Annotated in this window: 88 protein-coding genes, 1 other RNA gene and 1 pseudogene (2 of these 90 cut by a window edge); 46 read left to right on the top strand and 44 right to left on the bottom strand. The window is 61.1% G+C overall.

Going from position 1 to position 115343, the window contains the following annotated elements; all coding sequences use genetic code 11:
• The 6 genes from AC27VU_RS06520 to AC27VU_RS06495 form a co-directional block, all read right to left on the bottom strand.
• Window positions 1–4832, bottom strand: the start of a protein-coding gene (locus tag AC27VU_RS06520; RefSeq protein WP_488723703.1) for a non-ribosomal peptide synthase/polyketide synthase. It extends 7492 nt beyond the left edge of the window; 4832 of the gene's 12324 nt are visible here — the first part of the coding sequence; it begins with the start codon at window positions 4830–4832; its stop codon lies beyond the left edge, outside the window.
• A gap of 13 nt (window positions 4833–4845) precedes the next feature.
• The gene (locus tag AC27VU_RS06515) at window positions 4846–12675 is read right to left on the bottom strand and encodes an amino acid adenylation domain-containing protein (protein WP_488723702.1); all 7830 of its coding nucleotides are present in this window, start codon (window positions 12673–12675) and stop codon (window positions 4846–4848) included.
• Complete coding sequence (locus AC27VU_RS06510; protein WP_488723701.1) at window positions 12672–16073, bottom strand: amino acid adenylation domain-containing protein; 3402 nt, start codon at window positions 16071–16073, stop codon at window positions 12672–12674. Before AC27VU_RS06510 ends, AC27VU_RS06515 begins: the two co-directional genes overlap by 4 nt.
• Window positions 16074–16259: 186 nt before the next feature.
• Window positions 16260–17243: a TauD/TfdA family dioxygenase gene (locus tag AC27VU_RS06505; protein WP_488723700.1), complete on the bottom strand. Its 984-nt coding sequence runs from the start codon at window positions 17241–17243 to the stop codon at window positions 16260–16262.
• 38 nt (window positions 17244–17281) lie between these two features.
• Window positions 17282–18022, bottom strand: a complete 741-nt coding sequence (locus AC27VU_RS06500) for a thioesterase II family protein (protein ID WP_003223420.1) — start codon at window positions 18020–18022, stop codon at window positions 17282–17284.
• Window positions 18023–18093: 71 nt separating this feature from the next.
• Complete coding sequence (locus tag AC27VU_RS06495) at window positions 18094–19266, bottom strand: MFS transporter (protein WP_488723699.1); 1173 nt, start codon at window positions 19264–19266, stop codon at window positions 18094–18096.
• A 243-nt stretch (window positions 19267–19509) separates the two neighbouring features.
• On the opposite strand from AC27VU_RS06495, the gene AC27VU_RS06490 reads away from it, so the two are divergent.
• The 4 genes from AC27VU_RS06490 (at window position 19510) to AC27VU_RS06475 (ending at window position 24039) form a co-directional block, all read left to right on the top strand.
• On the top strand, window positions 19510–20310 hold the full coding sequence (locus tag AC27VU_RS06490; RefSeq protein ID WP_488723698.1) for an SDR family oxidoreductase: 801 nt from the start codon (window positions 19510–19512) through the stop codon (window positions 20308–20310).
• Complete coding sequence (locus AC27VU_RS06485) at window positions 20303–22129, top strand: glycoside hydrolase family 15 protein (RefSeq protein WP_488723697.1); 1827 nt, start codon at window positions 20303–20305, stop codon at window positions 22127–22129. The genes AC27VU_RS06490 and AC27VU_RS06485 overlap by 8 nt, the downstream gene beginning before the upstream one ends.
• A 392-nt stretch (window positions 22130–22521) precedes the next feature.
• Window positions 22522–22914 (top strand): hypothetical protein, encoded by a 393-nt coding sequence (locus tag AC27VU_RS06480; protein ID WP_488723696.1) that lies wholly within the window; start codon window positions 22522–22524, stop codon window positions 22912–22914.
• Between the two features lie 81 nt (window positions 22915–22995).
• Window positions 22996–24039 carry a hypothetical protein gene (locus AC27VU_RS06475; protein WP_488723695.1) on the top strand — a complete coding sequence of 348 codons (1044 nt, stop codon included), beginning with the start codon at window positions 22996–22998 and terminating at the stop codon, window positions 24037–24039.
• 51 nt (window positions 24040–24090) lie between these two features.
• On the opposite strand, the gene AC27VU_RS06470 is transcribed toward AC27VU_RS06475, so the two are convergent.
• Window positions 24091–25074 carry a GlxA family transcriptional regulator gene (locus tag AC27VU_RS06470; RefSeq protein ID WP_488723694.1) on the bottom strand — a complete coding sequence of 328 codons (984 nt, stop codon included), beginning with the start codon at window positions 25072–25074 and terminating at the stop codon, window positions 24091–24093.
• An 89-nt stretch (window positions 25075–25163) separates the two neighbouring features.
• On the opposite strand from AC27VU_RS06470, the gene inhA reads away from it, so the two are divergent.
• The 5 genes from inhA (at window position 25164) to AC27VU_RS06445 (ending at window position 29326) form a co-directional block, all read left to right on the top strand.
• On the top strand, window positions 25164–25850 hold the full coding sequence (inhA, locus tag AC27VU_RS06465) for an isonitrile hydratase (protein WP_488723693.1): 687 nt from the start codon (window positions 25164–25166) through the stop codon (window positions 25848–25850).
• 234 nt (window positions 25851–26084) lie between these two features.
• A complete protein-coding gene (locus tag AC27VU_RS06460) occupies window positions 26085–26876 on the top strand; it encodes a CPBP family intramembrane glutamic endopeptidase (RefSeq protein WP_488723692.1) in 792 nt (263 codons plus the stop codon).
• Between the two features lie 102 nt (window positions 26877–26978).
• Window positions 26979–28544 (top strand): methyl-accepting chemotaxis protein, encoded by a 1566-nt coding sequence (locus AC27VU_RS06455; protein WP_003223402.1) that lies wholly within the window; start codon window positions 26979–26981, stop codon window positions 28542–28544.
• Between the two features lie 209 nt (window positions 28545–28753).
• Window positions 28754–28900 (top strand): hypothetical protein, encoded by a 147-nt coding sequence (locus AC27VU_RS06450; RefSeq protein ID WP_165369536.1) that lies wholly within the window; start codon window positions 28754–28756, stop codon window positions 28898–28900.
• A gap of 6 nt (window positions 28901–28906) precedes the next feature.
• Window positions 28907–29326 (top strand): type II toxin-antitoxin system YafO family toxin, encoded by a 420-nt coding sequence (locus AC27VU_RS06445; protein ID WP_488723691.1) that lies wholly within the window; start codon window positions 28907–28909, stop codon window positions 29324–29326.
• 93 nt (window positions 29327–29419) lie between these two features.
• Here AC27VU_RS06445 and AC27VU_RS06440 read toward each other — a convergent pair whose 3' ends face one another.
• From AC27VU_RS06440 to AC27VU_RS06430, 3 genes and pseudogenes are all read right to left on the bottom strand, one after another.
• Entirely contained in the window at window positions 29420–29779 is a 360-nt protein-coding gene (locus tag AC27VU_RS06440) for a DUF6124 family protein (protein ID WP_488723690.1), read from the bottom strand.
• An 87-nt stretch (window positions 29780–29866) separates the two neighbouring features.
• A pseudogene (locus AC27VU_RS06435) lies at window positions 29867–30112 on the bottom strand (DUF6124 family protein); the annotation flags it as partial.
• 914 nt (window positions 30113–31026) lie between these two features.
• Window positions 31027–31704, bottom strand: coding sequence for an alpha/beta family hydrolase (locus AC27VU_RS06430; RefSeq protein WP_488723689.1), 678 nt, complete (start codon window positions 31702–31704; stop codon window positions 31027–31029).
• A 93-nt stretch (window positions 31705–31797) separates the two neighbouring features.
• On the opposite strand from AC27VU_RS06430, the gene ccoN (AC27VU_RS06425) reads away from it, so the two are divergent.
• From ccoN (AC27VU_RS06425) to ccoP (AC27VU_RS06390), 8 genes are all read left to right on the top strand, one after another.
• A complete protein-coding gene (gene ccoN / locus AC27VU_RS06425) occupies window positions 31798–33222 on the top strand; it encodes a cytochrome-c oxidase, cbb3-type subunit I (protein WP_103368400.1) in 1425 nt (474 codons plus the stop codon).
• A 10-nt stretch (window positions 33223–33232) separates the two neighbouring features.
• A complete protein-coding gene (ccoO, locus tag AC27VU_RS06420) occupies window positions 33233–33841 on the top strand; it encodes a cytochrome-c oxidase, cbb3-type subunit II (RefSeq protein WP_003223389.1) in 609 nt (202 codons plus the stop codon).
• A 5-nt stretch (window positions 33842–33846) separates the two neighbouring features.
• Window positions 33847–34044, top strand: coding sequence for a cbb3-type cytochrome oxidase subunit 3 (locus tag AC27VU_RS06415; protein ID WP_262142342.1), 198 nt, complete (start codon window positions 33847–33849; stop codon window positions 34042–34044).
• Window positions 34041–34994 (top strand): cytochrome-c oxidase, cbb3-type subunit III, encoded by a 954-nt coding sequence (ccoP, locus tag AC27VU_RS06410; RefSeq protein ID WP_488723688.1) that lies wholly within the window; start codon window positions 34041–34043, stop codon window positions 34992–34994. Before AC27VU_RS06415 ends, ccoP (AC27VU_RS06410) begins: the two co-directional genes overlap by 4 nt.
• A 481-nt stretch (window positions 34995–35475) precedes the next feature.
• Complete coding sequence (gene ccoN, locus AC27VU_RS06405) at window positions 35476–36918, top strand: cytochrome-c oxidase, cbb3-type subunit I (protein ID WP_003223381.1); 1443 nt, start codon at window positions 35476–35478, stop codon at window positions 36916–36918.
• The gene (gene ccoO, locus AC27VU_RS06400; RefSeq protein ID WP_003223378.1) at window positions 36918–37526 is read left to right on the top strand and encodes a cytochrome-c oxidase, cbb3-type subunit II; all 609 of its coding nucleotides are present in this window, start codon (window positions 36918–36920) and stop codon (window positions 37524–37526) included. The genes ccoN (AC27VU_RS06405) and ccoO (AC27VU_RS06400) overlap by 1 nt, the downstream gene beginning before the upstream one ends.
• A 6-nt stretch (window positions 37527–37532) precedes the next feature.
• Window positions 37533–37718: a CcoQ/FixQ family Cbb3-type cytochrome c oxidase assembly chaperone gene (locus AC27VU_RS06395; RefSeq protein ID WP_003175465.1), complete on the top strand. Its 186-nt coding sequence runs from the start codon at window positions 37533–37535 to the stop codon at window positions 37716–37718.
• A complete protein-coding gene (ccoP, locus tag AC27VU_RS06390; protein ID WP_003223372.1) occupies window positions 37715–38698 on the top strand; it encodes a cytochrome-c oxidase, cbb3-type subunit III in 984 nt (327 codons plus the stop codon). Before AC27VU_RS06395 ends, ccoP (AC27VU_RS06390) begins: the two co-directional genes overlap by 4 nt.
• A gap of 55 nt (window positions 38699–38753) precedes the next feature.
• Here the strand turns inward: ccoP (AC27VU_RS06390) and AC27VU_RS06385 are convergent, their stop codons facing one another.
• Window positions 38754–39758 carry a metallophosphoesterase family protein gene (locus AC27VU_RS06385; protein ID WP_488723687.1) on the bottom strand — a complete coding sequence of 335 codons (1005 nt, stop codon included), beginning with the start codon at window positions 39756–39758 and terminating at the stop codon, window positions 38754–38756.
• A gap of 252 nt (window positions 39759–40010) precedes the next feature.
• Here AC27VU_RS06385 and AC27VU_RS06380 point away from each other — a divergent pair, with 252 nt between their 5' ends.
• The 9 genes from AC27VU_RS06380 (at window position 40011) to hemN (ending at window position 48359) form a co-directional block, all read left to right on the top strand.
• Window positions 40011–40211, top strand: coding sequence for a hypothetical protein (locus tag AC27VU_RS06380; protein ID WP_103485061.1), 201 nt, complete (start codon window positions 40011–40013; stop codon window positions 40209–40211).
• A gap of 174 nt (window positions 40212–40385) precedes the next feature.
• On the top strand, window positions 40386–40640 hold the full coding sequence (locus AC27VU_RS06375) for a type II toxin-antitoxin system Phd/YefM family antitoxin (RefSeq protein ID WP_045122727.1): 255 nt from the start codon (window positions 40386–40388) through the stop codon (window positions 40638–40640).
• Entirely contained in the window at window positions 40640–41050 is a 411-nt protein-coding gene (locus tag AC27VU_RS06370) for a type II toxin-antitoxin system VapC family toxin (RefSeq protein ID WP_003223364.1), read from the top strand. Before AC27VU_RS06375 ends, AC27VU_RS06370 begins: the two co-directional genes overlap by 1 nt.
• 222 nt (window positions 41051–41272) lie before the next feature.
• A complete protein-coding gene (gene ccoG / locus AC27VU_RS06365; protein WP_003223360.1) occupies window positions 41273–42688 on the top strand; it encodes a cytochrome c oxidase accessory protein CcoG in 1416 nt (471 codons plus the stop codon).
• A gap of 11 nt (window positions 42689–42699) precedes the next feature.
• Entirely contained in the window at window positions 42700–43239 is a 540-nt protein-coding gene (locus AC27VU_RS06360) for a FixH family protein (RefSeq protein ID WP_488723686.1), read from the top strand.
• A gap of 163 nt (window positions 43240–43402) precedes the next feature.
• Window positions 43403–45853, top strand: a complete 2451-nt coding sequence (locus AC27VU_RS06355) for a heavy metal translocating P-type ATPase (RefSeq protein WP_488723685.1) — start codon at window positions 43403–43405, stop codon at window positions 45851–45853.
• A gap of 22 nt (window positions 45854–45875) precedes the next feature.
• Entirely contained in the window at window positions 45876–46088 is a 213-nt protein-coding gene (gene ccoS, locus AC27VU_RS06350; RefSeq protein WP_488723684.1) for a cbb3-type cytochrome oxidase assembly protein CcoS, read from the top strand.
• A complete protein-coding gene (locus AC27VU_RS06345; RefSeq protein WP_103485067.1) occupies window positions 46081–46764 on the top strand; it encodes a sulfite exporter TauE/SafE family protein in 684 nt (227 codons plus the stop codon). Before ccoS ends, AC27VU_RS06345 begins: the two co-directional genes overlap by 8 nt.
• Window positions 46765–46976: 212 nt before the next feature.
• Window positions 46977–48359 carry an oxygen-independent coproporphyrinogen III oxidase gene (hemN, locus tag AC27VU_RS06340; RefSeq protein WP_003223350.1) on the top strand — a complete coding sequence of 461 codons (1383 nt, stop codon included), beginning with the start codon at window positions 46977–46979 and terminating at the stop codon, window positions 48357–48359.
• On the opposite strand, the gene AC27VU_RS06335 is transcribed toward hemN, so the two are convergent.
• Entirely contained in the window at window positions 48356–48838 is a 483-nt protein-coding gene (locus tag AC27VU_RS06335) for a hypothetical protein (protein WP_488723683.1), read from the bottom strand. The genes hemN and AC27VU_RS06335 overlap by 4 nt on opposite strands.
• A 155-nt stretch (window positions 48839–48993) precedes the next feature.
• Here AC27VU_RS06335 and fnr point away from each other — a divergent pair, with 155 nt between their 5' ends.
• Both fnr and AC27VU_RS06325 read left to right on the top strand, forming a co-directional pair.
• Window positions 48994–49728 carry a fumarate/nitrate reduction transcriptional regulator Fnr gene (gene fnr, locus AC27VU_RS06330; RefSeq protein WP_003223347.1) on the top strand — a complete coding sequence of 245 codons (735 nt, stop codon included), beginning with the start codon at window positions 48994–48996 and terminating at the stop codon, window positions 49726–49728.
• Window positions 49729–49806: 78 nt separating this feature from the next.
• The gene (locus tag AC27VU_RS06325; RefSeq protein WP_003223345.1) at window positions 49807–50355 is read left to right on the top strand and encodes an adenine phosphoribosyltransferase; all 549 of its coding nucleotides are present in this window, start codon (window positions 49807–49809) and stop codon (window positions 50353–50355) included.
• A 109-nt stretch (window positions 50356–50464) separates the two neighbouring features.
• Here the strand turns inward: AC27VU_RS06325 and AC27VU_RS06320 are convergent, their stop codons facing one another.
• The 5 genes from AC27VU_RS06320 to dnaX all read right to left on the bottom strand — a co-directional run bounded on the left by AC27VU_RS06320 (window position 50465) and on the right by dnaX (window position 56283).
• Window positions 50465–51613, bottom strand: coding sequence for an acyl-CoA dehydrogenase family protein (locus AC27VU_RS06320; RefSeq protein WP_488723682.1), 1149 nt, complete (start codon window positions 51611–51613; stop codon window positions 50465–50467).
• 201 nt (window positions 51614–51814) lie between these two features.
• Window positions 51815–52417: a recombination mediator RecR gene (recR, locus tag AC27VU_RS06315; protein WP_003223341.1), complete on the bottom strand. Its 603-nt coding sequence runs from the start codon at window positions 52415–52417 to the stop codon at window positions 51815–51817.
• Window positions 52418–52483: 66 nt separating this feature from the next.
• A complete protein-coding gene (locus AC27VU_RS06310) occupies window positions 52484–53518 on the bottom strand; it encodes an NADP-dependent oxidoreductase (protein ID WP_488723681.1) in 1035 nt (344 codons plus the stop codon).
• Window positions 53519–53783: 265 nt separating this feature from the next.
• Window positions 53784–54122 carry a YbaB/EbfC family nucleoid-associated protein gene (locus tag AC27VU_RS06305; protein WP_003223337.1) on the bottom strand — a complete coding sequence of 113 codons (339 nt, stop codon included), beginning with the start codon at window positions 54120–54122 and terminating at the stop codon, window positions 53784–53786.
• A gap of 67 nt (window positions 54123–54189) precedes the next feature.
• A complete protein-coding gene (gene dnaX / locus AC27VU_RS06300; protein WP_488723680.1) occupies window positions 54190–56283 on the bottom strand; it encodes a DNA polymerase III subunit gamma/tau in 2094 nt (697 codons plus the stop codon).
• A 144-nt stretch (window positions 56284–56427) separates the two neighbouring features.
• On the opposite strand from dnaX, the gene AC27VU_RS06295 reads away from it, so the two are divergent.
• The gene (locus AC27VU_RS06295) at window positions 56428–57177 is read left to right on the top strand and encodes a substrate-binding periplasmic protein (RefSeq protein ID WP_488723679.1); all 750 of its coding nucleotides are present in this window, start codon (window positions 56428–56430) and stop codon (window positions 57175–57177) included.
• A gap of 121 nt (window positions 57178–57298) precedes the next feature.
• Here AC27VU_RS06295 and AC27VU_RS06290 read toward each other — a convergent pair whose 3' ends face one another.
• The 7 genes from AC27VU_RS06290 to AC27VU_RS06260 form a co-directional block, all read right to left on the bottom strand.
• A complete protein-coding gene (locus AC27VU_RS06290) occupies window positions 57299–59248 on the bottom strand; it encodes a hypothetical protein (protein WP_473019194.1) in 1950 nt (649 codons plus the stop codon).
• A gap of 228 nt (window positions 59249–59476) precedes the next feature.
• Window positions 59477–59573, bottom strand: an RNA gene (ffs, locus tag AC27VU_RS06285) — signal recognition particle sRNA small type.
• Window positions 59574–59684: 111 nt separating this feature from the next.
• A complete protein-coding gene (locus AC27VU_RS06280) occupies window positions 59685–60851 on the bottom strand; it encodes a zinc-binding metallopeptidase family protein (RefSeq protein ID WP_488723678.1) in 1167 nt (388 codons plus the stop codon).
• Window positions 60852–61103: 252 nt separating this feature from the next.
• The gene (gene ligA, locus AC27VU_RS06275; protein WP_488723677.1) at window positions 61104–63461 is read right to left on the bottom strand and encodes an NAD-dependent DNA ligase LigA; all 2358 of its coding nucleotides are present in this window, start codon (window positions 63459–63461) and stop codon (window positions 61104–61106) included.
• Window positions 63462–63608: 147 nt separating this feature from the next.
• The gene (gene zipA, locus AC27VU_RS06270; protein WP_025110345.1) at window positions 63609–64472 is read right to left on the bottom strand and encodes a cell division protein ZipA; all 864 of its coding nucleotides are present in this window, start codon (window positions 64470–64472) and stop codon (window positions 63609–63611) included.
• A gap of 259 nt (window positions 64473–64731) precedes the next feature.
• Entirely contained in the window at window positions 64732–68220 is a 3489-nt protein-coding gene (smc, locus tag AC27VU_RS06265) for a chromosome segregation protein SMC (protein ID WP_003223321.1), read from the bottom strand.
• Window positions 68221–68222: 2 nt separating this feature from the next.
• A complete protein-coding gene (locus AC27VU_RS06260; protein ID WP_045122360.1) occupies window positions 68223–68882 on the bottom strand; it encodes a GntR family transcriptional regulator in 660 nt (219 codons plus the stop codon).
• 267 nt (window positions 68883–69149) lie between these two features.
• On the opposite strand from AC27VU_RS06260, the gene xdhA reads away from it, so the two are divergent.
• From xdhA to guaD, 4 genes are all read left to right on the top strand, one after another.
• Window positions 69150–70604, top strand: a complete 1455-nt coding sequence (xdhA, locus tag AC27VU_RS06255) for a xanthine dehydrogenase small subunit (protein WP_488723676.1) — start codon at window positions 69150–69152, stop codon at window positions 70602–70604.
• Window positions 70597–72996 carry a xanthine dehydrogenase molybdopterin binding subunit gene (gene xdhB / locus AC27VU_RS06250; RefSeq protein ID WP_488723675.1) on the top strand — a complete coding sequence of 800 codons (2400 nt, stop codon included), beginning with the start codon at window positions 70597–70599 and terminating at the stop codon, window positions 72994–72996. Before xdhA ends, xdhB begins: the two co-directional genes overlap by 8 nt.
• 148 nt (window positions 72997–73144) lie before the next feature.
• Window positions 73145–74002, top strand: coding sequence for a xanthine dehydrogenase accessory protein XdhC (xdhC, locus tag AC27VU_RS06245; protein ID WP_003223314.1), 858 nt, complete (start codon window positions 73145–73147; stop codon window positions 74000–74002).
• A gap of 13 nt (window positions 74003–74015) precedes the next feature.
• On the top strand, window positions 74016–75320 hold the full coding sequence (gene guaD, locus AC27VU_RS06240; protein ID WP_003223312.1) for a guanine deaminase: 1305 nt from the start codon (window positions 74016–74018) through the stop codon (window positions 75318–75320).
• 146 nt (window positions 75321–75466) lie between these two features.
• Here guaD and AC27VU_RS06235 read toward each other — a convergent pair whose 3' ends face one another.
• Window positions 75467–76231, bottom strand: coding sequence for a GntR family transcriptional regulator (locus tag AC27VU_RS06235; RefSeq protein WP_007961054.1), 765 nt, complete (start codon window positions 76229–76231; stop codon window positions 75467–75469).
• 359 nt (window positions 76232–76590) lie between these two features.
• Between AC27VU_RS06235 and AC27VU_RS06230 the strand changes: the two genes are divergently transcribed.
• A complete protein-coding gene (locus AC27VU_RS06230) occupies window positions 76591–77787 on the top strand; it encodes a benzoate/H(+) symporter BenE family transporter (protein WP_262143111.1) in 1197 nt (398 codons plus the stop codon).
• A 36-nt stretch (window positions 77788–77823) separates the two neighbouring features.
• On the opposite strand, the gene AC27VU_RS06225 is transcribed toward AC27VU_RS06230, so the two are convergent.
• A complete protein-coding gene (locus tag AC27VU_RS06225) occupies window positions 77824–78168 on the bottom strand; it encodes a YggL family protein (RefSeq protein ID WP_003223308.1) in 345 nt (114 codons plus the stop codon).
• 235 nt (window positions 78169–78403) lie between these two features.
• Here AC27VU_RS06225 and dacB point away from each other — a divergent pair, with 235 nt between their 5' ends.
• The gene (dacB, locus tag AC27VU_RS06220; protein ID WP_488723674.1) at window positions 78404–79864 is read left to right on the top strand and encodes a D-alanyl-D-alanine carboxypeptidase/D-alanyl-D-alanine endopeptidase; all 1461 of its coding nucleotides are present in this window, start codon (window positions 78404–78406) and stop codon (window positions 79862–79864) included.
• A gap of 150 nt (window positions 79865–80014) precedes the next feature.
• On the opposite strand, the gene AC27VU_RS06215 is transcribed toward dacB, so the two are convergent.
• Together AC27VU_RS06215 and rlmKL are read right to left on the bottom strand one after the other, a co-directional pair.
• Window positions 80015–82402, bottom strand: a complete 2388-nt coding sequence (locus AC27VU_RS06215; RefSeq protein WP_488723673.1) for a sensor domain-containing diguanylate cyclase — start codon at window positions 82400–82402, stop codon at window positions 80015–80017.
• Window positions 82403–82549: 147 nt separating this feature from the next.
• Window positions 82550–84820, bottom strand: coding sequence for a bifunctional 23S rRNA (guanine(2069)-N(7))-methyltransferase RlmK/23S rRNA (guanine(2445)-N(2))-methyltransferase RlmL (gene rlmKL, locus AC27VU_RS06210; RefSeq protein ID WP_488723672.1), 2271 nt, complete (start codon window positions 84818–84820; stop codon window positions 82550–82552).
• A gap of 531 nt (window positions 84821–85351) precedes the next feature.
• On the opposite strand from rlmKL, the gene rmf reads away from it, so the two are divergent.
• The gene (rmf, locus tag AC27VU_RS06205) at window positions 85352–85567 is read left to right on the top strand and encodes a ribosome modulation factor (protein WP_003223300.1); all 216 of its coding nucleotides are present in this window, start codon (window positions 85352–85354) and stop codon (window positions 85565–85567) included.
• 265 nt (window positions 85568–85832) lie between these two features.
• Here rmf and AC27VU_RS06200 read toward each other — a convergent pair whose 3' ends face one another.
• From AC27VU_RS06200 to ppsA, 9 genes are all read right to left on the bottom strand, one after another.
• Entirely contained in the window at window positions 85833–86852 is a 1020-nt protein-coding gene (locus tag AC27VU_RS06200) for a quinone-dependent dihydroorotate dehydrogenase (RefSeq protein WP_003223297.1), read from the bottom strand.
• A 124-nt stretch (window positions 86853–86976) separates the two neighbouring features.
• Entirely contained in the window at window positions 86977–87954 is a 978-nt protein-coding gene (locus AC27VU_RS06195) for an OmpA family protein (RefSeq protein WP_003223296.1), read from the bottom strand.
• Between the two features lie 107 nt (window positions 87955–88061).
• Window positions 88062–88652 carry an RNA polymerase sigma factor SigX gene (gene sigX / locus AC27VU_RS06190; protein ID WP_011333251.1) on the bottom strand — a complete coding sequence of 197 codons (591 nt, stop codon included), beginning with the start codon at window positions 88650–88652 and terminating at the stop codon, window positions 88062–88064.
• Window positions 88653–88739: 87 nt separating this feature from the next.
• Window positions 88740–89564 (bottom strand): mechanosensitive ion channel family protein, encoded by an 825-nt coding sequence (locus AC27VU_RS06185; protein ID WP_003223294.1) that lies wholly within the window; start codon window positions 89562–89564, stop codon window positions 88740–88742.
• A 2-nt stretch (window positions 89565–89566) separates the two neighbouring features.
• Window positions 89567–89815 carry a hypothetical protein gene (locus AC27VU_RS06180; protein WP_003223293.1) on the bottom strand — a complete coding sequence of 83 codons (249 nt, stop codon included), beginning with the start codon at window positions 89813–89815 and terminating at the stop codon, window positions 89567–89569.
• Between the two features lie 63 nt (window positions 89816–89878).
• Complete coding sequence (locus AC27VU_RS06175; protein WP_003223291.1) at window positions 89879–90874, bottom strand: zinc transporter ZntB; 996 nt, start codon at window positions 90872–90874, stop codon at window positions 89879–89881.
• A gap of 25 nt (window positions 90875–90899) precedes the next feature.
• Window positions 90900–91391, bottom strand: coding sequence for a ribonuclease E activity regulator RraA (rraA, locus tag AC27VU_RS06170; protein WP_103521150.1), 492 nt, complete (start codon window positions 91389–91391; stop codon window positions 90900–90902).
• Between the two features lie 225 nt (window positions 91392–91616).
• Entirely contained in the window at window positions 91617–92606 is a 990-nt protein-coding gene (locus AC27VU_RS06165) for an alpha/beta fold hydrolase (protein ID WP_488723671.1), read from the bottom strand.
• 187 nt (window positions 92607–92793) lie between these two features.
• On the bottom strand, window positions 92794–95169 hold the full coding sequence (ppsA, locus tag AC27VU_RS06160; RefSeq protein ID WP_003223284.1) for a phosphoenolpyruvate synthase: 2376 nt from the start codon (window positions 95167–95169) through the stop codon (window positions 92794–92796).
• Window positions 95170–95342: 173 nt separating this feature from the next.
• Between ppsA and ppsR the strand changes: the two genes are divergently transcribed.
• The gene (ppsR, locus tag AC27VU_RS06155; protein ID WP_003223283.1) at window positions 95343–96161 is read left to right on the top strand and encodes a posphoenolpyruvate synthetase regulatory kinase/phosphorylase PpsR; all 819 of its coding nucleotides are present in this window, start codon (window positions 95343–95345) and stop codon (window positions 96159–96161) included.
• A 114-nt stretch (window positions 96162–96275) separates the two neighbouring features.
• Here the strand turns inward: ppsR and AC27VU_RS06150 are convergent, their stop codons facing one another.
• On the bottom strand, window positions 96276–97685 hold the full coding sequence (locus tag AC27VU_RS06150; RefSeq protein WP_488723670.1) for an aminotransferase-like domain-containing protein: 1410 nt from the start codon (window positions 97683–97685) through the stop codon (window positions 96276–96278).
• 91 nt (window positions 97686–97776) lie between these two features.
• Between AC27VU_RS06150 and AC27VU_RS06145 the strand changes: the two genes are divergently transcribed.
• The 4 genes from AC27VU_RS06145 to AC27VU_RS06130 all read left to right on the top strand — a co-directional run bounded on the left by AC27VU_RS06145 (window position 97777) and on the right by AC27VU_RS06130 (window position 102855).
• Complete coding sequence (locus AC27VU_RS06145) at window positions 97777–98697, top strand: DMT family transporter (protein WP_338801268.1); 921 nt, start codon at window positions 97777–97779, stop codon at window positions 98695–98697.
• A gap of 66 nt (window positions 98698–98763) precedes the next feature.
• A complete protein-coding gene (locus tag AC27VU_RS06140; protein WP_488723669.1) occupies window positions 98764–99492 on the top strand; it encodes an alanyl-tRNA editing protein in 729 nt (242 codons plus the stop codon).
• Window positions 99493–99772: 280 nt separating this feature from the next.
• A complete protein-coding gene (locus AC27VU_RS06135; protein WP_201138288.1) occupies window positions 99773–101518 on the top strand; it encodes an ABC transporter permease in 1746 nt (581 codons plus the stop codon).
• A gap of 14 nt (window positions 101519–101532) precedes the next feature.
• Window positions 101533–102855, top strand: a complete 1323-nt coding sequence (locus tag AC27VU_RS06130) for an ABC transporter ATP-binding protein (protein WP_488723668.1) — start codon at window positions 101533–101535, stop codon at window positions 102853–102855.
• Between the two features lie 23 nt (window positions 102856–102878).
• Here the strand turns inward: AC27VU_RS06130 and prpD are convergent, their stop codons facing one another.
• Window positions 102879–104363 carry a 2-methylcitrate dehydratase gene (prpD, locus tag AC27VU_RS06125; RefSeq protein WP_103484620.1) on the bottom strand — a complete coding sequence of 495 codons (1485 nt, stop codon included), beginning with the start codon at window positions 104361–104363 and terminating at the stop codon, window positions 102879–102881.
• On the opposite strand from prpD, the gene AC27VU_RS06120 reads away from it, so the two are divergent.
• Window positions 104362–104610 (top strand): hypothetical protein, encoded by a 249-nt coding sequence (locus AC27VU_RS06120; RefSeq protein WP_488723667.1) that lies wholly within the window; start codon window positions 104362–104364, stop codon window positions 104608–104610. The two genes, prpD and AC27VU_RS06120, sit on opposite strands and share 2 nt — an antisense overlap.
• 52 nt (window positions 104611–104662) lie before the next feature.
• Here AC27VU_RS06120 and prpF read toward each other — a convergent pair whose 3' ends face one another.
• The 5 genes from prpF to AC27VU_RS06095 all read right to left on the bottom strand — a co-directional run bounded on the left by prpF (window position 104663) and on the right by AC27VU_RS06095 (window position 111606).
• Window positions 104663–105865, bottom strand: a complete 1203-nt coding sequence (gene prpF, locus AC27VU_RS06115) for a 2-methylaconitate cis-trans isomerase PrpF (protein WP_488723666.1) — start codon at window positions 105863–105865, stop codon at window positions 104663–104665.
• 54 nt (window positions 105866–105919) lie between these two features.
• Window positions 105920–108514, bottom strand: a complete 2595-nt coding sequence (gene acnD, locus AC27VU_RS06110) for a Fe/S-dependent 2-methylisocitrate dehydratase AcnD (protein ID WP_488723665.1) — start codon at window positions 108512–108514, stop codon at window positions 105920–105922.
• A 206-nt stretch (window positions 108515–108720) separates the two neighbouring features.
• Window positions 108721–109848, bottom strand: coding sequence for a bifunctional 2-methylcitrate synthase/citrate synthase (gene prpC / locus AC27VU_RS06105; protein ID WP_003223270.1), 1128 nt, complete (start codon window positions 109846–109848; stop codon window positions 108721–108723).
• A gap of 148 nt (window positions 109849–109996) precedes the next feature.
• Entirely contained in the window at window positions 109997–110887 is an 891-nt protein-coding gene (gene prpB, locus AC27VU_RS06100; protein WP_041067638.1) for a methylisocitrate lyase, read from the bottom strand.
• A complete protein-coding gene (locus AC27VU_RS06095; protein ID WP_174377155.1) occupies window positions 110884–111606 on the bottom strand; it encodes a GntR family transcriptional regulator in 723 nt (240 codons plus the stop codon). The genes prpB and AC27VU_RS06095 overlap by 4 nt, the downstream gene beginning before the upstream one ends.
• A gap of 415 nt (window positions 111607–112021) precedes the next feature.
• Here AC27VU_RS06095 and rloA point away from each other — a divergent pair, with 415 nt between their 5' ends.
• The 4 genes from rloA to pabB form a co-directional block, all read left to right on the top strand.
• Window positions 112022–112558 (top strand): retropepsin-like aspartic peptidase RloA, encoded by a 537-nt coding sequence (gene rloA / locus AC27VU_RS06090; RefSeq protein WP_103484623.1) that lies wholly within the window; start codon window positions 112022–112024, stop codon window positions 112556–112558.
• Window positions 112559–112563: 5 nt separating this feature from the next.
• Complete coding sequence (gene rloB, locus AC27VU_RS06085; RefSeq protein WP_226500324.1) at window positions 112564–114099, top strand: osmotic stress tolerance membrane protein RloB; 1536 nt, start codon at window positions 112564–112566, stop codon at window positions 114097–114099.
• Window positions 114099–115085 carry an alpha-L-glutamate ligase-like protein gene (locus tag AC27VU_RS06080; RefSeq protein ID WP_003223264.1) on the top strand — a complete coding sequence of 329 codons (987 nt, stop codon included), beginning with the start codon at window positions 114099–114101 and terminating at the stop codon, window positions 115083–115085. The genes rloB and AC27VU_RS06080 overlap by 1 nt, the downstream gene beginning before the upstream one ends.
• A gap of 255 nt (window positions 115086–115340) precedes the next feature.
• Window positions 115341–115343: the 5' portion of an aminodeoxychorismate synthase component I gene (pabB, locus tag AC27VU_RS06075; RefSeq protein ID WP_488723664.1), read on the top strand. The gene runs 1341 nt beyond the window's last position; only the first 3 of its 1344 coding nucleotides appear in the window; its start codon is at window positions 115341–115343; its stop codon lies off the right edge, out of view.

Below are 115343 nucleotides of genomic sequence, written 5' to 3'. Positions count from 1 at the left end.
TGCTGGAAACGCGCCACATCGAGGCCGTCGATATCCAGCAGCATCTGATAGACGTAGGCGCTGGCATCGGCGTCGTACAGGCTGTGAAACAGAATGCCCTGCTGCATCGGCGCCAGCGGATAGATGTCTTCGATGCGCTGAGCGGCAATCGGCAGGCTGTCCAGATGCGCCTGGGACAACCCGGCCAGCGGCACGTCGGACGGCGTCAAACCACCGCTCGAATGGCTCAGGCAATGGTCGATCAACTCGCCCAGCGCCACTTCATAAGCGCGAGCCAGCGCATTGATCGTCGCCTCTACGAACACGTCGCCGCTGTAGGTCCAGGTCAGGCTCAGCTGGCCCTGATAGACCCGGCCATCGATGGTCAGCCAGTTGGCCATCGGCGCGTTTTCATCCTGACCGGCGCCCTTGTCTTCGGTGGCCGGCACCCATAGGGCGTCGGCGTCGAAGTTGTTGTCGAACTGGCCGAGGTAATTGAACGTGACTTTCGGTTGCGCCAGCCCGTTCAGTGCCGCCTGGGCCTCGGCGCTGCCCAGATGACGCAGCAATCCATAACCGATGCCTTTGTCGGGGATCGCGCGCAGTTGCTCCTTGATGCCCTTGATCGACGCTTCGAGACTGGCGCCGGGGGTCAGGCGCACCGGAAACATGCTGGTGAACCAGCCCACCGTGCGGCTCAGGTCGACATCGTCGAACAGGTCTTCACGACCGTGACCTTCAAGCTGCACCAGCGCGCTGTCCGTGTTTGTCCACTGGCACAACACACGGGCCAGTGCCGTCAGCAGCAGATCATTGACCTGGGTGCGATAGACCGCGGGGGCCTGTTGCAACAACTGACGGGTACGTTCGGCATCCAGTCGGGTGTCGACGCTGCGCTCGAAACGGTTGCTCAATCGGCCTTGCGGGTTGTCCAGCGGCAGCTCGACCGAGACGTCGCGCAACTGCCCGCGCCAGTAGTCGAGTTGACTGTCCAGCGCCGCACTGCGGGCATGGGCTTGCAGACGCTGCCCCCAATCCTTGAACGCGCTGGTCTTGGCCGGCAGCACCACAGCCTGCCCGCCGCTCAGTTGTTGATAGGCGATTTGCAGATCTTCCAGCAGGATCCGCCACGACACGCCATCAACCACCAGGTGATGGATTACCAGCAGCAAGCGCTGGCTGGCGTCCGGCAGATCGACCAGCGCCGCACGCATCAGCGGGCCGTCGAACAGATCGAGACTGCGCTGCAACTCCAGGCACAGCGCCGGCAATGCCGCACTGTCATCCAGCGTGACAGTACGCAGCAACGCTTGCGCCTGATCCGCCGGCGCATGGCTCTGCTGCCAGCCATCGCCGGTCTGGCGATAACGCAGGCGCAGCGCGTCATGGTGCCGTTGCAGGTGCAGCAGCGCCTGTTCCAGCGGTGCCGCTTGCAGCGCCGTGGCCGGGGTCAGCAGGATCGACTGGTTCCAGTGATGCCGCGCCGGGATGTCGCTGGTGAAGAAGTAATGCTGAATCGGCGTCAGAACCGCATCGCCGAGCACGTCGCCCTGTTGCGTCTGCACCGCATCGCTCTGTTGCGCGACAGTTGCCAGACGCTGCACGGTCTGGTGCTGGAAGATGTCTTTGGGGGTGAAGCGAATACCCGCCTGACGGGCGCGACTGACCACCTGAATCGAAATGATCGAATCGCCACCCAGCTCGAAGAAATTGTCGTTGAGACCGACGCGCTCGACCTTCAACACGTCCTGCCAGATATCGGCCAGACGCTGTTCCAGTTCGTTGCGCGGTGCGGCGTAGGCTTCCTGCACCTGGGCGACGTCCGGCTGCGGCAGTTGCTTGCGATCAAGCTTGCCGTTGGCCGTCAGCGGCAGACGCTCGAGGAACGCCCAACTGACCGGAACCATGTAATCGGGCAGCGATTCGCGCAAGTGTGCTTTGATCGAATCGCGCAGCGCGCCCTGCCCTTCGGCATCCAGCGCCTCGTTGGCGACGATCCAGGTTGCCAGTTGCTGACCACTGAGACCGTCGACCGCCAGCACCACCGCTTCCCGCACTGCGGGGTGCTTGAGCAGTTGCGCTTCGATTTCTCCCAGCTCGATTCGGAAACCGCGGATCTTCACCTGATGGTCGATGCGGCCGATGTATTCGATCACACCGTCGCCGCGCAACCGCGCCAGGTCACCGGTGCGATACAGGCGTTGACCGGCCTGCGGATTGAACGGGTCCGGAACAAACCGCGTCGCGCTCATGCCGGCCTGATTCAGATAACCACGGGCCAGACCGGCGCCGGCGATGTATAGCTCGCCGATGCAGCCTTGCGGCACCAGGTTCAGCGCGTTGTCGAGCAAGTACCACGACAGGTCGACGATCGGCTCACCGATCGGGCTGCTGTGGCTCTGCTGCAAGTCGGCCAGCGACAATGGCCGGTAGGTCACGTGCACGGTGGTTTCGGTGATGCCGTACATGTTGATCAGCGTTGGCGCGCGGTCGCCGAAACGTTCGAACCACGGGCGCAGGCTCTGCACTTCGAGGGCCTCGCCACCGAACACCACATAACGCAGGGCGTTATCGCGTGACGACTCGCTGGCCACCTGCATCAACGGCTTGAATGCCGATGGCGTCTGGTTCAGCACGGTGACGTTTTCATCGCACAGCAGGGTGTAGAAATCTTCCGGGGAACGGCTGACGTCGTGGGGCACCACCACCAGTTTGCCGCCGTAGAGCAGCGCACCGAAAATCTCCCAGACCGAGAAGTCGAAGGCGTAGGAATGGAACAGCGTCCAGCTGTCCTGCGGGCCGAAATCGAACCAGTGCTCAGTGGCACTGAACAGACGAATGACGTTGCTGTGCGGCAACAAAGCGCCCTTCGGTTTGCCGGTGGAGCCCGAGGTGTAGATGACGTAGGCCAGATTGTCCGGCGTGGTCAGGCACACCGGGTTGCTGTCGCGGCTGCCTGCGACTGGCTGGTTCAGATCCAGGCAGGTCAGTCCCGCTGGCACCGGCAATTGCGCCAGCAGATGGCCCTGGGTCAGCAGCCACTGGATGCCGCTGTCCGCGATCATGTAGCTCAGCCGATCATCCGGGTAACCCGGGTCCAGTGGCACATACGCGCCACCGGCCTTCAGCACCGCGAGGATGGCGACGATCATGTCCAGCGAACGCTCGACGGCAACACCGACGCGCACGTCCGGGCCGACGCCACGGTCGATCAGCACGTGCGCCCACTGGTTGGCACGGCGATTGAGCTCGGCGTAGGTCAGACGCTGCCCGTCAAAGGTCACCGCGATCGCTTCAGGATGACGTTCAGCCTGGGCTTCGATGACTTGATGAATGCACTGCTTGACCGTTTGTTCCAGCCGTGCCGGATTCCACTGCGCGAGCAATTGTTGCTGCTGGCCGTCATCGAGCATCGGCAGTTGCCCGATACGCTGGCCCGGCTCGGCGACAATCGCCCGCAACAGCGCACTCCAGTGTTGCGCCAGGCGCTCGATGGTCGCGGCGTCGAACAGATCCGTGGCGTACTTGAGCACGGCCTCGATGCCGTGAGCCTGCTCGGTGGTATTCAGGGTCAGGTCGAACTGCGCCGTCTGGCTTTGCCATTCCAGCGGTTCGATGCTCAGGCCGTTGAGGCGGGTTTCGACGCTCGCGCGGCGTTCGGCCTGGTGGTTGAACATCACCTGGAACAATGGGCTGTGGCTCAGACTGCGGCCCGGCTCCAGCGCTTCGACCAATTGCTCGAACGGCAAGTCCTGATGGGCCTGGGCTTCCTGCGCAGTCTGTTTGACCTGACGCAGCAGATCGACAAACGGCATCTGCCCGTCGATGTTGGCCTTGAGCACCTGAGTGTTGACGAAGAAGCCGATCAGACGCTCGATTTCCACCCGCCCACGGTTGGCCACCGGCACGCCGACGCGGATGTCGGCCTGCCCGCTGTAGCGGTGCAGCAACGCCTGGAACGAGGCCAGCAACACCACGAACAGGGTCACGTTTTCCTGACGGGCGAACGCCTTGAGCGCATCGCTCAGCGCCGGATCGAGAATCAGGTTGTGACTGGCCCCGGCAAAGCTTTGCTCGATGGAACGCGGACGATCCATCGGCAGTTCCAGCACCGGCTGCTCACCGCCCAGCTTCTCTTGCCAATACGCCAGTTGCCGCTCTTGCTCACCGGCCTCCATCCACTGCCGCTGCCACAGGGCGTAATCGGCGTATTGAATCGGCAACGCCGGCAGACCGGCGGCGTGCCCGAGATTGAAACCGGCGTACAGCTGCACCAGTTCCTCGATCATCACTTGCAGCGACCAGCCATCGGAAACAATGTGGTGCAGGGTCAGCACCAGGACATGGTCATTCGGGGTGACCTGCAGCAACGCCGCGCGCAACAGCGGGCCATGCTCCAGGTCGAAAGTTTTCTGGCTCTGGGTCTGCACGAACGCCTGAATGGACGCTTCAGGGTCGTTCGCCGACTCAGCGCTCAGTTGCTGGATCTCCAGTGCAAAGGCGCCTGCGGGCAGGACCACTTGCAAGGGTTGTCCGGTTTCCTGGGTGAACACCGTGCGCAAGGTTTCGTGTCGTTCGATCAGCGCCTGGACGCTGCGCTCCAGCGCGGATACATCCAGCGGCCCCTGCAAACGCAGGGCCGTCGGAATGTTGTAGGCCGCGCTGTGCGGCGCCCACTGCCAGAGAAACCACTGGCGTTGCTGGGCGTAGGACAGCAGCAACGGCTCTTCAGCCGTGCGCTTGAAAACCGGGGCAATGTCAAAGAGGTTGACGCCTTTCTGCTTGAGCAGAACCGCCAGAGCCTTTCTTTGCTTAGCCGAAAGTTGTCCTACCGACTCGATTAACTCTTGCACGCGTTTTTCCCTCTCAAGAAATCAGTTTTTCCAGATCATCGAGGGATAGACGTTTGAGGGCCTCCAGGGATTTAGCCAATTCATCCTGAACGGGCGACATTTCGACACGCAGGGCCTCGATCCGCGCACAGAACGCCTTGAGGGTATCGGTTTCAAACAACTCCTTGAGCGGCACCTTGTCACCCAGACGTTCCTTGATCCGGGTCACCACCAGCGTGGCCAGCAACGAGTGCCCGCCGAGCTGGAAGAAATTGTCCGCCAGCCCGACGCGCTCGACCTCCAGCACCTCCTGCCAGACCGTCGCCACTTCCCACTGCAGATCGGTCTGTGGCGCCTGATACTGCTGCTGCGCAGGACTGTCGCCCAGGGTCATCAGCGCCTTGCGATCCAGCTTGCCGTTAGGCGTCAGCGGGATGGCGTCAATCAGGTGCAAGTGCCCCGGCACCATGTGCGCCGGCAGGCGCGCGGCCAGAGCACTGCGCAAGCGTTCCGCCAACGCGACCTGATCGCCCACCGGCTGCGCTGGTACGACGTAGGCGTGCAGGTGTTTACCGGCCGCACCGTCCTGGGCGAGCACCACCGCTTCAGCAATGTCCGCCTGCTCCAGCAGCCGCGCCTCGATCTCGCTGAGTTCGATACGGAACCCGCGAATCTTCACTTGATGGTCGGCGCGGCCAATGTATTCGATGTTGCCGTCACTGCCCTGACGCACCAGGTCGCCGCTGCGGTACAGCCGTTCGCCATTGCTGGCGTAAGGGTTCGGCACAAAGCGTTCGGCGGTCAGCGCGGCCTTCATCAGGTAGCCACGGGTCACGCCGGCACCGCCCAGGTACAGCTCGGCCGGCACGCCTTCAGGCAGCACCTGCAACTGACTGTCGAGCAGGTACGCGACGGTGTTTTCCAGCGGCCGGCCGATGTTCGCCGGCCCTTGCGGCGTACGCAGGGTGAAGGTCGAATACGTGGTGTCTTCCGACGGCCCATACAGGTCGTAGACCTGCTGCACCGAGGTGCTCGCATACAAGGTATCCACCAGACTTTGCTTGAGCGGTTCACCGGCCAGGTTGATGGTCTTGACCGAGCGCGGAATCTGCCCGGCACGTTGCAGCGCGGCAATCGCCGACGGCACCGTGTTGATCAAGGTGACCTGTTCGCGGCCCGGCAGATCGGCCAGTGCCAGTGCGTTGTCCGCCAGCACCAGACAACCGCCGCAGGCCAGCGTGACGAAGATTTCCCAGACCGACAGGTCGAAGCAGATCGACGTCGACGCCAGCACACCGCGCAGTTGTTCTGCGCGATACACACCCGCCGACCACTGAATCAGCGCCGACAGGTTGCCGTGGGTAATCGCCACGCCTTTCGGCTTGCCGGTGGAACCCGAGGTGTAGATGACATACGCCAGATTCTGCGCCGTCACTTTCGCCACCGGGGCGGTAGACGGGAACTCGCAGAGCGCGTCCTCATCCACCAGCACTACCTGCGGACTCAACGCTTCAGGCAGCATCGCCTGCGCCGCGGGTTCGGTGAGCAGCACGGCGGCGTGACTGTCGTCGAGCATGTGCAGCAACCGTTCCTGCGGGTAGTCCGGATCCAGCGGCACATAAGCGCCACCGGCCTTGAGGATCGCCAGCAGGCCCACGAGCATGTCCGGGGTGCGATGCATGCACACGCCCACGCGCACTTCCGGCCCGACACCCAAGGTTTGCAGTTTGTGCGCCAGACGATTGGCCCGGCTATCGAGGCTCTGGTAATCGATCGATTGCTCGGCGAACACCACGGCCTGCGCCTGTGGTTGCCGCTGCAGTTGCGCGGCGATGTGTTCCAGCACCGTGCGAGTGTCCGTCGCGGTGACGGCAGCCTTGCCCCAATTGATCGCCTCTTCGCGCTGCGGCGCTGCGAGCAATTGCAACGCGCCGAGTGGCTGAGCGGCATCGGCGAGGAACTGCGTCAGCAGGCTTTCCAGCTGCGCACTCAAGGCAACGACTGTGTTCGCGGCGAAACTGGCCTGATCGTAACTGATCCCCAGACTCAGCTCGCGACCGGTGACCGCCACCAGCGTCAGTGGGTAGTTGGTCTGTTCCTGACGACGAATCGCCGAGAACGTCAGGCCGGTGGCCGGGCCTTGTTGCAGGGCTTCGGCCATCGGGTAGTTTTCGAACACCAGTAGGCTGTCGAACAACGCCCCGGCACCGGTTCCCGCCCAACGCTGAATGTCGTAGAGCGGCGTATGTTCGTGCTCGCGCAACGCCAGATTGAGTCCCTGCACCTGTTGCAACCACTGACTGACGACGATTTCCGCGGACGGCGCCGCCACCACCGGCAGGGTGTTGATGAACAGGCCGATCTGCTGCTCGACACCCGGCAGGTCAGTGGGACGTCCGGCAACGGTGGCACCGAACGCCACGTTGTCCTGACCGGTGTAACGCTGCAACAGCACCAGCCACGCCGCCTGCACCAGCGTGTTGAGGGTGACTTTCTGCTCACGGGCAAAACGGTTCAGGTCGGCGGTCAACGCCGCGCTGAACACATGCTCGTGGTCGGCGTAACCGACTGCCGCCAGCGGCGCGCCCGACACGGCGCCGGCCAGTCGCGTCGGCTCTTCCAGGTCGGCCAGCGCCGCCGTCCAGAACGCACGGCTGGCCTGCTGATCACGCTGGCCGAGCCACTCGATATAGTCGCGATAGCGCCCCTGGGGCGCGGCCGGGGCCAGACCGGCGTAGCGCTGCAACACTTCGCCGAACAACTGCGAGGTGCTCCAGCCATCCATCAGGATGTGATGACAGGTGTAGATCAGGTGATGCGTCGCTTCGTCGGTGCGCACCAGTGTCACCCGCAACAGCGGCGCGGCGGTCAGGTCGAACCCGCTGGCAAGATCGTCACTGGCCAGTTGTTCCAGCGCTGCGCCGAGGTCAGCCCGGCCACGCCAATCCTCGACCTGCCATGGCATCTGCACGTGGTGCCGCACCACTTGCACCGCCGCGGCGGCATCCTGCGGCCAAATGAATGCGCTGCGCAGAATCTCGTGGGCCTCAACGGTGTGCTGCCAGGCCTGACGGAAGCGCTCGGCGTCCAGTTGTTGCACGTCGACACGCAACTGGTTGGTGTACGCCGGGCTGTCCGGATCGTTGACGCTATGGAACAGAATGCCTTGCTGCATCGGCGACAACGGGTACAGATCGACGATGTCACGGGCCGGGATTGGCAGTGTCGACAGCTGTGCCTGGGTCAAGGTCGCCAGACTGAAGTCCGACGGCGTGACGCCTGCTTCACCGCTGTCGCAGCAGTGCTCGATCAGACGCTCCAGCTCACGCCGATAGGCTTCGGCCAGCGCCGCGATGGTTTCTGCGCGGTACATGCCCGTGCCGAAGGTCCAGGTCAGTTCCAGTTCACCGCCGTACACCTGACCATCGATGCTCAGCCAGTTGCCCAACGGTGCAGCGGCGTCCTGATTGGCGCCGGTGCTTTCGCCACTTGGCACGAACAGCGCGCCCTCGTCAGCGCTGAAGGCACCGTCGAACTGGCCCAGATAGTTGAACGTCACGCGCGGCTGCGGCAATTCCTGCAGCTCGGCGCGTCGGCTCAGATATCGCAGCACGCCATAACCGATGCCTTTGCCCGGCACCGCACGCAGTTGTTCCTTGATCGCACACAGGGAGGCACCCGGATTCACATCCGGGGTCAGGCGTACCGGGAACAGGCTGCTGAACCAGCCGACCGTGCGACTCAGATCGACCTCGTCGAACAGATCTTCGCGCCCGTGCCCTTCGAGCTGAATCAATACCGAAGGCTGCGCGCTCCAGTCGCACAACACCCTTGCCAGCGCAGTCAGCAGCAGGTCGTTGATTTGCGTGCGATACGCCGCGGGAGCGACTTTGAGCAGCTTGTGGGTCAGCGCCTGACTCAGGCGCGAACTGGCCCGGGCCGCCTCGGCACGGGTCTGACTGTCCTGCGGGAAATCTCGCGGCAGTTGTGCGTCGCCCGCCTCCAGGGTTGCACGCCAGTAGTCGCTCTCGGCAGCCAGCGCCTCGCTTTGCGCATACCGCTGCAGATGTTCGGCCCAACTGTGCAGCGACGTGCTTTTACCCGCCAGAACCAGCGGCGTGCCGGCGGCCAGCGCGGTGTAAGCGTGCTGCAGATCCTCCAGCAGAATGCGCCAGGACACCCCGTCGACCACCAGGTGATGAATGACCAGCAACAGGCGTTGCTCAGCGTGCGGCAAGTTCACCAGCACCGCACGCAGCAAGCGTCCCTGTTGCAGATCGAGGCTGCGCTGGGCTTCGTCAGCGAGTGCCGGCAACGCCGCCAGACTGTCCAGTTCGCGCAGCCACAACAACTCCGGATCACGCTGGGTCTGCGCCAGTGCCTGCCACGTATCGCCCGAGCACTGGAAATTCAGCGCGAGTGCGTCGTGTTGTTCGACCAGTGCCGCCAACGCAGTGCGCAGGTGATTGCCGTCAAGGGTGCTGGTCGGTTGCAACATGACCGACTGGTTCCAGTGTTGACGCTGGGCAATGTCGGTCTCGAAGAAGCGTGCCTGAATCGGCAACAACGGCAGCGGCCCACGATTCGGCTGCGCCGTGGCCGCCACCGGTTTGGCTTCGATCAGCCTGGCCACCGCAGCCAACTGGCCAATGGTCTGTTTTTCGAACAGTTGCTTGGGACTTAGCTTGATCCCTTGGCGCTTGGCCCGGGCAATGATCTGCAGGCTGAGGATGGAGTCACCGCCCAGCTCGAAGAAGTTGTCGCTGGTGCCCACGCGCTCAAGCTTGAGCACTTCGGCCCAGATTGCCGCCAGCTTCTCCTCGACCTCTCCCACCGGCGCAACGAAATGCTGCGTGACCACGCCCGGCACCGGCAAGGCACGCTTGTCGAGTTTGCCATTGGCCGTCAGCGGCAGTTGCTCCAGCAGCACAATCTGCGCCGGCACCATGTACTCCGGCAGGCACGCCTGCAACTGCTCGCGCAGAGCGTGTGCCTGCACGGTCGCAGCGGCCGCCGGCACACACCACGCCACCAGTTGCAGGCGCGCCGGATCGTCATCCAGGGCCAGGGCGAGCACCGCCGCCTCACTGACGCCGTCAAGGCCGAGCAGCACCCGCGCGACTTCCGCCGGTTCGACGCGATAACCACGCACCTTGACCTGATCGTCGGCGCGACCGATGAACTCCACCGCTTGCTGACGATTGCGCCGCACCCGGTCACCACTGCGATAGACCCGCGCCCCCGGGGCGCCGAACGGATCAGGCAGGAAGCGCTCGGCAGTCAGACCCGGTTGCCCGAGATACCCCAGCGCCACGCTGTCACCACCGATGTACAACTCGCCGGCCACCTGATCGGCGACATTGTTCAGCACATCGTCAACGATGTAGACCTGCGCACCGCTCAGCGCGGTGCCGACCGGAACGCTGCGCGCGTCGGCCGCCAGCTCACTGACCTCGTGGGTCAGCACACCGACCGTGGTTTCGCTCGGCCCGTAGTGGTTGATGATGCGGCACTCCGGCTTGAGCTGACGCACGCGTTCCACCAGTGCCGGCGAGCAGGCTTCGCCGCCGACGATCAGCGCCTGCGCCGGCAGCACATCGGCGGCGCGGCCAGCCTGCAACAACGCCGCCAGGTGCCCCGGGACGATTTTCAGCATGCCCACTTGATGCGTAGCCATGTACTCGGCAAATCGATCCGGGTCGAAACCCAGTTCTTCCGGCAATACGTGCAACAGGCGACCGGAACACAGCGCGCCGAACAACACCGTGAAGCCCAGATCCGCCGCAATGGTCGACACCAGCGCCATGCTGGTGTCCGGCGTCGGCGCGAGGCGCTCCAGCACAGCGCGCACGTAACTGCCCAGCGCCCCGTGACTGACCAGCACGCCCTTGGGTTGCCCGGTGGAACCGGAGGTGTGAATCACATACGCCGGGGACTGCGTAAACAGTGGCACCACCGGGCTGACATCCGCCTCTTGTTGCCACTGTTGCGGCGCATACGCGAGCCCCTGACAACCGTCGACCGCCAGCGCGGACACCCGCGCATCCCCTTGCGCGCACAACAGCAGGCGCGCGCCGGCATTGCCGAGCATCTGCTGCAAGCGCGCGTTCGGCGCCTTTACGTCCAGCGGCATGTACACCGCTGCGGCCTTGAAGATCGCCAGCACACAGGTCAGCCAGTCCAGCGAACGCTCCATCAGCACCGCTACCGCTTGGCCGGGGCTGATGCCCTGCGCCAGCAGATGATGGGCCAGACGATTGGCGGCCTGGTCCAGCGCCTGAAAACTCAGGGTCTGATGCAGGTCGCGCGCAGCCAGTGCTTCGGGCTGTTGCGCCACTTGATGAGCCCACAGCTGCAACACTGACAACGCCGGTTCGCCCGGTGCTGCGAGCACCACCGGAGCCCGCGTGGCGACGCTGTGCAACGGCGCTTGCGGTGCCTTGAGCAATTCGCCGAACAGACCGAGTAACGCCGGCACAAAGCCCTCGACGGTTTGTGCGCGATAAAGGTCGCTGGCATAGGTCAGCTGGCCGTGGATCAGCGTGCCGTCGTCGGTGATGTCCAGCGCCAGATCAAAGTGGGTGCCGTCCTTGTCCAGCGGATACTCGGCCACGCTCAGTCCCGGCAGGTTCATCGAGCGCTGTTTCTGCATACCGACGTTCTGGTTGAACTTGGCCTGGAACAGCGGGTTGTGGCCCAGGGTTCGTTCCGCCACCAATTCGTCCACCAGTTGCTCGAATGGCAGTTCCTGATGCGCCTGCGCGCCGAACGCCGCCTCGCGCACCTGCGCCAGCAAGTCTTCGAAACTGCCGCGCTCATCGATCTCGCAACGCAACACCTGGGTGTTGACGAAGAAACCGATCAACCCTTCGACTTCGGCACGGCCACGATTGGCATTCGGCACGCCGACGCGAATGTCGCGCTGCCCGGCCTGACGCGAGAGGAACAGCGAGAAACCCGCCAGCACCAGCATGAACAGACTGATGCCCTTGCTGCGGGCAAACGCATTGAGTTGCAGGGACAGTTGCGCACCGAAATCAAAGCTCAGGGTCTGGCCTGCGAAGCTTTGCGTCAGGGGCCGGGCAAAGTCCGGCGCCACTTCCAGCAGCGGATGTTCCTCACCGAGCTGCTGACGCCAGTAATCGAGTTGACGCTCGCCCTCGCCGGCTTCCAGCCAGCGCCGCTGCCAGATCGCATAGTCGGCGTATTGCAACGGCAGCGCCGGCAACTGCGGCTCGCGCTGAAGACTGAAGGCCTGATAACACTGGACGAATTCCTTGACCATCACGTCCATCGACCAACCGTCGGAGACGATGTGGTGCATGCTCACCACCAGCACGAATTCCTCTTCGGCCAGAGCAAACAGACTCGCACGCAGCAGCGGTCCATGGCGCAAATCGAACGGTCGCGCGGTGACTGTCTGGACCTGTTGCGCCAAGGCCGGCTCGCGCTGCGAAGCCGCGAGGCCGGTCAGGTCAATCCGTTCCAGAGCGATCGATTGCTGCTCGAGAATCACCTGCTGCGGCTGATCGCCGTCGGTGTGGAACACGGTGCGCAGCACTTCATGGCGCGTGACCAGATGATCGAAGGAGCGTTGCAGCGCCGATTCGTCCAGACGCCCTTTCAGGCGCAGGCCGGCCGCCATGTTGTACGCGGCGCTCTGCGGTTCGAGTTGCCAGAGAAACAGCAGGCGTTGCTGAGCGAACGACAACGGTATCGGCGTGACCTCGTGACGACTGACCGGCAGCGGCAACAGGCTGAAGTCCTTGCCGTCCTCGCGCAGTCTGGCCAGAAACTGTCGACGCTGCTCCAGCGGCAAGCCGACGAATCTTTTAGCGATACGCTCCGCCATGGTGCCGCTCATACTTCTTCTCCTTCCAAAGCATTCATGAACTGATCCATGTCGGACCAGTCGTCATCCGTTGCACTGTCCACCTGTTGCGCCAGCACTGCCGCCAGATCGGCCAGCAACGGTTTTTCGAACAGGCTGCGCAATGGCAAGACCACGCCCAATTGAGTTTTGATGCGCGCGATCACCTGCGCGGCCAGCAGCGAATGGCCGCCCAGTTCAAAAAAGTGATCATCCAGACCGACCCGCGACACTTGCAGGACCTCGGCCCAGATTTGCGCCAGACACTGCTCGGTGTCGGTTTGCGGCGCGCGATAGTCGCCTTGCAACTGGCTCGCATCCGGCGCCGGCAAGGCCTTGCGGTCGAGCTTGCCGCTCGGTGTCAGCGGCAGATTCGGCAACAACAGCAAATGCCCCGGCACCATGTAGTCCGGCAGATGGGCTTGCAGCGCGGTGCGGATTTGCTGGCGGAACGCCGACTGGGTGGCGGCGCTTTCCAGCACGGCGTGCTCGCCGACCACGTACGCCACCAGTTGCTGGCCGCCGCTGAGCGGCACCGCCAGAACCACCGCCTCGCGAATGCCCGGGCACTGTTGCAGGCGCGACTCGATTTCGCCCAGCTCGATGCGGAAACCGCGGATCTTCACTTGATGGTCGACTCGGCCGACATACTCCAGCGCGCCATCGGCGCGCAGTCGGGCACGGTCCCCGGTGCGGTACAGACGCTGCCCTGCGGCGAACGGGTCGGCGATAAAGCGCTCGGCACTGAGCATCGGCTGACGGTGATAACCACGGGCCAGGCCCGGGCCACCGATGTACAACTCGCCCACCGCACCTTGCGGCAGCAGGTTCAAATCATCGTCCAGCACGTACAGACGCCGGGCATCGAGACCCTTGCCAATCGGGATGCCGCGCCAGGACACGGCGTCTGCCGTCAGTGCACTGCAATCATGAATGGTCGAAACCACCGTGGCTTCGGTCGGCCCGTAGGTGTTGAGCAACCGCACATGCCTCAGCCCGGCCTGTTGCCACAGACGCAAACCGTCCACCGCCATGGCCTCGCCACCGACGTGGAGCTGTCGCAGCGCGCCAAAACCGGCCGGCGGTTGCGCTGCATATTCCTGCACCAGCCAATACCAGTACGCGGCCGGCAGGTCTGCCAGGGTGATGCCGTGATCGACAATCACCTGACGCAACGTTGCGCTGTCCCACAATGGCGCATCGCGCAGCACCACAGCGGCGCCATGGCACAGCGGCGGGAAGAACTGCTCGACAAAACCGTCGAAGCTGCTGGTGGCGAACTGCAGGACCCGGTCACCTTCGCGCAGGTCGCTGTAATCGATGGCGCGCTCGATGAATTCACTCAGTGCGCCGTGACTGACCGCCACGCCTTTGGGCCGCCCGGTGGAACCGGAGGTGTAGATCACGTAGGCAAGATTCTGCGGCGCGACCGTTAACGACAGGTTGTCGGCCGAAGTCTCGCCGGACAATTGCTCCAGGCACAGGCACTCGACAGCCTCCAGCGCCGGCAGGCTGGCAAGGCTGGCGTTGTCGGTCAGCAGCAGTTTCAAGCCACTGTCATCCAGCACGTGACGTAACCGTTCAGCCGGAGTTTGCGGGTCCAGCGGCACATAGGCGCCGCCCGCCTTGAGCACGGCCAGCAACGCCACCGCCAGCTCCAGCGAGCGCCCCAACGCCACACCGACCAGCACGTCCGGGCCGACACCGCGCGCGCGCAGCTGATGCGCCAGGCGATTGCTGCGCGCATTGAGTTCGGCATAGGTCAGTGACGGTGACGGCGCGGTGGCGAGGATCACGGCCGTTGCCTGCGGCGTACGTGCCACTTGCGCCTCGAACAGGTTTTGCACGCTGGCGAAACGCGGCGCCGCAGCAGTGGCCTGAATCAGTTGCGCGCGCTCGGCATCTGCCAGCAGCGCGACTTCGCCGATGACCTGCTGCGGGTCGCGGCAGACGGATTCAAGAATGTTGCGCCAATGCCCGGCCATCGCGGCGATGGTCGCGGCATCAAAAATATCGGTGGCGTACGTGAAGGCGGCGAACAGCTGCTCGCCTTCTTCGCGGGTATCGAGCATCAAATCGCTGGTGGCCGCATGTTGCCGAGCGCTGCCGGCCAGTTGCTCTTGCGTCAGATAACCCACCTGCAGACCCGATTCCAACTGCACGTACTGCAAGTCGGTCACCAGCGGCTGATGGTTGAACATCACCTGAAACAGCGGATTGTGGCTTTGGCTACGCGCCGGTTGCAGGGCCTCGATCAAGGCGTCGAACGGCAGCTCTTGATGAACCTGCGCGCCGAGTGCGGCCTCGCGCAGCCGCTGCAACAGCTCGGTGAAACGGGTTTGCGCGGTGACTTCGCTGCGCAGGATCTGGGTGTTGACGAAGAAGCCGATCAGCCCTTCCGTTTCGCTGCGGGTGCGGTTGGCAATCAGGCCGCCGACGCGAATGTCGGTCTGCCCGCTGTAGCGATGCAACAACGTCTTGAACGCCGCGAGCAGCACCACGAACAGGGTCACGCCCTGACGCTGGGCAAGGCTTTTCAGCTCCTGACGCAGCGCCGCATCAATGACCGTTTCCAGACGCGCGCCCTGGTGACTCGATTGCGCCGGATAAGCGCGGTCGGTCGGCAACTCCAGGACCGGATGCTCGTCGCCCAATTGTGCGCGCCAGTAGTCCAGTTGCCGTTCGCGCTCACCCGCCTCCAGCCAGCTGCGCTGCCACAGCGCGTAATCGCGGTAATGCACGGTCAGCGCCGGCAACGATGGCTCACGCCCCGCCACCAGCGCATCGTAGGTACGCATGAACTCGTCGATGAGAATATTCATCGACCAGCCATCGGCAATGATGTGGTGCAAGGTCAGCAGGAGCACGTGCTCCTGCTCGGCCAGACGCAACAGGCGCAGGCTCAGCAGCGGGCCGTTTTGCAGATCGAACGCTTGCGTGGCTTCAGCCATCATGTGCTGTTGCGCGAGCGGCCAGCGCTGCTGTTCGGGCACCGCGCTCAAATCGGTGAGGGGCAGTTGCAGCGCCTGCGGCTCGGCCACACGCTGGAAGGCACGCTCGCCGACCTGACCGAAGGTGGTGCGCAGACATTCGTGCCGCGCGACCAGCAGGCTGAACGCCTGCTCCAGCGCCTGCACCTGCAACGCGCCGTTCAGACGCACGGCCATCGGCAGGTTGTAGGCAGCACTTTGCGGATCCAGTTGCCAGAGAAACCACATCCGTTGCTGGGCGTAGGACAGGCCGTCACGCTCGGCGATCCCGTCACAGGCGGTCATGGGAAGCTGCGCAAAATCGATGCCTTCGCGGGCCATGCCGGCGAGAAACAAACGGCGTTTGTCCTGTGGCAGTTCGATAAAGCGGCGGGCTAGTTTCTGTGCGTCTGCGGCATTCATGCATTGGGTCCTTGCTGATCGGCGGCGTGACCAGGAGGCCCGGTCGTATCAACAAGAACGAATGACAAACGCAATGATTTAGCGCGCTGGCGCACCAGCGGCCCGGCGGTTACCCACACCGACGCACAAACGCCGAAGCCGGTCCAAGACCGGCTTCGGCAGCTTCACGGGCAACCTCCCGATGGCTCAGAGCGGGCCTTGGGAATGCCCCTCGGCCATGGCCACGATGACTTTGCGCGGCCCTTCGAACGGCGAACGCGCATGGGCCGACAACATGTTGTCGAGCATCAGTACGTCGCCTTCCTGCCACGGGAAACTGATCGCGCATTCATCGAGCACCGCACGGATCTGCGCCAGCACTTCGTCTTCGATGGCCGAGCCGTCACCGTAATAAACGTTACGCGGCAAGTCCTCCTCATCGACGATATCCAACAGGCTTTCGCGCACTTCCGGCTGCAAGTTGGAGATGTGGAACAGGTGCGCCTGATTGAACCAGACATGATCGCCAGTCACCGGATGCACCGCCACCGCCTGACAGGTCTGACGGGTACGCAACTCGCCGTCATCCTTCCACTCGCAAAGGATGCCATGGGCCTTGCAGTACGCCTCGACGACCTCGCGGTCTTCGGTGTTGAACACATCTTCCCAGGCCACATCCAGACCGTTACCGAAGTTGCGCACATACATCAGACCTTTGCTGACAAAGCGCTCACGAATGGCCACCGGAATACGCCGATAGACTTCGCGGCTGTCGGCAATCGGCGTTTCGCCACCGGACTTCGCCGCAATCATGCTGTAGAACCAGATTTTCATCGGCCAGTCGCGGGAGTAAGCCTGTTCGTTGTGCAGCGGAATGCTCTGGTGCGCCGGGTATTCGGTCGAGGTGTATACGCCTTGGGTGACGTTGGTGCGCGGCGTGGAGCCGAACTCATAGTTCAACAGCGGATGACCGAAACTGGCCGCGAACTGACGAAACTGTTCAGCGCCGTCGAGACGAAATCCGCGGAACAGCACCCCGCCATCGCGCAGCAGATGCTCATCGACCAGCGCTTTCACTTCATCGAACACCGCCAACAGGTCGGTATCCGCCTCGGTCGCCTCCACCAACAGCGGCAAGCGCCCTCGTTGCGGCAGCAGCGGCCGAACGGAAAATTCCACAGCAACAGCCATGACTGGCCTCCTGTAATCACTCGATAGTGAGCGGTGCGTCAAAACGCCGGTGCCGCCGCTTGCGCATGACGCCGGTGATGGACTTCCAGATGCGTCTTGATCGTGCGGATCACCCGGGCTTCGTGCTCATGAATGAAGAAATGCCCACCGGTCATCATGTCCACGGAAAAACTGCCCAGGGTTTCCTTGCTCCAGCCGATCAGTTGCTCGGTGGTCGCGCGGTCTTCCTTGCCGCCCAGCACATGCACCGGGCAATTGAGCAGCGGCCGCTGCGCCGGACTGAAGCGTCCGCACATCATGAAGTCGGCGCGCAGCACCGGCAGCGTCAGGCTCATGAGTTCCTGGTTGGCCAGCACTTCTTCGCTGGTGCCCTGAAAGGTGCGCAGTTGATCGATCAATTCCTCATCGCTGCGCGCTTCGGCAAACCCGCGATCGTAGTCGCTGCGCATGGTCGGCGCCGCCGTGCCGGAGGCGAACAGCGCCACCGGTTCCGGCGCGCCGAGCTCGCGAAAGGCGTGCGCCATCTCGCACGCCAGCAGCGCGCCGAGGCTGTGACCGAACAGGGCGTAAGGCGTTTGCAGGCCGGGTTTGTGCTCACGGGCCAACTGGCGGGCCAGGGCTCGCATGTCAGTTTGCAGGGGTTCGTCGAAACGGGCACCGCGCCCGGGCAACTCCACCGGTTGCAATTGCAGCCATGACGGCAGTTGGCGCCGCCAGCGGCTGTAGACCATCGCGCTGGCGCCCGAATAGGGCAGGCACAGCAGTGTCAGCTTTGTCACCGCGTTTACCTCAATGGGTTATCTGTAAAAGAGAACGGATGAGGCGTGGCGCGAATTAGTCCGAATGCCGATCACTTCAAATGGCGGAAACTCTGCACAGCTGAACCCAGCACCACCGCGCCGGCCGCGATCGCCAGCCAGAATCCGCTGCGCGCACCGAAGGCGTCCACCAGTGCGCCGGATCCAGCCGCGCCAATCGCCACCCCGATGCTCAGACCGGTGACCAGCCAGGTCAGGCCTTCGGTGAGCTTGGCCGGCGGCACGATGCGCTCAACCAGCGCCATGGCGACGATCAGCGTCGGCGAGAAGAACAACCCGGCGACAAACACCGCCAGCGACAAACCGAAAATATTGCTCGCCAGCAACAGCGGCAGCGTGGTCACCGCCGTCGCTACACCGCCGTACAGAAACAGCCGCGGCAACGGCAATTTCGAACGCATCGCGCCAAACGCGATACCGGCCAGACACGAGCCGATGGCGTACACCGACAACACGATGCTCGCCGCCGCCGGCTGGCCCTGCTGCTGGGCGAAGGCAACGCTGACCACATCGACCACGCCAACGATGACGCCCATGGCCAGCATCAACGCCAGCAGCCATTGCACGTCGGTCGAGCGAATGATCGAACCCTGATGCTGCGACTCCTGCGGGTGCACCGCCGGTTCGGTGCTGCGCTGGGCGACAAACGCCGTTACGCCGACCGCCAGCGCCAACAGCGCGGCCAATGGCCCGGCCTCGGGAAACGCCACCACACACAACCCCACCGACAATGGCGGGCCGACGATGAAACAAACTTCATCGAGCACGGATTCCAGTGCATAAGCGGTCTGCAATTGCGGCTGGCCGCGATAGATCTCGGTCCAGCGTGCGCGCACCATTGCCGACATGCTTGGCATGCAACCGGCCAGCGCGGCGAAGATGAACAGCGTCCAGGTCGGCGCCTGCAAGCGGGTGCACAGCAGCAACATCAGCAGCGCCCCGCCACCGATCAATGCCGACAGCGGCAGCACCTTGCCCTGACCGAAACGATCCACCAGACGCGAGACCTGCGGCGCACAAAACGCCGTGGCCAGGGCGAAGGTCGCCGCCACCGCACCGGCCAGCGCGTACCCGCCCTTCAGTTGCGAAAGCATGGTGATCACGCCGATGCCGGTCATGGAAATCGGCATGCGCGCGATCATCCCGGCCAGTACAAAAGCCCGGGCGCCGGGGGCGGTGAATAATTCGCGGTAGGGGTTTGCCATGGGTTACAGCCTCATCAGGGGCGGCCAAGTTGCCATAAAGGCTGACGGGCGTGGAAGCAGGGAATTGTTGGTGGAATGTGAAGGCCTGAAGAGCAAAAGATCGCAGCGTGCCGCAGCTCCTACAGGTGATCGCATTTCCATGTAGGAGCTGCCGAAGGCTGCGATCTTTTGATCTTTGCTCTTGAACTCTCTCCACTTGCGACCAGTCAGCTAAATAGGCCCTCACGCAAGGCACGACTTCGCATGCAGATTTCCCTCGCCCGACAAGTAGCCCTGATTACCGGCGCCAGCTCCGGCATCGGCCACGCCGCCGCCAAAGCCCTGGCCGCTGCCGGCGCAGCCGTCGTCATCAATTACAACCGTCAGGCGGAACCCGCCGAAGCACTGGCCCGGCAGATCATTGCCGATGGCGGTCAGGCACTGGCCATCGGTGCCGATGTGTCGAAGGAGGACGAGGTCGAACGGTTGTTCGCCGAGACTCTGGACGCCTTCGGTTCGCTGGACATTCTGCTGGCCAATTCCGGCCTGCAAAAGGACGCCGCGGCGGTGGACATGACGCTGGAAGACTGGAACACGGTGATCGGCGTCAACCTCACCGGGCAGTTCCTCTGCGCCCGCGCCGCGCTGCGGATTTTCAATCGGCAAGGCGTGCGTGAAGGCGTGTCCCGCGCCGCCGGCAAGATCATTCACATGAGTTCGGTGCATCAGCGCATTCCATGGGCCGGGCACGTCAACTACGCAGCCTCCAAGGGCGGCGTCGATCAGTTGATGCAGACCCTCGCCCAGGAAGTCAGCCATCAGCGCATCCGCATCAACAGCATCGCGCCGGGGGCGATTCGCACCGCCATCAACCAAGACGCCACCGAAGGCGCCGCCGGCGAAAAACTGCTGGATCTGATTCCCTACAGACGCATCGGCGATGTCGAAGACATCGCCAACGCGGTGGTGTTTCTCGCTTCCGACGCTGCCGACTACATCGTCGGCACCACCCTGTTCATCGACGGCGGCATGAGTCTTTATCCGGAGTTTCGTGGCAATGGCTGAGCATCATCCTGAACGACAAAGCCCGATCGACGCCCATGGCATCATCGGCGACCTGCGCAGTGCCGCACTGGTCAACGACAAAGGCAGCGTGGATTTTTTCTGCTGGCCGGAATTCGACAGTCCGTCGATCTTCTGTTCGCTGCTCGACACGCCCGAGGCGGGGATTTTCCAGCTCGCGCCGGATCTGCCCGATGCCCGGCGCGAGCAGATCTACCTGCCGGACACCAACGTTTTGCAAACCCGCTGGCTCAGCGAACATGCGGTGGTGGAGATCACCGACCTGCTGCCGATCGGCGACAGTGTCGATGACCTGCCGCTGCTGATGCGCCGGGTGCGGGTGGTCAGCGGCCAGGCCACTTTTCATATGCGCTGCGCGGTGCGCCATGACTACGCCCGCGCCAACACCCGGGCGCAGATGGACGAACAATCGGTGGTCTTCAGCGCCGAGGGTCAGCCGTCGCTGCGACTGGTGGCGGATCAGGCGCTGCAGATCGATGGCGAATCGGCCGTCGCATCGTTCAGTTTGAACCAGGATCAGAACGCCGAATTCCTCCTCGGGGGGGCCGACGATCCACGCTTTAAGGATGACGGCGCAAAAATGTGCGTGGAACGCACGCTGAAGTTCTGGCGCGACTGGATCGGCCAGTCCAACTACCGCGGACGCTGGCGGGAAATGGTCAACCGCTCGGCGCTGGCGCTGAAACTGCTGACCTCGCGCAAGCACGGTGCAATCCTCGCCGCCGCCACCTTCGGTCTGCCGGAAACCCCCGGCGGCGAGCGCAACTGGGACTATCGCTACACCTGGATCCGCGACGCCTCGTTCACCGTTTACGCGTTCATGCGCTTGGGCTTTGTCGCTGAGGCCAACGCCTACATGGGCTGGCTGCGCGGGCGGGTCAGCGATTGTCATGGGCAGTCAACCAAACTCAACATCCTGTATGCCATCGATGGCCGTCAGGAATTGCCGGAAACCGAACTCTCCCACCTCTCCGGTCATGGCGGCGCGCAACCGGTGCGCATCGGCAATGGCGCGTACGACCAGATTCAGCTCGATATCTTTGGCGAACTGATGGACGCGGTGTATCTGGTCAACAAGTACGGCGACGCGATTTCCCATCAGGGCTGGAAACATGTGCGTGAAGTGGTCGATCAGGTGTGTGAGACCTGGCAGACCACCGACGTAGGCATTTGGGAAATGCGCGGTGAGCAACATCACTTCCTGCACTCGCGACTGATGTGCTGGGTGGCACTGGACCGGGCGATTCGCCTGGCCTCGAAACGCTCACTGCCGGCACCGTTCGCCCAGTGGGACCAGACCCGGCAGGCGATCTACGCCGACATCTGGGATAACTTCTGGGACGAGGAGCGCGGGCATTTCGTCCAGTACAAGGGCGGCACCGCGCTCGACGGTTCGATGCTGCTGATGCCGCTGGTGCGCTTCGTCAGCGCCAAGGACCCGCGCTGGTTGTCTACCCTTGAAGCGATCGAAAAGCACTTGGTGCGTGATGGCATGGTCTATCGCTATCGCAACGACGACGCCAACATCGACGGTTTGACCGGCACCGAAGGCGCATTTGCTGCCTGCTCGTTCTGGTACGTCGAATGCCTGGCCCGGGCCGGTCAGGTGGAAAAGGCCCACCTGGAGTTCGAACAACTGCTGCGCTATGCGAACCCGCTGGGGCTGTACGCCGAAGAGTTCGACAGCAAGGGCCGGCATCTGGGCAATACCCCGCAGGCGTTGACGCATCTGGCGCTGATCAGCGCGGCGAGTTTTCTTGATCGGCGTTTGAGTGGGGAGAAGAGTGTTTGGCAGCCGTAATATTCGCCGCACTCTGTCGGAAATATCCCTTACAACTCGGCTTTTGCAGGACTGATTCCTACACAAAAATAAACGTTGGTGAACTTCTGTGGCGAGGGAGCTTGCTCCCGCCGGGTCGCGAAGCGGCCCCAATCCCTGCGTCCCCACTTCTCCAGAAGAACCGCATTGTCTGGCTTTGCGCCTGCTTCGCAGCCGAGCGGGAGCAAGCTCCCTCGCCACACGCCAGGTCATTCAGCTCCTACTTCGTCTAAACAATCTCCGCCCAATCCCTCCCCCGTAACCTGCACTTACACCCTGAAATACCCTGTTGCCAGCTGTTACATCCCCCCCTACCATCCACCGCAACGGGCACAGCGGAGCTGTCCAATAAAACCCGAATTCAAGGAACCAGAATGACCCTGCATGTCCATCGCCCCATCGCCACGCCCCTGCGCACCGGCCTGACCCGCACCCAACTCTGGGAAGCCGCCGACAAAGGCCTGATCAAATGCTGGGAAATCGGCCGCCAGCGCGCCACGCGCTTCCCCGACCTTGCGCAACAATGCCTCGCCGGCGAACTGCCGGTACTCGGCTGGAAAGGAGGCGTGAGCCGAAGCCTGAAGAAAAACGAGAAATACGGCTCACTGAAATACCTCGCCCAGTGGCAGGGCTTGCGGGGCGAGGATCTGGATATTGATCTGGGTGAGGAACGTTCGCTGACCTGCTCGCGGACGAAGATGCGGGTAACGTTTACCCCGGATCGGACGAAGTATTTCAATCAGGTGGCGGAAATTGAAACCCATTAACCCAAGCTGTTGCGCTCGCCGCACTTATATCCTCCTAATCTAATTCGCCTTGTGCGAATCATACGAAACCGAAGCAAAAACATGACAGCTGACATCCCGAAACCCGAAACTGAAACTACTGATCCACTTGCAATACTTAAACTTCAAGCCAGTCGTTTTGCTCGCTCTATCTTCTCGGAAAATACGCGAAAAGCGTATTACGCCATGAGCATCAGCGCTGGCCTTGGCATCTTCTTTCTGTACTTCGCTCACATTAATTACACCCCTCGCATATCTCTAACAGACTCGATAATGCTGTTATTCTCAGCACTCATCATTGGAATGATTTTCTCTCTGACCATGGCCGGTCTTTTTATCTTCCCATCCTTTATATGGAGGGATCTGATCGAAGATTTCGGCGAAAACCAACCTCTTCGCTTCAAATACATCCTCCACCGTCAAGGCGTGGTACTATTTTTATTCATCGCACTAGTCCTTTGCGCGCTTTTATTTGAGAATATTAGAGAATATTCATTAATACTCATAATATGCATATTATTATTTTGGCCAATCTCAATGTTTGCACACAATGAGAAACTGATAAAACACGCAACCGCTTTAGCAATCAACGCGCTCATTATGAGCGTATGTACTTACACGCTAGTAACTCTTGTATTACATGGCGTAGAAGACATTCCCAACTCTGACCTCAAAGAATCTACCACCCGAATTATCGTTTTCGTAAGTTTTACATTCGTTCTTTTCGCAAACATATTCATTGCCTCGCTCAAAAGAGCAAGCGCCACCAACACCCTGCTAATCGCCTTCTCACTATTGATAGCCATACTCATTGCAACTCAGAGCACAGCAGCCATCCCGAAGGGCATAATGCGCACACTTGGACTGGGAAGCTTTCAAGCAGATGAAATAGTCCTTACCGACGAACTATGTGATTACTTCCAATCCATCGACCAATCAAAAATAAAACGTATAAACAAGAAATCGTGCGCACTTATGAAGCCATGGGTACTCTGGAAAGGCGAGGATGCGACATTGATAAGAATAAAAAACACCAAATATCAAATAGAAAAAAAACACATAAACATCATGTCATATGACGTGTACGGCACGTCCCCACCTGAATAAAAGAAACCGCAACCTCAAGCGACGAACGACTGTCCCTTTTCTTAAAGCTACTCAAGGCACTACTGGATCTGCTCCAGCGCTGATCGAAAACCGCTCCCGATACGCCTGCGGCGTCACGCCAATCGCCCGCAGAAAACTGCGGCGCAACGTTTCTTCACTGCCAAAGCCGCAATTGGCCGCGATTCGCTTCACTGGCAGCCCGGTATCACTGAGCAACCGCCGCGCCGTTTCCACACGAATCAATTCAATCGCCCGGGCCGGGGTCTGGCCGGTGTCGGCGCGGTAGTGGCGGACGAAACTGCGTTCGCTCATGCCGGCCTGTTCGGCCAGGGTCGGCACGCCGAGGTCGCAGGTGAGGTTTTCGGCGATCCAGGCGTGCAGTTCATCAAAGCGATTGCCCTGATTCTGCAGGGCCAGGGTCACACTGAACTGCGACTGCCCGCCCGGCCGTTTGAGGAACACCACCAGATGCCGGGCGACGTCGAGGGCGAGGTCGCGGCCCAGATCTTCCTCGACCATCGCCAACGCCAGATCGATGCCGGCGGTGACGCCGGCCGAGGTCCAGACCGGGCCGTCGTTGATGAAGATCGGATTGGCTTCGACCTGCAGCTTCGGATGCTGCTGCGCGAGTTGTTCGCAACGGGTCCAGTGGGTGACCACGCGACGTCCGTCGAGCCAGCCGCTCGCCGCCAGTAGAAATGCCCCCGTACACACCGAGGCCACGCGTCGACATTTCGCTGCGTGCTCGCGTACCCAATCCACCAGCGACTCATCTTCGGATGCCGGATAGATCCCCCAGCCACCCGCGATAATCAGCGTGTCGCTGGCGTCTTGCGGCAACGGCTCGGCGAGCACCGCCAGCCCCGCCGAGGACATCACCGCTCCGCCTTCGCAGGCAATCACCGACGGCGTATACGGCACGGGCAAGCCGCGCTGGCGGGCGATGTCGTTGGCCGAGGCGAACACTTGCAGCGGGCCGGTGACATCGAGAATCTGCATGTTGGCAAACGCGAGTACATGGATGACTTTGGGCATTTGGCGTAATTCGTGGGGTGATTGGCGTATGCGCCAGAACCTACGCGCCTACAGTAAAGCCGTCCACCCCTCAAATGGAGAAATCCCCCATGACGTTGCAGATCGGTTTTCTGTTGTTTCCACAGGTGCAGCAACTGGACCTGACCGGACCCTATGACGTGCTGACCTCGCTGCCGGACGTGCAGGTGCATCTGATCTGGAAAGATCTGGTGCCGGTCACCGCCAGCACCGGCCTGCTGCTGAAACCGACCACCACCTTCGACGACTGCCCGAATCTGGATGTGATCTGCATTCCCGGCGGCGCCGGGGTCGGGCCGCTGATGGAAGATGAGCAGACGCTGGGCTTCATCAAGCGTCAGGCGGCGCAGGCCAGGTATGTGACGTCGGTGTGCACCGGTTCGCTGGTGCTGGGCGCGGCGGGCCTGCTTAAAGGCAAACGCGCGACCACCCACTGGGCCTATCACGAACTGCTGCCGAAACTCGGCGCGATTGCGGTGCAGGACCGGGTGGTGCGCGACGGCAATCTGTTTACCGGTGGCGGGATTACCGCGGGAATCGACTTTGCGCTGGTGCTGGCCGCAGAACTGGTGGGAGCCGAGGCGGCGCAGTTGATCCAACTGCAACTGGAATATGCGCCGGCACCGCCGTTTGAATCCGGCAGTCCGCAGACGGCGCCGAGTGCTGTCGTCGAAGAGGCTCGTAATCGTGCAGCGGCGTCGTTGAAGACGCGTACTGCAATCACCGAGCGCGCGGCGGCGAAACTCGATCTGCGCTGATTCCTCAGCCACGCACAGATCTACTGTGGGAGCGGGCTTGCTCGCGAAGAGGGTGTGTCAGCGACATGGATGTTGTCTGATACACCGCTTTCGCGAGCAAGCCCGCTCCCACAAGGGATCCGGGTCTGGCGATCGTGTTTTGTGTTGTCCCCACCTCCCGCCACACCTTGACTTGTCCCAACGCCCCCACCCGTGTAGAAAGCCCTTCCACAAAATTCTGCACAAGGACTTTCGATGAAGGCGTTGCCATGGGTCTATCTGGCGCTTCTCAGCCTCGGTTACGGGTGGGCGCTGAGCATTGGCCACCTCGGCTGGCTCGCGCTGATCTCGGTCGGATTGTTGCTGGTGGCCGGTTTCGCCGTGCGCCAACAGCAGGTGCCGGTGGCGCGGTTGCTGGGGCACGCGCTGTTTATCTTCCTCGCCCTGTCGCTGGCGCTGCACTGGTTGCCGGGGTTCGACAACGGTCGGGCCATCGCCCGGATGCGCTTCACCGACGACGCCGTGCCTTTCGTGATGTACCTCAATCTGGACAAACCCTTGCTCGGCTTCTGGCTGCTGCTGGCCTGCCCGTGGATCGTCGCGGCACGCTCGTTGCGTCTGACGGTGTTCGCCAGCGTCCTGGGCCTGACTTTGAGCGCCGTAATGGCGCTGGGGGGAGCGCTTCTGTTCGGCATGATTGCCTGGGCGCCGAAGTGGCCCGATCAGGCGTGGTTGTGGCTGCTGAACAATCTGCTGCTGGTGACCCTGGTCGAGGAGGCGCTGTTTCGCGGCTATATACAGGGAGGCCTGGGCCGCCTGTTCAAGCACCTGCCCCACGGCGACAATCTCGCCCTGCTGCTGGCGTCGCTGATCTTCGGCCTGGCACATGCGGGTGCTGGCTGGCACTGGGTGTTGCTCGCGGGGCTGGCGGGTGTCGGCTATGGTCTGGCTCACCGTTTCGGTGGATTGGCGGCAGCGATCGCCACGCATTTCGGGCTGAATCTGCTGCATTTTGCGCTGTTCACCTATCCGATGCTGGCCGCTTGAAGCAAGAGCGGTTTTGCGACGCCGTACTTATATCTGAAAAAAAACTTCAATAATTTCCTGACAGCGCCGACAACCTTTCAAAGCCTTGCGGATTGAAAAACCATGCGTAATAACCAGCCCATTACACAACGCGAACGGACTTTCCCGGCTCAGCAGCGGTTGATTTCCACAACCGACGCCAAAGGCGTGATCACCTACTGCAACGACGCTTTCGTCGAAATCAGCGGGTTTTCGCGTGAAGAGCTGATCCGTGCGCCGCACAACCTGGTTCGTCACCCCGACGTCCCGGCGGCGGTGTTTTCGCACATGTGGGGCACACTGAAACAAGGCTTGCCATGGATGGGCATTGTCAAGAATCGCTGCAAATCCGGTGACCATTACTGGGTCAACGCCTACGTGACACCGGTGTTCGACGGCAATCAGGTGGTCGGTTACGAGTCGGTGCGGATCAAACCCACCGCCGAACAGATCCGCCGTGCCGAAGCGCTCTACCAACGCATCAACCAGGGCAAGTCGGCAATTCCTTCCAGCGACAAATGGCTGCCGGTGCTGCAGGACTGGCTGCCGTTCATTCTGGTCAGCCAACTGAGCTTCGTGATCGGCGCGACCTTGAACTCGCACTGGGGCTTCGCCCTGGCCGCTGGTCTTTCGGTGCCGCTGGGCCTGATGGGCCTGCAATGGCAACAACGCGGGCTCAAGCGCCTGCTGCGCCTGGCCGAACAGACCACCTCCGACCCGCTGATCGCGCAGATGTATACCGACAGCCGTGGCGCGCAGGCACGTCTGGAGATGTCGATCCTCAGCCAGGAAGCCCGCCTGAAAACCTGCCTGACCCGTCTGCAGGACACCGCCGAGCACCTGACCGATCAGGCCAAGCAGTCCGACGCCCTCGCGCACAACAGCTCCAGCGGTCTGGAACGCCAGCGCGTGGAAACCGAACAGGTCGCCACCGCCGTCAACCAGATGGCCGCCACCACCCAGGAAGTCGCCAGCCACGTGCAGCGCACCGCTGACGCCACTCAGGAAGCCAATCGCCTGACCGGTCGCGGCCGCGACATCGCCGGGGAAACCCGCGAGGCCATCCAGCGCCTGTCGGTCGTCGTCGGCGAAACCGGCCTGACCGTGACGCAACTGGCCAAGGACAGCGACGAAATCGGCGGCGTGGTCGACGTGATCAAAGGCATCGCCGACCAGACCAACCTGCTCGCCCTCAACGCCGCCATCGAAGCGGCCCGTGCCGGCGAGATGGGCCGTGGCTTTGCCGTGGTCGCCGACGAAGTGCGCCAACTGGCGCAACGCACCAGCGAATCCACCGGGCAGATCCATGCCTTGATCGCCAAGCTGCAGCAGACTGCGAGCAGCGCCGTGCAAACCATGGAAGCCGGGCATCGCCAGGCCGAAGAAGGTGTGGCGCGGGTACTGGAGGCGGATCAGGCACTGGTCGGCATCAGCGAAGCAGTGGCCAACATCACCGACATGACCACCCAGATCGCTGCGGCAACCGAAGAGCAAAGTGCGGTGGCTGAAGAAATCAGCCGCAACATCAGCAATATTTCGGAATTGGCGGATCAGACCTCGGAACAGGCGCATAACTCGGCGTTGCTGAGTGAAGAGCTGACCAAAACTGCCAACACGCAGTACTCGTTGGTGGAGCGGTTTAACCGCTGATTGGATGGGTAATACAAAAAACCCGGATAGCGCGAGCTTCCGGGTTTTTTGTTGTGGCTTACGGCGTGACTACACATAGGGGCGCCATGCCCTACAAGCACGCCAGAATCCGCTGACTGGTTCGCTTTTTGGATTAGTTCTATCGTTTGCCGATAGAAACCCAATCCCCTAAGCTGGTCAGTATGAATACATCTCCTTTGGAGGCTCCGATGGCCACCACCAGAAAGATCGACAAGCCGGTTAAAAAAGTCATTCGCGATGAACTGACTTTTCTTGATGTCCGGCAAGCCGCGCGTGATGGGCAGAAAGCGTTCGATAAATATGTGATCACTGGCAAGCTACCCATAACAAAGTAGCCATAGATGCCAGCAGTCAAAATCTCTGCGCTTTTCGAACAAATCAACAAATGGAAAAACTTTGCCGCTCATTTTTATAACTACAAAGTGTGCGGTGAACTGCCCGCTATTTTTGGGCGAGACGAACGACTCGACCTCAGCGATATGCACCACATCCACCTGGCCAGCACCCAAGCGACCCAGTCACGTTGGGCAAAAATAGACCGCCAGTATTATCGAACCGCCTTGGTTGACGATCCTGACAACGACTTCTGGCTTATCTACGCCTACGACGCATTCCGGAATGAATACCTCTTGCTGACAATCACTGGCCCGGATGCCCATAACCGGGGTGAGTGGGGTTCATTTCTGCGCACGGTGCATTGCGAGATTGTTGAGCCATGGGTTGTGGGAAAAGTCATCTATCCCGACCTCGACGACCTTTGATTAACTGGCTGGCCAATTCTCGGAACTCGCCTATAGCAAGGCAATAAAAAACCCGGATAGCGAGAGCTTCCGGGGTTTTTATTGCCTTGCTACTTACTCCTTCGGCACGATGTTATCCAACGCCTGATTCACCGCCAATTCGCCCAACATGACCACTTGCGCAATACCCAACAGGGTCTTGCGGTTCGGCCCTTCCAGCACGCCGGCAAAGTCACCGAGCATGACCGTGGCTGACGCGAGGGATTCGCAGGAATTGGCCAGCAAGGACTCCGTGTCGATTTGCGGATTGACCATAAACATGTCGTTTGGGGTGTAAGGCGTCGCCATGATCTGGGCTGCGGGAGTCAGGTAATAGTCGAGCGCGCGTTCGGCTGCGTCGTGGAGTTTTCTTGAATCGGGAAATTCGTAGGGGGAAACCGGATCTTCTAACGGTGGGGTGACGGTCTTGGACATCAGCTGGAACTCCGGAAAAGAGTCGTTTGAGGATTGTTATAGACGGCTGCAAGCAGTGAGGGGACAAGCCCCTCACCGAGGCGGCAACTACCGCGAGACGTGATGGTTATCCAGCACACGATTGACCAGCAGCTCACTCAGCATGATGACCTGCTGCAGTATCTGCATCGCCTTGCGCTGCGACGGATCGACGGTGTTGCCAATATCACGGGCCATGTCATTGGCCGACGACAGCGTTTCGCACGCTTCGACCAGCAGCGTTTCGTCATCCACCGTTGGATTGACCAGATAGATCTTGCCGGGCTTGCTCGATGGCTTGGACGTCTTCTGCGCCGCGTACGCGTATGTAACGACGCAAGGTGTTGTAGGTCCGCTGGCGTAACGGATTGTGTGATTTAAATGGGCCTGCAGGATTGCGTTTACCGACAGAAAAATCCGCAAACACCCTGTTTTTTTTTATGGTGTCTGTCAGACCGTTTTCGCGAGCAGGCTCACTCCCACATTTGGACCGGGCGCATCAGTAAGGAATTGGTCAGTTGTAATGCCGCCATCGCTGGCAAGCCAGCTCCCACAGGGACTGCGTGCAATCTGCAGGACATCGGTCAGGTAACAGACCGCCATCGCGAGCAGGCTCGCTCCCACATTTGGACCGGGCGCATCAGTAAGGAATTGGTCGGTTGTAATGCCACCATCGCTGGCAAGCCAGCTCCCACAATGAATTGAGTGCATTTGGTCAGGAATTAGTTGGATGTCAGGGCGCCATCGCGAGCAGGCTCACTCCTACAGTTGGGTCGGGGGCATCAGTAACAGAATGGTCGGGTCGTAGGCCGTCATCTCTGACAGGCCAGCTCCCACAAGATCAAGATCAAAAGATCGCAGCCCTCGGCAGCTCCTACACAAAACCCGCGGCGCAGCCGCCCCACTCCAGGATGAGCGCAAGCTCGGCTGCAGCTTTTGATCTTGATCCACGGGCGACGTCGGAAGGCTGAGTGGAGGGATTGATCCGGGGGTGGGAGCGCAGCGACCGTTTGGCGCAGCCAAACACAGCGAGAGGAGGTGCAGCGAAGCAAACCGTAGGCGCTGCCCCCGGATCGATCCCGGAGCGAAGGAACCCCGAGCCCCAGCGAGCGGGCCGCACGCAGGAGCAAGCCTTTTTGGTTACTTTTTCGGCGTCTGGAAAAAGTGACCCGCCGTAAGGGCGGAACCCTAAGCCGCCGTGACCGCAGCAACGGATATACACCCAAATTTCATCGAAGAAACGAAGCAACCTTCCGCGCAGCACTGGCCAAATAATCCGAATGCGTAAACCCGGAAACCTTCAACGGCTTCAAATCATGATCCCCAGAGGCCAACCAAAACACCTCAATACTCGGCGATAGATCATAAGCCTCGACTGCGTCCCGATTGCCAAGCGCATCCCGCTCCCCCTGCACAATCAAAGTCCGAGTCCGCAAAGAAGCCAAATGCTCAACCCGCGGCTTCTCCGGTTTCCCCACCGCATAAAACGGATACCCCAGACAAACCAGCGCATCGGCGTCCAATTCGTCAGCCAAAAGACTGGCCATCCGCCCGCCCATGGACTTACCACCGATGGCCAAAGCCCCAGCGACATGACGTCGCACTTCAGCGAACACTTCGCGCCAGCACTCAAGCAGTTTCGGCGCCGGATTAGGCGGCCGTTTACTGCCATCCACCCGCCGCTGCGCCATATAAGGAAACTCAAACCGCAACACGTTCACGCCCAATGCAGCAAGGCGCCCAGCCATATCCGACATCCACTCGCTGTCCATCGGCGCCCCCGCCCCATGCGCCAGGATCAGAGTCGCCGAAGCCTCGCCCGACGCGGCATCCCACAACCACCCATGATCCCGCACGCACTGCGCCCATTGATCCCCGTCAATACTGGCCTTGTGCTGTTTGTCCATGCTTGCCTCGCTTTTAGTCTGCCTATAACTCCAGACGAAGGATTCGCGGCGTCTTGCGCGCGCTCACTTCGGCTGAACCGTGGATGGGGAACCATGAACACTTCTATCAGTACCGCCTACAACTACAAGGTGGTCCGCCAATTCGCCATTATGACGGTGGTGTGGGGCATCGTCGGCATGGGGCTCGGGGTTTTTCTCGCGGCCCAATTGGTCTGGCCCGAACTCAACTTCAATTTGCCCTGGACCAGTTTCGGCCGTCTGCGCCCGCTGCACACCAACGCGGTGATCTTCGCCTTCGGTGGCTGTGCGCTGTTCGCCAGTTCGTTCTACTCGGTGCAACGCACCTGCCAGACACAATTGTTCGCGCCGAAAATCGCCGCATTCTGCTTCTGGGGCTGGCAGCTGGTGATCCTGCTGGCGGCAATCAGCCTGCCACTGGGTTACACCAGTTCCAAGGAATACGCCGAACTGGAATGGCCGATCGACATCCTGATCACCATCGTCTGGGTCGCCTACGCCATCGTGTTCTTCGGCACGATCATGCAGCGCAAGACCAAGCACATCTACGTCGGCAACTGGTTCTTCGGCGCGTTCATCATCACCGTGGCGATCCTGCACATCGTCAACAACCTCGAGTTGCCGGTGAGCCTGACCAAGTCCTACTCGGTGTACGCCGGTGCGACCGACGCGATGGTGCAATGGTGGTACGGCCACAACGCCGTAGGCTTTTTCCTCACCGCCGGTTTCCTCGGGATGATGTACTACTTCGTGCCGAAACAGGCCGAACGTCCGGTGTATTCGTATCGCCTGTCGATCGTGCACTTCTGGGCGCTGATCACCCTCTACATCTGGGCCGGCCCGCACCACCTGCACTACACCGCGCTGCCGGATTGGGCACAATCGCTGGGCATGGTGATGTCGCTGATTCTGCTGGCACCGAGCTGGGGCGGCATGATCAACGGCATGATGACCCTCTCGGGCGCGTGGCATAAGTTGCGCAGCGACCCGATCCTGCGCTTCCTCGTGGTCTCGCTGGCGTTCTACGGCATGTCGACCTTCGAAGGTCCGATGATGGCGATCAAGACCGTCAACGCCCTCTCCCACTACACCGACTGGACCATCGGCCACGTTCACGCCGGCGCGCTCGGCTGGGTGGCGATGATCTCGATCGGCGCGCTGTACCACATGATCCCGAAAGTCTTCGGCAAAGAGCAGATGCACAGCATCGGCCTGATCAACGCGCACTTCTGGCTCGCGACCATCGGCACCGTGCTGTACATCGCTTCGATGTGGGTCAACGGCATTGCACAAGGCCTGATGTGGCGCGCAGTCAACGAGGACGGCACGCTGACTTACTCCTTCGTCGAAACCCTGGTGGCCAGCCACCCAGGCTTCATCGTGCGTCTGGTGGGTGGGGCGATCTTCCTCAGCGGCATGTTGCTGATGGCTTACAACACCTGGCGCACCGTGCGGGCCTCGCAGCCTGCTGACGTCGTTGCTGCCGCGCAGATGGCCTGAGGAGTCCGCCATGAAACACGAAACGATTGAAAAGAACGTCGGCCTGCTGATGCTGCTGATGGTGTTCGCCGTGAGCATCGGCGGCCTGACCCAGATCGTCCCGCTGTTCTTCCAGGACGTCACCAACAAACCGGTGGAAGGCATGAAGCCCTACACCGCGCTGCAACTGGAAGGCCGCGACATCTACATCCGCGAAGGCTGCGTCGGTTGCCACTCGCAGATGATCCGCCCGTTCCGCGCCGAAACCGAACGCTACGGGCACTACTCGGTGGCCGGTGAGAGCGTGTGGGATCACCCGTTCCTCTGGGGCTCGAAACGTACCGGTCCGGATCTGGCGCGGGTCGGCGCGCGTTACTCGGATGACTGGCACCGCGCGCACTTGTACAACCCGCGCAACGTCGTGCCTGAGTCAAAAATGCCGGCCTACCCGTGGCTGGTGACGCAAGCGGTCGACAGCAGCCACACCGAAACCAAGCTCAAGACCATGCGCACCCTCGGCGTGCCGTACACCGACGACGACATCAGCGGCGCGGTCGCCAGCCTCAAGGGCAAGACCGAAATGGACGCCCTCGTCTCCTACCTGCAAGTGCTCGGCACTGCGATCAAGAGCAAGAGGTGAGCACGATGATCATTGAAATGAGTGCAGGGCTGATTCGCGGCCTCGGCACCGTCGTGGTGTTCGTCGCCTTCGTCGGCCTGACGATCTGGGTGTTCAACCGCAAGCGCACCCCGGAATTTGCCGAAGCGCGCCTGCTGCCGTTCGCCGACGAGCCGCAACCCGACACCCAACCAGTATCTGAAACAAGGAGTACCCGGCCATGACCACCTTCTGGAGTACGTGGATCTGCGTACTGACCATCGGCAGCCTGATCGGCCTGACCTGGCTGCTGATCGGCACGCGTCGGGGCGAGACCAAGGGCAGCGTCGACCAGACCATGGGCCACAGCTTCGACGGCATCGAGGAGTACGACAACCCGCTGCCGCAGTGGTGGTTCATGCTGTTCGCCGGCACGCTGGTGTTCTCCGTGGGCTATCTGATCCTGTATCCGGGCCTGGGCAACTGGAAAGGCATCCTGCCCGGCTACGAGGACGGCTGGACCGGCGTCCACGAGTGGGAAAAGGAAATGAGCAAGGCCGACGCCAAATTCGGGCCGATCTTCGCCAAATTCGCCGCCATGCCGGTGGAAGAAGTGGCGAAGGATCCGCAGGCGCTGAAAATGGGTGGCCGGCTGTTCGCTTCCAACTGCTCGGTGTGCCACGGTTCCGACGCCAAGGGCGCTTTCGGCTTCCCTAACCTGGCCGACAGCGATTGGCGCTGGGGCGGCGATGCCGAGACCATCAAGGCCACCATCATGGGTGGCCGGATGGCGGCAATGCCAGCCTGGGGCGACGTGCTGGGTGAAGCCGGGGTGAAGAACGTCGCGGCGTATGTGCGTCACGAACTGGCCGGCCTGCCACTGCCCGCCGACAGCAAGGCGGACCTGCAAGCCGGACAGCAAGCGTTCAGCACCACCTGCGTAGCCTGTCATGGGGCAACCGGCCACGGCACTGAAGCCATGGGTGCGCCGAATCTGACGCACCCGGCCGGATTTATTTATGGCACGAGTCTGACGCAGCTTGAGCAGACCATCCGCCACGGTCGCCAAGGCCACATGCCGGCACAGAACGAACTGTTGGGCAACGATAAAGTGCAACTGCTCGCCGCTTATGTGTACAGCCTTAGCCATGGATTGAATACAGAAAAACTGATTACTGAAGACAACAAGCAATAAGTATTGCGTACATATCTGCCGCACCGTTCTCGGTGCGGCAGCATCCCGCCCCTTTGCGACGCATTGTCGCACCCCGTCACACCCTCTCCTTTCGAATCCTCCGATTCGGGTCTACGCTTGCTCGATGCGGACTGGCCCGTGCCGGTTCCAGGTCGACCTTGAGCGATGTGTTCGACAAATCGCCTGACTGACAGGGCGCAAAGCCCGGTAGATACCGGCTGTCGCGTCGATGACCGTCCGTCACCCGATCAGCGCGTTCGAACACACCCCGTTACAACTGACCTGAACCCCTCGCTTTTTTCGTCCGCTGCGACATTTTGTCCGAGGCCAATTTTGTCCTTACGCGGCGTATGGAAAGGCCGCAGAATCAGCGTTGGAAAGCATTGACCCAGGTCATGGCGCGTTGCAATGACCCCCTGCTCTCTGCATACTTGCGGCCGATTTTAATCCTAATAAAACACCCAAACCGTGGAACCTTAGAATGAGCACAGCAATCAGTCCGACTGCTTATAACTATAAGGTAGTCCGCCAGTTCGCCATCATGACGGTGGTCTGGGGGATCCTTGGCATGGGGCTCGGTGTCTTCATCGCCTCGCAACTGGTCTGGCCGGAGTTGAACTTCGGTCTGCCGTGGACGAGCTTTGGACGCCTGCGCCCGTTGCACACAAACCTGGTGATTTTCGCCTTCGGTGGTTGTGCACTGTTTGCCACTTCCTACTATGTCGTGCAGCGAACCTGCCAGACGCGACTGATCTCCGACAGCCTCGCCGCCTTCACCTTCTGGGGCTGGCAAGCGGTGATCGTCGGCGCAATCATTACCTTGCCGCTGGGTTACACCACCACCAAGGAATATGCAGAGCTGGAATGGCCGCTCGCCATTCTGCTGGCCATTGTCTGGGTCTCCTACGGGCTGGTGTTCTTCGGCACCATCACCAAGCGCAAGACCAAGCACATCTATGTCGGTAACTGGTTCTACGGCGCGTTCATCGTCGTGACCGCGATGCTGCACATCGTCAACCACGCGTCCCTGCCGGTCAGCTTCTTCAAGTCCTACTCGGCCTATGCCGGTGCGACCGACGCGATGATCCAGTGGTGGTACGGCCACAATGCCGTGGGCTTCTTCCTGACCACCGGTTTCCTCGGGATGATGTATTACTTCGTGCCGAAACAGGCCGAACGTCCGATCTACTCCTATCGCCTGTCGATCGTGCACTTCTGGGCGCTGATCACCCTGTACATCTGGGCCGGCCCGCACCACCTGCACTACACCGCACTGCCGGATTGGGCACAATCGCTGGGCATGGCGATGTCGATCATCCTCCTGGCGCCAAGCTGGGGCGGCATGATCAACGGCATGATGACCCTCTCGGGCGCCTGGCATAAGCTGCGCACCGACCCGATCCTGCGCTTCCTCGTGGTGTCGCTGGCGTTCTACGGCATGTCGACCTTCGAAGGTCCGATGATGGCGATCAAGACCGTCAACTCGCTCTCGCACTACACCGACTGGACCATCGGCCACGTACACGCCGGCGCTTTGGGCTGGGTGGCGATGATTTCGATCGGCGCGATCTACCACATGATCCCGAAACTGTTCGGTCGTGCGCAGATGCACAGCGTCGGCCTGATCAACGCGCACTTCTGGCTCGCGACCATCGGTACCGTGCTGTACATCGCTTCGATGTGGGTCAACGGCATCACTCAGGGTCTGATGTGGCGTGCAATCAACGATGACGGCACCCTCACCTACTCGTTCGTCGAAGCGCTGCAGGCCAGCCACCCGGGCTACATCGTCCGTGCCCTGGGCGGTGCATTCTTCGCCAGCGGCATGTTGTTGATGGCTTACAACGTCTGGCGCACCGTGCGCGCCTCGAACCCGGCTGAAGCCGAAGCCGCTGCCCAGATCGCTGTCGTTGGAGCTCACTGATGAAGCATGAAGCTGTCGAGAAGAATATTGGCCTGCTGGCCTTCTTCATGGTCATCGCCGTCAGCATTGGCGGCCTGACCCAGATTGTTCCGCTGTTCTTCCAGGACGTCACCAACAAGCCGGTCGAAGGCATGAAGCCGCGCTCGGCGCTGGAACTGGAAGGCCGCGACGTCTACATCGCCAACGGTTGTGTCGGCTGCCACTCGCAGATGATCCGTCCGTTCCGCGCTGAAACCGAACGCTACGGCCACTACTCGGTCGCCGGTGAAAGCGTCTGGGACCATCCGTTCCTGTGGGGTTCCAAGCGTACCGGCCCGGATCTGGCTCGTGTCGGCGGTCGTTACTCCGATGACTGGCACCGTGCGCACCTGTACAACCCGCGCAACGTGGTGCCTGAGTCGAAAATGCCGGCTTACCCGTTCCTCGTGGAAAACAAGCTCGACGGCAAAGACACGGCCAAGAAAATGGAAGTGTTGCGCACGCTCGGCGTCCCTTACACCGACGAAGACATCGCCGGTGCAAAAGATGCCGTGAAGGGCAAAACCGAAATGGACGCGCTGGTGGCCTACCTTCAGGGCCTGGGCACCATCATCAAAAGCAAACGGTGATTCTTAATGGATATCGGGATGATTCGAGGCCTGGGCACCGTTGTCGTGATGGTGGCCTTCATCGGTTTGGCGTTGTGGGTGTTCAGCCCCAAGCGCAAGTCGGAGTTTGAAGACGCAACCTTGCTGCCTTTTGCGGATGATCCCGAAGCCATCAAGCACGTCGAGCAAGCTTCTAGGAGTAACAAAGAATGACTACATTCTGGAGTCTGTACGTCACAGTCCTCAGTCTCGGTACGATCTTCGCCCTGACCTGGCTGCTGCTGTCGACCCGTAAGGGCCAGCGCAGCGAACAGACGGACGAAACGGTCGGCCACTCCTTCGACGGGATCGAGGAGTACGACAACCCACTGCCGAAATGGTGGTTCATGCTGTTCGTGGGCACCATCGTGTTCGCCTTGGGTTATCTGGTGCTGTACCCGGGCCTGGGCAACTGGAAAGGCCTGCTGCCGGGCTACAACTACCTCGATAACGACAAGCAGACCGCGTTCGCCAACGGCAAGACCGGCTGGACCGGCGTGCACGAATGGGAAAAGGAAATGGCCCGCTCGGACGCCAAGTTCGGTCCGATCTTCGCCAAGTTCGCGGCGATGCCGATCGAGGAAGTCGCCAAGGATCCGCAAGCCTTGAAAATGGGTGGCCGTCTGTTCGCCTCCAACTGCTCGGTGTGCCACGGTTCCGACGCCAAGGGCGCCTATGGCTTCCCGAACCTGACCGACGCCGACTGGCGCTGGGGTGGCGAGCCGGAAACCATCAAGACCACCATCATGGGCGGTCGTCACGCAGTGATGCCGGCCTGGGCCGAAGTGATTGGCGAACAAGGTGTAGCCGACGTCGCAGCCTTCGTGGTGACTCAACTTGATGGCCGTAAACTGCCGGAAGGCACCAAGGCTGACCCGGCCAACGGCCAGAAACTCTTCGCCGCCAACTGCGTGGCCTGCCACGGTCCCGAAGGCAAAGGCACCCCGGCGATGGGCGCGCCTAACCTGACCCACCCGGCCGCGTTCATCTACGGCTCGAGCTTCGCGCAACTGCAGCAGACCATCCGTTACGGCCGTCAGGGCCAGATGCCTGCGCAGGAACAACTGCAAGGTAACGACAAGGTGCACCTGCTGGCGGCTTACGTTTACAGCCTGTCCCACGGTGAAAAAGCGCCGGAAGCCGAGGCGCAGTAAAGCCAGGGCTTGATGCAATGAAGAATCCCCCGCCAGTGCTCTGGCGGGGGATTTTTTATGGGGCACTGGCCCAGATCGACTTCACCGGCACGGTGGCCACCGGTGTACGTTTGCGCCACTGATTGTCCTCGACCAGACTTACCTCCAGTTGCTTGCGATCCTTTGAAAAAGTGGCGGTCAGGTACGTCTGCTGAGAAGCTGAACCGCTGAGAAACATCGGCACGCTCCCCATATAGGTCTGGCTACCACCCTCGTCGTGGAAGTGGCCGGCGAACATCGCCGTCACCTGATACTTTTCGATCATGTCGCGAAAGCGCTTTTCCTGATCCCGACTACCCGCCCAGTCATAGGGTTTGTGCATGTTGATAATGATCGCGTAACCCTGCGCCCGCGCGATCCGCAAATCAGTTTCCAGCCAATCCAGCGAGTGTTTGATATCGAATGTAGTCGGATTCAAGGCATGGGAAATCTTCACCGCGTAAGTCGGTTCATTGTTCAACTGCACCAGATGCACTTCACCGATATTCTTTGAATAAGCCAGACTACCCAGATAGTGCTTGTTCAGAAAACTGCCGCTCACTTCCAGATCGAACTGGTCGACTTTATCGACATGATGATCACGGTAATCAACAATACTGCCCGCGGCGCAATTCTCACTGAAACAGTCATTCACATTGTTCTGATAATCGTGATTACCCAATCCGTAGAGCACGTGATCGCCAAAGTATTTCTTCAACATCGATCCGACATAAGAACGCTGCCAGCCATGGCCGAACGCGGTCATGTCACCATTGATCATCAATGGTACTGCAGCCTGCCCGCCCATCTCGTTGCGGAACTGGGCAATACTCGCGAACTGGGTTTCCACCAGCCATTTCGCGCGCTTTTCGAAATCCGCGCTCGATTCATCTTCACCACTGTCCGATTTTTCCGTCCACGGGTATTGCGGATCCGAGGCGAATACCATGTGTTGCGGCGCACTTTCGTTGGCACTGGCCAAAGAAGTCAGTGACAACAGGCACAGACACGCGAAAAGCTTTTTAACTTCCTTGATTCTCATAACACTCCACTATTTAGTTAACCATCAAAACATGAACATGCAACTAGTACGCTGCAGAACAGCCGCAAAGCTATTCGAAAACAATAAAAAATTAAAAGCCTTCAATTAACTAATGATATTTCTGCAACATCGGCACAGTTATTGAAATTAATACTTTGAGACACATGCCTGATGGACTCGATCAACAATGCTCTGTAGGGTCTTCCACAGCCCGATGATCCGCATCGGAGCAACTTCAAGGATGAAGCCACTATGTTGAATGACGACAAGAACCGTCTCTCGGATGATCAGAACCTCGCTGATAACAATCACGCAATCGAAGCATCAGATCACCCCGCGGAATCGATTGCCGTGACACTGGGCAATCCGTTGCAACCCGAATCCCGCCACACCACAAAACCCCACAGAAATACCGGCAGCCTCGACAGCCTGGGCGGCGGCAGGCTTCCCTGAGTCTTGAAGTCAGGTCTGAATAATCCCGAGCCGGTCTCCACCTTTGGCGAGGCCGGCTCGACTGACGCCAGCCAGGGACCGACCAACGGACGGCTGAGCCCGGTCCTCCTCGATTGCCGCACCGAAGGCGAAGTAGTAACGTTGCTACACCTGTATTGCGAGAGGTCTACCATGATGGCAATCACCACCATCTCAAGCCGTGAATTCAATCAGGACACCAGCGGCGCCAAAAAGGCTGCACGTCTGGGTCCAGTGATCATCACCGACCGTGGCAAGGCCTCTCACGTACTGTTGAGCATTGAGGAATTTCAGAAACTGAGCGGTGCAAACGCCAGCATTGTCGACTTGCTGGTCATGCCGGAGGCTGCCGACATCGATTTCGAAACCGAGCGCGCAGTCATCATTCATCGTCCTGTGGATCTGTCCTGATGTATTTACTCGACACCAATGTGATTTCCGAACTTCGCAAGCCGCAAGCCGATGCCAATGTCGTCAGTTGGGCCAAAAGCGTCATCGCACCGCGCCTGTACATCTCGGCCATTACCTTGAAAGAACTGGAAACCGGGGTACTACGAATGGAACGGCGTGATCCTGCGCAAGGAAAGCTGTTGCGCAGCTGGCTGACGCGTCACGTCATGCCGGCCTTCGAAGCACGAATCCTGCCGGTCGATGCTGCGGTTGCACTACGCTGCGCCAGCCTGCATGTACCCGACCAGACCAATGAAAGCGATGCATTGATCGCCGCCACTGCCCTGGTGCACGGGCTCACGGTGGTCACTCGTAACGTCGGCGATTTCCAGTCGAGCGGCGTCGCTCTGATCAATCCATGGGAACAATGAGCGAGCGACAGCGCGAAAACTGTCCATACTCATCAAGTCAATTGATCTGCATCAGGCTTTGCTGCATTCGCTACACCAATAAAGCTTTTTTCCCAACGCGACCAAAGGTCGCACCCTTGAGCCAGAGCGACAGGCGTATCATTGCGCCACTGCAACACCCCTTTCTGACCGCGGTCGGCACGTATCGACCGAGGCATTTTTCCACTGCCGTGGGATGCAATGATGAGCAACCAGATTCCGGTACACGACGTCACACCACCGAGCAAAAACGCGAACAACAGCGTCGATCTTTACGCCTCCCGAGAAAAAATCTACACCCGTGCCTTCACCGGTCTGTTCCGCAATCTGCGGATGGTGGGCGGCGCCGCGCTGTTCCTGCTGTATTTCGGTACGGTGTGGCTGAACTGGGGCGGGCATCAGGCGGTGTGGTGGAACCTGCCGGAGCGTAAATTCTTCATCTTTGGTGCGACCTTCTGGCCGCAGGATTTCATTCTGCTGTCCGGCCTGCTGATCATCGCGGCGTTCGGCCTGTTCTTCATCACCGTCTACGCCGGCCGTGTCTGGTGCGGCTATACCTGCCCGCAAAGCGTGTGGACATGGATATTCATGTGGTGCGAGAAGGTCACCGAAGGCGACCGCAACCAGCGCATCAAGCTCGATAAAGCGCCAATGAGCGGCAACAAGTTTTTGCGCAAACTCGCCAAGCATTCGCTTTGGCTGCTGATCGGCTTCGTCACCGGCATGACCTTCGTCGGCTACTTCTCGCCGATCCGCGAACTGGTGTTCGAGTTCTTCACCGGCCAGGCCGATGGCTGGTCGTATTTCTGGGTCGGGTTCTTCACCCTCGCCACCTACGGCAATGCCGGCTGGCTGCGTGAACAGGTGTGTATCTACATGTGCCCGTACGCACGCTTCCAGAGCGTGATGTTCGACAAGGACACGCTGATCGTTTCCTACGATCCGCGTCGCGGCGAAAGCCGTGGCCCGCGCAAGAAAGGTGTCGACTACAAGGCCCTGGGGCTGGGCGATTGCATCGACTGCACCATGTGCGTTCAGGTGTGCCCGACCGGCATCGACATTCGTGACGGTCTGCAGATCGAGTGCATCGGTTGCGCCGCGTGCATCGACGCCTGCGACGCCATCATGGACAAGATGGACTACCCGCGTGGCCTCATCAGCTACACCACCGAACACAACCTCTCCGGACAGAAAACCCATAAACTGCGGCCACGCCTGATCGGCTATGCGGTAGTGCTGCTGGCGATGATCAGTCTTTTGGTCACCGCGTTCTTCATGCGCTCACTGGTCGGGTTCGACGTCAGCAAGGACCGCGTGCTGTACCGCGAAAACGCCGAAGGCCGGATCGAAAACGTCTACAGCCTGAAGATCATGAACAAGGATCAGCGCGACCACACCTACGTGCTGGAGGCCGCCGGTCTGCCGGATCTGCGCCTGCAAGGCAAACGCGAGATCAAGGTGCCGGCCGGCGAAATTTTCAGCATGCCGGTGGAGTTGTCGAGCGCACCGGAACAATTGCCGTCGAGCACCAACGAGGTGAAATTCATCCTCAAGGATGCCGACGACGACAGCGTCCACGTTGAAGCCAAGAGCCGATTCATCGGCCCACAAACCCGTTGAGAGAACTGAACATGCCCGCAGCAAACGCCGCAAGCCCTTGGTACAAGCACCTTTGGCCATGGATCATCATCGGGATCCTGACCTGTTCGGTGACCTTGACCCTGTCGATGGTGACCATTGCGGTGAACAACCCGGACAACCTGGTCAACGACAACTACTACGAGGCCGGCAAAGGCATCAATCGTTCACTGGATCGCGAACTGCTGGCGCAGAATCTGAAGATGCGCGCCAACGTGCATCTGGATGACGTCACTGGCGAAGTCGATCTGCGCCTGAGCGGTGACAGCCAGCCGAAAACCCTGGAACTGAACCTGATCTCGCCGACCCAGCCGGAGAAGGATCGCAAGATCGTCCTGACCCGCAGCGAAACCGAAACCGGCCGTTACATCGGCCAGTTGGGCGACAAGGTCGACGGCCGGCGTTTTGTCGAATTGCTGGGCACTCAGGACGACCACGTGTGGCGCATGTTCGAAGAGGAACAGGTCAGCCATGACAAGGATCTGCTGCTCGGTGACGAACCGCTGCAGGGCGCCGAAGACCTGGATAAATAAAAATCTGCACTGTGGTGAGGGAGCTTGCTCCCGCTGGGGTGCGAAGCGCCCCTATAACCAGCTTCCCGGTTCATTCAGGCAGAATGAATTGCTGCCATACGACTGCTTCGCAGCCGAGCGGGAGCAAGCTCCCTCGCCACAATAGATTTGCACGGCATCACAAATGACCACCCCACTCCCCTGCTACCACTGCGCTCTGCCCGTCCCGTCGGGCAGCCGCTTCACCGCCGTCGTGCTCGGGGAGTCCCGCGAGTTCTGCTGCCCCGGCTGTCAGGCCGTGGCCGAAGCCATCGTCGCCGGTGGTCTGGAAAGCTATTACCAGCATCGCAGCGAAGCCTCGGCCAACCCTGAAGCACTGCCGGTGCAATTGACCGATGAACTGGCGCTGTACGACCGCGCCGACGTGCAAAAACCTTTCGTCCGTCACGATGGCGAACTCGCCGAAACCACCCTGTTGATGGAAGGCATCAGTTGCGCCGCCTGCGGCTGGCTGATCGAGAAACACCTGCGCACCCTGCCGGCCGTGGCCGAGGCGCGGCTCAATCTGTCGAACCATCGCCTGCATGTGCAATGGGCGGATGCGCAATTGCCACTGAGCCAGATCCTCGCCGAACTGCGCCACATCGGGTACGCCGCCCACCCGTATCAGGCCGACCGCGCCAGCGAACAACTGGCCAGCGAAAACCGTCTGGCGCTGCGCCAACTCGGCGTCGCCGGATTGCTGTGGTTCCAGGCAATGATGGCGACCATGGCGACCTGGCCGGAATTCAACATCGACCTCAGTCCCGAACTGCACACGATCCTGCGTTGGGTCGCGCTGTTCCTCACCACGCCGATCGTGTTCTACAGCTGCGCGCCGTTCTTCAAGGGCGCCATGCGCGATTTGCGCACCCGACATCTGACCATGGACGTCTCGGTGTCGCTGGCGATCGGCAGTGCCTACATCGCCGGGATCTGGACCTCGATCACCGGGGTCGGCGAGCTGTATTTCGATGCGGTCGGGATGTTCGCGCTGTTTCTCCTTGCCGGGCGCTATCTGGAGCGTCGCGCCCGCGAACGCACCGCCGCTGCTACCGCGCAGCTTGTGAACCTGCTGCCGGCCTCGTGCCTGCGCCTCGACGCCAATGGCCAGAGCGAACGCATTCTGCTCAGCGAATTGCGCCTGGGTGACCGGGTGCTGGTGCAACCGGGTTCGATCCTGCCGGCGGACGGCAAGATCCTCGACGGCCAGTCGAGCATCGACGAATCGCTGCTGACCGGTGAATACCTGCCACAACCGCGCACCCTCGGCGATGCGGTCACCGCCGGCACGCTGAACGTCGAAGGCGCGTTGACCGTCGAGGTGCTGGCGCTGGGTCAGGACACACGCCTGTCGGCCATCGTCCGCCTGCTCGATCGCGCCCAGGCCGAGAAACCGCGACTGGCGGAAATCGCCGACCGCGCCGCGCAATGGTTCCTGCTGTTGTCGCTGATTGCAGCGGCGGCCATCGGCCTGTTGTGGTGGCAGCTGGACTCGTCACGGGCGTTCTGGATCGTCCTGGCGATGCTGGTCGCGACCTGCCCTTGCGCGCTATCGCTGGCGACCCCGACGGCGCTGACCGCTGCCACGGGCACCCTGCACAAACTCGGCCTGTTGCTGACGCGCGGCCACGTGCTGGAAGGCCTGAACCAGATCGACACGGTGATCTTCGACAAGACCGGCACCCTCACCGAAGGGCGACTGGTTTTGCGTTCGATTCGCCCACTGGGCACGTTGAACAGCGACCAGTGCCTGAGCCTGGCCGCCGCTCTGGAAAACCGTTCGGAACACCCGATAGCCCGCGCCTTCGGGCGTGCGCCACTGGCCGCCGAGGAAGTGCACAGCACGCCGGGGCTTGGGCTGGAAGGATTGGTCGACGCACAGCGCTTGCGCATCGGGCAGGCCGAATTCGTCTGCGACCTCAGCGGCGCACCTGTGCCGGCGATGCCGGATGAACCGGGCCAATGGCTGCTGCTTGGAGACGATCAAGGGCCGCTGGCATGGTTCGTTCTCGACGATTGCCTGCGCGACGACGCACCCGCCCTGCTCGCCGCGTGCAAGGCCCGAGGCTGGCGTACGCTGCTGCTGTCCGGCGACAGTTCGCCGATGGTCGCCAGCGTCGCCGCGGAACTGGGCATCGACGAGGCCCGTGGCGGTCTGCGCCCGGACGACAAATTGCAGGTGCTGCAACAGTTGCATCAAGAAGGACGCAAGGTGTTGATGCTCGGCGATGGGGTGAATGACGTACCGGTGCTGGCCGCTGCCGACATCAGCGTGGCCATGGGTTCGGCCACGGATCTGGCGAAAACCAGTGCCGACGCGGTGCTGCTGTCCAACCGTCTCGACGCGCTGGTGCAAGCCTTCACGCTAGCGCGCAGAACCCGTCGGGTAATCATCGAGAACCTGCTGTGGGCGGCGCTGTACAATGGCCTCATGTTGCCGTTCGCCGCCCTCGGCTGGATCACTCCGGTGTGGGCCGCGGTCGGCATGTCGATCAGTTCGTTGACCGTGGTGCTCAACGCCCTGCGCCTGACTCGCCTGCCGAGCGCGCCGGTTGCCGGCACCCGTTCAGAAACCCGCCCGTTGCCGGCCTGAGCCGCACGGCCCTGGAGTACCGATGCCAGCTCTTTACGTGATGATCCCGGCCGCCCTGCTGATCGTGGCCATCGCCGTGTACATCTTCTTCTGGGCGGTGGACAGCGGGCAGTACGACGACCTCGACGGCCCGGCCCACAGCATCCTGTTCGACGATCAGGACCCGAACCACACTGCCGCCGTGGACGATGCCAAATCCGACAAACCGGACGACAAGGCGCCACCCCATGCTTGAACTGGCGCCCCTGCTGGTCTCGGCGCTGATCCTCGGTTTGCTCGGTGGCGGGCATTGCCTGGGCATGTGCGGCGGCCTGATGGGCGCACTGACGCTGGCGATTCCCAAGGAACAGCGCAGCCGACGCTTTCGTTTGCTGGTGGCCTATAACCTGGGGCGCATCCTCAGTTACGCGACCGCTGGATTGCTGATCGGCCTGGCTGGCTGGGCGGTGGCGAACAGCCCGGCGGCGATGTTCATGCGCATCCTCGCCGGGTTGCTGCTGATTGCGATGGGCCTGTATCTGGCCGGCTGGTGGAGCGGCCTGACCCGCATCGAAAGCCTGGGTCGCGGTTTGTGGCGTTACATTCAGCCGGTGGCCAATCGGCTGCTGCCAGTGTCGAGTTTGCCCCGCGCGTTGCTGCTCGGCGCACTATGGGGCTGGCTGCCCTGCGGACTGGTTTACAGCACGCTGCTGTGGTCGGCGAGCCAGGGCAATGCGCTGGACAGTGCGCTGTTGATGCTGGCGTTCGGGCTGGGGACATGGCCAGTGCTGCTCGCCACAGGGCTGGCGGCCGAGCGCGTGACGGCGTTGCTGCGCAAACGCAGCGTGCGCATGGCCGGGGGCTTGCTGGTGATTCTGTTCGGCATCTGGACGCTTCCTGGCCCTCACCAACATTGGTTGATGGGTCACTAAAACTGTGGCGAGGGAGCTTGCTCCCGCTGGGGTGCGAAGCGCCCCTCCCGATTTGACAGCAAAACCAGGGGCCTGCTGCGCAGTCCAGCGGGAGCAAGCTCCCTCGCCACAAAAGCAGTCACTACCAACCCGCCGTTGATGCAAATCAAGAGCCCCGTCGCCGCACCCCGATAGACTCGCCACACTGCCAGCCTATCCGGGGGAATGCCCGCATGCTCGACGCCATTCGTTGGGACACTGATCTGATCCGCCGCTACGACCTGGCGGGGCCGCGCTACACCTCGTATCCGACGGCCGTGCAATTCAACAGCCAGGTCGGCACCTTCGACCTGTTCCATGCCCTGCGCGACAGCCGCAAGGCGCTGCGCCCGTTGTCGCTGTATGTTCACGTGCCGTTCTGCGCGAACATTTGCTACTACTGCGCCTGCAACAAAGTCATCACCAAGGATCGCGGGCGGGCACAGCCGTATCTGCAGCGCCTGGAGCAGGAAATCCAGTTGATCGCCTGCCATCTGGAGCCGGCGCAGAAAGTCGAGCAATTGCACTTCGGCGGCGGCACCCCGACTTTTCTCAGCCATGACGAACTGCGTCAGCTGATGGCGCACCTGCGCAAACACTTCAATCTGCTGGATGACGATTCCGGCGATTACGGCATCGAGATCGACCCACGCGAGGCCGACTGGTCGACCATGGGCCTGCTACGTGAACTGGGTTTCAACCGGGTCAGCATCGGCCTGCAAGACCTCGATCCGGCGGTGCAACGCGCGGTCAATCGCCTGCAAAGCCTTGAGGAGACCCGCGCAGTCATCGACGCGGCGCGCACCCTGCAATTTCGCTCGATCAACATCGACCTGATCTATGGCCTGCCCAAGCAGACCCCGGAAAACTTCGCGCGCACCGTTGAGGAAGTCATCAGCCTGCAACCGGACCGGCTCTCGGTGTTCAACTACGCGCACTTGCCGGAGCGCTTCATGCCGCAGCGGCGGATCAACAGCCACGAACTGCCAAGCCCTGCGCAAAAACTGGAAATGCTCCAGCGCACCATCGAACAACTGACCGCCGCCGGCTACCGCTACATCGGCATGGACCACTTCGCCCTGCCCGATGATGAGCTGGCAATCGCTCAGGAAGAACAGACCCTGCAGCGCAACTTCCAGGGCTACACCACACACGGCCATTGCGATCTGATTGGTCTGGGGGTGTCGGCGATCAGCCAGATCGGCGATCTCTACTGCCAGAACAATAGCGATCTGAACCAGTACCAGAACACTCTCGCCGCCGCGCAACTGGCGACCAGCCGGGGCCTGGTGTGCAATGCCGACGATCGCCTGCGCCGCGCGGTGATCCAGCAACTGATCTGCAATTTCAGCCTGGAATTCGCCGAGATCGAGCAGGCGTTCAACATCGATTTTCAGGGTTACTTCGGCGCGCTGTGGCCGCAACTGCAAGGCATGGCCAACGATGGGCTGATCAATCTGGAACGCGAGCGGATCGAAGTGCTGCCGGCCGGACGCCTGCTGGTGCGCTCGGTGTGCATGGTATTCGACGCGTATCTGGAACAGCAGAACCGGCAGCGTTTTTCGCGGGTGATCTAGTTTTTCGTCAGCAGTGAGCCGAGCTTGAGGTTCTGCTCGGAGGTGAGGCCGGACTGGTCCATGACTTTGGACAGGGCCAGATTGGCGCTGATCAGCCCGGTATTCAGCGCGGCGATGGCACCGCGCAGCGCGGCGAGCATGTTGACCTTGGCTTCGTTGGTCAGCCTCTTGTCAGCCATAACCGCCGCCATCCGGGCTTTCTTCTCGGCGATTTCCTTTTGCAATTTGCGGATCATCTTCAGCAATTGCTGGACGTTTTCCGGCAGGCCACTGTCTTCGATGTCGCTGTTCTCGCCACCGGCGCTGAAGGCTTTTTCGATCGAGGCATGGGACAGCGACACTTTGACACCCTCGACCAAGGTCGGGGTTGCCAGCGACGCCGAGACGGCATCCTGCTCGTCGCCGGACACCGTCCTGGCGGTGCTCGGTACAGACGCAACGCCGCTGTTACCGGGGTTCAGCGTGTCAATGGCAGCCATCGAAGCGATTCCTTGCATGCGTGGTGATACCCCTTTATCGGCCACTTGCCCTGCGGCTTTACGCCCGTGGGACAAACTCGCCGCAGACTGGCCTGAATGTCCTCCCGTGGGTTACCCTTACGGCTTATGTGTGTTTTCCCACAAGGATTTAAGAAATGTCCGAGCCAGTTAAACTGCGCGCTCACAACCAGGCCCATTGCAAGGATTGCAGCCTGGCTCCTCTCTGCCTGCCACTTTCTCTGAATCTGGAAGACATGGATGCGCTGGACGAAATCGTTAAACGTGGCCGCCCGCTGAAAAAAGGCGAGTTCCTGTTCCGCCAGGGCGACACTTTCGATTCCGTTTATGCAGTACGCTCCGGCGCCCTGAAGACCTTCAGCCTGAGCGACAGCGGCGAAGAACAGCTCACCGGTTTCCACCTGCCGAGCGAACTGGTCGGCCTGTCCGGCATGGACACCGAGAAACACCCGGTGTCGGCCCAGGCCCTGGAAACCACCTCGGTCTGTGAAATTCCCTTCGAACGCCTCGACGAACTGGCCCTGCAACTGCCACAGCTGCGCCGTCAGTTGATGCGGGTGATGAGCCGCGAGATCCGCGACGACCAGCAAATGATGCTGCTGCTGTCGAAGAAAACCGCCGACGAGCGCATTGCCACGTTCCTGGTCAACCTGTCGGCACGCTTCCGCGCTCGCGGGTTCTCGGCCAACCAGTTCCGCCTGAGCATGTCGCGCAACGAAATCGGCAACTATCTGGGCCTCGCGGTGGAAACCGTGTCGCGGGTGTTCACCCGGTTCCAGCAGAACGAACTGATCGCCGCCGAGGGCAAAGAGATCCACATCCTCGACCCGATCCAGCTCTGCGCCCTGGCCGGCGGCTCGCTCGAAGGCTGATCTCGATCCGCGGTTGAGCGAAGCGTTTCAGCCGCGGGTATACTGCGCCGTTTGCAGCCCAGCCAGGACACCTCGACGATGGTCTTCGACTCCTTCGACATCAAATCCCTGATCCGCCCCGTGATCGACTTCCCGAAACCGGGCGTGATCTTTCGCGACATCACCCCGCTGTTCCAGTCGCCCAAGGCCCTGCGCCTGGTGATGGACAGCTTCGCCCACCGTTATGTGGAAGCCGACTTCACTCATATCGGCGCGATGGATGCGCGCGGCTTCCTGATCGGCTCGGTGCTGGCCTATCAGTTGAACAAGCCGCTGGTGCTGTTCCGCAAGCAGGGCAAACTGCCGGCGGACGTGTTGGCCGAGGGTTATGCGACCGAATACGGTGAAGCGTTCCTCGAAGTGCACGCCGACAGCCTGTGCGAAGGCGATTCGGTGGTGATGTTCGATGACCTGATTGCCACCGGTGGCACGCTGATCGCAGCCGCCAACCTGATCCGCCGCATGGGCGCACGGGTGCATGAAGCGGCGGCGATCATTGATCTGCCGGAGCTGGGTGGGTCGCAGCGTCTGGAAGATATGGGGATTCCTACTTTCTGTCTGACGCAGTTTGCGTTGACCGATAAATAAGTAGCGCCCTTCAGGCCGCCTTCGCGAGCAAGCTCGCTCCCACAGTTGAATGCATTCTCCTGTGGGAGCGGGCTTGCTCGCGAAGGGGCCTGCAGCCTCACCGCAAAACCTAAAGCCCCATCTGCTTGCTGATGATCTCGTTCATCACCTCCCGCGTCCCGCCGCCGATCGACAGAATGCGGTTATCCCGATACAGCCGCTCCACCAGACTTTCGCGCATGTATCCCAGACCGCCAAGAATCTGCACCGCTTCGCTGGTGATCCGGTCGGAGGTGTCCGTGGCAACGTTCTTCGCCATGGAAATCTCCTTGATCACGCTCTGCCCCGCCGCCATTTTCGCCGCCTGGCGGTAGGTGAACTCGCGCGATACTTCCAGTGCCGTGGCCATTTCGGCCAGCCGATGCTTGATCACCTGGAACTTGCCGATCGGTTTGCCGAACGCCTCACGCTCGCGCGCCCACTTCAGCGCCTGTTCCAATGCCAGTTGCGAAGTCATGTTGGCCATCAGCGCCAGCGCCAGCCGTTCGCTCTGGAAATTGCCCATGATGCAGGCGAAGCCCATGTTCTCCGCGCCGATCAGATTGCCCACAGGCACCCTGCATTCGTCGAAGAACAGTTCAGCGGTGTCCGAGGCCCACCAGCCCATTTTCTTCAACTGGCGGCCTACGCTGAAGCCAGGGGTGGCCTTCTCGATCAACAGCAGGCTGATGCCGCCGAAACCCGGCGCTCCGGTGCGCACTGCGACGGTGTAGAAATCGGCGCGTACGCCACTGGTGATGAAGGTCTTGCTGCCACTCACCCGGTAGACGTCGCCGTCACGCACGGCGCGGGTTTGCAGGTTGGCGACGTCGGAACCGCCGCCGGGTTCGGTAATCGCCAGTGCGCTGATTTTCTCGCCGCTGAGCACTGACGGCACGACACGGTCGCGCACCTCGGGCCGGGCCCATTTGACGATCGGTGGCAGGCCGATATCCAGCGAACCGAGGCCGGCGACCAAACCACCGGAGCCGCAGCGCATCAGCTCTTCGCTGGCGGCAACCTTGGCGAACACATCACCTTCGTGGCTGCCACCCAGCGCTTCGGGATAACCGATGCCGAGAATCCCCGCCGCCCCGGCCTTCAGGTACAGCTCACGGGGAAAGCTTTCGGCTTCTTCCCACGCATCAATGTCCGGCAGGATCTCGCGCTCGACGAACCGTCTGACGCTGTCGCGGACCATTTGGTGGCTGGGGTCGAAGTATTCCTGGAAGGCAGGCATCGGCGAACTCCACTGAAGGGTTGGCCGACGTTAACCGAGCGCTTGCTTGGTTTTCAATAGGTTTGTGTGAATCAGTCAGACCGAAGTGCGCCATTCGCGAGCAAGCCCGCTCCCACATTCGACCGCATTCAATCTGAATCAACTCGATCAACTGTGGGAGCGGGCTTGCTCGCGAAGGCGTCTGTTCAGACACCCTGTAACTCAGAGGGAAATCGGCTTACGCCCGGCAAACGAATGCGCCAGCGTTCCGCCATCCACCAACTCCAGCTCCCCGCCCAGCGGTACGCCGTGGGCAATCCGCGAGGCGATCAGGCCTTTGTTGCTGAGCAGTTGGGCGATGTAATGCGCGGTCGCCTCACCTTCCACCGTCGGGTTGGTGGCGAGGATGACCTCGGTAAACGTGCCCGCCTCTTCAATACGCGCCATCAACTGCGGAATACCGATGGCTTCCGGGCCTAGACCATCGAGCGGCGACAGGTGGCCCTTGAGCACGAAGTAGCGACCACGGAAACCGGTCTGCTCCACCGCATACACGTCCATCGGTCCTTCCACCACGCACAACAGCGTATCGTCGCGGCGTGTGTCGGCGCATTGCGGGCACAGATCGTCTTCGGTCAGCGTGCGGCACTGACGGCAGTGACCCACCCCTTCCATAGCCTGGCTCAGGGCCTGGGCCAGGCGCGTGCCGCCGCTGCGATCACGTTCGAGCAACTGCAACGCCATGCGCTGGGCGGTTTTCTGACCCACGCCCGGCAAAGTGCGCAGGGCGTCGATCAGTTGGCGAATCAAAGGGCTGAAGCTCATGGGTAAAAAGTCCGACAAAACAACGAGACGCGGTTTATACCCGCGCCTCCGGCCAGCGTCAAATGCTCAGTCCTGGGCAACCTTCACCACCAGTTTGCCGAAGTTGCGCCCTTCCAGCAGACCGATAAACGCCTCGGGCGCCTGCTCCAGGCCCTCGACCACGTCCTCACGGAATTTCACCTTGCCGTCGCGCACCCACGGCACCATGTGGCTGATGAATTCCGGCTGACGGTCGCCGTAGTCATCAAAGACGATGAAGCCCTGAATTCGCACCCGCTTGGTCAGCAGCGCGCGTTGCAGCATCGGCAGACGATCCGGGCCTTTCGGCGCTTCGGAGGCGTTGTAGCCGGCGATCAGCCCGCACAGCGGGATCCGCGCCTTGGGGTTGAGCAGCGGCACCACGGCATCGAACACATGCCCGCCGACGTTCTCGTAATAGATGTCGATGCCTTTCGGGCAAGCCTTGGCCAGTTGTTCGGCAAAGTCCGGCGCCTTGTGATCGATGCAGGCATCAAAACCCAACTCCTCGACCACGTATTTGCATTTGTCGGCGCCACCGGCCACGCCGACAGCGCGCAAGCCCTTGATCTTCGCGACCTGACCGACCACCGAACCGACGGCACCGGACGCGGCAGCGACCACCAGGGTTTCGCCTTCTTTCGGCTGACCGATGTCGATCAGCCCCATGTACGCGGTCATCCCCGGCATACCCAGCACACCGAGGGCCATCGACGGGCTCGGCAGACCGGACGGGATCGGCATGATGTTGCGCCCGTCACTGATGCTGTGGCTCTGCCAGCCGGTCAGGCCGACCACCAGATCGCCCGGGTGGAATTTTGGATGACGCGAATCCTCGACACGGCTGACAGCGCCACCGGTCATCACTTCGCCGATTTGTACCGGCGCGGCGTAGGACGGCGCGTCACTCATGCGTCCGCGCATGTACGGGTCCAGCGACAGGTACAGGGTCTTGAGCAGCACCTGCCCGTCTTCGAGGTCCGGCAACGCTTCGCGCTCCAGACGGAAGTTCTCCGGGGTCGGCGCGCCAACCGGGCGCGAGGCGAGGACGAAGCGTTGATTGAGGGTCAGAGGGTCGGACATGTCAGCGTCTCCTGTGAAGGGGGAATTCGGGGGGTATAAGGAGCAGACCTTTGGCGGCGGTGGTGGGTTCGATGTTTATTCAGTTGGTCCGAGTCGACGCCTTCGCGAGCAAGCCCGCTCCCACAGGGGAATGCATTTCAACATGTGGGAGCGGGCTTGCTCGCGAAGGCGTCAGCCCTGCCAGCACATGACAATCAGGCAGAAACAAAAATGCCAGGCGCAATGCCTGGCATTTTGTGTAGCTCATCCAACCCGCGAAGGCGAATCAGAATGGCAGTTTCATACCCGCTGGCAGGTTCATGCCGGCGGTCATGCTGCCCATTTTTTCCTGGCTGTTGGCTTCGATCTTGCGCACGGCGTCGTTGACGGCGGCAGCGACCACGGCTTCGAGCATTTCCTTGTCATCTTCGCTCAGGCCTTCAACCAGGCTTGGGTCGATGCTGACGCTTTTCACGTCGTGACGACCGGTCATCACCACGGTGACCATATCGCCACCGGCCTTGCCGGTGACTTCGGCGTTGGCCAGTTCTTCCTGCATCTTGGCCATTTTTTCCTGCATCTGCTGTGCCTGCTTCATCAGGCCGGCCATGCCACCTTTCATCATGGGAATCACCTCAAAAGTACTTGGATCAAAACAGCGCCCGGCGCTTAACGCCGAACGCCCTCAATTATTAACCTTGGGCGACCAAGGCATCGACAGGTTCAATAGTATCGTGTCGCACGACCGCACCGAACTGCTGGACCATCTGCTGGATGAACGGATCACCGTGGATCGATTCCTCCGCCTCGCGCTGACGGTTGGCCCGGCGCCGCGACGCGGCCTGCGCCGGGGTTTCCTGTTCGGGCTTGATCAGCTCTATGGTCAGGGTCAGCGTGCGACCGTGGAACTGGTTCAACGCATCGTTCAGGCGCCGCTGTTGCGTGGCGTTGAACAGCGCGCTGTGCGCCGGGTCCAGGTGCATCAGCCAATGGTCGCCATCGACCGCGATCAGCGTGCAGTTGGCGGCGATGCTGCCGGTCATGCCGGAAATCGGCAGTTGCGGGAACAGCTCCAGCCATTGCAACGCCAGACCGGTGGCCGGCGCGGCGGCAGGCTCCGGCTCGGGTTCCGGGGCCGGCTCGGCGGTGTGTTCGCTGGCCAGGTCGTCGAGGTAGCTGTAGGCCGAATCCATGTCCGGCTCGATGTAGTCTTCGTCCAGCGGCGGCTCGTCGTCGAGGTCCATGCCCGGCGTGGCGGCATCGACGTCGGCGACCGACGGCTCGGGAATCGGCGCCGCGGCCCACTCCGGTGCATCAGGCACCACGCTGTCCGGGGTCGGCAGCGGCATCGGCGGCAACTCGGGCTGCTCGGCGGCGGTTTCCAGCACCGGTTCGACGGCTGGTTGTTGCACCGGCTCGGGCTGTGGCTCGGGTTCGACCGGATCGTTCCACGGCAGGTCGACTACCGCTTCGGCGACGACTGGCTCAGGCTCTGGTTCTGGCGCAGGTACCGGCACAGCGGACACCACAGGCGCTGGCTCAGGAGCCGGGGCTGGCGCTGGCGCAACAACCGGTGCAGGCGCAACAGCCGCAGCGACTACCGGCGCAGGTTCAGGCGCGGCAGCCACTGAGTTTGCGGAATCAACTGTGGCCTGGCTGATCCCCACTGGCTTTAGCGGTTGCCTCGGGGCGTCCGCCGTGTCCGCGGGCCGGAAGGCCAGCATCCGCAGCAAGACCATCTCGAACCCACCACGCGGGTCCGGCGCCAGCGGCAAGTCGCGGCGACCGATCAGGCCCATCTGGTAATAGAACTGCACATCTTCGGCCGGTAGCGCCTGCGCCAGCGCCAACACGCGGTCACGGTCGCCATGGCCGTTGTCGACGCCTTCAGGCAATGCCTGGGCGATGGCGACACGGTGCAGCACATTGAGAATTTCCGAGAGCACGCCGTTCCAGTCCGGCCCCTGCTCGGCCAAGTGACGCACGGCTTCGAGCAACGCCTTGGCATCGCCTTCGATCAGCGCGTGCAGCACGTCGAAGACCTGGCCGTGATCCAGCGTGCCGAGCATCGCCCGCACGTCGGCGGCCAGCACCTTGCCTTCACCGAAGGCGATGGCCTGGTCGGTCAGGCTCATGGCGTCACGCATCGAGCCGTCGGCGGCGCGGCCCAGCAGCCACAGGGCGTCGTCTTCGAACGGCACATTTTCGGCGCCGAGGACGTGGGTCAAATGCTCGACCACGCGCTCAGGCGTCATGTTCTTCAGGGAGAACTGCAGGCAGCGCGACAAAATCGTTGCCGGAAGTTTCTGCGGATCAGTGGTCGCCAGGATGAACTTGACGTACGGCGGCGGCTCTTCAAGGGTCTTCAACAGTGCATTGAAGGAATGGCTGGAGAGCATGTGCACTTCGTCGATCAAGTAGACCTTGAAGCGCCCGCGGCTCGGCGCGTACTGCACGTTGTCGAGCAGCTCGCGGGTGTCCTCGACCTTGGTCCGGCTCGCGGCGTCGATCTCGATCAGGTCGACGAAACGCCCTTCATCGATCTCGCGGCACACCGAACACTCGCCGCAGGGGCTGGAGGTGATACCTGTTTCACAGTTCAGGCATTTGGCAATGATCCGCGCAATGGTGGTCTTACCGACCCCGCGGGTACCGGTGAACAGGTACGCGTGGTGCAGCCGCTGGCTGTCCAAGGCATTGATCAGAGCCTTGAGCACATGGGTCTGGCCGACCATTTCGCGGAACGAGCGCGGACGCCATTTACGTGCAAGAACCTGATAACTCATCGAAAACCGTCGCAACGAAGGAAGCTGAAGCAGCTAATGCTAGCGGAGCAAGGGCAAAATTGCATCCGGTGTGCTCGTCTAATCTGGCTAAGCTGCTGTTGGCGGGGAAATATCGGCTCGGGATCGGGACTCATCGGAGCATTTATGCGTTGGGCCTTGGGAGCGTTATTGGGGATCAGTCTGAGCGTGAGCGCGTCCGAACCGCCGCTGCGCTTTGTCGTGGCCGACAGCTGGGCGATGCCGATGGTGCAGATCGACCACGGCCGCCCGACCCAGGGCATCCTCCACGACATCATGCTCAGCCTCGCGACGCAGGTCGGCGTGCCCGCCGAATTCCACGTCCTGCCGCGCACCCGAGTACAAAGTGCCATGGAGCGCGGTGAAGTCGATGTGCGCTGCTATGCCGCACAATCGTGGCTGCCGAATCAGTCCGGCGATTACATCTGGAGCATTCCGCTGCTGTTCCAGCGCGATCTGCTGATCGGCCGCCAGGATCAACCACCACGCGTCGATCCGACGAACCTTGCACGCCAATCGATCGGCACCGTGCTCGGCTACACCTACCCGACCCTGCAACCGCTGTTCGACGCCGATCGCCTGCAACGCGACGACGCGCGCAATCAGGAACAAGTGCTGGAAAAACTCCTGGCCGGGCGCTACCACTATGCGGTGAGCAATCAATGGACGCTGGACTGGTTCAACCAGCGCCTGCTACCCGCGCAGCAACTGCACGGGGTGGCGGTGCTGCAGGAGCAGCAGGTCGGCTGCTATGTGAGGAATGACCCGCAGGTGCCGGTGCAGCGGATCTTGCGCACGTTGTTGCGGATGAAAATGTCGGGGGAGATTGATGACATTATCCGGTTGTATACCGGGTCCGCTGAAGCCATCCCATAACCCATTGTGGGAGCGGGCTTGCTCGCGAAGGCGGTGTGTCAGTCACCTGATGCGTTAACTGGCACACCGCCTTCGCGAGCAAGCCCGCTCCCACAGGAGCACATTTCCGACGGAGAATTATTCAGTAACCGTGCGACTCGCGGAATTTCTGGTAGTCGTGAAACTCGATCCACTCGACCACATCGTACGGCAGGTAAAGCTGCTGCCGGGCGCGGGAGATGGCGATGTACACGGCGCAGATCCGCTGGTCGAACGCGTAGGCGTCCTTGAACTGCACGTTGGTCAGCAGCTCAGGCGTCAGCAGAACGCGGTCGAACTCCATGCCGCCCGCCTCCTGCGCCTGCATCAGCAGGCAGCTCTTGCCGCGGCCGCCGATCATCCGGTTGAGCCGGGTCAGGTCAGCGACCTTGAAACCTTTCTCCAGCTCGGCCTCGACCCACAGAAACGCCTCGTCGAACTGATTGGCATCGCGCACCTGTTGCCACTTCGGCAAGTCACTGAAATAGCGATGCGGGCCCTTCTCGCTGTGCGTGGAACTGTAGTAATCCACCTTGAACAACTCGATGGCGCTGGTCATGAAGTGCTCGAGGTCGCGCTGCGCCTGCATGTCGGCGAAGCAGAACAGGCAATTGGCATCGTGCAGTTGCATGGCCCACTTCATGGTGTCCCACGGGGATGCCGTCAGCACCACACAACCTTCGGGCGGGACAAAGCCCTGTGGGTAAAACTCGATGCCGACATCCGCCTCACGTGCGCCCTCGAAAGGCACCTTGCTCTTTTCCGAGTGCCGGGAAATCAGCGGATTGACCAGACGCTCGACATTGCGCCCCGAGCGCACCGAATAGGTGATATCGCTCTGGCGCACTTCACGCTTTCTTTTCACCAGATCGCGCTCGGCATGCTGATACTCATCCCCCAGCGTGATCAGCACCTGCCGGCCGCGCTCGATAATCTGCAGCAGTGAAGCGGGAATGTCCTGGCTCTCGTCGATCAGCACGTGGGTATAGCGCGGCGGCACCACGCAGCCGGCAAGGCTCGCCCGTTTGATCAGCAACAAGGCTTCAAAGCCGCTCTGCCGGCCCCACGCCGGGTTGGCCTCGAGGTAAGTCCACACGCGGCTCGAATATTCCAGCAGCACCTTGGACTCAAGGCTGGACAAGGACAGTTTGAAATACGGCAGATGATGCGCCGACAGGCTGTAATCCCGGGAGTGGCAATAGCGCTCAAGGGTTTCCAGACAGACGTTGAGGGTCCTTTGCGCGTCATGCTCGCGAAAGCCGAGGATGTTCAGCTCCTGCGCCAGGCTCTGCTTGCTCGCGACTCGGCCGGCGCCCCCTGCCGGCTGCGGCTTGCGCCCGTAAATCAGCCCGCGCGCGAACGCCTCAAAGGTGATGCCGGGCTTGCGCTCACTGCCTACGCCCATGCGCTGGCACAGGGTCGCGAGTTTTTCCGGGGTGCGTGCCAGCAGCAGGGTTTTCTCTGGGCGCAGGCACTCGGTCAACGCGCCGACCAGGTGGCTCTTGCCGATCCCGGCGTAGCCTTGAACGTGCAGGTCTTCATCGAGGTTGGCGCGGAAGGTTCTGACCAGTTTGTCTTGCGCAGCGCTGAGCCAGCGCTCGCGGTGCGCCGGGCTGATCATCTGCTGACTGAACGGATTGTTGACCGCGTGGTGGCGCGTCTTGAACTCGTCGTCCCACTTGCCATCGGGCAGCAGGTAATCCTGCGCCGACACCTCTTCGGCCAACAGCAGACGCAGGTTCAATCCCCTGATGGCGTTCAGGCCGAAGTACAACTGGCGCGGATCGAACAGCCGCTGCGCCTCGGACAGCAGCCCTGCCCCGCCATCGACCGCCCAGGCGATCAGCCGCGCCAGCACCTTCTCCGCCGCCGTGGCGGTGAGATCCTTTTCGGCGGCCTGGGCCAGATTCTGAATCACCAGCACGGCGGCCAATTGCGCATCCGTCAGCTCACCGAGGATTTTCGCGCCCTCGGGCTGCAACAGGCTCGCGCAGGTCTCGTCCGTCACAGGCAAGTACACGGCGGTGGATAAATCGTGATGTTCCGGGTGCATACAACCTCGTAGCCAGGGCGCGAACTTGTCAACGACGCGCGCAGCAAGACGGTGGAGTATGCCACTGTTCAGCCTTGGTGACTGAACAGGCATCGGGGGGCAGCCTTCGCGAGCAGGATCGCTCCCACAGGGGCTGGCGTGACAGCTCGAATCGCAGGCATAAAAAAACCGCAGTGGGCGAAACCCATGCAGTTCTGTTGAAGCGTTGGTTGTTCGTTAAGGTGGTAACCCCACCAGCCACACCCCGGCACACAATGTTCCCGCTGTGGCTGCTGCCTTCCGGCTCTGACCAGGTTCACGGGTAATCGTTGCGGGGGGACCGATGGGGTCACCATAACGACACTCACCTATCGGCGAGCCGCGCCATTGTACCTATCTGAAGCGAAGTTACAACCGTTGGTTTCAGATAAAAAATATGAAGGGCTTCAAGCACTTGCTATTGCGCCTGCAACACCTCATCCGCCTTGCCGCCCGCCTGCTGGATCACCAGATGGATGAAGTGCAACTTGGCAATCGCCGCCGCCGGTAGCACGAACGGGTAGAAATCCGGCTGACCCATGCTGCGTGACAGCTCGTTGAGCATGCCCGCTAGTTCGATCCAGGCGTTGACGAACGACAGGAACGCCGCGCCTCCGGGGTGCTCCGGGTCGTACAGCGTGCTGGACGGGAACGGCTGGTAGTCGAAGTCCATTTCCCGCGCGCTCATGCCGAAACCCAGCGCGGTATCCACCGCGTCCATCATATGCAGGTAATGCGCCCAGGTTTCCGCCCAGTCTTCCCACGGGTGCATGGTCGCGTAAGCGCTGACGTAGTGTTGCGGCCAGTCCAGCGGGGCACCTTGCTGATAGTGACGGTCTAGTGCTTCGGCGTAACTGGCGCGCTCGTCGCCGAACAGCTGGCGGAACGACTCGAGCCACGGGCCGTTGGCGATCAAGCGGTCCCAGTAGTAATGCCCGACCTCATGCCGGAAATGCCCGAGCAGCGTGCGATAGGGTTCATGCATCGCCGCCCGCACCTGCTCGCGATGAGCGTCGTCGGCTTCTTTGATGTCGAGGGTGATCAGGCCGTTGGCGTGGCCGGTCATCGGCGCGTTGCCTTCGAGGTCGATGCCGATGAAGTCGAAGGCCAGACCGGTCGCTTCGTCCACGGTTTTCGGGATGACCGGCAGGCCGAGGGTGATCAGTTGCGCCACCAGTCGGCGCTTGGCGATTTCGACCTTGCGCCAGCGTTCGGGGTTTTCCGGCACCGAGAGATCGGGGATGGTGCGATTGAGGCTGCAGGCGATGCACAGGCTGTCGTGACCGTTATCCGGCAGCAGCCAGTTGCACGCGGCGGGCGTGTCGAGGTTGGCGCAGCGGCGAAACAGTCCGGCGCCGGGATCGGCATCGAGTGTCCAGCGACCGTCCTGCGGCCCCGGCTGCAGCGAGGTCAGGCGACTTTCTTCAGGCTGATAGCCCAGCATGGCGCTGCACGCCAGGCACTGACTGTTGCGAAAGAACAGCGACTGGCCGCAGCGGCACGGCCAGATTTTGCTGTTGCGTGAAGACTCGCCCATGAACGGCGCGACGATGCGAGAACTGAGCTGCTCGAAAAAGCGGTACATGGCGATCTCTCCCTGGGGCTTGCCAAGACTAGATCATCCTGAAGACAACAATGTTCCCGAATACAGCGCAGCTACTGAGTGACACTGCCGATGTGGCGAGGGAGCTTGCTCCCGCCGGGGTTGTGAAGCAGCCCCAAAACCACGCGACCTCATTTATCCTGAAATACCGAGGATGGTGGTTTTGCGCCGACTTCGTCGCCGAGCGGGAGCAAGCTCCCTCGCCACAAAAACAAACTGCCGACCTAAAAGGTATCAGGCAGAAATACCGTGGGTTTTGAGGAACGCGATAAACGTCTCTTCATCCATCACCTTCACGCCCAGCTCATTGGCCTTGGTCAGCTTCGAGCCAGCCCCCGGCCCCGCCACCACGCAATGAGTTTTCGCCGAGACCGAGCCGGCAACTTTGGCGCCGAGGCTTTCCAGGTGTTCTTTGGCCACATCGCGGCTCATCAACTCGACCTTGCCAGTCAGCACCCAGGTCTCGCCGGACAGTGGCAGGCCTTCGACGACTTTCTTCTCGCTCAGCCAGTGCATGCCGAAATCACGCAGCTGTTTTTCGGCAGACTCGGCGATTTGCCGGTGCTCAGGCACAGCAAAAAACTCGCGAACAGAATTGGCCTGCTTCTCCGGCAACGCCTGGCGCATGTCCAGCCAATCAGCATTCATTACCGCTTGCAGCGAACCGAATTTGTCCGCCAGTTTCTGCGCACCGCCCGGGCCGACCGAAGGGATGTGCAGTTTGTCGAGCAAGCCGCCAAGCGTGGTGCTGGCGGCAAATTCGGCGCCGAGTTCACCCTGATCCTGAATCTGCAGGCCATGCCCCAACAACTCGGTGATCACCTGCTGGTTGTGCGCATCTTCAAAGAAGCTGTGAATCTCGTGCGCCACTTCCAGGCCGATGTCCGGCAGGTAGGTCAGCACTTGCGGCAACGCCTGCTGCACGCGCTCCAGCGACCCCAGCGAGCGCGCCAAGACCTTGGCCGTTTCCTCACCGACATCGGGAATGCCCAGCGCATAAATGAACCGCGCCAGTCCCGGTTGCTTGCTGTCTTCGATGGCTGCCAGCAGCTTGTTGCTGGAGACTTCGGCGAAGCCTTCCAGATCGACAATGTCGTCGAACTTCAACGCATACAGATCGGCCGGCGAACTGACCAGGCCTTCGTCGACCAGTTGCTCGACGCTCTTGTCGCCGAGGCCTTCGATGTCCATCGCCCGGCGCGAGACAAAGTGAATGATCGCCTGCTTCAGTTGCGCACCACAGGCCAGACGGCCGACGCAGCGGTACACCGCACCTTCGCTGATGGTTTCCTTGCCCTTGCTGCGCTTGACCAGTTGCGTGCGCTCGACATGAGAGCCGCAGACCGGGCAGTTCTCCGGAATCGCTACAGGACGTGCATTCTCGGGGCGGCGTTCGGTGACCACTTGCACCACCTGCGGGATCACGTCACCGGCGCGGCGGATGATCACCGTATCGCCGATCATCAGGCCCAGGCGCGCCACTTCGTCCATGTTGTGCAGGGTGGCGTTGGCCACGGTGACACCCGCGACCTTGACCGGTTTCAGCCGCGCCACCGGAGTGACGGCGCCGGTACGGCCGACCTGGAATTCCACGTCGAGCAGTTCGGTGAGTTCTTCCATGGCCGGGAATTTGTGCGCGATCGCCCAACGCGGTTCGCGGGCACGGAAGCCCAGCTCACGCTGATCGGCGATGCTGTTGACCTTGAACACCACACCGTCGATTTCGTAGGCCAGCGAGTTACGCCGTTCGCCGATGTCGCGGTAGTAATCCAGGCACTCGTCGATGCCTTTGGCCAGTTTCAGCTCGTGGCTGATCGGCATGCCCCACTTCTGCAATTGCTTGAGGTTGCCGATGTGGGTGTCGGAAATATCGTGTGAGACCTGACCGATGCCGTAGCAGCAGAACTCCAGCGGGCGGTTGGCGGTGATCTTCGAATCCAGCTGACGCAGGCTGCCGGCAGCGGCGTTGCGCGGGTTGGCGAAGGTCTTGCCGCCGACTTCCAGTTGCGAGGCGTTGAGGCGCTCGAAACCGGCCTTGGACATGAACACTTCACCGCGCACTTCCAGGGTCGCCGGCCAGCCCTCGCCATGCAGCTTCAACGGGATGTTGCGCACGGTGCGCACGTTGACGCTGATGTCTTCACCGGTGGTGCCATCGCCGCGGGTGGCGCCACGCACCAGTACACCGTCCTGATACAGCAGGCTGACCGCCAGGCCATCGAGTTTCGGCTCGCAACTGTATTCCACCGCGGCGCCGCCACCGAACAGATCACCGGCCGGCAGATCCAGACCTTCGGTCACCCGGCGGTCGAACTCGCGCATGTCGGTTTCTTCGAAGGCGTTGCCGAGGCTGAGCATCGGCACTTCGTGGCGCACCTGGGTGAACGCGGTCAACGCCACGCTGCCGACGCGTTGGGTAGGCGAGTCGCTGGTGATCAGTTCCGGATTGGCCGCTTCCAGTGCCTTGAGCTCGTGGAACAACCGATCGTACTCGGCGTCCGGAATGCTTGGCTCGTCGAGGACGTGGTACCGGTAGTTGTGCTGATCGAGTTCAGCGCGCAGCTCTAGGATGCGGTTTTTGGCGGCGGTCATGGGTGTTCTCTCATAAAGCAAAAGAGCAGCCGAGGCTGCTCCAGTTTCATCATTCAAAGATCGCAGCCTCGTTGCACTCGACAGCTCCTACAGGGATCGCGTTCCTCTGTAGGAGCTGCCGAAGGCTGCGATCTTTTGATCTTGGCCTTAGCGCTTCTGGGTCAGGGCGCGGCGTTCGAATTCGACGATGCGCTGACGGTAGTGCTCGATGGTCTGCGCGGTCAGTACGCTGCGCTGGTCATCTTTCAGCTCGCCGTTCAGTTCCTGGGACAGCTTGCGCGCTGCCGCGACCATCACGTCGAAAGCCTGCTTCGGATGACGCGGGCCTGGCAGGCCGAGGAAGAAGCTCACCGCCGGGGTGCTGAAATGGTCGATATCGTCCAGATCGAAGATGCCCGGCTTGACCGCATTGGCCATGGAGAACAGCACTTCACCGTTGCCGGCCATGCTTTCGTGACGGTGGAAAATATCCATCTCGCCAAAACGCAGACCGCTTTCGAGAATATTCTGCAGCAGGGCCGGGCCTTTGAAGCCGGCGGCGTCGCGGCAGATCACGCTGATCACCAGCACTTCTTCGGCTTGCGGCTGATCCTTGTCGGCCACCGCTGGCGACGGCTTGATGTCTTCGACGAAGTCATCATCACGGCTGCTGAAGCTCGGGCCGCCGTCCAGGTCCAGGTCGAGGTTCAGGTCGCCCTGGGCCGGACCGTTGCTGCCGCGCTTGCCACGTTTCGAACCGGATTCGCGAGGCTCGCGAGCTTCGCGGGCCGGCATGCTCACCGACGGCAGATCGTGTTCGTCCAGTTGCGGTTCTTTATGCGTATCCAGCACGCGGGCCGGGCCCAACAGCTCAGCGCTGGTGTCCTCGTCCGGCAGGTTGGACAGACTTCGGTCAAGACGGAATTTCAGTTTTCCCTTGCCGCCGCGCATACGGCGCCAGCCATCGAAAAGAATACCGGCTATCACAATGATGCCGATGACGATCAGCCACTCGCGCAGACCGATTTCCATGTAATCCCGTGCCTCTATAAAAAATGCTGAAAAATAAGGGGTTTACATTTTGCAAACCGCTTTAAAACGTGGCGCCAACTCTATGTTCTGACAGGCGTTTTGCCCACGTATACGAAAAATTGACATTAAACTAGCACGACCAAAGACAACTTTACACCGTCTGTCACATTGGCTTGCGCGAATATGTCGATTGGCCAGCAAGTCGAAGTCGGTAAAAAAGTCCTACAGAACATAAATACCCTTCCGACACCACGCTGACTCAGGCGTCCACCATCGCCATCGCCTCCTCGACATCCACTGCAACCAGTCGCGAACAACCCGGCTCGTGCATCGTCACGCCCATCAGTTGATCGGCCATTTCCATGGCGATCTTGTTGTGGGTGATATAGATGAACTGCACGGTCTGCGACATCTCTTTAACCAATCGTGCGTAGCGTCCAACGTTAGCGTCATCCAGTGGCGCGTCAACTTCATCGAGCATGCAGAACGGCGCCGGATTCAATTTGAAGATCGCAAAAACCAGTGCCAGCGCGGTCAGGGCTTTTTCCCCGCCGGAGAGCAAATGGATGGTGCTGTTCTTCTTCCCTGGCGGCTGCGCCATGATCGTTACCCCTGTATCGAGTAGATCTTCGCCCGTCAGTTCCAAATACGCGCGCCCGCCACCGAAAACTTTCGGGAAAAGTGCCTGTAAACCGCCATTGATCTGATCAAAGGTATCTTTGAAGCGATTACGGGTTTCCTTGTCGATCTTGCGGATGACGTTTTCCAGGGTCTCCAGTGCTTCCACCAGATCGGCGTCCTGCGCATCCAGATAACGTTTACGTTCGGACTGTTGCGTGTATTCGTCGATGGCCGCGAGGTTGATCGCGCCCAGGCGTTGAATCCGCGCATTGATCCGTTCGAGTTCTTCTTCGGCGGCGCGTTCACTGGCCTCGGGCGTCAACGTCGCGAGCACGCCATTGAGATCGTAGCCGTCTTCGAGCAATTGATCCTGCAGCGCCTTGCGCCGCACGGTCAGCGCTTGCCATTCCATGCGTTGCTGTTCGAGCTGGCCACGGATCATTTGCGATTGCTGCTCGGCCTGGGTCCGGCGCTTTTCCGCTTCGCGCAGTTCGCGGTCGGCGTCTTCCAGCGCGATCTGCGCGGTCTTCAGTTCTTCGTCGACGGTCATGCGTTTGTCGAGCAGTTCTTCGAGTTTCAGGCGCAGCTCTTCCAGCGGTGCCTCGCCCTCCTCCAGATTCAGGCTCAACTGCTCACGCTTTTCGGTCAGGCGCTCGGCCTGCATTTCCAGCCGCTCCAGCGCCTGCCGCGTGGAATCATGTTGCGCGCGCAACGAGCCAAGGCGCACCGCCAGTTGGTGGGCGTGATCCTTGTGTTGCCGGGCTTCCTGACGCACGCGATCGAGGCGTTCGCGCAGGCTGTCGCGCTGAGCCAGCAGCAACTCGCGCTGCTCGGTGTCCAGCGCCATGGCGTCGAGCGCTTCCTGCAATTGCATGCGCGCTTCGCCGACTTGTTCGTGTTCCAGCTCGCGCTGCTCGCCGAGTTCGATCAGCTCTTCGTCAAGCCGCGTGCGGCGCAGCATCAATTGTTCGGCCTTGGCTTTACCGGCGGACAACTGGGCTTTCAATTCACCTTGGGAACGCGCTTCGTCCTGCAGCAAACGGCGCAAATGCTCACGGCCGTTTTCCTGCTGCCGCTGTTGCGCACGCAGGGTCTGCAAACGGGTTTCCATGGCTTCGACCGTGGCTTCGCGCTCTTCGCGCTCGGCCTGCAGCGTCTCGATTTCCTGGCCACGGGCGAGCATGCCGCTTTCGGCTTCACTGGCGCGACGCACGCGCAGAAAGTGTCGGCCGACCCAGTATCCGTCGCGGCTGATCAGGCTCTGCCCGGCACTCAACTGGCCGCGCAGAGCCAGCGCCTGCTCGAGGCTGTCGACCGGTTTGACCTGGCCGAGCCACGGCGACAGATCGATCTGCGCCTCGACCTTGTCCAGCAAACTGCCCGCCACTCGCACACCATCACTGGCGGGACTGAGCAGGCGCAGATCACCTTGGGTGAACGCGGACAGATCGAAGCCGTTGAAATCATCCACCAGCACCGCTTGCAGATCGGCGCCGAGCACGGTTTCCACCGCCAGCTCCCAACCGGCCTCGACCTTCAGCCCTTCGGCCAGACGCGGGCGCTCGGCGAGATTCTGTTCGCGCAGCCATTCGGCAGTGCCGGTGCCCGGATCGAGCGCGGCTTGCTGCAAGGCTTCCAGCGAGGCCAGTCGCCCGTTGAGACGCTGCAAATCGCCCTGCGCCTGTTGCTGCGCGGTCAGTGCCTGCTGCAGTTCCTGACGCAGCTGTTCAAGCTTTTCGACCTGCGCTTCTTCGCTGGTCTGCAAATCTTCGAGGGTCGCTTCGGATTCGGCGAGCTGCTCGTTGAGCGCCATGATCGCCGCGTCTTCCGGGTCGGCGGAAAGCAAATCGCGCTCTTCAGCAAGACGCTTTTGCCGATCGGCCAGACGCTCCATGCTGGTTTCCAACTGCTGGATCCGCGACTGCTGCACTTCGGCCTGACGCCGTGGTTCGGCGGCGGTCAGGTTGAAGGTGTCCCACTGCTCCTGCCAGCCGTGCATGGTCAGCTCGGCTTCTTCCAACGCAGCAGCAGCTTCTTCGGCGGCGGCGCTGGTGACTTCCTGCTCGGGGGTGAGCATGTCCAGCTCTTCGCCGAGGGTCAGCAGCAACGTGCGGTCGTGACCCAGGTGCGATTCGGTTTCAAGGCGCGCGCGCTCGGCTTCTTTCAGATCGTCCTGCAACTGACGCAAGCGCTGCTGGCCGTGCTGGATGCTTTGCTCGACCCGGGCAATATCGCCGCCGACCGAATAGAAGCGCCCCTGCACCAGATTGAAGCGCTCGGACAGTTCATGGTGCCCGTCGCGCAGGCGCTCGATGGCGGCATCGGCATTGCGCTGCTCGGCGACCAGCGCTTCGAAACTGACTTCCTGCGTGCCGATGATCGACTCGCGCTGGCCGACCTGATCGTTCAGATCCTGCCAGCGCAGGGCCGACAGTTGCGCCTTGAGCTGACGCTCTTCGCTCTTGTATTCCTGATACTTCCTGGCGGATTCGGCCTGACGGTGCAAGCGTTCGAGCTGGCGTTCGAGCTCTTCGCGCAGGTCGGTCAGACGCGCAAGGTTTTCGTGGGTGCGGCGGATGCGGTTTTCGGTCTCGCGCCGGCGCTCCTTGTACTTGGAGATGCCCGCCGCTTCTTCGATGAAGTTGCGCAAGTCTTCAGGCTTGGACTCGATCAGCTTGGAGATCATCCCTTGCTCGATGATCGAGTAGCTGCGCGGGCCCAGACCGGTGCCGAGGAAGATATCGGTAATGTCGCGACGACGGCATTTGGTGCCGTTGAGGTAATAAGTCGTCTGGCTGTCGCGGGTCACCTTACGACGGATGGAAATCTCCGCGTAAGCCGCGTATTCGCCCAGCAGCGTGCCGGCGGAGTTGTCGAACACCAGCTCGATGCTCGCCTGGCTCACCGGTTTGCGACTGGTCGAGCCGTTGAAGATGACGTCGGTCATCGACTCGCCACGCAGGTTTTTCGCCGAACTTTCGCCCATCACCCAGCGTACGGCGTCGATGATGTTCGACTTGCCGCAACCGTTCGGCCCGACGACCGCCGCCATGTTACTGGGGAAGTTCACCGTGGTCGGATCGACGAAGGACTTGAACCCCGCCAGTTTGATGCACTTTAGCCGCACGCTCAGGCAACCGTCAGGGCGGAAACCACCAGATCGCAGCTGCGCTGGGCGTAAGCCGTCAGCACGATGCGGATCTGCGGCAAATCACGGGCGAGCACAGCGGCCAGCAGGCGTTCGAACAGTTCGAGGAACTCGCTCATTTCGGCCTTGCGCTGTTCGAGGGCGAGGAAGTACGCACGGCTCATGGCCGGCTGCAGGTTCTCGACGGTCTCTTGCAGGTACGGGTTATTAGCAAACGGGTACGCAGCGCGCATCACGGCGAAGCTGTCGTCGACGAAGGTGCGGATGTCCTGACGCTCGTAGCTTGCGCCCAGGCGCTGCTGGATTTGCACGAACGGCGCCATGTCGGCCTGGGTCTGCCAGCCATTGGCGACCGCATTGCCGAGCAGGATGTACAGCTCGCTCATCAGCGTACACAGGCTCTGCACTTTGTGCGCGGTGAGTTCGGTGACATGGGCGCCACGTCGCGGCAGGATCGCGATCAGGTGGCGGCGTTCGAGGATCAGCAGGGCTTCGCGGACCGATCCGCGGCTGACATTGAGGGCCAGCGTGACCTTCTGTTCCTGAATGCGCTCTCCCGGCTTCATTTCGCCGCGAATGATGCGTTCGGCGAGGTGGTGAGCAATTTGCTCGGCGAGGCTGTCCGGCGCCTTGAACGTCATGGTTGTCCTTCAAACTCTTCGATCTGCACAAGCGGCGCAGTGTAGCGCAAATGCAAGTACATGGCGGAGTGCCCGCACGGCGCTTTTTGGCACGATTCAAGCAAAAAAGCAGTGGATCCGCTCAGGGTCAATACTCAATAGAGCACGCGTTAATCGACAAAACCGTTTTTCCTGACCTTTAAGTCAGAAAACCATTGACCGAAAAGTCAGACCTGCTAAATTCGGTTGAAGTCGGTTAACAACAATAATGAGTCTGCGAGGCCTTCCGTGATCCAGTTTTTACTTAACCAGGAACTCCGTAGCGAGCACGCCCTGGACCCGAATCTGACCGTGCTCAATTACCTGCGCGAACACGTGGGCAAATCCGGCACCAAAGAAGGCTGCGCCAGCGGCGACTGTGGCGCCTGCACCGTGGTGGTCGGCGAGTTGCAAACGGATGACGCCGGCCGCGAACACATTCGCTATCGCAGCCTCAACTCGTGCCTGACCTTTGTTTCGTCGCTGCACGGCAAACAACTGATCAGCGTCGAAGACCTCAAGCACCAGGGCGAATTGCACAGCGTGCAGAAAGCCATGGTCGAGTGCCACGGCTCGCAGTGCGGCTTCTGCACCCCCGGTTTCGTCATGTCGCTGTTTGCCCTGCAAAAGAACAGCGATGCACCGGATCAGGCCAAGGCGCACGAAGCGCTGGCCGGCAACCTCTGCCGCTGCACCGGCTACCGGCCGATCCTCGCCGCCGCCGAGCAATCCTGCTGTGGCAAGCAGCCGGACCAGTTCGATGCCCGCGAAGCCGAGACCATCGCCCGTCTCAAAGCCATCGCCCCGACCGATATCGGCGAGCTCAACAGTGGCGACAAGCGCTGCCTGGTGCCGCTGACCGTCGCCGATCTGGCCGACCTCTACGACGCTTACCCACAAGCCCGACTGCTGGCCGGCGGTACCGATCTGGCACTGGAAGTCACCCAGTTCCACCGCACCCTGCCGGTGATGATCTACGTCGGCAACGTCGCCGAAATGAAGCGCATCGAAACCTTCGAAGACCGTATCGAAATCGGCGCAGCCACCGCCCTCTCCGACTGCTACGAAGCACTGACGGCTGAATACCCGGACTTCGGCGAATTGCTACACCGTTTCGCTTCGCTGCAGATCCGCAACCAGGGCACCCTCGGCGGCAACATCGGCAACGCCTCGCCAATCGGTGACTCGCCACCGCTGCTGATCGCCCTCGGCGCGCAGGTGGTGCTGTGCAAAGGTGAAACCCGGCGCACGCTGAACCTGGAAGATTACTTCATCGACTACAAGGTCACCGCCCGTCAGGAAAGCGAATTCATCGAGAAGATCATCGTCCCGCGTGCCAGCGCCGAACAGCGCTTCCGCGCCTACAAAGTCTCCAAGCGTCTGGACGATGACATCTCCGCCGTCTGCGCCGCGTTCAACCTGCGCGTGGAAAACGGCGTGATCACCGACGCGCGCATGGCATTCGGCGGCATGGCCGCGATCCCGAAACGCGCCGCCCATTGCGAAGCCGTACTGCTCGGCCAGCCGTTCAACAACGCCGTGGTCGAACGCGCCTGCGCCGCATTGGCCGAAGACTTCACGCCGCTCTCGGACTTCCGCGCCAGCAAGGAATATCGCCTGCTCAGTGCGCAAAACCTGCTGCGCAAATACTTCATCGAACTGCAAACACCGCACATCGAGACTCGGGTGACCGCTTATGTCTAACCATCACGCCGTAGAGAAGACCCAAGCCGAATTGGCGGAACTGTTTGCCAAGGACCTGACCACCGGTGTCGGCCGCAGCGTCAAGCACGACAGCGCCGCCAAGCACGTGTCCGGTGAAGCGCAGTACATCGATGATCGTCTGGAATTCCCCAATCAGCTGCACGTTTACGCACGGCTGTCGGACCGCGCCCACGCGAAAATCATCAGCATCGACACCAAGCCCTGCTACGCCTTCGAAGGCGTGCGCATTGCGATCACCCACGAAGACGTGCCGGGCCTGAAAGACATCGGCCCGCTGCTGCCGGGCGATCCGCTGCTGGCCATCGACGACGTGCAATTCGTCGGTCAGCCAGTGCTGGCCGTGGCCGCGAAAGACCTGGAAACCGCACGCAAAGCGGCGATGGCGGCGATCATCGAGTACGAGGATCTCGAGCCGGTGCTGGACGTGGTCGAAGCCTTGCGCAAACGCCACTTCGTGCTCGACAGCCACACCCATCAACGTGGCGATTCGGCTTCGGCATTGGCCACCGCCGAACATCGCATTCAAGGCACGCTGCACATCGGCGGTCAGGAACACTTTTATCTGGAAACGCAGATCTCCTCGGTAATGCCCACCGAAGACGGCGGCATGATCGTCTACTGCTCGACGCAGAACCCCACCGAAGTGCAGAAACTGGTGGCCGAAGTGCTCGACGTGTCGATGAACAAGATCGTCGTCGACATGCGCCGCATGGGCGGTGGTTTCGGCGGCAAGGAAACCCAGGCCGCCAGCCCGGCGTGCCTGTGTGCGGTGATCGCGCACCTCACCGGCCAGCCGACCAAGATGCGTCTGCCACGGGTCGAAGACATGCTGATGACCGGCAAGCGCCACCCGTTCTATGTCGAGTACGACGTCGGTTTCGACAGCTCCGGGCGCCTGCACGGCATCGCCATGGACCTGGCCGGCAACTGCGGCTGCTCCCCGGACCTGTCGGCGTCGATCGTTGACCGGGCCATGTTTCACTCGGACAATTCGTACTACCTCGGTGACGCGACCATCAACGGTCACCGCTGCAAGACCAACACCGCGTCGAACACCGCTTACCGTGGTTTCGGCGGCCCGCAGGGCATGGTTGCGATCGAAGAAGTGATGGACGCGATTGCCCGTCACCTCAACCTCGATCCGCTGGCGGTGCGCAAGGCCAACTATTACGGCAAGACCGAGCGCAACGTCACCCACTACTACCAGACCGTCGAGCACAACATGCTCGAAGAGATGACCGCCGAACTGGAAGAAAGCAGCCAGTACGCCGAGCGCCGCGAAGCGATCCGCCGCTACAACGCCAACAGCCCGATCCTGAAAAAGGGCTTGGCGCTGACCCCGGTGAAATTCGGTATTTCCTTCACCGCCAGCTTCCTCAACCAGGCCGGCGCGCTGATCCACGTCTACACCGATGGCAGCATCCACTTGAACCACGGTGGCACGGAAATGGGCCAGGGCCTGAACACCAAGGTCGCACAGGTGGTGGCCGAAGTGTTCCAGGTGGAAATGGATCGGGTGCAGATCACCGCGACCAACACCGACAAAGTCCCGAATACCTCGCCGACTGCGGCTTCCAGCGGTGCCGACCTCAACGGCAAGGCTGCGCAGAACGCCGCCGAGATCATCAAGCAGCGTCTGGTAGAGTTCGCTGCGCGACACTACAAGGTCAGCGAAGAAGATGTGGAATTCCACAACGGCCATGTGCGCGTGCGTGACCACATCATGACCTTCGAAGCGCTGATCCAACTGGCGTATTTCAATCAGGTCTCGCTGTCGAGCACCGGCTTCTACAAGACCCCGAAAATCTACTACGACCGCAGCCAGGCCCGTGGTCGGCCGTTCTACTACTTCGCCTTCGGCGCGGCGTGCTGCGAAGTGATCGTCGACACCCTGACCGGCGAGTACAAGATGCTCCGTACCGACATCCTCCACGACGTCGGCGCCTCGCTGAACCCGGCGATCGACATCGGTCAGGTCGAGGGCGGTTTCGTCCAGGGCATGGGCTGGCTGACCATGGAAGAACTGGTCTGGAACAACAAGGGCAAGCTGATGACCAACGGCCCGGCCAGCTACAAGATCCCGGCCGTGGCCGACATGCCGCTGGACCTGCGGGTGAAGCTGGTCGAGAACCGCAAGAACCCGGAAGACACGGTGTTCCATTCCAAGGCTGTGGGTGAGCCGCCGTTCATGCTCGGGATTGCCGCGTGGTGCGCGATCAAGGATGCGGTGGCGAGCCTCGGTGACTATAAGCATCAGCCAAAGATCGACGCGCCGGCGACTCCGGAGCGGGTGTTGTGGGGGTGTGAGCAGATGCGCCAGCTCAAGACTGTGAAAGCGGTCGAAGCTGAAGCTGAGTTGGCTCCGCTCTAGGACCGAGGTGCGGCCTTCGCGAGCAAGCTCGCTCCCACAGTAGATCTTCAGTGGGCACAGATTTTTGTGGAAGACAGAGATCAAAAATGTGGGAGCGAGCTTGCTCGCGAATAGGCCCGAACAGACAACGATGTTGTAGGGGTGAACTATGTACAACTGGATCGACGCCCTCGCCGACCTGCAGAACCAGGGCGAACCCTGTGTTCTGGTGACGATCATCGAAGAACTCGGCTCGACCCCGCGCAACGCCGGTTCGAAAATGGTCGTCAGCGCCAGACAGACCTTCGACACCATCGGTGGCGGGCATCTGGAATACAAAGCCATGCAAATCGCCCGCGAGATGCTCGCCAGCGGCAAGCAGGACACCCATCTGGAGCGCTTCAGCCTCGGTGCCAGCCTTGGCCAGTGCTGCGGCGGCGCCACCGTGTTGCTGTTCGAACCGATGGGCCAGGTGCAGGCGCAAATCGCCGTATTCGGCGCCGGGCATGTCGGCCGGGCGTTGGTGCCGTTACTCGCCAGCCTGCCGTGCCGGGTACGCTGGATCGACTCGCGGGAAGAGGAATTCCCCGAACAGATCCCCCACGGCGTGCGTAAAATCGTCGCCGAAGAGCCTGTGGATGAAATCGATGACCTGCCCGTCGGCAGCTACTGCATCGTCATGACCCACAACCATCAGCTGGACCTGGAACTCACCGCCGCGATCCTCAAGCGCAACGACTTCGCCTACTTCGGCCTGATCGGCTCGAAGACCAAACGGGCCAAGTTCGAACATCGCCTGCGTGATCGCGGTTTCGACAGCGGCGTCGTGCAACGCATGCGCTGCCCGATGGGCATCGGCGAAGTCAAAGGCAAACTGCCTGTGGAAATCGCCATCTCCATCGCCGGCGAAATCATCGCCACCTATAACGCCAATTTCGGCCAGCACACCGCCAGCGCCGAACCGATTGCCAAACTGCTGCCCGTTTCCCGGCGCAGTCAGGCCGCCAAACTCAAAGCCTCAAACTGATTAGAGAACCCTCATGCCTCTGACTCGCAAAGCCTACCGCGCCGCCATCCTGCACAGCATCGCCGACCCCGCCGAAGTCGGGATCGAAGCCTCCTACGAATATTTCGAGGACGGCCTGCTAGTGGTCGATGGCGGCAAGATCAGCGCCCTCGGCCACGCCAGCGAACTGCTGCCGACCCTGCCGGCGGACATCGAGATCACCCATTATCAGGACGCGCTGATCACCCCGGGCTTCATCGACACCCACATCCACCTGCCGCAAACCGGCATGGTCGGCGCCTACGGCGAGCAACTGCTGGACTGGCTCAACACCTACACCTTCCCCTGCGAAAGCCAGTTCGGTGACAAGGCCCACGCCGATGAAGTCGCGGACATTTTCATCAAGGAACTGCTGCGCAACGGCACCACCACCGCGCTGGTGTTCGGCAGCGTGCATCCGCAGTCGGTGAACTCGTTCTTCGAGGCCGCCGAGAAACTTGATCTGCGGATGATCGCCGGCAAGGTGATGATGGACCGCAACGCCCCGGACTATCTGACCGACACCGCCGAATCGAGCTACGTCGAGAGCAAGGCGCTGATCGAACGCTGGCACGGCAAGGGTCGCCTGCACTACGCGGTCACCCCGCGCTTCGCCCCGACCAGCACCCCGGAGCAACTGACTCTCGCCGGCCAACTGCTGACCGAATACCCGGATCTGTACATGCAGACCCACATCAGCGAAAACCTCAAGGAAATCGAGTGGGTCAAGGAACTGTTCCCGGAGCGCAAGGGTTACCTCGACGTTTACGACCACTACCAACTGCTCGGCGAACGCTCGGTGTTCGCTCACGGCGTACACCTGTGCGACGACGAATGTGCGCGACTGGCGGAAACCGGCTCGGCAATCTCGTTCTGCCCGACCTCGAACTTCTTCCTCGGCAGTGGTTTGTTCAATCTGCCGATGGCCGAGAAGCACAAGCTCAACGTCGGCCTCGGCACTGATGTCGGTGGCGGCACCAGTTTCTCGCTGCTGCAAACGCTGAACGAAGCCTACAAAGTCATGCAGCTGCAGGGTGCGCGGCTGAGTCCGTTCAAGTCGCTGTACCTGGCGACCCTGGGCGGTGCGCGGGCACTGCGCCTGGAAGACAAGATCGGCAACCTGCAGCCGGGTTCTGATGCGGACTTCCTGGTGCTGGATTACAACGCCACGCCACTGCTCAGCTATCGCCTGAAACAAGCCAACAACATTGCTGAAACGTTGTTTGTGCTGATGACACTGGGCGATGACCGCACGGTGCAGCAGACTTATGCGGCAGGGGCTTTGGTGCATCAGCGCTGAGTTTTCCCGAGGCATAAAAAATCCCCCGGCGCCTTTCAGCCTGGGGGATTTTTATTGCCTGTCAGGAAGATCAAAAGATCGCAGCCTGCGGCAGCTCCTACATTGGATCGCACTCCCCTGTAGGAGCTGCCGCAGGCTGCGATCTTTTAAAGCTTGGCCGCAGGGCGCCCAGGCTTCTTGGTCTGCAACAAATGCGAGAACACCGCATGCAGGTCATCCGACGCACTTTCCTCATCGAGGTTGAGCTTGCTGTCGATGTGATCCATGTGATGCATCATCAGGTCCACCGCCAGTTCACCGTTGCGCGCTTCGATGGCGTCGATCAACTGGGTGTGCTCGTCATAGGAGCAATGCGAGCGATTGCCGCTTTCGTACTGGGCAATGATCAGCGAGGTCTGCGAGACCAGGCTGCGCTGGAAGCTGATCAGTGGCGCGTTTTTCGCCGCTTCGGCCAGTTTCAGGTGGAATTCGCCCGACAGACGAATACCGGCGCCGCGATCGCCACGGGAGAAACTGTCGCGTTCGTCGTTGACCATCTGGCGCAATTCGGCGATCTGCTCGGCGGTGGCGTGCTGCACGGCCAGTTCGGTAATCGCGCGCTCCACCAGACGGCGGGCCATGAACACCTGACGCGCTTCTTCAACGCTCGGGCTGGCGACGACCGCGCCACGGTTCGGCCGCAACAGCACCACGCCTTCATGAGCCAGACGCGACAGCGCGCGGCGAATGATGGTGCGGCTGACCCCGAAGATTTCCCCCAGCGCTTCTTCGCTCAATTTTGTGCCGGGCGCCAGACGCTGTTCGAGGATGGCCTCGAAGATATGCGCGTAGACAATATCGTCCTGGGTTCCGCTGCGGCCGGCTTTGCCTGCTCGCGGTTGTTTCTTGAGGGGTTGCAACTGTTCGTTCATGGGCACTCGAGTCGGGAGAACTGCGGCGAATAGACCGTGACTGTAATACGGCACAGTAGGTCGCTGGCAAGTATCGCGTAAAAAACAGCGCGATTGTACACAATGGATGGTGGCAACACGACTGTATGGCTGTTTGTGTCCACGGCTGTATTGCAACGATCCGTTACGATTGAGTTTAGGCTTGATCGCAGAATCCGCTGCCAGAACAAAAATCCCCCTGTGGGAGCGGGCTTGCTCGCGAAGGCGGTGTGTCAGGCGACATCTGCCTTGAATGACCCACCGCTTTCGCGAGCAAGCCCGCTCCCACTGGGTTCAGCGTTGCTACGGACATCTCCATCTGTATAAGGAACACCGCCGTCATGAACGACGCCACCTACACCCGCCTGCGCCCCCTCGCCGACACTTCGCCCTCGGCGATCGTCGCCGGTTTCATCGCGATGATGACCGGCTACACCAGTTCGCTGGTGCTGATGTTCCAGGCCGGGCAAGCGGCGGGTTTGAGCAGCGCGCAGATTTCCTCGTGGATCTGGGCGATCTCGATCGGCATGGCGGTGTGCTCGATTGGCCTGTCGTTGCGCTATCGCACACCGATCACCATTGCCTGGTCGACACCGGGTGCAGCCTTGTTGATCACCAGCCTGGGCGGCGTCACCTATGGCGAGGCCATCGGCGCCTACATCACCTGCGCGGTGCTGGTGACGATTTGCGGCCTGACCGGCAGCTTCGAACGCCTGGTGAAAAAGATCCCGGCGTCGCTGGCAGCGGCGCTGCTGGCGGGGATTCTGTTCAAGATCGGCAGCGAAATCTTCGTCGCCGCGCAGCACCGCACCGGGTTGGTGTTGGGGATGTTCTTCACCTATTTGGTGGTCAAACGCCTGTCGCCGCGTTACGCGGTACTGGCGGCGCTGCTGATCGGCACCGCGCTGTCAGGTTTCATGGGGCTGCTGGATTTCAGCGGTTTCCATCTGGAAGTGGCGACGCCGGTGTGGACCACTCCGCACTTCTCGCTGGCCGCGACCATCAGCATCGGCATTCCGCTGTTCGTGGTGGCGATGACCTCGCAGAACATGCCCGGCATCGCCGTGCTGCGGGCCGACGGCTACAACGTGCCGGCCTCACCGCTGATCACCACCACCGGCATCGCCTCGCTGCTGCTGGCGCCGTTCGGTTCCCACGGCATCAACCTCGCGGCAATCAGCGCGGCGATCTGCACCGGGCCGCACGCCCATGAAGATCGCAACAAGCGCTACACCGCTGCGGTGTGGTGCGGGATTTTCTACGGAATCGCCGGGGTGTTCGGCGCTACATTGGCGGCGCTGTTTGCCGCGCTGCCGAAGGAACTGGTGCTGTCGATTGCCGCGCTGGCGCTGTTCGGCTCGATCATCAATGGCCTGAGCATCGCCATGACCGAGGTCAAGGAACGCGAGGCGGCGCTGATCACCTTCATGGTCACGGCGTCGGGGCTGACGCTGTTTTCCATTGGTTCGGCGTTCTGGGGGATTGTCGCGGGGGTACTGACCTTGCTGATCCTCAACTGGCGCAAAACCCAGGCATAAAAAAACGGCGACCTCAGGTCGCCGTTTTTTTCAGTATCACTTAGCCGCGTTGATCGGCTTTTCCGGATACCAGACGTCCAGCAGCGGGCTGACGGTCATGCCGGTCAGTTCGCTACGGTTTTTCAGCCAGGCTTCAACGGCAGCGCGCTGCTCTTCGTTGACCGAGCCACGCTTCTGCAGGCAAACCAGACCGAAGTCATCGCCGCCAACATAACCCAGACCGTTGGCTTCCATGGCTTCTTTGATGAATGCTTCGAGGAAAGCGTCAATGGCTTCTTCGGACAAGTCTTCTTTGAAGTCCAGGTTCAGTTCGAAACCCAGCTCTTGGAATTCATCAACGCACAGTTTTTTGCGCAGACGCTGGGAACGGTTAGTCGCCATTGGAACAATCCTCTTAAGTAATAACGGCCGGCACTTTACCAGCTTAAGCGGTCAATTGCCCGACTCTCTGGGCGCGGTGGCCGACCGCCTGTAAAAAAAATAACGAAATGGCCGCCTCGGGCAAGGCACAAGCTGTTACACCTTGGGGCATAATGCCGACACTTTCATGACCACTGAGGGCTTTTTCATTCATGCCTTCGTTATTTTCCCCCTCTTCTGCAGGGTTCTATTTCATATGATCAAATCGTTGCGTCCTCTCTTTCTCGCCGGCCTTCTTCTGCCCCTGGCCCTGCCGGTTGCCGCTGCCACCATCAACACCGCCCTCACCCCCAACGTCGAAAAAGCCCTCAAGGCCAGCAAACTGCAGCCAACCGCGCTGTCGCTGGTGATGATTCCGCTCGACGGCCCGGGCAATCCGACCGTGTACAACGCCGACGTCTCGGTCAACCCGGCCTCGACCATGAAACTGGTCACCACCTACGCCTCGCTGGAAATGCTCGGCCCCAACCATCAGTGGAAAACCGAGTTCTACACCGACGGCGATCTGAGTGGCGGCATCCTCAATGGCAACCTGTACCTCAAGGGCGGCGGCGATCCGAAGCTGAACATGGAAAAACTCTGGCTGCTGATGCGCGACCTGCGCGCTAACGGCGTGACCCAGGTCACCGGCGACCTGATCCTCGACCGCAGCTTTTTCATCCAGCCGCAACTTCCCGAATTCAACGACGACGGCAACGACGAGAACAAACCGTTCCTGGTCAAACCGGACTCGCTGCTGGTCAACCTCAAGGCCCTGCGCTTCGTTGCACGTAATGACAGTGGCCGGGTGCTGATCTCGGTGGAGCCGCCGATTGCCAGTGTGCGCATCGAAAACACGGTCAAGGCGCTCAACTCCAAGCAGTGCACCGGTGGCGTGCGCTACAACCCGGTGGCCCAGGCGGACGGCAGCGTGACCGTGACCGTCGCCGGTCAATTGGGCGAGGGCTGCAGCTCGCAGACCTACCTGTCGCTGCTCGACCACGCGACCTACACCGCCGGTGCCGTGCGCGCGATCTGGAAAGAACTGGGCGGCAGCATCCAGGGCAAGGATCGCCTCGCCGCGACCCCGAGCAGCGCCAAGCTGCTGGCCCGCGCCTACTCGCCGGATCTGGCGGAAATCATCCGCGACATCAACAAATACAGTAACAACACCATGGCTCAGCAGCTGTTCCTGAGCCTCGGTCAGAAGTACCGCAACGAAGCCGACGGTGATGACGCCAAGGCTGCGCAACGCGTGGTTCGCCAGTGGCTGGCGAAGAAAGGCATCACCGCGCCGCACCTGGTAATGGAGAACGGTTCCGGACTGTCGCGCGCCGAACGCGTCAGCGCCCGCGAGATGGCCAACATGCTGCAAGCCGCCTGGCATAGCCCGTACGCCGCCGAGTACATCAGCTCGCTGCCGATTGCCGGCATGGACGGCACCATGCGCAAACGCCTGAAGACCACCGCGATGCGCGGCGAAGCCCACGTCAAGACCGGTACCCTGAACACCGTACGGGCAATCGCCGGCTTCAGCCGCGACGTCAACGGCAACACCTGGGCGGTGGTGGCGATCCTCAACGACAAGGCCCCGTTCGGCGCGTCGTCGGTGCTGGATCAGGTGCTGCTGGATCTGTACAAGCAGCCGCGCCTGCCGCAGACGGCTTCGGCGCTGTAAGCACCAAGTAAAAGCCGTTCCTTTGTGGCGAGGGAGCTTGCTCCCGCTTGAGTGCGCAGCGCTCACAAGATTTTTGGGGCAGCTTCGCTGCCCAGCGGGAGCAAGCTCCCTCGCCACAAAACAGGGTTCCACAGGGATTGGCGTAACGGCTCAGCTCATCTGCTCGACCCGATCGCGCCCGCCCTGCTTCGCCGCATACACCCCCGAATCCGCCCGCAGCAGCAGCGCATCCGCGCCCTCCCCCGGGCGCCAGCTGGCGATGCCGAAACTCGCCGTCACCACCCCGACCACATCCACCGGCGCACTGCGCAGGCCTTGCCATAGCTCCATGGCGAGGATGTACGCGTGCTCGCCGTCGATGTCCGGGCACAACACCATGAACTCTTCACCGCCCAGGCGGCAGAACACATCGGTTCGGCGCAAGCGATGAGCGATGCGTTCGCACACCGCCTGCAGCACCCGGTCGCCCACGGCATGGCCGTACTGGTCGTTGATGCGCTTGAAGTGATCGATGTCGAGCATGATCACCGACAGCTCGCCGCCGCCCCGTTCGACCCGGGCCATCTCAGTGGTCAGGCGTTCCTGGAAGTAGCGACGGTTGTGAATGCCGGTCAGTGAGTCGGTGACCGACAGCGCCCGCAGCTCCTCTTCGACCCGCTTCAGATCGGAAATGTCGGAGATGTAGCCGTGCCATAGCACGCCGCCGCCCGGCAGTTCTTCCGGCGTCGCCTCGCCGCGCACCCAGCGCAGGCCGCGCTCGAGCAACTGCACGCGGTACTCCTCGCGCCATGGACTGAGATTGTCCGCCGAGGCGCGGATCGAGGTGCGCACGCGGGTGATGTCTTGCGGATGGATACGGGTGAAAATCGCCTCGGCATTGAGCAGCAGCACGTCTGGCTCCAGCTCGTAGATCTCGCGGATGCCGTCGCTGGCGTAGATCACGCTGAAGCGCCCGTCGAATTCCATCTTGAATTGATAGATGCCGCCGGGCACGTGGGCGCTGAGTTTTTTCAGCAGTACATCGCGCGCCGCCAGTGCTTCGTGCACACGCTTGCGCTCGGTGATGTCGATGCAGATCGCCAGATGACCGACCCACAGTCCTTGCTCATCGAGCACCGGGGTGGCAAGCATGTTCACCGGCAGATGGCTGCCGTCGCTGCGCACCAGCGTCCACTCGCGCGCCTCATGACCGCCGACCTCGCCGCCCTCGACCAGCATCGCGTGGCAGGTCGGAATGCTCTTGCCGTAACGCGCACTCAACTCCGCCGAACGCGCGGCCAGCTCTCGCGGCAGATGCAGGTTTTCCAGCGTCATATGGCCGACCACATCAGCGCTGCTGTAGCCGAGCATCTGTTCGGCGCCAGGGTTGAAGGTGTTGATCACCCCGCGCAGGTCGGTGGCAATGATCGCCACCTGCGTCGCGGCATTCAGCACGCCGCGCAACTGGCCGTGGGTGCCGCGCAATTCCTGCTCCCGGGCGTGCAGTTCCTGGGTGCGCAGTTCGACCATGCGCAACGCGCGTTGACGCTGGCTCACCAACACATAGAGCAATGCGCTGAGCAACACACTCAGCAGCGCGCCCAGCACCACCAGACTGCTGATTGACGAATGGTTGGCCTGCAGAAAGGCTTCGCTGGGCTGTATGTCCACCTGATAGTCATGGTCGGCCATGCGCAACAACTGCGTGGCCGACAGATCACTGGCCCCCGCCTTGTTGGCCGACTCATACAGCACTTCATGCTGGTCGTCGGTGGACAGGTCAAGAATGCGTACGCTGAGGAAATCCTGGTTGTCTTCGGGCAACCCGTCGGCCAGCAACTGCTGCATGCTGATCACCGCCATTACATAGCCTTCCGGCGGACTTTTCGGTGCCCCTTCGCGAGTGACCGGCGCCACCAGCAATACGCCCCGGGCATACGCCGGATCAACGCCCACCAGATGCAACGGCTGGGACACCACCATGTCCCCGGTACGGTCGGCGCGCTCCAGTGTCGCCCGGCGCAGGGGTTGCGCCAGCAGGTCGTAACCCAGTGGCGTAGGCAAGCGGCTCTGACTCTGGGTGTAGATCACCGGCACATATTCGGGGCGATCACCGGCTGCCTGGAGCTGGTCGTCAGCGGTCAGTTCACGAAAGGTAAAGGTGCTGAAACCTTCGTTGCGCACCGCTTGCTCAACCGCCGGGCGCTGGGCACGGCTGACCCGCGGCGCATAGGAATAGGCCTGGGTGCGTAATAAAAGAGGTTTGGCATAGCCATCGAATTCGCTGCGTGAGACCGAATCGGAGTTGGCGAAGAAGCGGCGCAGGCCGTCGAGGCGCTGCTCCTGATCCTGGAAACGTTCTTCGATGCGGCTGTAACGCTCATTGGCCAGCAGCTGAAAGCGTTGATGCAGTTGATGATGAAACTGAGTGAGGGTGGCCCAGGCGAGCAGCCCCGTGAGAATCCCGCCGGCGAGCAATACCAGCAGCGCGACCAGCCAGGCCGAGACTTCTTCGCTGATAAAACCCAGTATCTTTGGGCGCACGGGGTGCAACGACATAGGGGCAACTCACGACGCCACTGTTTCAGGGAAAAACCCCATTGGCCATGAGTTGAGTTATAGCTATTAGCCATTAATTTGGCTAGCTCTGATCGGATCCAAGAGCCTTTTAAAATCAAGGCTCTGTGGATCCAACCAGATCAAGCGTCAACGAGCCGTGATTTTCCAGGCGTGGTGAATCTTGGTGTTGCGGGCAAAATCCGGATCGATGGTCTGCGCGCTGATTTCCTCGACCGCGTAACGCTCGGCCAGGTTCTCCTCCAACTGGAACTTGCGGAAGTTGTTGGAGAAGTACAGCACGCCCCCCGGGGCCAGGCGCGCCATGGCCAGATCGATCAACTGCACCTGATCACGCTGCACGTCGAAGATGCCTTCCATGCGCTTGGAGTTGGAGAAGGTCGGCGGGTCGATGAAGATCAGGTCGTACTCTTCACGGCAGCTTTCCAGCCACGCCATCACGTCGCCCTGCTCCAGACGGTTCTTGTCGGAGAAACCGTTCAGCGACAGGTTGCGTCGCGCCCAGTCCAGATAAGTCTTCGACAGGTCGACGCTGGTGGTGCTGCGCGCACCGCCCTTGGCCGCGTGCACACTGGCGGTCGCGGTGTAGCAGAACAGATTGAGGAAGCGCTTGCCGGCAGCCTCTTTCTGAATGCGCATGCGGATCGGCCGGTGATCGAGGAACAGACCGGTGTCGAGGTAGTCGGTGAGGTTCACCAGCAGCTTGACGCCGCCTTCGCTGACCTCGTTGAACTTGCCCTGCGCCGCCTGACGCTCGTACTGCTTGGTACCGCTCTGACGCTCGCGGCGCTTGACCACCACGCGGCTCTTGTCGACGTTCAGCGCCTGCGGGATCGCCGCCAACGCGTCGAACATGCGCGCCGAGGCCTTTTCCGGATCGATCGACTTCGGTGCCGCGTATTCCTGCACGTGCACCCAGTCGTGATACAGGTCGATGGCCATGGCATATTCCGGCATGTCGGCATCATAGACGCGATAGCAGTCGATACCTTCGCGCTTGACCCACTTGCTCAGCGCCTTGAGGTTCTTTTGCAGGCGGTTGGCAAACATCTGCCCGCCTTCGCTCAGGCGCGGCTGCTCGATCACTGGCGCCGGGGCGGGCGTCGGTTTGATCGGGTTGCCGTTCTTGTTGAACTTGCGCTCTTGCGGCTCGTTCGGGGTCTGATCGTAAGCCGCTTGCTCACGCTCGGCCTGACGCTGTTCCGGGGTACGCCGCTCGCCCGTGACGAACTGATCCGGCAGCACCTTGATCAGCAGCAGCTTGCACGGCAGCGCGCCGTTCCAGAACGAATACTGCTTGTGGCTGCGAATGCCCATGCGCTTGCCCAGATCCGGCGCGCCAGTGAACACCGCCGCTTCCCAGTTCAGGCAGGCCTGACGCAGACGCTCGCCAAGGTTCTGGTAGAGGTAAAGCAGGCTGGCTTCGTCGCCCAGACGCTCGCCGTACGGCGGGTTGCAGATCACCAGACCTTTCTGGTTCTGATCCGGACGCGGCTCGAAGGTCGCGACTTCGCCCTGATAGATCTTGATCCACTCGCTCAGACCGGCGCGCTCGACGTTGTTGCGGCCCGGTTGAATCAGGCGCGGGTCGGCTTCGTAACCACGAATCCACAGCGGCGGCTTGGCCAGACCGACAGCAGCGCGCTCAACCGCTTCTTCATGGAGTTTTTTCCACAGCGCCGGGACGTGACCGAGCCATGCGGTGAAGCCCCACTGCTCACGGCGCAGATTCGGCGCCATGTCGGCAGCGATCATCCCGGCTTCGACGAGGAACGTACCGACACCGCACATCGGGTCAGCCAGCGCGCCACCTTCGGCCGCAATGCGCGGCCAGCCGGAACGGATCAGGATCGCTGCCGCGAGGTTTTCCTTCAGCGGCGCCGCGCCCTGCTGCAGGCGGTAACCGCGCTGATGCAGGCTGTGGCCGGAAAGGTCGAGGGACAGGATCGCTTCGCCGCGATCCAGGCGCAGGTGAATGCGCAGATCCGGATTGAGCTTGTCGATGCTCGGGCGGTCGCCCTGAGGGGTACGCAGTTTGTCGACGATGGCGTCTTTGACTTTCAGTGCGCCGAAGTGGGTGTTGTCGATACCCGAACCGTGCCCGCTGAATTCAACGGCCAGGGTGCCGTCGGAGAGCATGTGATCCTGCCACTCGACGTCGAGCACGCCGTGATACAGGTCTTCAGCGTCTTTCATCGGGAAGCGCTTGAGCACCAGCAGCACCCGGTTGGCCAGACGCGACCACAGGCACAGGCGATAAGCGGTTTCCATGGTGGCCATGCCACGCACGGCGGAGGTGTGCTCGCGAGCTTCTTCAAGGCCAAGCCCGACGGCTTCCTCGATAAGCAGGCCTTCAAGGCCTTTAGGGCAAGTGAGGAAGAGTTCGAAACGATCGGACATGGTATTTCCAGAGCCTTTGGCTAGTGAATCGGCAACGCATTGCCGATCCGGTTTTCAATCAGGCGCTTTTCTAAAAGAGCGCCCGCGTGGCACGAAGGTGTGCCGTTCCATCCCCGCTGCTCGGGTTAAAAGAGCTTAGATGCCGGGACAGATAAAAAGTTGATGAAACAAAAAGTCTTAAAGCGACCCTTCGTCGCTTAGTAACCGAGCGTAAACGTGGGTCATTCTCACTAAAGGATTAACCCCATCATCCAGCGCGGGGCCGATCATACCGGGGTTTGGTGAAAATTCGTTCATGAAACCACTCGTTACTTATGGCTGTAGCACTATTTTCGTTACGTCCTTATGACAAAACGATCATTCCCTCAATGTGACTCATTGGTTAGAACTGAACACAGGTTGACGTCGCAACGGCGTCAACACCTTGGCTCGCCACGCCGGCAGCGAGCCGCCCAACGGCAGAGTTTTTTCTGCCAGACCTCGGTTGAGGTCAACGCGACAAAAACAGTCAACAAGTGAGGGAAACACCCTATGAGAAGACTTAAGCGTGATCCGTTGGAAAGAGCATTTTTGCGCGGATATCAATATGGCGTTGGTGGCAAATCCCGCGAGCTTTGCCCATTTACTCTACCGTCGGTACGCCAAGCCTGGATCAACGGCTGGCGAGAAGGACGCGGCGACAACTGGGACGGTATGACCGGCACTGCGGGGATCCACAGACTCAACGAACTTCACGCCGTCGGCTAACACAGGGCACTTATTGCAATACGACAATCTGAATTTATAGCGACTTACCATGCACGTCCTTCCCGGACGGCGGGCTGCGGCCCAGGGGCTCCTTCGAGGAGCCCTTTTTTATGCCTGAAAATGCAATCCCCTGTGGCGAGGGAGCTTGCTCCCGCTCGGCTGCGCAGCAGTCGCAAATGCTGAATCCTCGCGACCTGAAAAACCTGGGGCTGCTTCGCAACCCAGCGGGAGCAAGCTCCCTCGCCACAGAAGCCCTCAGCAATCCTCAGCGCAGGGCGGCGATGGCGTCGACCGATTCGCGAATCAGCGCCGGGCCTTTATAGATGAAGCCCGAGTAAATCTGCACCAGACTCGCACCCGCGGTGATCTTCTCCGCCGCATGCTTGCCTTCAGTGATCCCGCCCGCCGCGATGATCGGCAAACGACCACCCAGCTCAGCCGCCAACACCTTCACGGTATGCGTGCTCTTGTCGCGCACCGGAGCGCCGGACAGACCGCCCGCCTCGTCACCATGCTCCATGCCTTCGACGCCAACGCGGCTCAGGGTGGTGTTGGTGGCGATCACCGCATCCATCCCGGTTTCGATCAGTGCCTGGGCAACCTGCGCGGTTTCTTCGTCGGTCATGTCCGGGGCAATCTTGATCGCCAGCGGTACGTGCTTGCCGTGGCGCAGGGCCAGTTCGGCGCGGCGCGTGGCCAGATCCGCCAGCAGCTGCTTGAGCGAATCACCGAACTGCAGGCTGCGCAGGCCCGGGGTGTTCGGCGAGCTGACGTTGACCGTGACATAGCTGGCGTGGGCATACACCTTGTCCAGGCAGATCAGGTAGTCATCCACTGCACGCTCGACCGGGGTGTCGAAGTTCTTGCCGATGTTGATCCCCAGCACGCCCGTGTATTTGGCCGCGGCGACCCGCGCCAGCAGGTTATCCACACCCAGGTTGTTGAAGCCCATGCGGTTGATGATCGCCTCGGCTTCCGGCAGGCGGAAGATCCGTGGTTTCGGGTTGCCCGGCTGCGGACGCGGGGTCACGGTGCCGATTTCGACGAAACCGAAACCCAACTGCGAGAAGCCGTCGATGGCCGCGCCGTTCTTGTCCAGACCGGCCGCCAGACCCACCGGGTTCGGGAAGTCCAGGCCCATGACCGTCACCGGCACGTTCGCCGGCTTCTTGCACAGCAAGCCGTTGAGGCCCAAACGCCCACCCGCGCCGATCAGGTCAAGCGACAGATCGTGGGAGGTTTCCGGAGAAAGTTTGAACAACAGCTGACGGGCCAGGGTGTACATGGTCGGCGATGACTCGGGCGGCGAAAAGAGGTGGCGATTATAGCCGGGCTTATGGCTTCAACACCAAATCGCAGACAAAGAAAAGCCCGGCCTAGGCCGGGCTTTTCTCAAAGCGGCGAGCTAATTACTTAGCTTGAGCTTCAACCTGCGCTTCTACGCGACGGTTTACAGCGCGGCCAGCTTCAGTGCTGTTGTCAGCAACTGGGCGGGTTTTGCCGTAGCCAACCGACTGAACGCGGGACGATTCAACACCGTACTGCTGAGTCAGAACTTTCTTAACAGCGTCTGCACGACGCTGAGACAGTTTCTGGTTGTAAGCGTCAGGACCGACGGAGTCAGTGTGACCTTCAACAGTGGTGTGAGTCGCTGGGTACTGCTTCATGAAGTCAGCCAGGTTCTTGATGTCAGCGTAGCTGTTAGGCTTGACGACCGACTTGTCGAAGTCGAACTTGACGTCCAGCTCAACACGAACAACTTCAGCAACTGGAGCTTCAACTGGAGCTTCTGCAACTGGCTCTGGAGCTGGAACTGGAGCCGGAGCTGGCTTGCCGCCACCGCCGAAGTTCACACCCAGACCAACCGATGGAGCGTAGTCCCAACGGCCGTTGTCCAGTTTGTAGTCAGCTTCTACGCCAGCACGGGCGAAGAAGTTTTCAGCGAAGTAGTACTTAACGCCAGCGCCAGCAGTCAGGAAAGTCGACTGGTCACGACCAGTGTGACCGTCGTCTGCAACGTTGGTCAGGGTGCCGTGCTTAACGCCACCTTCAACGTATGGACGCAGAGCGTCGCCAGCGTTGTTGAAGTGGTACTGAGCGGTCAGACCGAAGTTGTCGCCGCGCAGTTTCTGGCTACCGGTACCGTCGTTCGAACGGGTGTGGTTGTTACGATCCCAGCCGAAGTTGATCGAGACGTCGTCGGTCAGGAAGTAACCGATTTTGGCGCCTGGGTTGAAGCCGTCTTCGACATGGTCAACGCTGTCGTTGTACTGCTTCTTGTAGTTGATCTCGCCTTCAACTGCGCCTTGGCCTTGTGCCAATGCGCCGAACGAAGTAGCGGCAATAAGAGAACCAATGGCCAAGCCCAAGGTGTTTTTCAGTTTCATCCGTTAAATCCCCATCTGGTGATTGTGAAGCAGTCCCGCAAACCGGGGGACAACTCGGCGGCAAGTCTATCAGAACTTGCCTACACGTAAGAGATATTTGCGCTGAACTAAGTTTCAGCAATGCCTGCAAATTTCTCACGCAATTTATCTAGAGCACGTTTGTACCGCATTTTTGTCGCACTCAAACCCATGTGCATGATGTCTGCGATTTCCTGAAATTCAAGCTCTGCGACAAATCGTAGCACCAGAATTTCACGGTCAATCGGGTTCACATACACCAGCCAGCGATCGAGTCCGCCCTTCTCCTCGGGTTTCGGCGCCTTTTCTTCCGACGCTTCTTCCAGGGGGTCCAGACTCAAGGCGTCCATCAAGCGACGCTTTCGCCGTTCTTTCCGATACTGCGTGATGCATTCGTTGTAAGTGATGCTGTACAGCCAGGTTTTGAACTTCGATTTCCCCTCGAAATTCTTCAGGCCGTACAGCACCTTCAGCATCACTTCCTGACAGACATCGTCTGCGTCGCGATCGTTCCCAAGATATCTCGCACAAACGTTAAATAATGTTCGCTGGTAACGCCGCATCAGCTCTTCATAGGCGCGCGTTACGTGAAACAGCTCGGTATGCGAGCGCGCGACCAACTCCTCATCAGAGAGCTCACGGGGGTCATAGCGCGTGGATAGCGTTTGGGCTTTATTCAAAACAAGTCGTGCCGACAGTCAGGTCAATGTCCGCCGCTACCCTCTCAGGGCATTTTGCGGCGGCATACATTAGCAGGGTTTGCCGGGTTAGCGGCTACTCACATGCTGTTCCAGCAGGATCCGATTGGAGAGTGAGACTAGCTCACCGTCATCGGTCAGCAATGTGGTTTTAACCGTGCCGATCTCTTCGATCTGGCCTTCGACCTCGCCAACACGCACTTGTTGCCCAACCTGATACAACTCACGCACATAGATTCCCGCAAGAATCTGACCGGCAATTTCCCGGCTTCCCAATCCCATCGCCAGCGCAACCGCCAGACCAACGGTAATCAATACAATGACAATCACATGGTTCAGCAGGTCGGTCTTGACTTCAAGCTGACTGATCGCGACCGAGATGCTGATGATGATCACCAGCCCCTGGGCAATTCGGCCCAAACCTGAAGCGTAGTCCAGCCCTACGCCTTCTGCCGCGCCGCGCACCAGCCCGTTGGCCAGTTGCGCAAGCAATACGCCCACCAGCAACACCAGCGCGGCGCCGAAAACTTTCGGCAAATACAACGCCAGCATGTCCAGCGTAGCTGAAACTCGCTCAAGTCCAAGGGACTCTGCCGCGGAAACCAGAAAAATCAGCAAAACGAACCAGTAGACGATCTTGCCGATCAAGGTCGAGATCGGCACCTGAAGCCCGGCGCGCGACATCAACTTGGTCAGTCCGGTGCCGCCCATCAGGCGATCAAGGCCCAGTTTGGCGAGCAATTTGGAGAGCAAGGTATCGAGCAGCTTGGCCACCACGAAACCCAACAGCAGCACCACCAGTGCGCCGAACAGGTTCGGAATGAAATTAGCGACTTTGGTCCACAACGCAGTCATTGCAGTGACGAGGCTCTGAGTCCAGAGATCAAGTTCCATATTCAATCAGCCTTATCAGCAGTGCGAGCGGTAGTTTTACGAAGACGGGAAACCGGCGAAACATGGGCCGATCCATTATTCAGGGCGATCATCAGCGCGGGCAGCCAGCGGCCCAGCAGGCTGAACAGATCACCGGCGCCAACCTGGCGGTTGGCGGTTTTGAGCACGCGACCCAGGCATGCATCGTCGTCACGGCTGGACGGCGAGGCGTTGAGCATGTCGCGCAAAGACTGTTCAAACGGATCGTGCATACGCACCTCTCGTGATGTCTGTGAAAGACGCGGGCAAATTTGGTCGGGTCACATATTGCATATTCATACCCAGCGCAAACGGCGGAATAACCACCATTGACCAAAGGCCATCGCCAACACCGTCAGACAGGCGATCAGGAAGCCGTAAGGGCTGCTCGAGAACGGAATTCCGCCCACGTTTATGCCCAACAGACCGGTGAGAAAACTCATCGGCAAAAAAATACAGGTGATGATGCCGAAGCGATACATCGTGCGATTCATGCGCACGTTCAAACGCCGGTCTTCAGCCTCCAGCACAAGCCCCATGCGCTCTCGGGTCAATTCGAGCTCTTCGAGATAGCGGGTCAGGCTGTTGTTCAATTCGTTCCAGTAGTCGGCGTCATCGTCGACAAACCACGGCAGTTTTATCCGCGTCAGCTGTCCGAAAATATCCCGCTGCGGCGCGAGGAAACGCTTCAGTCCGGCAGCCCGGCGGCGGATGTGCAAAATCGAGCCATGCTCGGGGGTATACCGTTCGTCGGCATCCAGCCGTTCTTCCTCTTCATCGACCAGTTCCGACAGGCACGTGACCAGATCCTGCACCTTGTGGGTGAGAAATTGCGCCAGATACAGGATCAGTTCGGAGGACGTTTTCGGGCCTTTGCCCTCGCTCAACAGCGCCAGCAACTCATCGGTGGCGCGCAGCGGGCGCAGACGCAGGGAGATGACCCGTTGCGCCGAGGCGAAAATCCGCACCGAGACCATGTCTTCCGGCTCGGCACCTGGATTCAGATTGACCCCGCGCAGAAACAGCAGCAGTTCGGCATCCGGCAATGGCAACAGGCGCGGCCGAGTGTTCTCTTCCAGCAGCAGGTCGCAGGCGAATTCATTCAGGCCGCTGGATTTTCGCAGCCAGGTCTGGGTTTGCGGATGGCTGCGATCCCAATGCAGCCACAGACTCTCATGGGCCTGTAGCTGCAGATCGTCGAGCTCGGTCCTGGCTATCGAACGCGCACCGCCTTTACCGTCCAGCACCAGGGCATGCACCAGCCCCCACTGCGCGTTTTCTTCCTCGAACATCCGCATCCCTTTGTTCTGCCGCTATTTATTCAGGCATCTTCAGCGGGCTCGGCGAGATGATCACGCCGTTGTTGTCCGCATAAATGTACTGGCCCGGGTGGAACGTCACGCCAGCGAAAGTCACCGGTACGTTAAGGTCGCCGATACCGCGTTTTTCGGTCTTCATCGGATGGCTGGCCAGGGCCTGGACACCGAGATCGGTCTGGGCGATGACGTCAACGTCACGAATGCAACCGTAGATCACCAGCCCTTCCCAACCGTTTTTCGCGGCTTTCTCGGCGATCATGTCGCCCAACAGCGCGCGACGCAGCGAACCGCCGCCATCGACCACCAGCACCTTGCCGTCACCCTTGAGTTCGGCTTGCTCTTTGACCAGCGAGTTATCTTCGAAACATTTGATGGTCACGATTTCGCCGCCGAAAGAATCACGGCCGCCGAAATTGCTGAACATCGGTTCCAGCACCTGCACCAGCTCCGGATAGGCGTCACACAGGTCAGGCGTGAGGTAATGGTTCATCGAGAAACTCCTGTTAAAGGAAGACGATCTAGGATGCCGCATTCTTTTGAGACGAGCTCCGGCAGTCGCTGTTTACCCTGATTCATGCAATGTTCGCTGAATGAACCTGAACATACGCTGAAACGTAATAGCTAAACAGCCACCATTTATGACCAGAACCGCACAATGCGTCATATCTTAGCCGCAAGCCGACCTGAGCGAAATGCTCTTTTCAGAGCCTTGTCCTCAACCCGCGGCCGCCAGATCCGGCTTGTCGCCGAGCAATGGCGCCTGCTGGTCCTGCAGCCAGCGCGCCACCAGCGGCCAGACTTCGGCCTGTGCAGCCTTGCTCACCAGCATCTCGACGTGACCGAAATTGTCACTGAAGCCTTGCTCACGCCCCAGATTGACGAATTGCTTGTGCTCGGAGCCGATCTGCTCGAACAGCTTGCGACAGGCCCACGCCGGATCCTGATGATCGCCCGCTGCCGTCACGGCCAGCACCGGCACCTGCACCTCGGCCAGGCCGGCCCACCAATCCTTGTCCTTGTCGCCAAAACGCCCAAACAAGCCGTACCAGCGCATGCTTTCCAGCGCCAGGCCGATCGGCTCGTCCTCCGGGCCGCGCTTGAGGCGTGAGCCGGACAATTGCGCGAAACGCTTGAGAATGAAGCGCCCGCTCCACTCCACCGGTGGAATCTTCAGCGGCCAGTACGTGCGACTGACCTGCGTGCCGAAAAACGCCGCGGAAGCCACGGCTGGCTCGCCAAGGTATTCGCCACCCAGCGCCGCCGCCAGGGTAATACCGCCGAGCGAATGGCCGATCCAGTGTGGCACCTGCCCGCTCTGCTCGCGCACGAACGCGGCAATCGCCGGCAGATCGTACCGGGCGTAGTCAGCCACGCGGTTGCGGCGGTAGTCCTGGTTGCGCTGCGACAGTCCATGGCCGCGCATCTCCGGAATCCATACATCAAAACCCAGACGCGTCAGGTACGCGCCCAGCCCAAGGCCCTTGGGGGAAAACCAGAAGCGTCGATTGGAAAAACTGCCGTGCAGCAAAATCACCGGCACGCCGCGCGGCGTGGTGTCATCGGCCATGCCCAGACGGGTCACGGCGATTTCCACGGACCAGTCGGGACTGTTGCCGGGTTTCAATCGATACACATCTTCGCTCAGATCACCGCGACGTTCGGCGCTGATCAGGGCGACAGGAAACAGGTTGCTGCTGCTTTGCATAATGCTCTTGCACAAAAAAGGGCGGCATCTACAGGAGCCCGCCCTACTCAAATCTCAAAGCCCCCGACCTTTGTAGGAGCGGGCTTGCTCGCGAAAGCGGTGTATCAGCCAACATTTGTGGCGGATCTTATTCCGTCTTCGCGAGCAAGCTCGCTCCCACAAGGGGAACGGGCCGTTCACATATGGTTCAAGCCTGGGCCTGACCTTCCGCGAGGAAGAACCAGGTTTCCAGTACGGAGTCCGGGTTCAGCGACACGCTTTCGATGCCCTGCTCCATCAGCCACTTGGCCAGATCCGGGTGGTCCGAAGGGCCCTGGCCGCAGATGCCGATGTACTTGCCGGCCTTGTTGCACGCGGCAATCGCGTTGGCCAACAGCTTCTTGACCGCCGGATTACGCTCGTCGAACAGGTGCGCGATGATCCCGGAGTCACGGTCCAGGCCCAGGGTCAGCTGAGTCAGGTCGTTGGAACCGATCGAGAAACCGTCGAAGAATTCGAGGAATTCTTCAGCGAGAATCGCGTTGGATGGCAGTTCGCACATCATGATCACGCGCAGGCCGTTGTCGCCACGGGCCAGGCCGTTTTCGGCGAGCAGATCGACCACCTGGCTGGCTTCGCCGAGGGTGCGGACGAACGGCACCATGATTTCGACGTTGGTCAGGCCCATCTCGTTGCGCACGCGTTTCAGTGCGCGACACTCGAGTTCGAAGCAATCGCGGAACGCTTCGCTGATGTAACGCGAAGCGCCACGGAAGCCCAGCATCGGGTTTTCTTCTTCCGGCTCGTAGAGCTTGCCGCCGATCAGGTTGGCGTATTCGTTGGACTTGAAGTCCGACAGACGCACGATGACCTTCTTCGGCCAGAACGCGGCAGCGAGGGTGCTGATGCCCTCAACCAGTTTTTCGACGTAGAAGCCAACCGGATCGTCGTAGCCGGCGATGCGCTTGTCGACGCTGTCCTTGATTTCCTGCGGCAGGCCGTCGTAGTTCAGCAGTGCTTTCGGGTGCACGCCGATCATGCGGTTGATGATGAATTCCAGACGGGCCAGGCCGACACCGGCGTTCGGCAGTTGCGCGAAGTCGAAGGCGCGGTCCGGGTTGCCGACGTTCATCATGATCTTGAACGGCAGCTCCGGCATGGCGTCCACGGAGTTCTTCTTGACGTCGAAGCCCAGCTCGCCTTCGAAGATGTAACCGGTGTCACCTTCGGCGCAGGACACGGTCACGCCCTGGCCATCCTTCAGCAGTTGGGTGGCGTTGCCGCAACCCACAACCGCCGGAATCCCCAGCTCACGGGCGATGATCGCCGCGTGACAGGTACGCCCGCCACGGTTGGTGACGATGGCGCTGGCGCGCTTCATCACCGGCTCCCAGTCCGGGTCGGTCATGTCGGAAACCAGCACGTCGCCGGCCTGGACTTTGTCCATTTCCGAGACGTCCTTGATGATCCGCACCTTACCGGCGCCGATGCGCTGGCCGATGGCACGACCTTCCACCAGCACGGTGCCGGTTTCTTTCAGCAGGTAACGTTCCATGACGTTGGCCTGGGTGCGGCTCTTCACGGTTTCCGGACGGGCCTGCACTATGTACAGCTTTCCGTCGTCACCGTCCTTGGCCCACTCGATGTCCATCGGGCAGCCGTAGTGCTTCTCGATGATCATCGCCTGCTTGGCCAGCTCGCTGACTTCGGCGTCGGTCAGGCAGAAACGCGCACGCTCAGCCTTGTCGACATCGACGGTCTTCACCGAACGACCGGCCTTGGCCTCGTCGCCGTAGATCATCTTGATCGCCTTGCTGCCGAGGTTGCGACGCAGGATCGCCGGACGACCGGCTTCCAGCGTGCCCTTGTGCACATAGAATTCGTCAGGGTTGACCGCGCCTTGAACAACGGTTTCGCCCAAGCCGTAGGCGCCGGTGATGAACACCACGTCACGGAAACCGGATTCGGTATCGAGGGTGAACATCACGCCGGCGGTGCCGGTTTCCGAACGCACCATGCGCTGCACGCCGGCCGACAGGGCGACCAGTTTGTGGTCGAAGCCCTGGTGCACGCGGTAGGAAATCGCCCGGTCGTTGAACAGCGAAGCGAACACCTCTTTGGCGGCGCGGATAACGTTTTCCACGCCACGGATGTTCAGGAAGGTTTCCTGCTGACCGGCGAACGAGGCGTCCGGCAAGTCTTCGGCGGTGGCGGAAGAACGCACGGCCACGGCCACATCGGGGTTACCGGCCGACAACGCGGCGAACGCGGTGCGGATCTCGGCATTGAGTTTTTCAGGGAATTCGGCGTCCATGATCCATTGACGGATCTGCGCTCCGGTCTTGGCCAGTGCATTGACGTCATCGACGTCCAGGGCGTCGAGAGCCTTGTGGATCTGATCGTTGAGGCCGCTCAGTTCGAGAAAGTCGCGATAGGCCTGCGCGGTGGTGGCAAAGCCGCCGGGGACCGACACACCGGCACCCGCCAGGTTGCTGATCATCTCGCCCAGGGATGCGTTCTTGCCCCCCACATGCTCAACATCGTGTTTGCCGAGCTTATCGAGGGAAACTACGTACTCTACCAAGGTGATCTCTCCACTAACTGTGTTGGAAAAGCTCAGAAACCGGCAGCTCGGGGGAGCGTTGGCCGGCTGTATGGCCTGGACCTGGAAAATAAGTGAGAATGCGGGCCATTGGCGGCCGGCAATCGCGCCTATCATATCCAAGATTGATGACTAGCTTAAGGCCCAAGGTGCAAATGAAACGATCTGCTTTCTTTATCTCCGATGGCACCGGCATCACTGCCGAAACCCTGGGTCAAAGCCTTCTGGCGCAGTTCGAAAACATTACCTTCAGCAAAGTCACGCGGCCGTATATCGACAACGCGGACAAAGCGCGGGCCATGGTACAACAAATCAACAAAGCCGCTGAAACCGACGGCATGCGCCCGATCATCTTCGACACCATCGTCAATCAGGACATCCGTGAGATTCTCGCGACCTCCAATGGTTTCATGATCGACATTTTCTCGACCTTCCTCGCCCCTCTGGAGCAGGAACTGACCGAGCATTCTTCCTATACCGTCGGCAAGTCGCATTCGATCGGGCACAACTCCAATTACATGGAGCGGATCGAGGCGGTGAACTTCGCTCTCGACAATGACGACGGCGCGCGCACCCACTATTACGACAAGGCCGATCTGATACTAGTGGGCGTGTCGCGTTGTGGTAAGACGCCGACGTGCCTGTACATGGCGATGCAATTCGGCATTCGCGCGGCCAACTACCCGCTGACCGAAGACGACATGGAGCGCCTGACCCTGCCGACCGCCCTGCGCGCCCATCAGCACAAGCTGTTCGGCCTGACCATCGACCCGGATCGCCTCACCGCGATCCGCAACGAGCGCAAGCCCAACAGCCGTTATTCGAGCTACGCCCAGTGCGAATTCGAAGTGCGTGAAGTGGAAAACCTGTTCCGCCGCGAGAACATCCCGCACATCAACTCCACGCATTTTTCGGTGGAAGAGATTTCGGCGAAGATTCTCGTGGAGAAAGGCGTGGAGCGGCGGTTCAAATAGATTTTTGGCGTCTGTTCTGACGCCTTCGCGAGCAAGCCCGCTCCCACAGGTTGATCGAGTTCCTCCAGTTGGAATGCGATCGCCTGTGGGAGCGGGCTTGCTCGCGAAGAACGATTACACGGTTTCCGTTAATGCCCGCGCCAGAGCCTCGAACCCGGACAGCAACAACCGATCATCCCCCACCGCATTGCACACACTCGCTCGAATGAACTGCGGCACCGCCGCATGCCCCACCGCAAAGGCCTCGGCGGTGGCCACCAGATAGTTGTTTTCCTTCAGCTCCGCCGCAATCTGCGACGCACGCCACAGCTCCGGCACCTCGATCCAGAAGTGCGGGCTATGCGCATCCGCCTTGTAATTGAGCCCCGCCAACACCGGCGCGACCAGCGCCTTGCGTCGGCCGATTTCGCTGATCTGCTCATCCAGCAAACGCTCGGCCATGCCGTTGTCGATCCAGCGGCTCGCCAACTCCATCGCCAGCGGATTGGCCATCCAGCAGGTGCCACGAATGGCCGCACTCAGGCGTCCGATCAGCGCTTGCGGTGCATGCAGATAACCGACCCGCAGACCGGCTGAAACGGCCTTGCTCAGACTGCCGATCAACACCGCACGCTCGGCGGCGAAATGGCTCAGCGGCAACGGTCGCTGGCGGGCCAGCACCGCATGTGCGTCGTCTTCGAAAATCAGCAGATTGTGTTGGCGACAGATGTCGGCAATCGCCTCGCGCCGTGGCACCGACATGACTGCCGCCGTCGGGTTCTGAATCGTCGGCGTGCAGTACAGCGCCGAGACGCGATGCTGCCGACAGATGTCGTCCAGCGCTGCCGGCAGCAGCCCTTCGTCATCCATCGCGACGCCGATAAGTTTGATCCCCAACTGGCGCGCGACGCTGATCAGGCCTGGATAGGTCAGATGCTCGGTAACCAGCGTATCGCCGGCCTTGAGCAGGCCCATCAAGGCGCACAGCAAGCCATGCTGGCCGCCATTGACGCACAACACCTGATCGGCGTGCGGCTGAAACGCGCCATGACTCAACCAACGCGCCCCTGCCTGCCGATGCCGCAGCAAACCGCTTTCGACGGTGTAACCGGTCAACTGCTGCAAGCCGCGCGGATCACTGGCGAGGCTGTGCAGGGTCTGGCTCATGAATGCCGCTTCCTGCCCGGGGATCGGCTGATTGCGGCTCATGTCGAAACAGGCGCGCGGCTCATCGCTGACATTGCGAAAGCCCTTGTCCTGCGGCCGCTCCATCCCGCGCTCACGCACATAAGTGCCATCGCCGACCCGGGCCACCACCAGACCGACCCGCTCCAGTTCGCCATAGGCGCGACTGATGGTGCCGATGGTCACGCCCAGGCTATCGGCCAACAGCCGGTGCGGCGGCAATTTCGCTCCCGCCGCAATCACGCCTTCGGCGATAGCCTGCTGCACCGCATCTGCCAGGCGCTTGTACTTCACGCCGACCCCGTTGGCGAGGCCGTCGCGGAGGATTGACACCATGGCAATACTTACTTTGACAGTCATTGTCGCCCCGAATAGCGTGCTGAAAACAGGTTCAATCAGGGATAGCCCTTTTCAACAACCGGGTCAATTCCTTTGCTGCGGAGCACCAAGCATGTCGACTGCCATCAGCGCACCGCTGAACATCAGCAAACCCTGGCTCGCCGGATTGCTCACCAGCACCTTGTTTCTGATCGTCTGCCTGAGCTGGGGCACTACGTGGCTGGGGATCAAGATTGCCGTGGAAAGCGTGCCGCCACTGACCGCCGCCGGTCTGCGCTTTCTGATCGCCTTTCCGCTGTTCCTGAGCTTCGCCGTGTTGCGCAAGGAGCCGCTGCTGTTCCCACGGCAGAGCCGCTGGTTTTTCGTGTTCGTCACGCTGTCGTACTTCAGCGTGCCGTACTACCTGCTCAACTACGGCGAGATGCACGTTTCGTCCGGTCTGACAGCACTGCTGTTCAGTTGCATGCCGGTATTTATCCTGATTTTTTCCGCGCTGTTTCTGCGCGAGAAAATCCTCCCCACACAGATGCTCGGTATCGCCATCGGTTTCGCCAGTCTGTTCATGATCATTCGCAGCCAAGGCCTGCATCTGGATCAGGCGGAATGGCTCGGCGTGCTGGCGATTCTGTGCGCAGCGATCCTGCATGCGCTGTGTTACGTGGTGACCAAAAAGCACGGCAGCGCGATCAGCGTGATCACCTACAACACCCTGCCGATCGGCATCGCCGGGCTGATGTTATTTATTGTCGGCTTGAACGTGGAAGCACCGGTATTCAAGGACGTGACCGCGCGCTCATGGGGCGCTCTGCTGTACCTCGGACTGGTGGCGTCAGTGGGCGGCTTTATCGTCTATTTCATCCTGCTCAAACGCCTGAGCCCGGTGCTGCTGTCGTTCGTGTTCATCATCTTCCCGGTATTCGCCCTGCTCATCGGCGCCTGGTACGAAGGCACGCCGATCTCGCGGGACCTGATGCTGTACTCGGCAATCCTGCTCGCCGGTTTCGCGATCACCAAGCTACCGCTCAAACGCTGAAAGCCCACGACCCGAGGTGAGCACAAGGGCTCACACACCACTCAACTTTGAACATCGGAGGTTCAAATGTCGGTACACACCATGGAAACCCTCAGCCTGTTTAACAGCGAACCCTACCGGCGCGCCTTTGGTGCCCGAGTCATCGCAGTGGTCGATCAGGCCGTCGTGCTGGAACACACCCTTTTCTACCCAACCGGTGGCGGGCAACCGGGTGACACCGGGCATTTCAGTCTGGTGGATGGCACGCGGATCGACGTCACCGGAACGGTGCGCGATCCCCTGCTGCCGTCGATCATCTGGCATCAGGTGCAGGAGTGCCCGCCGCAGCTGTGTACCGGCGCATTGGTCAACGCCAGCCTCGATTGGGAGCGGCGCTATCAGCACATGAAGATGCATACCTGCCTGCATCTGCTCGGTGCGCTGATCAATGCGCCGGTCACCGGGTGCAGCATCAGCGCCGACAAGGGCCGACTGGATTTCGATCTGCCGGAAATGACCCTCGACAAGGACAGCATCACCCGCGACCTCAACGCGCTGATCGAACAGGCGTGCACGGTCAATGTGCTGTCGATGCCGGCCTCGGAATACCCCACGCTGCTGGAGAAAAGCGGCAGCAAGACGGTCAAGCCGCCCGTCATTCAGGGTGAGTTGCGCATGGTCGAGGTCAGCGGCGTCGACATCCAGCCCTGTGGCGGCACCCATGTGCACAACACCCGGGAAATCGGCCGGGTGTATTGCGAAAAAATCGAGAAGAAAAGCCGCAACAATCGCCGGGTAATCCTGCGTTTCGCGTAGGCGGACGGGCATTTACCGGATGAAAATTTCTTCACTTAAAACAGACACTGTCTTTACGTCTTTGTAACATCTGGAAATATACAATCCGCGCAAGCAGCGCATCCGGTTCCCAAACCGGATGCGCCAGCCCTCCTGGCCTGATGAATTCAGCGGGCCCGCAACATTCACCTCCCACTTGAACCTGAAGAACGAGCATCCGCTCATTCTCGGTGGGTCGTGCAGACAGAAGCTACGCTCAGACTGCCGCGCCCCCCTTTGGACACCGCTGGAATCACTGCGTATGAAGAAAGTGTTCCGTCACTACATCCCGGCCACGACCCGGCGCCTGCTGCCCAATCGCTGGGACCTGATCGCCATGCCGCTGGTGATCGGCTTCTTGCTGTTTTTCTCGATCACCGCCCGGGAAACCTGGGCACCGATCGCCACCTTGCAGAGCGAGGTGATTTCCCTCGACCCGAGCAACCTGCCGGAATACGCCATGCGCACCACCCTGCGCATGCTCGCGGCGATGGTCGCGGCACTGGTGTTCACCCTGCTTTACGGCACCCTGGCCGCGAAAAGCCGGCGCGCCGAAAAACTGCTGGTGCCGGTGCTGGATATCCTGCAATCGGTGCCGGTGCTGGGCTACATCTCGTTCACCGTGACCTTCTTTTTGCTGATGTTTCCCGGCCGGGTACTCGGGGCGGAATTCGCCGCGATCTTTGCGATTTTCACCAGTCAGGCGTGGAACATGACCTTCAGCTTCTATCAGTCGCTGCGCATGCTGCCGCGGGATCTGGTGGAGGTGTCGACCAACCTGCAACTGTCCGGCTGGCAGAGTTTCTGGAAACTCGACGTGCCTTTCGCCATGCCCGGACTGGTGTGGAACATGATGATGAGCATGTCCGGCGGCTGGTTCTTCGTGGTGGCGTCGGAAGCAATCACGGTGGGGGACCAGACCATCACCCTGCCGGGTATTGGCTCGTATCTGGCCATGGCCATCGCGCAGAAAGACCTGCACGCGGTGGGTTACGTGATCCTGACGATGATCGTGGTGATCCTGATCTACGACCAGTTCCTGTTCCGCCCGCTGGTGGCCTGGGCCGACAAGTTCCGCATGGAAAACACCGCCTCGCAGACCGCCGCGCCCGAATCCTGGGTACTGAACCTGATCCAGCGCACCCGCTTGATCCAGCGCCTGCTGCGCCCGTTCAGCCGCGCCATCAGCCGGCTGGGCAACATGCGCTTGAACCTGCCGCGCGCGGCGCGCCACACCCTCAGCGCGGACAACCCGAGCAGATCGAAAATGATCGACTGGATCTGGGGCACATTGATCGCGCTGCTGACGGCTTATGCGCTTTATCACATCGTCCTGTATGTCGGCACAGAAGTGACGCTCGCCGAGGTCGGCCATGTATTGCTGCTGGGGTTCTTTACCTTGCTGCGAGTGGCCGGTCTGATTCTCATTGCTTCGCTGATCTGGGTGCCGCTGGGAGTGATGATCGGCCTGCGTCCGGCGCTGGCGGAAAAGATCCAGCCGCTGGCGCAGTTCCTCGCGGCGTTTCCGGCGAACCTGCTGTTCCCGGTATTCGTCATCGTGATCCTGCGCTACCAGTTGAACCCGGACATCTGGCTCAGCCCGCTGATCGTGCTCGGCACGCAGTGGTACATCCTGTTCAACGTGATCGCCGGCGCCAGCGCCTTCCCCAATGACTACAAGGAGGCCGCCGCCAACTTCCGCATTCGCGGCTGGTTGTGGTGGCGCAAAGTCATGCTGCCGGGCATTTTCCCGTACTACGTGACCGGCGCCATTACCGCCTCGGGCGGTGCGTGGAACGCCAGCATCGTCTCCGAATTCGTCTCCTGGGGGCAGGACAAAGTCGTTGCCCACGGTCTCGGGGCCTATATCGCCCAGACCACCGCCGCCGGAGACTTTCCGAAAATCACCCTCGGCGTGGTGGTCATGGCGATCTTTGTCGTGGCCTTCAATCGTCTGGTCTGGCGACCGATGTACGCCGTGGCCGAAAACAAACTGCGCCTGAACTGATGGGACTCGCTGCGATGAATACCTATACCGAACAAACCGCCGCCAGCCCCGAAATCTATTCGCTCAGCGATGTGAACCGGGTGTTTGGCAAGGGCAAGGAAGAACTGCAAGTGCTCAGCGGGGTCGATCTGACCCTGCGCGAAGGCGAGATCGTCGGCATGCTCGGCCGCTCCGGCTCCGGCAAATCCACCTTGCTGCGGATCATTGCCGGCCTGATCGAACCGTCATCGGGCGATGTCCTGTACAACGGTCAGCCGCTGCACGGCCCGGCCGAAGGTGTGGCGATGGTGTTCCAGACCTTCGCCCTGTTCCCGTGGCTGACGGTGCTGGAAAACGTCGAGGCCGGCCTGCAAGCCTTGCAGGTCGAACGCAAGGCTGCGCGTAAACGGGCGCTGGCGGCGATCGACCTGATCGGCCTCGACGGTTTCGAAAACGCCTACCCGCGCGAGTTGTCCGGCGGCATGCGCCAGCGCGTGGGCTTCGCGCGCGCGCTGGTGGTCAACCCGACCCTGTTGCTGATGGACGAACCCTTTTCGGCACTGGACGTACTGACCGCCGAAACCCTGCGCACGGATCTGCTGGACCTGTGGAGCGGCAAGCAACTGCCGATCAAATCGATCCTGATCGTCACCCACAACATCGAAGAAGCGGTGCTGATGTGCGACCGCATTCTGGTGTTGTCGTCCAACCCGGGCCGGGTGGTGGCGGAAATCAAAGTGCCGTTCGCCCATCCACGCAACCGCCTGGATCCGACTTTCCGGCAGATGGTCGACGACATTTACGCGCAGATGACTGACCGGCGCAGCGCCGATGCCAGCGTCGGCAAGCCCGAGCTGAAAATGAGCAGTCCGCTGCCTGAGGTCTCGACCAACCTGATGGCCGGTCTGATCGAAACCATCGCCGCCGAACCCTACAACGGCCACGCCGGCCTGCCCACCGTGGCTGAACGGCGTCTGCTGGAAGTCGATGACCTGTTCCCCGTGGCCGAGATGATCGAGCACCTCGGTTTCGCTGAACTCAAAGGCGCCGACATCACCCTGACCGACGCCGGCAAACTGTTCGCCGACTACGGCACCCAGGAACGCAAAACCCTGTTCGCCGAACATCTGATTCGCCACGTGCCGCTGGCCGCGCGCATCCGTCAGGTACTACTGGAGCGCAATGGTCACCGCGCGCCACGGGTGCGTTTCGAGCAGGAACTGCAGGACTCGCTGACCGAAGCGTTCGTCGAGAGAACCCTGGAAGTGGTGATCGCCTGGGGTCGTTATGCGGAGATTTTCTCCTACGACGACCACACCGAAACCTTCAGCCTGGAGGATGTCGAGGGCAGCCTGTAGCCCGCGACACCTCTGGCGTTGGCCTAGATCACGAACAGGTCGACGAAGCGATTGACCGGCGTGGCTTCGAGCGCTTGCTGATCCTTGCACAGGGTGAAGATCTCGTTGCTGCGCTGGCCGGTGAAACGCGTCGCCAGGTTGGCCTTGAACTTGTCCTCCAGCAACGGGATGCCATCGGCGCGGCGGCGACGGTGGCCGATCGGGTATTCCACCACCACGTTCTCGGTGCTCGATCCGTCCTTGAAAAACACCTGCACCGCGTTGGCAATCGAGCGCTTGTCGGCCTCCAGATACTCGCGGGTGAAACGCGGGTCTTCGACGATGACCATCTTCTCGCGCAACACATCGATGATCGGGTGCGCAGCGTGGAAATCGTCCTCGTATTGCTCGGCCACCAGATTGCCGAATGCCAGCGGCACGGCGGTCATGTACTGAAGGCAGTGGTCGCGGTCGGCGGCGTTGGCCAGCGGTCCGACCTTGGAAATGATGCGAATCGCCGACTCGTGGGTGGTGATGACGATGCGGTCGATTTCATGCAAGCGGTTGCGCACCAACGGATGCAAGGTCACCGCCGCTTCGCAGGCCGTTTGCGCATGGAATTCGGCGGGGAAGCTGATCTTGAACAGCACGTTTTCCATCACGTAACTGCCGTAGGGCCGCGAGAAACTGAAGGCACGTTTGCCTTCGGGCTTGAGCGCCAGATCATTGTTGGTGTGGCTGAACGACACGTCATAGAAGCCCCACTGCCTGGCCGTCAACACCCCGGGAATACCCATCTCGCCACGCAGGGCGATGTCGGCCAGACGCACGCCACGGCTGGTCGCATCCCCCGCCGCCCATGACTTGCGCGACCCGGCGTTCGGCGCATGGCGATAGGTGCGCAGCGCCTGACCGTCGGCAAACGCATGGGACAACGCCGACAGCAGCTGCTCGCGATTGGCCCCCATCAGTTTGGCGGTGACGGCGGTCGAAGCGACTTTCACCAGCAGCACGTGGTCGAGGCCGACGCGATTGAAGGAATTTTCCAGCGCGATCACGCCTTGAATTTCGTGGGCCATGATCATCGCTTCAAGTACATCGCGAATCGTCAGCGGCTTCTCACCATTGGCAACGCGTTTCTGCGACAGGTGATCGGCCACCGCGAGAATCCCGCCAAGGTTGTCCGACGGATGCCCCCACTCGGCGGCGAGCCAGGTGTCGTTGTAGTCGAGCCAGCGCACGATGCAGCCGATGTCCCACGCGGCTTTCACCGGGTCGAGGCGATAGGAAGTGCCTGGCACCCGCGCCCCGAACGGCACCACGGTGCCTTCGACGAGAGGGCCAAGGTGTTTGGTGCACTCGGGAAACCGCAACGCCAGCAGGCCACAGCCGAGGGTGTCCATCAGGCAGTTGCGGGCAGTGTCGAGGGCTTCGGCAGATTCGATGTTGAAGGTGAGGACGTAATCGGCGATGTCCTGCAGGACACGGTCGTAGTCGGGGCGGTTGTTAAGGTCGACGTTGGCGCTCATGTTCGATTCACTCTGGCAGTGGTTCGTTGATGGGACCTCGGTTCAGGCTGGCAATTTTTTATTATTGAATGCACTCACTGTAGGAGCTGCCGAAGGCTGCGATCTTTTGATCCTGATCTTGAAAAGCAAAATCAAAAGATCGCAGCCTGCGGCAGCTCCTACAGGGATATATCGGGTCGCAATGATCCAGTGTGGGAGCGGGCTTGCTCGCGAAGGCGTCGTGTCAGTCGATATCTCTGTTGCCTGATACGCCCCTTTCGCGAGCAAGCCCGCTCCCACAGTTTTTGTTCGGTGTTGGGTCAGAAGGCGTCGCCGGGGATGCGTACGTAGCCTTCCATGAGGACGCGTGCACTGCGGCTCATGATGGCTTTTTTCACCACCCACTCACCGTTTTCCAGGCTGGCCTCGGCGCCTACGCGCAGCGTCCCGGACGGATGGCCGAAGCGCACCGCGTTGCGCTCGACACCGCCCGCCGCGAGATTCACCAGAGTCCCGGAGATCGCTGCCGCCGTGCCGATTGCCACCGCCGCCGTGCCCATCATCGCGTGGTGCAATTTGCCCATCGACAATGCGCGCACCAGCAGATCCACATCACTGGCAGCAATCGCCTTGCCGCTGGACGCCACGTAATCCGCAGGCCTGGCAACGAACGCGACTTTCGGCGTGTGCTGTCGCTTGGCCGCTTCGTCCAGATTCGCAATCAGGCCCATGCGCAACGCACCATAGGCACGAATGGTTTCGAACATCTGCAGCGCTTTCGGATCGCTGTTGATCGCGCTCTGAAGCTCGGTGCCGGTGTAGCCGATGTCTGCGGCGTTGACGAAAATCGTCGGAATCCCGGCGTTGATCATGGTCGCCTTGAACGTGCCGACACCCGGCACTTCCAGCTCGTCGATCAGGTTACCGGTGGGGAACATCGAACCGCCGCCGCCCTCTTCTTCCGCTGCCGGATCCATGAACTCCAGTTGCACTTCGGCGGCCGGAAAGGTCACGCCGTCGAGTTCGAAATCACCGGTTTCCTGCACTTCGCCGTTGGTGATCGGCACGTGGGCGATGATGGTCTTGCCGATGTTGGCCTGCCACACGCGCACCACCGTCACACCGTTGTGCGGAATGCGGCTGGCATCCACCAGACCGTTGCTGATGGCGAACGAACCGACCGCCGCCGAGAGGTTGCCGCAATTGCCGCTCCAGTCCACGAACGGCTTGTCGATGGAGACCTGACCGAACAGGTAATCGACGTCGTGATCGGCCTTGCTGCTTTTCGACAGGATCACGGTTTTGCTGGTACTCGAGGTGGCACCGCCCATGCCGTCGATCTGTTTGTCGTAGGGGTCGGGGCTGCCGATCACCCGCAGCAGCAAGGCGTCGCGGGCCGGGCCGGGAATCTGCGCGGCTTCGGGCAGATCCTTGAGGCTGAAGAACACGCCTTTGCTGGTGCCGCCGCGCATGTAGGCGGCGGGGATTTTGATCTGCGGTGCGAAATTAGCTGCGTGAACCATGGTTGCTCCTCAAAGGACCAAGGGACTCATCATCCCTTGGTCGCTTAACTTGTTTTATACGGCAACCGCCGACTCTTCGAGGAAGTCCTGGGCGAAGCGCTGCAACACGCCGCCGGCCTCGTAGATCGACACTTCTTCAGCGGTATCCAGGCGGCAGGTCACCGGCACTTCAACGCGCTCGCCGTTCTTGCGGTGGATCACCAGCGTCAGGTCGGCGCGCGGGGTGCGGGCGCCGATCACGTCGTAGGTTTCGCTGCCGTCGATGGCCAGCGTGTGACGGTCGGTGCCCGGTTTGAACTCCAGCGGCAATACGCCCATGCCCACCAGATTGGTGCGGTGGATGCGCTCGAAACCTTCGGCGACGATCGCTTCCACGCCCGCCAGCCGCACGCCCTTCGCCGCCCAGTCGCGGGACGAACCCTGCCCGTAGTCGGCGCCGGCAATGATGATCAGCGGCTGCTTGCGTTCCATGTAGGTTTCGATGGCTTCCCACATGCGCATCACCTGGCCTTCCGGCTCGACCCGCGCTAGCGAGCCCTGTTTGACCTTGCCGTTTTCCTGGACCATTTCGTTGAACAGTTTCGGGTTGGCGAAGGTGGCGCGCTGCGCGGTCAAGTGGTCGCCACGGTGCGTGGCATACGAGTTGAAGTCTTCTTCCGGCAGACCCATTTTCGCCAGATATTCACCGGCGGCGCTGTCGAGCATGATCGCGTTCGAGGGCGACAGGTGATCGGTGGTGATGTTGTCCGGGAGCACCGCCAGCGGGCGCATGCCCTTGAGCGGCCGCGCGCCGGCCAGCGCACCTTCCCAGTACGGCGGACGGCGGATGTAGGTACTCATCTCGCGCCAGTCGTACAGCGGCGTGACTTTCGGGCCAGTGTCTTCGTGGACGGCGAACATCGGGATGTAGACCTGACGGAACTGCTCCGGCTTGACCGACGACTTCACCACCGCATCGATTTCTTCATCGCTCGGCCAGATGTCCTTCAGGCGGATTTCCTTGCCGTCGACCACGCCCAGCACATCCTTCTCAATGTCGAAACGGATGGTGCCGGCGATGGCGTAAGCGACCACCAGCGGCGGCGACGCGAGGAATGCCTGCTTGGCGTAGGGGTGGATGCGGCCGTCGAAGTTGCGGTTGCCGGAAAGCACGGCAGTCGCATACAGATCGCGGTCGATGATCTCTTGCTGAATCACCGGATCGAGGGCTCCGGACATGCCGTTGCAGGTGGTGCAGGCAAACGCGACGACACCGAAACCAAGTTGCTCCAGCTCGGTGGTCAGCCCCGCTTCATCGAGGTACAGCGCCACGGTTTTCGAACCCGGCGCCAGCGAGGATTTGACCCACGGCTTGCGGGTCAGGCCCAGCTTGTTGGCATTGCGCGCCAAGAGGCCGGCGGCGATCACGTTACGCGGGTTGCTGGTGTTGGTGCAGCTGGTGATGGCGGCGATGATCACCGCGCCGTCGGGCATCTGCCCCGGTACGTCATCCCACTGCCCGGAGATGCCTTTGGCCGCCAGATCCGACACCGCGACGCGGGCGTGCGGGTTGCTCGGGCCGGCCATGTTGCGCACCACCGAAGACAAATCGAAGGTCAGGCCGCGCTCGTATTGCGCGCCTTTCAGGCTGTCGGCCCACAGGCCGTTGAGCTTGGCGTACTGCTCGACGAGCTGCACTTGCTGGTCTTCGCGACCGGTGAGTTTCAGGTAGTCGATGGTCTGTTGATCGATGTAGAACATCGCGGCCGTGGCGCCGTATTCCGGGGCCATGTTGGAGATGGTCGCGCGGTCGCCGAGGGTCAGTGCGGACGCGCCTTCGCCGAAGAACTCCAGCCAGGCGCCGACGACTTTCTGTTTGCGCAGGTACTCGGTCAGCGCCAGCACCATGTCGGTGGCGGTGATGCCCGGTTGCAGCTTGCCGGTCAGTTCGACGCCGACACTTTCCGGCAGGCGCATCCACGAGGCGCGGCCGAGCATCACGCTCTCGGCTTCGAGGCCGCCAACGCCGATGGCGATCACACCCAACGCATCGACGTGCGGGGTGTGGCTGTCGGTGCCGACGCAGGTGTCGGGGAATGCCACGCCGTCGCGCACCTGGATCACCGGAGACATTTTCTCCAGGTTGATCTGGTGCATGATGCCGTTGCCCGGCGGGATCACGTCGACGTTCTTGAAGGCTTTTTTGGTCCAGTTGATGAAGTGGAAACGGTCTTCGTTGCGTCGGTCTTCGATGGCGCGGTTCTTCTCAAAGGCCTGCTTGTCGAAACCGCCCGCTTCTACCGCCAGCGAGTGGTCGACGATCAGTTGCGTCGGCACCACCGGATTGACCTGCGCCGGGTCACCGCCCTGCAGGGCGATTGCGTCGCGCAGGCCGGCGAGATCGACCAGCGCGGTCTGGCCGAGAATGTCGTGGCACACCACGCGCGCCGGGAACCACGGGAAGTCGAGGTCGCGCTTGCGCTCGATCAGTTGCTTAAGGGAATCGGTGAGCGTGGCCGGGTCGCAGCGACGCACGAGGTTTTCCGCCAGCACGCGGGAGGTATACGGCAGGGTGTCGTAGCTGCCGGGCTGAATCGCCTCGACCGCCGCACGGACGTCGAAATAATCCAGGGAACTGCCGGGCAGGTTTTTGCGGAATTCTGTGTTCATCGGGTCAGGACTCGGGTCACGGTAGTTTCAAAGGGTGGGGCCGACACCGGCACTGAAGTGGACTCGGTCAACTGTGGGAGGGGGCTTGCTCCCGAAGGCGGAGTGTCATTCAACGGATTTGTCGACTGATACACCGCATTCGCGAGCAAGCCCGCTCCCACATTGGTTCCCGGTTTATCCAGTTACCCGGGTGGCAGGTCCACCATTCAGCGACGTTCGATTGGCACGAACTTGCGCTGCTCAACGCCGATGTACTCGGCGCTTGGACGGATGATGCGGTTGTTGGCGCGCTGTTCGAACACGTGCGCGGCCCAGCCGGTCAGGCGCGAGCAGACGAAGATCGGCGTGAACAGCTTGGTCGGGATGCCCATGAAGTGGTACGCCGAGGCATGGTAGAAGTCGGCGTTGGGGAACAGTTTCTTCTGCTCCCACATGGTCTTGTCGATGGCTTCGGAAACCGGAAACAGCACCTTGTCCCCGACTTCGTCAGCGAGCTTTTTCGACCAGCCCTTGATCACCTCGTTACGCGGATCGCTGTCCTTATAGATCGCGTGGCCGAAGCCCATGATCTTGTCCTTGCGCTCGAGCATGCCGAGGGTGCCTTTGATCGCCTCTTCCGGCGACGAGAAGCGCTCGATCATTTCCATCGCCGCTTCGTTGGCGCCGCCATGCAGCGGGCCGCGCAGCGAGCCGATGGCCGCCGTGACGCAGGAATACAGATCAGACAGGGTCGATGCACAAACCCGCGCGGTGAAGGTCGAGGCGTTGAATTCGTGCTCGGCGTAAAGGATCAGCGACACATTCATCACTTTGACGTGCAGTTCGCTCGGCTTCTTGTCGTGCAGCAGGTGCAGGAAGTGGCCGCCGATGGTTGGCTCGTCGCTGACGCAGTTGATGCGCTTGCCGTCGTGGCTGAAGCGATACCAGTAGCACATGATCGCCGGGAATGCGGCCAGCAGACGGTCAGTCTTGTCGCGCTGTTCGGAGAAGTCTTTCTCCGGCTCGAGGTTGCCGAGGAACGAGCAACCGGTGCGCATCACGTCCATCGGATGGGCGTCAGCGGGGATGCGTTCGAGCACTTCTTTCAGTGCTTGCGGCAGGTCGCGCAGCTTGCTCAGCTTTTGCTGGTAGGCGTCAAGTTGTGCCTGGGTCGGCAGCTCACCGTACAGCAGCAGGTAAGCCACTTCTTCGAACTGCGCGTCTGCTGCCAGTTCACGCACGTCGTAGCCGCGATAGGTCAGCCCGGCACCGGCCTGGCCCACGGTGGACAGTGCGGTTTGCCCGGCAACCTGGCCCCGGAGCCCGGCGCCACTGAGTACTTTTGCTTCGGCCATTGCTGTCTCCAATCTTGAATTTGTTAGGGAATCTGCAATTACGGTGTTGTTGGCAAAAGATCGCAGCCTCGTTGCACTCGACAGCTCCTACAGGGGAATGCGGTTCATGTAGGAGCTGCCGAAGGCTGCGATCCTTTGATCTTCGCCTTTATTTTTTAGCGGCAAACAACGCATCGAGCTTCTGCTCGAAGGTGTGGTAGTCAATGCGGTCGTAAAGCTCCATGCGCGTCTGCATGGTGTCGATGACATTCTGCTGGGTGCCGTCGCGGCGGATCGCGGTGTAGACGTTTTCCGCTGCCTTGTTCATCGCGCGAAACGCCGACAGCGGGTACAGCACCAGCGACACGTCGGCGCCGGCCAGTTGCTCGGTGGTGTACAGCGGCGTCGAGCCGAACTCGGTGATGTTGGCGAGGATCGGCGCCTTCACCCGGTTGGCGAACAGCTTGTACATCTCAAGTTCAGTGATGGCTTCCGGGAAGATCATGTCGGCGCCGGCCTCGATGCACGCGGCGGCGCGATCCAGTGCCGATTCCAGACCTTCAACCGCCAGTGCGTCAGTCCGCGCCATGATCACGAAGCTGTCATCGGTGCGGGCATCGACCGCGGCCTTGATGCGGTCGACCATTTCCTGCTGGGTAACGATTTCCTTGTTCGGACGGTGGCCGCAGCGCTTGGCGCCGACCTGGTCCTCGATGTGAATCGCCGCGGCGCCGAACTTGATCATCGACTTCACGGTGCGCGCCACGTTGAACGCCGAGGCGCCGAAACCGGTGTCGACGTCCACCAGCAGCGGCAGGTCGCAGACGTCGGTGATGCGCCGCACGTCGGTCAGCACGTCATCCAGACCGGTGATGCCCAAATCCGGCACGCCGAGCGAGCCTGCGGCCACCCCGCCACCGGACAGGTAGATCGCCTTGAACCCGGCACGCTTGGCCAGCAGCGCGTGGTTGGCGTTGATCGCGCCGACCACCTGCAATGGATGCTCGCTGGCGACCGCATCGCGGAAACGCTGGCCTGGAGTGTTCTGCTTGGAACTCATGACTCACCTCGTTCAGTGGCTGTCTTATTGTCGGCGCCGTCCTGGTAATGACGGGCGATGTTGCGTTTCGAGGCGCCGATGTGACGGCGCATCAACAATTCCGCGAGTTCGCCGTCACGGTCGGCGATGGCATCGAGAATCCGGTGGTGTTCGGCGAAGGCCTGACGCGGCCGGTTCGGCGTGGTGGAAAACTGGATGCGGTACATGCGCACCAGTTGGTACAGCTCGCCGCAGAGCATCTGGGTCAGGGTGCGGTTGCCGCTGCCCTGGATGATTCGGTAGTGAAAGTCGAAATCGCCTTCCTGCTGGTAGTAGCCGACACCGGCCTGGAACGCGGCGTCGCGCTCGTGGGTTTCCAGCACCCGGCGCAATTCGTCGATGTCTTCGACGCTCATGCGCTCGGCCGCCAGCCGACAGGCCATGCCTTCAAGGGATTCGCGAATTTCGTAGAGTTCGAGCAATTCGGCGTGACTGAGCGACACCACCCGCGCGCCGACATGCGGTACGCGCACCAGCAGACGCTGGCCTTCGAGTCGGTGGATGGCTTCGCGCAACGGTCCGCGACTGATGCCGTAGGTGCGCGCCAGCTCGGGCTCGGAGATCTTGCTGCCCGGGGCGATCTCGCCCTTGACGATGGCCGCCTGGATGCGCCGGAAGACGTTTTCCGAGAGCGTCTCGGAATCGTCGCCGCTGATGACCGGGGGATCGAGTTGATCCAGCATATTGTCGACACCTTTAAATCCAATGCGGCAAAAACTAGCCAATTCGCCCACATCAGTCAAAGGATAAATACGCATTGTCGACAATCGTCTAATAACCCTAGGCGACCCTTTCTTAGTGCTTAACCCTGTGGGAGCGAGCTTGCTCCGGGCGGCGTTCCGACGAAGACGTACTGACATTCACATCAATGTCGACTGATCTACCGCTTTCGCGAGCAAGCTCGCTCCCACAGGAGTTGCGAAGGGTTATAGACCGGTGCGGGCGCTGGCGCCATAAAACCACCGTGCTAGAATGCCGCCCGCATTTGCTGGCCTTTTGTACGGCTTGTCATAAAAAGCTGATAGGCACACAAAGGAGCTTGCGCAGTTTTGCCAGGAACCTGAACCGAAAACGGAACGCTGCGCACCAGGATTTATGAGACTCAAGCCCTTCCCCACATTTTTTGCGCTGTTTTGCCTGCCCGGCCTCGCCACGGCGGGGGAAAAAACCGTGTACGGCCTCAACGAATATGCAGCGCTTGATGGCATCAATCTGGAAGTCGCGGCCAAACTCGACACCGGCGCCAAGACCGCCTCGCTGAGTGCCCGCGACATCAAGCGCTTCAAACGTAACGGCGAGTCCTGGGTGCGCTTCTACCTGGCGATCGACGCTGCGCATTCGCACCCGATCGAGCGGCCGCTGGCCCGGGTCAGCAAGATCAAGCGCCGCGCCGGCGACTATGACCCGGAAGAAGGCAAGCAATACACGGCCCGCCCGGTGATCGAACTGGATATTTGCATGGGCACGGCGCTGCGCAGCATCGAAGTGAACCTGACCGACCGTAGTGCGTTCCAATACCCGCTTTTGATCGGCTCCGAAGCGCTGAAACGCTTCGATGCGCTGGTCGACCCCAGTCTTAAATACGCTGCCGGCAAACCCGCCTGCACCATCGCCGCTCATACCGCCGAGTAATTTCCATGCGTTCTCTAACCTTCCACCTGAAAATCCTGATCACCATTCTGGTGCTCCTGGGCGTTTCGGTTACGGCCTATCAGATTTTCGTGCTCGGCATTCCGGTGACCGAAGACGCCACCGACGACCTGTGGAACATCGACGCCAAAGTCGAGTTCGTCGCCAGTACCAAGGACCCGGTGAAGGTGCAGATGTTCGTGCCGCCCCTGAGCCGCGATTACGTCAGCCTCAACGAAAGCTTTATCTCCAATAATTACGGCGTGGCGGTCAACCGCGTCGACGGCAACCGCAAGGTCACCTGGTCGGCGCGCCGGGCCAAGGGCAACCAGACCCTTTATTACCGTCTGGTGCTGACCAAACGCTACACCGCAGAAAAATCCAAGATCAAAGGCCCGACCTTCCGCGACAGCATCGCCATCGAAGGCCCGGAAAAAATCGCAGCCGAAGCCTTGCTCGCGCCGATTCGCCAGCACTCGGCCGACGTCGAAACCTTCATCGGCGAGGCGATCAAACGCGTCAACAACGCCAACGATGACAACGTCAAACTGCTGCTGGCCGGCGACCCGTCGACCGCGCACAAAGCGAAAATCGTCGAGCTGCTGCTGTCCATCGCTCATGTGCCGGTGGAAAAAGTCCACACCATCCGCCTCGTCGCCGATCAACCGCAAACCCCGGAACTGTGGCTGCGCAGCTTCAACGGCAACGACTGGCTGTACTTCAACCCGGAAACCGGCGAACAAGGCCTGCCGACCGACCGCCTGCTGTGGTGGACCGGTGATGAAAACCTGATCACCATCGAGGGCGCGAAGAAAGCCAACGTGACCTTCAGCCTGAACAACAGCGAGATGAACGCGATTCGTCTGGCCAAGCTGACCGACGAAAACACTGACGCCAACTTCCTCGAATACTCGCTGTATGGCCTGCCGCTGCAGACCCAGCAGACGTTCATGATCATGGTGATGATCCCGATCGGCGTGCTGGTGATCCTGATCCTGCGTAACCTGATCGGCCTGCAGACCCTCGGCACCTTCACCCCGGTGCTGATCGCCCTGGCCTTCCGCGAAACGCAGTTGGGCTTCGGCATCCTGCTGTTTACCGTGATCACCGCGCTGGGCCTGTCATTACGTTCGTATCTGGAACACCTGAAGCTGCAAATGCTGCCGCGTCTGTCGGTGGTGTTGACCTTTGTTGTGGTGCTGATCGCAGCGATCAGCCTGTTCAGCCACAAGCTGGGTCTGGAGCGCGGTCTGTCGGTGGCGCTGTTCCCGATGGTGATTCTGACCATGACCATCGAACGCCTGTCGATCACCTGGGAAGAACGCGGCGCCAGCCATGCCCTGAAAGTGGCGATTGGCACCCTGTTCGCCGCCTCGCTGGCGCACCTGATCATGACCGTGCCGGAGCTGGTGTACTTCGTGTTCACCTTCCCGGCGATCCTATTGATTCTGGTCGGTTTCATGCTGGCGATGGGTCGCTATCGCGGCTACCGCCTGACCGAACTGGTGCGTTTCAAGGCTTTCCTGAAGAAGGCTGACGCCTGATGTTCGGTTTCTGGAAGACCTGGAAGGCGCTGGAGGCGCGGGGCATCATGGGCATCAATCGGCGTAACGCCGACTACGTGCTCAAGTACAACAAGCGCAGTCTGTACCCGATCGTCGATGACAAGATCATCACCAAGGAGCGCGCCATCGCTGCCGGCATTCACGTGCCGGAGCTGTACGGCGTGATCTCCACGGAGAAGGAAATCGACAAGCTCGACGCGATCATCGGCGGGCACAACGACTTCGTGATCAAGCCCGCCCAGGGTGCCGGCGGTGACGGCATCATCGTCATCGCCGACCGCTTCGAGGGCCGCTATCGCACGGTCTCGGGCAAGATCCTCGCCCACGAAGAACTCGAGCATCACATCTCGAGCATCCTCACCGGCCTGTATTCGCTGGGCGGTCACCGCGACCGCGCACTGATCGAATACCGGGTGACCCCGGATCAGATCTTCAAGAGCATCAGCTACGAAGGCGTGCCAGACATCCGCATCATCGTGCTGATGGGTTACCCGGTGATGGCCATGCTGCGCCTGCCGACCCGCCAGTCCGGCGGCAAGGCCAACCTGCACCAGGGGGCCATCGGTGTCGGTGTCGATCTGGCCACCGGCCTGACCCTGCGCGGTACCTGGCTGAACAACATCATCAACAAACACCCCGACACCACCAACGCGGTGGACGGCGTGCAACTGCCATACTGGGATGGTTTCATGAAACTCGCCGCCGGCTGCTACGAGCTGTGCGGGCTGGGTTACATCGGCGTGGACATGGTCCTGGACCAGGAAAAAGGCCCGCTGATTCTCGAGCTGAATGCGCGACCGGGGCTGAATATCCAGATTGCCAACGATTGCGGACTGACCCAGCGTACGCACGCGGTCGAGGCGCATCTGGAAGCGCTGAAGGCGCAAGGGGTGACCGAGTCGGTTGAAGAGCGAGTGGCGTTTACCCAGGAGATGTTTGGGCATATCCCGGCGGTCGAGGGCTGAAGCTGAAAAGCTGAAGAGCCCCTCACCCTAGCCCTCTCCCGGAGGGAGAGGGGACTGACCGTGTTGGATGCTCGAAGTACATCGACCTGCAAGTTCGAGTCGAACTCAGAACTTGAAAAGCATGAAGATCCGCCCCCTTTCCCCCTCGCCCCCTTGGGGGAGAGGGCTGGGGTGAGGGGGTAGCTTTTGATTTTGATCTGGCAGCCGAGAGGACTACAATCCCCACCCCGCCTCGATGGCCGATCTGCCCCGCCCATG

The organism is Pseudomonas sp. 14P5.3.2 (assembly GCF_057799175.1).
Note: the sequence above shows the minus strand (reverse complement) of the source record. Positions and strands in the feature narration are given on the sequence as shown.

Coding starts and splice junctions, on each gene's coding strand:
- AC27VU_RS06515 (WP_488723702.1), bottom strand. CDS start 12,675: ATGAGCGGCACCATGGCGGAGCGTATCGCTAAAAGATTCGTCGGCTTG.
- AC27VU_RS06510 (WP_488723701.1), bottom strand. CDS start 16,073: ATGAATGCCGCAGACGCACAGAAACTAGCCCGCCGCTTTATCGAACTG.
- AC27VU_RS06505 (WP_488723700.1), bottom strand. CDS start 17,243: ATGGCTGTTGCTGTGGAATTTTCCGTTCGGCCGCTGCTGCCGCAACGA.
- AC27VU_RS06495 (WP_488723699.1), bottom strand. CDS start 19,266: ATGGCAAACCCCTACCGCGAATTATTCACCGCCCCCGGCGCCCGGGCT.
- AC27VU_RS06490 (WP_488723698.1), top strand. CDS start 19,510: ATGCAGATTTCCCTCGCCCGACAAGTAGCCCTGATTACCGGCGCCAGC.
- AC27VU_RS06485 (WP_488723697.1), top strand. CDS start 20,303: ATGGCTGAGCATCATCCTGAACGACAAAGCCCGATCGACGCCCATGGC.
- AC27VU_RS06480 (WP_488723696.1), top strand. CDS start 22,522: ATGACCCTGCATGTCCATCGCCCCATCGCCACGCCCCTGCGCACCGGC.
- AC27VU_RS06475 (WP_488723695.1), top strand. CDS start 22,996: ATGACAGCTGACATCCCGAAACCCGAAACTGAAACTACTGATCCACTT.
- AC27VU_RS06470 (WP_488723694.1), bottom strand. CDS start 25,074: ATGCCCAAAGTCATCCATGTACTCGCGTTTGCCAACATGCAGATTCTC.
- inhA (WP_488723693.1), top strand. CDS start 25,164: ATGACGTTGCAGATCGGTTTTCTGTTGTTTCCACAGGTGCAGCAACTG.
- AC27VU_RS06460 (WP_488723692.1), top strand. CDS start 26,085: ATGAAGGCGTTGCCATGGGTCTATCTGGCGCTTCTCAGCCTCGGTTAC.
- AC27VU_RS06455 (WP_003223402.1), top strand. CDS start 26,979: ATGCGTAATAACCAGCCCATTACACAACGCGAACGGACTTTCCCGGCT.
- AC27VU_RS06450 (WP_165369536.1), top strand. CDS start 28,754: ATGGCCACCACCAGAAAGATCGACAAGCCGGTTAAAAAAGTCATTCGC.
- AC27VU_RS06445 (WP_488723691.1), top strand. CDS start 28,907: ATGCCAGCAGTCAAAATCTCTGCGCTTTTCGAACAAATCAACAAATGG.
- AC27VU_RS06440 (WP_488723690.1), bottom strand. CDS start 29,779: ATGTCCAAGACCGTCACCCCACCGTTAGAAGATCCGGTTTCCCCCTAC.
- AC27VU_RS06430 (WP_488723689.1), bottom strand. CDS start 31,704: ATGGACAAACAGCACAAGGCCAGTATTGACGGGGATCAATGGGCGCAG.
- ccoN (WP_103368400.1), top strand. CDS start 31,798: ATGAACACTTCTATCAGTACCGCCTACAACTACAAGGTGGTCCGCCAA.
- ccoO (WP_003223389.1), top strand. CDS start 33,233: ATGAAACACGAAACGATTGAAAAGAACGTCGGCCTGCTGATGCTGCTG.
- AC27VU_RS06415 (WP_262142342.1), top strand. CDS start 33,847: ATGATCATTGAAATGAGTGCAGGGCTGATTCGCGGCCTCGGCACCGTC.
- ccoP (WP_488723688.1), top strand. CDS start 34,041: ATGACCACCTTCTGGAGTACGTGGATCTGCGTACTGACCATCGGCAGC.
- ccoN (WP_003223381.1), top strand. CDS start 35,476: ATGAGCACAGCAATCAGTCCGACTGCTTATAACTATAAGGTAGTCCGC.
- ccoO (WP_003223378.1), top strand. CDS start 36,918: ATGAAGCATGAAGCTGTCGAGAAGAATATTGGCCTGCTGGCCTTCTTC.
- AC27VU_RS06395 (WP_003175465.1), top strand. CDS start 37,533: ATGGATATCGGGATGATTCGAGGCCTGGGCACCGTTGTCGTGATGGTG.
- ccoP (WP_003223372.1), top strand. CDS start 37,715: ATGACTACATTCTGGAGTCTGTACGTCACAGTCCTCAGTCTCGGTACG.
- AC27VU_RS06385 (WP_488723687.1), bottom strand. CDS start 39,758: ATGAGAATCAAGGAAGTTAAAAAGCTTTTCGCGTGTCTGTGCCTGTTG.
- AC27VU_RS06380 (WP_103485061.1), top strand. CDS start 40,011: ATGTTGAATGACGACAAGAACCGTCTCTCGGATGATCAGAACCTCGCT.
- AC27VU_RS06375 (WP_045122727.1), top strand. CDS start 40,386: ATGGCAATCACCACCATCTCAAGCCGTGAATTCAATCAGGACACCAGC.
- AC27VU_RS06370 (WP_003223364.1), top strand. CDS start 40,640: ATGTATTTACTCGACACCAATGTGATTTCCGAACTTCGCAAGCCGCAA.
- ccoG (WP_003223360.1), top strand. CDS start 41,273: ATGAGCAACCAGATTCCGGTACACGACGTCACACCACCGAGCAAAAAC.
- AC27VU_RS06360 (WP_488723686.1), top strand. CDS start 42,700: ATGCCCGCAGCAAACGCCGCAAGCCCTTGGTACAAGCACCTTTGGCCA.
- AC27VU_RS06355 (WP_488723685.1), top strand. CDS start 43,403: ATGACCACCCCACTCCCCTGCTACCACTGCGCTCTGCCCGTCCCGTCG.
- ccoS (WP_488723684.1), top strand. CDS start 45,876: ATGCCAGCTCTTTACGTGATGATCCCGGCCGCCCTGCTGATCGTGGCC.
- AC27VU_RS06345 (WP_103485067.1), top strand. CDS start 46,081: ATGCTTGAACTGGCGCCCCTGCTGGTCTCGGCGCTGATCCTCGGTTTG.
- hemN (WP_003223350.1), top strand. CDS start 46,977: ATGCTCGACGCCATTCGTTGGGACACTGATCTGATCCGCCGCTACGAC.
- AC27VU_RS06335 (WP_488723683.1), bottom strand. CDS start 48,838: ATGGCTGCCATTGACACGCTGAACCCCGGTAACAGCGGCGTTGCGTCT.
- fnr (WP_003223347.1), top strand. CDS start 48,994: ATGTCCGAGCCAGTTAAACTGCGCGCTCACAACCAGGCCCATTGCAAG.
- AC27VU_RS06325 (WP_003223345.1), top strand. CDS start 49,807: ATGGTCTTCGACTCCTTCGACATCAAATCCCTGATCCGCCCCGTGATC.
- AC27VU_RS06320 (WP_488723682.1), bottom strand. CDS start 51,613: ATGCCTGCCTTCCAGGAATACTTCGACCCCAGCCACCAAATGGTCCGC.
- recR (WP_003223341.1), bottom strand. CDS start 52,417: ATGAGCTTCAGCCCTTTGATTCGCCAACTGATCGACGCCCTGCGCACT.
- AC27VU_RS06310 (WP_488723681.1), bottom strand. CDS start 53,518: ATGTCCGACCCTCTGACCCTCAATCAACGCTTCGTCCTCGCCTCGCGC.
- AC27VU_RS06305 (WP_003223337.1), bottom strand. CDS start 54,122: ATGATGAAAGGTGGCATGGCCGGCCTGATGAAGCAGGCACAGCAGATG.
- dnaX (WP_488723680.1), bottom strand. CDS start 56,283: ATGAGTTATCAGGTTCTTGCACGTAAATGGCGTCCGCGCTCGTTCCGC.
- AC27VU_RS06295 (WP_488723679.1), top strand. CDS start 56,428: ATGCGTTGGGCCTTGGGAGCGTTATTGGGGATCAGTCTGAGCGTGAGC.
- AC27VU_RS06290 (WP_473019194.1), bottom strand. CDS start 59,248: ATGCACCCGGAACATCACGATTTATCCACCGCCGTGTACTTGCCTGTG.
- AC27VU_RS06280 (WP_488723678.1), bottom strand. CDS start 60,851: ATGTACCGCTTTTTCGAGCAGCTCAGTTCTCGCATCGTCGCGCCGTTC.
- ligA (WP_488723677.1), bottom strand. CDS start 63,461: ATGACCGCCGCCAAAAACCGCATCCTAGAGCTGCGCGCTGAACTCGAT.
- zipA (WP_025110345.1), bottom strand. CDS start 64,472: ATGGAAATCGGTCTGCGCGAGTGGCTGATCGTCATCGGCATCATTGTG.
- AC27VU_RS06260 (WP_045122360.1), bottom strand. CDS start 68,882: ATGACGTTCAAGGCGCCGGACAGCCTCGCCGAGCAAATTGCTCACCAC.
- xdhB (WP_488723675.1), top strand. CDS start 70,597: ATGTCTAACCATCACGCCGTAGAGAAGACCCAAGCCGAATTGGCGGAA.
- xdhC (WP_003223314.1), top strand. CDS start 73,145: ATGTACAACTGGATCGACGCCCTCGCCGACCTGCAGAACCAGGGCGAA.
- guaD (WP_003223312.1), top strand. CDS start 74,016: ATGCCTCTGACTCGCAAAGCCTACCGCGCCGCCATCCTGCACAGCATC.
- AC27VU_RS06235 (WP_007961054.1), bottom strand. CDS start 76,231: ATGAACGAACAGTTGCAACCCCTCAAGAAACAACCGCGAGCAGGCAAA.
- AC27VU_RS06230 (WP_262143111.1), top strand. CDS start 76,591: ATGAACGACGCCACCTACACCCGCCTGCGCCCCCTCGCCGACACTTCG.
- AC27VU_RS06225 (WP_003223308.1), bottom strand. CDS start 78,168: ATGGCGACTAACCGTTCCCAGCGTCTGCGCAAAAAACTGTGCGTTGAT.
- dacB (WP_488723674.1), top strand. CDS start 78,404: ATGATCAAATCGTTGCGTCCTCTCTTTCTCGCCGGCCTTCTTCTGCCC.
- AC27VU_RS06215 (WP_488723673.1), bottom strand. CDS start 82,402: ATGTCGTTGCACCCCGTGCGCCCAAAGATACTGGGTTTTATCAGCGAA.
- rlmKL (WP_488723672.1), bottom strand. CDS start 84,820: ATGTCCGATCGTTTCGAACTCTTCCTCACTTGCCCTAAAGGCCTTGAA.
- rmf (WP_003223300.1), top strand. CDS start 85,352: ATGAGAAGACTTAAGCGTGATCCGTTGGAAAGAGCATTTTTGCGCGGA.
- AC27VU_RS06200 (WP_003223297.1), bottom strand. CDS start 86,852: ATGTACACCCTGGCCCGTCAGCTGTTGTTCAAACTTTCTCCGGAAACC.
- AC27VU_RS06195 (WP_003223296.1), bottom strand. CDS start 87,954: ATGAAACTGAAAAACACCTTGGGCTTGGCCATTGGTTCTCTTATTGCC.
- AC27VU_RS06185 (WP_003223294.1), bottom strand. CDS start 89,564: ATGGAACTTGATCTCTGGACTCAGAGCCTCGTCACTGCAATGACTGCG.
- AC27VU_RS06180 (WP_003223293.1), bottom strand. CDS start 89,815: ATGCACGATCCGTTTGAACAGTCTTTGCGCGACATGCTCAACGCCTCG.
- AC27VU_RS06175 (WP_003223291.1), bottom strand. CDS start 90,874: ATGTTCGAGGAAGAAAACGCGCAGTGGGGGCTGGTGCATGCCCTGGTG.
- rraA (WP_103521150.1), bottom strand. CDS start 91,391: ATGAACCATTACCTCACGCCTGACCTGTGTGACGCCTATCCGGAGCTG.
- AC27VU_RS06165 (WP_488723671.1), bottom strand. CDS start 92,606: ATGCAAAGCAGCAGCAACCTGTTTCCTGTCGCCCTGATCAGCGCCGAA.
- ppsR (WP_003223283.1), top strand. CDS start 95,343: ATGAAACGATCTGCTTTCTTTATCTCCGATGGCACCGGCATCACTGCC.
- AC27VU_RS06150 (WP_488723670.1), bottom strand. CDS start 97,685: ATGACTGTCAAAGTAAGTATTGCCATGGTGTCAATCCTCCGCGACGGC.
- AC27VU_RS06145 (WP_338801268.1), top strand. CDS start 97,777: ATGTCGACTGCCATCAGCGCACCGCTGAACATCAGCAAACCCTGGCTC.
- AC27VU_RS06140 (WP_488723669.1), top strand. CDS start 98,764: ATGTCGGTACACACCATGGAAACCCTCAGCCTGTTTAACAGCGAACCC.
- AC27VU_RS06135 (WP_201138288.1), top strand. CDS start 99,773: ATGAAGAAAGTGTTCCGTCACTACATCCCGGCCACGACCCGGCGCCTG.
- AC27VU_RS06130 (WP_488723668.1), top strand. CDS start 101,533: ATGAATACCTATACCGAACAAACCGCCGCCAGCCCCGAAATCTATTCG.
- AC27VU_RS06120 (WP_488723667.1), top strand. CDS start 104,362: ATGTTCGATTCACTCTGGCAGTGGTTCGTTGATGGGACCTCGGTTCAG.
- prpD (WP_103484620.1), bottom strand. CDS start 104,363: ATGAGCGCCAACGTCGACCTTAACAACCGCCCCGACTACGACCGTGTC.
- prpF (WP_488723666.1), bottom strand. CDS start 105,865: ATGGTTCACGCAGCTAATTTCGCACCGCAGATCAAAATCCCCGCCGCC.
- acnD (WP_488723665.1), bottom strand. CDS start 108,514: ATGAACACAGAATTCCGCAAAAACCTGCCCGGCAGTTCCCTGGATTAT.
- prpC (WP_003223270.1), bottom strand. CDS start 109,848: ATGGCCGAAGCAAAAGTACTCAGTGGCGCCGGGCTCCGGGGCCAGGTT.
- prpB (WP_041067638.1), bottom strand. CDS start 110,887: ATGAGTTCCAAGCAGAACACTCCAGGCCAGCGTTTCCGCGATGCGGTC.
- rloA (WP_103484623.1), top strand. CDS start 112,022: ATGAGACTCAAGCCCTTCCCCACATTTTTTGCGCTGTTTTGCCTGCCC.
- rloB (WP_226500324.1), top strand. CDS start 112,564: ATGCGTTCTCTAACCTTCCACCTGAAAATCCTGATCACCATTCTGGTG.
- AC27VU_RS06080 (WP_003223264.1), top strand. CDS start 114,099: ATGTTCGGTTTCTGGAAGACCTGGAAGGCGCTGGAGGCGCGGGGCATC.